This window comes from Paenibacillus brevis (genome assembly GCF_018919145.1).
Classification (GTDB): domain Bacteria; phylum Bacillota; class Bacilli; order Paenibacillales; family Paenibacillaceae; genus Fontibacillus; species Fontibacillus brevis.
In genome coordinates this window covers 1-115,343 of record NZ_JAHLQJ010000007.1, presented here as the reverse complement: position 1 = coordinate 115,343, position 115,343 = coordinate 1, and the positions used below count along the sequence as shown (strand labels likewise).

110 protein-coding genes, 2 pseudogenes and 3 riboswitches (1 of these 115 running past the window's edge) are annotated in these 115,343 nt (G+C 46.3%); of the genes and pseudogenes, 91 read left to right on the top strand and 21 right to left on the bottom strand.

Features of this window, described 5'->3' with window-relative positions:
• The 4 genes from KQJ23_RS09830 to KQJ23_RS09815 form a co-directional block, all read right to left on the bottom strand.
• On the bottom strand, nucleotides 1-135 hold the 5' end (the start) of the coding sequence (locus KQJ23_RS09830; protein ID WP_216478657.1) for an ABC transporter substrate-binding protein. Its footprint begins 1,134 nt before the window's first position; the window shows 135 of its 1,269 coding nt (coding positions 1-135); its start codon is at nucleotides 133-135; its stop codon lies off the left edge, out of view.
• 89 nt (nucleotides 136-224) lie between these two features.
• Nucleotides 225-2,084: an ABC transporter ATP-binding protein gene (locus tag KQJ23_RS09825; RefSeq protein WP_216478656.1), complete on the bottom strand. Its 1,860-nt coding sequence runs from the start codon at nucleotides 2,082-2,084 to the stop codon at nucleotides 225-227.
• Between the two features lie 202 nt (nucleotides 2,085-2,286).
• The gene (locus KQJ23_RS09820; protein ID WP_216478655.1) at nucleotides 2,287-2,838 is read right to left on the bottom strand and encodes a thioredoxin family protein; all 552 of its coding nucleotides are present in this window, start codon (nucleotides 2,836-2,838) and stop codon (nucleotides 2,287-2,289) included.
• Between the two features lie 14 nt (nucleotides 2,839-2,852).
• The gene (locus KQJ23_RS09815; protein ID WP_216478654.1) at nucleotides 2,853-3,452 is read right to left on the bottom strand and encodes a MauE/DoxX family redox-associated membrane protein; all 600 of its coding nucleotides are present in this window, start codon (nucleotides 3,450-3,452) and stop codon (nucleotides 2,853-2,855) included.
• A 206-nt stretch (nucleotides 3,453-3,658) separates the two neighbouring features.
• Between KQJ23_RS09815 and KQJ23_RS09810 the strand changes: the two genes are divergently transcribed.
• The 3 genes from KQJ23_RS09810 (at nucleotide 3,659) to KQJ23_RS09800 (ending at nucleotide 6,275) form a co-directional block, all read left to right on the top strand.
• On the top strand, nucleotides 3,659-4,111 hold the full coding sequence (locus KQJ23_RS09810; RefSeq protein WP_216478653.1) for a hypothetical protein: 453 nt from the start codon (nucleotides 3,659-3,661) through the stop codon (nucleotides 4,109-4,111).
• Between the two features lie 24 nt (nucleotides 4,112-4,135).
• A complete protein-coding gene (locus tag KQJ23_RS09805; RefSeq protein WP_216478652.1) occupies nucleotides 4,136-5,317 on the top strand; it encodes a cysteine desulfurase family protein in 1,182 nt (393 codons plus the stop codon).
• A gap of 433 nt (nucleotides 5,318-5,750) precedes the next feature.
• Complete coding sequence (locus KQJ23_RS09800) at nucleotides 5,751-6,275, top strand: DinB family protein (protein ID WP_216478651.1); 525 nt, start codon at nucleotides 5,751-5,753, stop codon at nucleotides 6,273-6,275.
• On the opposite strand, the gene KQJ23_RS09795 is transcribed toward KQJ23_RS09800, so the two are convergent.
• A complete protein-coding gene (locus KQJ23_RS09795) occupies nucleotides 6,263-7,204 on the bottom strand; it encodes a zinc-binding dehydrogenase (protein WP_216478650.1) in 942 nt (313 codons plus the stop codon). The two genes, KQJ23_RS09800 and KQJ23_RS09795, sit on opposite strands and share 13 nt — an antisense overlap.
• A gap of 122 nt (nucleotides 7,205-7,326) precedes the next feature.
• Here KQJ23_RS09795 and KQJ23_RS09790 point away from each other — a divergent pair, with 122 nt between their 5' ends.
• The 10 genes from KQJ23_RS09790 (at nucleotide 7,327) to KQJ23_RS09745 (ending at nucleotide 18,002) form a co-directional block, all read left to right on the top strand.
• Nucleotides 7,327-8,226, top strand: coding sequence for a hypothetical protein (locus KQJ23_RS09790; RefSeq protein ID WP_216478649.1), 900 nt, complete (start codon nucleotides 7,327-7,329; stop codon nucleotides 8,224-8,226).
• A 1-nt stretch (nucleotide 8,227) separates the two neighbouring features.
• Nucleotides 8,228-8,887, top strand: coding sequence for a carboxypeptidase-like regulatory domain-containing protein (locus tag KQJ23_RS09785; RefSeq protein WP_216478648.1), 660 nt, complete (start codon nucleotides 8,228-8,230; stop codon nucleotides 8,885-8,887).
• A 24-nt stretch (nucleotides 8,888-8,911) separates the two neighbouring features.
• A complete protein-coding gene (locus KQJ23_RS09780) occupies nucleotides 8,912-9,412 on the top strand; it encodes an NUDIX hydrolase (RefSeq protein ID WP_346779374.1) in 501 nt (166 codons plus the stop codon).
• 51 nt (nucleotides 9,413-9,463) lie between these two features.
• Nucleotides 9,464-9,703, top strand: a complete 240-nt coding sequence (locus KQJ23_RS09775) for a DUF3977 family protein (RefSeq protein WP_283571170.1) — start codon at nucleotides 9,464-9,466, stop codon at nucleotides 9,701-9,703.
• Nucleotides 9,704-9,785: 82 nt separating this feature from the next.
• Nucleotides 9,786-10,055, top strand: coding sequence for a PQ-loop domain-containing transporter (locus KQJ23_RS09770; protein WP_216478647.1), 270 nt, complete (start codon nucleotides 9,786-9,788; stop codon nucleotides 10,053-10,055).
• Nucleotides 10,056-10,373: 318 nt separating this feature from the next.
• Nucleotides 10,374-11,447, top strand: coding sequence for an acyl-CoA dehydrogenase family protein (locus tag KQJ23_RS09765; RefSeq protein WP_216478646.1), 1,074 nt, complete (start codon nucleotides 10,374-10,376; stop codon nucleotides 11,445-11,447).
• 316 nt (nucleotides 11,448-11,763) lie between these two features.
• Complete coding sequence (locus tag KQJ23_RS09760) at nucleotides 11,764-13,182, top strand: beta/gamma crystallin-related protein (RefSeq protein ID WP_216478645.1); 1,419 nt, start codon at nucleotides 11,764-11,766, stop codon at nucleotides 13,180-13,182.
• A gap of 250 nt (nucleotides 13,183-13,432) precedes the next feature.
• Entirely contained in the window at nucleotides 13,433-14,785 is a 1,353-nt protein-coding gene (locus KQJ23_RS09755) for a citrate transporter (protein WP_216478644.1), read from the top strand.
• Between the two features lie 62 nt (nucleotides 14,786-14,847).
• Complete coding sequence (locus KQJ23_RS09750; protein WP_216478643.1) at nucleotides 14,848-16,980, top strand: hydantoinase/oxoprolinase family protein; 2,133 nt, start codon at nucleotides 14,848-14,850, stop codon at nucleotides 16,978-16,980.
• Between the two features lie 362 nt (nucleotides 16,981-17,342).
• Entirely contained in the window at nucleotides 17,343-18,002 is a 660-nt protein-coding gene (locus tag KQJ23_RS09745; protein ID WP_216478642.1) for a GntR family transcriptional regulator, read from the top strand.
• Nucleotides 18,003-18,067: 65 nt separating this feature from the next.
• Here KQJ23_RS09745 and KQJ23_RS09740 read toward each other — a convergent pair whose 3' ends face one another.
• Nucleotides 18,068-20,149, bottom strand: a complete 2,082-nt coding sequence (locus KQJ23_RS09740; protein ID WP_249529658.1) for an alpha-amylase family glycosyl hydrolase — start codon at nucleotides 20,147-20,149, stop codon at nucleotides 18,068-18,070.
• Nucleotides 20,150-20,732: 583 nt separating this feature from the next.
• On the opposite strand from KQJ23_RS09740, the gene KQJ23_RS09735 reads away from it, so the two are divergent.
• The 13 genes from KQJ23_RS09735 to KQJ23_RS09675 all read left to right on the top strand — a co-directional run bounded on the left by KQJ23_RS09735 (nucleotide 20,733) and on the right by KQJ23_RS09675 (nucleotide 29,434).
• On the top strand, nucleotides 20,733-21,215 hold the full coding sequence (locus tag KQJ23_RS09735; RefSeq protein ID WP_216478640.1) for a nucleoside deaminase: 483 nt from the start codon (nucleotides 20,733-20,735) through the stop codon (nucleotides 21,213-21,215).
• 49 nt (nucleotides 21,216-21,264) lie between these two features.
• The gene (locus KQJ23_RS09730) at nucleotides 21,265-21,900 is read left to right on the top strand and encodes a hypothetical protein (protein WP_216478639.1); all 636 of its coding nucleotides are present in this window, start codon (nucleotides 21,265-21,267) and stop codon (nucleotides 21,898-21,900) included.
• Nucleotides 21,901-21,967: 67 nt separating this feature from the next.
• Nucleotides 21,968-23,533, top strand: coding sequence for a PA2928 family protein (locus tag KQJ23_RS09725; RefSeq protein WP_216478638.1), 1,566 nt, complete (start codon nucleotides 21,968-21,970; stop codon nucleotides 23,531-23,533).
• Between the two features lie 247 nt (nucleotides 23,534-23,780).
• Nucleotides 23,781-24,107 carry a YobA family protein gene (locus tag KQJ23_RS09720; RefSeq protein ID WP_216478637.1) on the top strand — a complete coding sequence of 109 codons (327 nt, stop codon included), beginning with the start codon at nucleotides 23,781-23,783 and terminating at the stop codon, nucleotides 24,105-24,107.
• A 42-nt stretch (nucleotides 24,108-24,149) separates the two neighbouring features.
• Complete coding sequence (locus KQJ23_RS09715; protein ID WP_216478636.1) at nucleotides 24,150-24,494, top strand: hypothetical protein; 345 nt, start codon at nucleotides 24,150-24,152, stop codon at nucleotides 24,492-24,494.
• 44 nt (nucleotides 24,495-24,538) lie between these two features.
• Nucleotides 24,539-25,009, top strand: coding sequence for an NUDIX domain-containing protein (locus KQJ23_RS09710; RefSeq protein ID WP_249529657.1), 471 nt, complete (start codon nucleotides 24,539-24,541; stop codon nucleotides 25,007-25,009).
• A 35-nt stretch (nucleotides 25,010-25,044) separates the two neighbouring features.
• The gene (locus KQJ23_RS09705) at nucleotides 25,045-25,590 is read left to right on the top strand and encodes an AAA family ATPase (RefSeq protein ID WP_216478634.1); all 546 of its coding nucleotides are present in this window, start codon (nucleotides 25,045-25,047) and stop codon (nucleotides 25,588-25,590) included.
• Between the two features lie 67 nt (nucleotides 25,591-25,657).
• On the top strand, nucleotides 25,658-26,299 hold the full coding sequence (locus KQJ23_RS09700) for a copper amine oxidase N-terminal domain-containing protein (protein ID WP_216478633.1): 642 nt from the start codon (nucleotides 25,658-25,660) through the stop codon (nucleotides 26,297-26,299).
• Nucleotides 26,300-26,504: 205 nt separating this feature from the next.
• Nucleotides 26,505-27,035: a DinB family protein gene (locus KQJ23_RS09695; protein ID WP_216478632.1), complete on the top strand. Its 531-nt coding sequence runs from the start codon at nucleotides 26,505-26,507 to the stop codon at nucleotides 27,033-27,035.
• Nucleotides 27,036-27,041: 6 nt separating this feature from the next.
• Nucleotides 27,042-27,596: an AAA family ATPase gene (locus tag KQJ23_RS09690; RefSeq protein ID WP_249529640.1), complete on the top strand. Its 555-nt coding sequence runs from the start codon at nucleotides 27,042-27,044 to the stop codon at nucleotides 27,594-27,596.
• On the top strand, nucleotides 27,593-28,162 hold the full coding sequence (locus KQJ23_RS09685) for a GNAT family N-acetyltransferase (RefSeq protein ID WP_216478631.1): 570 nt from the start codon (nucleotides 27,593-27,595) through the stop codon (nucleotides 28,160-28,162). The genes KQJ23_RS09690 and KQJ23_RS09685 overlap by 4 nt, the downstream gene beginning before the upstream one ends.
• Before the next feature lie 51 nt (nucleotides 28,163-28,213).
• Nucleotides 28,214-28,723, top strand: coding sequence for a DUF1572 family protein (locus KQJ23_RS09680; protein WP_216478630.1), 510 nt, complete (start codon nucleotides 28,214-28,216; stop codon nucleotides 28,721-28,723).
• A 90-nt stretch (nucleotides 28,724-28,813) separates the two neighbouring features.
• A complete protein-coding gene (locus KQJ23_RS09675; protein WP_216478629.1) occupies nucleotides 28,814-29,434 on the top strand; it encodes a cyclase family protein in 621 nt (206 codons plus the stop codon).
• A gap of 183 nt (nucleotides 29,435-29,617) precedes the next feature.
• On the opposite strand, the gene KQJ23_RS09670 is transcribed toward KQJ23_RS09675, so the two are convergent.
• A complete protein-coding gene (locus tag KQJ23_RS09670) occupies nucleotides 29,618-30,994 on the bottom strand; it encodes a helix-turn-helix domain-containing protein (protein WP_249529639.1) in 1,377 nt (458 codons plus the stop codon).
• A 517-nt stretch (nucleotides 30,995-31,511) separates the two neighbouring features.
• On the opposite strand from KQJ23_RS09670, the gene KQJ23_RS09665 reads away from it, so the two are divergent.
• From KQJ23_RS09665 to KQJ23_RS09520, 30 genes are all read left to right on the top strand, one after another.
• Nucleotides 31,512-32,219 carry a class I SAM-dependent methyltransferase gene (locus tag KQJ23_RS09665; RefSeq protein ID WP_249529638.1) on the top strand — a complete coding sequence of 236 codons (708 nt, stop codon included), beginning with the start codon at nucleotides 31,512-31,514 and terminating at the stop codon, nucleotides 32,217-32,219.
• Between the two features lie 118 nt (nucleotides 32,220-32,337).
• Complete coding sequence (locus KQJ23_RS09660) at nucleotides 32,338-32,976, top strand: hypothetical protein (RefSeq protein ID WP_216478628.1); 639 nt, start codon at nucleotides 32,338-32,340, stop codon at nucleotides 32,974-32,976.
• A gap of 79 nt (nucleotides 32,977-33,055) precedes the next feature.
• Complete coding sequence (locus KQJ23_RS09655; RefSeq protein WP_216478627.1) at nucleotides 33,056-33,571, top strand: DNA topology modulation protein; 516 nt, start codon at nucleotides 33,056-33,058, stop codon at nucleotides 33,569-33,571.
• Nucleotides 33,568-34,119, top strand: coding sequence for a hypothetical protein (locus KQJ23_RS09650; protein WP_216478626.1), 552 nt, complete (start codon nucleotides 33,568-33,570; stop codon nucleotides 34,117-34,119). The genes KQJ23_RS09655 and KQJ23_RS09650 overlap by 4 nt, the downstream gene beginning before the upstream one ends.
• 11 nt (nucleotides 34,120-34,130) lie before the next feature.
• A complete protein-coding gene (locus tag KQJ23_RS09645; protein WP_216478625.1) occupies nucleotides 34,131-34,790 on the top strand; it encodes a hypothetical protein in 660 nt (219 codons plus the stop codon).
• A gap of 9 nt (nucleotides 34,791-34,799) precedes the next feature.
• Complete coding sequence (locus KQJ23_RS09640; protein ID WP_216478624.1) at nucleotides 34,800-35,264, top strand: hypothetical protein; 465 nt, start codon at nucleotides 34,800-34,802, stop codon at nucleotides 35,262-35,264.
• A 38-nt stretch (nucleotides 35,265-35,302) separates the two neighbouring features.
• Complete coding sequence (locus tag KQJ23_RS09635; RefSeq protein WP_216478623.1) at nucleotides 35,303-35,821, top strand: GNAT family N-acetyltransferase; 519 nt, start codon at nucleotides 35,303-35,305, stop codon at nucleotides 35,819-35,821.
• A gap of 68 nt (nucleotides 35,822-35,889) precedes the next feature.
• Complete coding sequence (locus KQJ23_RS09630; protein WP_216478622.1) at nucleotides 35,890-36,411, top strand: hypothetical protein; 522 nt, start codon at nucleotides 35,890-35,892, stop codon at nucleotides 36,409-36,411.
• Nucleotides 36,389-36,823 carry a VanZ family protein gene (locus tag KQJ23_RS09625; protein WP_346779373.1) on the top strand — a complete coding sequence of 145 codons (435 nt, stop codon included), beginning with the start codon at nucleotides 36,389-36,391 and terminating at the stop codon, nucleotides 36,821-36,823. The genes KQJ23_RS09630 and KQJ23_RS09625 overlap by 23 nt, the downstream gene beginning before the upstream one ends.
• Nucleotides 36,824-36,905: 82 nt before the next feature.
• A complete protein-coding gene (locus KQJ23_RS24175) occupies nucleotides 36,906-37,196 on the top strand; it encodes a DUF5316 domain-containing protein (protein ID WP_216478620.1) in 291 nt (96 codons plus the stop codon).
• Nucleotides 37,197-37,265: 69 nt separating this feature from the next.
• Entirely contained in the window at nucleotides 37,266-38,150 is an 885-nt protein-coding gene (locus KQJ23_RS09615) for a class I SAM-dependent methyltransferase (RefSeq protein WP_216478619.1), read from the top strand.
• 118 nt (nucleotides 38,151-38,268) lie between these two features.
• Nucleotides 38,269-38,751: a DinB family protein gene (locus tag KQJ23_RS09610; RefSeq protein ID WP_216478618.1), complete on the top strand. Its 483-nt coding sequence runs from the start codon at nucleotides 38,269-38,271 to the stop codon at nucleotides 38,749-38,751.
• A 4-nt stretch (nucleotides 38,752-38,755) separates the two neighbouring features.
• Nucleotides 38,756-39,184 (top strand): GNAT family N-acetyltransferase, encoded by a 429-nt coding sequence (locus KQJ23_RS09605; RefSeq protein WP_216478617.1) that lies wholly within the window; start codon nucleotides 38,756-38,758, stop codon nucleotides 39,182-39,184.
• A gap of 149 nt (nucleotides 39,185-39,333) precedes the next feature.
• Nucleotides 39,334-39,771 carry a hypothetical protein gene (locus KQJ23_RS09600; RefSeq protein ID WP_216478616.1) on the top strand — a complete coding sequence of 146 codons (438 nt, stop codon included), beginning with the start codon at nucleotides 39,334-39,336 and terminating at the stop codon, nucleotides 39,769-39,771.
• A gap of 130 nt (nucleotides 39,772-39,901) precedes the next feature.
• Nucleotides 39,902-40,420, top strand: a complete 519-nt coding sequence (locus KQJ23_RS09595; protein WP_216478615.1) for a CarD family transcriptional regulator — start codon at nucleotides 39,902-39,904, stop codon at nucleotides 40,418-40,420.
• A 172-nt stretch (nucleotides 40,421-40,592) separates the two neighbouring features.
• Nucleotides 40,593-44,045 carry a glycoside hydrolase family 2 TIM barrel-domain containing protein gene (locus tag KQJ23_RS09590; RefSeq protein ID WP_216478614.1) on the top strand — a complete coding sequence of 1,151 codons (3,453 nt, stop codon included), beginning with the start codon at nucleotides 40,593-40,595 and terminating at the stop codon, nucleotides 44,043-44,045.
• A 30-nt stretch (nucleotides 44,046-44,075) separates the two neighbouring features.
• Nucleotides 44,076-44,489, top strand: coding sequence for a DUF6157 family protein (locus KQJ23_RS09585; RefSeq protein WP_216478613.1), 414 nt, complete (start codon nucleotides 44,076-44,078; stop codon nucleotides 44,487-44,489).
• Between the two features lie 52 nt (nucleotides 44,490-44,541).
• Nucleotides 44,542-45,267 carry a sulfite exporter TauE/SafE family protein gene (locus KQJ23_RS09580; RefSeq protein ID WP_216478612.1) on the top strand — a complete coding sequence of 242 codons (726 nt, stop codon included), beginning with the start codon at nucleotides 44,542-44,544 and terminating at the stop codon, nucleotides 45,265-45,267.
• A gap of 105 nt (nucleotides 45,268-45,372) precedes the next feature.
• A complete protein-coding gene (locus tag KQJ23_RS09575; RefSeq protein WP_216478611.1) occupies nucleotides 45,373-45,576 on the top strand; it encodes a zinc ribbon domain-containing protein in 204 nt (67 codons plus the stop codon).
• A gap of 222 nt (nucleotides 45,577-45,798) precedes the next feature.
• A complete protein-coding gene (locus KQJ23_RS09570; RefSeq protein WP_216478610.1) occupies nucleotides 45,799-46,953 on the top strand; it encodes a GntR family transcriptional regulator in 1,155 nt (384 codons plus the stop codon).
• 227 nt (nucleotides 46,954-47,180) lie between these two features.
• Nucleotides 47,181-48,473: a glycoside hydrolase family 125 protein gene (locus KQJ23_RS09565; protein ID WP_216478609.1), complete on the top strand. Its 1,293-nt coding sequence runs from the start codon at nucleotides 47,181-47,183 to the stop codon at nucleotides 48,471-48,473.
• A 73-nt stretch (nucleotides 48,474-48,546) separates the two neighbouring features.
• Complete coding sequence (locus KQJ23_RS09560) at nucleotides 48,547-49,845, top strand: ABC transporter substrate-binding protein (RefSeq protein ID WP_216478608.1); 1,299 nt, start codon at nucleotides 48,547-48,549, stop codon at nucleotides 49,843-49,845.
• A gap of 109 nt (nucleotides 49,846-49,954) precedes the next feature.
• Nucleotides 49,955-50,803, top strand: a complete 849-nt coding sequence (locus tag KQJ23_RS09555) for a carbohydrate ABC transporter permease (protein WP_216478801.1) — start codon at nucleotides 49,955-49,957, stop codon at nucleotides 50,801-50,803.
• Between the two features lie 13 nt (nucleotides 50,804-50,816).
• Nucleotides 50,817-51,734, top strand: a complete 918-nt coding sequence (locus KQJ23_RS09550) for a carbohydrate ABC transporter permease (RefSeq protein WP_216478607.1) — start codon at nucleotides 50,817-50,819, stop codon at nucleotides 51,732-51,734.
• A 74-nt stretch (nucleotides 51,735-51,808) separates the two neighbouring features.
• Nucleotides 51,809-52,858, top strand: coding sequence for a glycoside hydrolase family 76 protein (locus KQJ23_RS09545; RefSeq protein ID WP_216478606.1), 1,050 nt, complete (start codon nucleotides 51,809-51,811; stop codon nucleotides 52,856-52,858).
• A gap of 158 nt (nucleotides 52,859-53,016) precedes the next feature.
• On the top strand, nucleotides 53,017-53,520 hold the full coding sequence (locus tag KQJ23_RS09540) for a GNAT family N-acetyltransferase (protein ID WP_216478605.1): 504 nt from the start codon (nucleotides 53,017-53,019) through the stop codon (nucleotides 53,518-53,520).
• 23 nt (nucleotides 53,521-53,543) lie between these two features.
• On the top strand, nucleotides 53,544-54,350 hold the full coding sequence (locus KQJ23_RS09535) for a VanW family protein (protein ID WP_216478604.1): 807 nt from the start codon (nucleotides 53,544-53,546) through the stop codon (nucleotides 54,348-54,350).
• A 21-nt stretch (nucleotides 54,351-54,371) separates the two neighbouring features.
• Nucleotides 54,372-54,806 (top strand): VOC family protein, encoded by a 435-nt coding sequence (locus KQJ23_RS09530; RefSeq protein WP_216478603.1) that lies wholly within the window; start codon nucleotides 54,372-54,374, stop codon nucleotides 54,804-54,806.
• A gap of 150 nt (nucleotides 54,807-54,956) precedes the next feature.
• A complete protein-coding gene (locus KQJ23_RS09525; protein WP_216478602.1) occupies nucleotides 54,957-55,295 on the top strand; it encodes a hypothetical protein in 339 nt (112 codons plus the stop codon).
• Nucleotides 55,296-55,338: 43 nt separating this feature from the next.
• Nucleotides 55,339-56,319 (top strand): BadF/BadG/BcrA/BcrD ATPase family protein, encoded by a 981-nt coding sequence (locus KQJ23_RS09520; protein ID WP_216478601.1) that lies wholly within the window; start codon nucleotides 55,339-55,341, stop codon nucleotides 56,317-56,319.
• 64 nt (nucleotides 56,320-56,383) lie between these two features.
• Here the strand turns inward: KQJ23_RS09520 and KQJ23_RS09515 are convergent, their stop codons facing one another.
• Both KQJ23_RS09515 and KQJ23_RS09510 read right to left on the bottom strand, forming a co-directional pair.
• Nucleotides 56,384-56,989 carry a zf-HC2 domain-containing protein gene (locus KQJ23_RS09515; protein ID WP_216478600.1) on the bottom strand — a complete coding sequence of 202 codons (606 nt, stop codon included), beginning with the start codon at nucleotides 56,987-56,989 and terminating at the stop codon, nucleotides 56,384-56,386.
• Nucleotides 56,990-57,469, bottom strand: coding sequence for an RNA polymerase sigma factor (locus KQJ23_RS09510; protein ID WP_216478599.1), 480 nt, complete (start codon nucleotides 57,467-57,469; stop codon nucleotides 56,990-56,992).
• Nucleotides 57,470-57,645: 176 nt separating this feature from the next.
• Between KQJ23_RS09510 and KQJ23_RS09505 the strand changes: the two genes are divergently transcribed.
• Together KQJ23_RS09505 and KQJ23_RS09500 are read left to right on the top strand one after the other, a co-directional pair.
• Nucleotides 57,646-58,176 carry a GNAT family N-acetyltransferase gene (locus tag KQJ23_RS09505; protein ID WP_216478598.1) on the top strand — a complete coding sequence of 177 codons (531 nt, stop codon included), beginning with the start codon at nucleotides 57,646-57,648 and terminating at the stop codon, nucleotides 58,174-58,176.
• Between the two features lie 27 nt (nucleotides 58,177-58,203).
• The gene (locus tag KQJ23_RS09500) at nucleotides 58,204-58,830 is read left to right on the top strand and encodes a hypothetical protein (RefSeq protein ID WP_216478597.1); all 627 of its coding nucleotides are present in this window, start codon (nucleotides 58,204-58,206) and stop codon (nucleotides 58,828-58,830) included.
• Nucleotides 58,831-58,966: 136 nt separating this feature from the next.
• Here KQJ23_RS09500 and KQJ23_RS09495 read toward each other — a convergent pair whose 3' ends face one another.
• Nucleotides 58,967-59,866, bottom strand: coding sequence for an AraC family transcriptional regulator (locus tag KQJ23_RS09495; RefSeq protein WP_216478800.1), 900 nt, complete (start codon nucleotides 59,864-59,866; stop codon nucleotides 58,967-58,969).
• Between the two features lie 172 nt (nucleotides 59,867-60,038).
• On the opposite strand from KQJ23_RS09495, the gene KQJ23_RS09490 reads away from it, so the two are divergent.
• From KQJ23_RS09490 to KQJ23_RS09460, 7 genes are all read left to right on the top strand, one after another.
• Nucleotides 60,039-60,395, top strand: a complete 357-nt coding sequence (locus KQJ23_RS09490) for a DUF4181 domain-containing protein (protein ID WP_216478596.1) — start codon at nucleotides 60,039-60,041, stop codon at nucleotides 60,393-60,395.
• Nucleotides 60,396-60,496: 101 nt separating this feature from the next.
• Complete coding sequence (locus KQJ23_RS09485; RefSeq protein WP_216478595.1) at nucleotides 60,497-61,324, top strand: class I SAM-dependent methyltransferase; 828 nt, start codon at nucleotides 60,497-60,499, stop codon at nucleotides 61,322-61,324.
• 3 nt (nucleotides 61,325-61,327) lie between these two features.
• Complete coding sequence (yqeK, locus tag KQJ23_RS09480) at nucleotides 61,328-62,446, top strand: bis(5'-nucleosyl)-tetraphosphatase (symmetrical) YqeK (RefSeq protein WP_216478594.1); 1,119 nt, start codon at nucleotides 61,328-61,330, stop codon at nucleotides 62,444-62,446.
• The gene (locus KQJ23_RS09475; protein WP_249529636.1) at nucleotides 62,368-63,003 is read left to right on the top strand and encodes a DUF4269 domain-containing protein; all 636 of its coding nucleotides are present in this window, start codon (nucleotides 62,368-62,370) and stop codon (nucleotides 63,001-63,003) included. Before yqeK ends, KQJ23_RS09475 begins: the two co-directional genes overlap by 79 nt.
• Before the next feature lie 38 nt (nucleotides 63,004-63,041).
• Nucleotides 63,042-63,578 (top strand): GNAT family N-acetyltransferase, encoded by a 537-nt coding sequence (locus KQJ23_RS09470; protein WP_216478593.1) that lies wholly within the window; start codon nucleotides 63,042-63,044, stop codon nucleotides 63,576-63,578.
• Between the two features lie 122 nt (nucleotides 63,579-63,700).
• Nucleotides 63,701-64,729: a DUF4349 domain-containing protein gene (locus KQJ23_RS09465; protein WP_216478592.1), complete on the top strand. Its 1,029-nt coding sequence runs from the start codon at nucleotides 63,701-63,703 to the stop codon at nucleotides 64,727-64,729.
• A gap of 155 nt (nucleotides 64,730-64,884) precedes the next feature.
• A riboswitch (cyclic di-GMP riboswitch) is annotated at nucleotides 64,885-64,973 on the top strand.
• 147 nt (nucleotides 64,974-65,120) lie between these two features.
• Nucleotides 65,121-69,029 carry an S-layer homology domain-containing protein gene (locus KQJ23_RS09460; RefSeq protein ID WP_216478591.1) on the top strand — a complete coding sequence of 1,303 codons (3,909 nt, stop codon included), beginning with the start codon at nucleotides 65,121-65,123 and terminating at the stop codon, nucleotides 69,027-69,029.
• A 57-nt stretch (nucleotides 69,030-69,086) separates the two neighbouring features.
• Here the strand turns inward: KQJ23_RS09460 and KQJ23_RS09455 are convergent, their stop codons facing one another.
• The gene (locus tag KQJ23_RS09455) at nucleotides 69,087-69,752 is read right to left on the bottom strand and encodes an anthrax toxin lethal factor-related metalloendopeptidase (protein WP_216478590.1); all 666 of its coding nucleotides are present in this window, start codon (nucleotides 69,750-69,752) and stop codon (nucleotides 69,087-69,089) included.
• A 72-nt stretch (nucleotides 69,753-69,824) separates the two neighbouring features.
• A riboswitch (cyclic di-GMP riboswitch) is annotated at nucleotides 69,825-69,912 on the bottom strand.
• Nucleotides 69,913-69,998: 86 nt separating this feature from the next.
• Nucleotides 69,999-70,085: riboswitch (cyclic di-GMP riboswitch) on the bottom strand.
• 333 nt (nucleotides 70,086-70,418) lie between these two features.
• On the opposite strand from KQJ23_RS09455, the gene KQJ23_RS09450 reads away from it, so the two are divergent.
• A complete protein-coding gene (locus KQJ23_RS09450) occupies nucleotides 70,419-72,617 on the top strand; it encodes an alpha-galactosidase (protein ID WP_216478589.1) in 2,199 nt (732 codons plus the stop codon).
• Nucleotides 72,618-72,685: 68 nt separating this feature from the next.
• Here the strand turns inward: KQJ23_RS09450 and KQJ23_RS09445 are convergent, their stop codons facing one another.
• From KQJ23_RS09445 to KQJ23_RS09425, 5 genes are all read right to left on the bottom strand, one after another.
• On the bottom strand, nucleotides 72,686-73,936 hold the full coding sequence (locus KQJ23_RS09445) for a methyl-accepting chemotaxis protein (protein ID WP_216478588.1): 1,251 nt from the start codon (nucleotides 73,934-73,936) through the stop codon (nucleotides 72,686-72,688).
• Nucleotides 73,937-74,060: 124 nt separating this feature from the next.
• Nucleotides 74,061-76,502, bottom strand: a complete 2,442-nt coding sequence (locus KQJ23_RS09440) for a glycoside hydrolase family 94 protein (protein WP_216478587.1) — start codon at nucleotides 76,500-76,502, stop codon at nucleotides 74,061-74,063.
• 96 nt (nucleotides 76,503-76,598) lie between these two features.
• A complete protein-coding gene (locus tag KQJ23_RS09435; protein WP_216478586.1) occupies nucleotides 76,599-77,657 on the bottom strand; it encodes a LacI family DNA-binding transcriptional regulator in 1,059 nt (352 codons plus the stop codon).
• Between the two features lie 116 nt (nucleotides 77,658-77,773).
• Nucleotides 77,774-78,697, bottom strand: coding sequence for a type 2 periplasmic-binding domain-containing protein (locus tag KQJ23_RS09430; protein ID WP_216478585.1), 924 nt, complete (start codon nucleotides 78,695-78,697; stop codon nucleotides 77,774-77,776).
• Nucleotides 78,698-78,850: 153 nt separating this feature from the next.
• Entirely contained in the window at nucleotides 78,851-79,708 is an 858-nt protein-coding gene (locus KQJ23_RS09425; RefSeq protein ID WP_216478584.1) for a C40 family peptidase, read from the bottom strand.
• 203 nt (nucleotides 79,709-79,911) lie between these two features.
• On the opposite strand from KQJ23_RS09425, the gene KQJ23_RS09420 reads away from it, so the two are divergent.
• Nucleotides 79,912-80,910, top strand: a complete 999-nt coding sequence (locus KQJ23_RS09420; protein WP_216478583.1) for an aldose 1-epimerase — start codon at nucleotides 79,912-79,914, stop codon at nucleotides 80,908-80,910.
• Nucleotides 80,911-80,992: 82 nt separating this feature from the next.
• Here the strand turns inward: KQJ23_RS09420 and KQJ23_RS09415 are convergent, their stop codons facing one another.
• Entirely contained in the window at nucleotides 80,993-81,328 is a 336-nt protein-coding gene (locus KQJ23_RS09415; RefSeq protein WP_216478582.1) for a LytTR family transcriptional regulator DNA-binding domain-containing protein, read from the bottom strand.
• A gap of 178 nt (nucleotides 81,329-81,506) precedes the next feature.
• On the opposite strand from KQJ23_RS09415, the gene KQJ23_RS09410 reads away from it, so the two are divergent.
• Nucleotides 81,507-82,583, top strand: coding sequence for a lactonase family protein (locus tag KQJ23_RS09410; RefSeq protein WP_216478581.1), 1,077 nt, complete (start codon nucleotides 81,507-81,509; stop codon nucleotides 82,581-82,583).
• Between the two features lie 3 nt (nucleotides 82,584-82,586).
• Here the strand turns inward: KQJ23_RS09410 and KQJ23_RS09405 are convergent, their stop codons facing one another.
• Nucleotides 82,587-83,660 (bottom strand): bifunctional 3-deoxy-7-phosphoheptulonate synthase/chorismate mutase, encoded by a 1,074-nt coding sequence (locus KQJ23_RS09405; protein ID WP_216478580.1) that lies wholly within the window; start codon nucleotides 83,658-83,660, stop codon nucleotides 82,587-82,589.
• A gap of 150 nt (nucleotides 83,661-83,810) precedes the next feature.
• Between KQJ23_RS09405 and KQJ23_RS09400 the strand changes: the two genes are divergently transcribed.
• Nucleotides 83,811-83,966: a hypothetical protein gene (locus KQJ23_RS09400; RefSeq protein ID WP_216478579.1), complete on the top strand. Its 156-nt coding sequence runs from the start codon at nucleotides 83,811-83,813 to the stop codon at nucleotides 83,964-83,966.
• A 221-nt stretch (nucleotides 83,967-84,187) separates the two neighbouring features.
• On the top strand, nucleotides 84,188-85,276 hold the full coding sequence (locus KQJ23_RS09395; RefSeq protein WP_216478578.1) for an AI-2E family transporter: 1,089 nt from the start codon (nucleotides 84,188-84,190) through the stop codon (nucleotides 85,274-85,276).
• Nucleotides 85,277-85,348: 72 nt separating this feature from the next.
• On the opposite strand, the gene KQJ23_RS09390 is transcribed toward KQJ23_RS09395, so the two are convergent.
• Entirely contained in the window at nucleotides 85,349-85,867 is a 519-nt protein-coding gene (locus tag KQJ23_RS09390; RefSeq protein ID WP_216478577.1) for a hypothetical protein, read from the bottom strand.
• Nucleotides 85,868-85,995: 128 nt separating this feature from the next.
• On the opposite strand from KQJ23_RS09390, the gene KQJ23_RS09385 reads away from it, so the two are divergent.
• The 6 genes from KQJ23_RS09385 to KQJ23_RS09360 all read left to right on the top strand — a co-directional run bounded on the left by KQJ23_RS09385 (nucleotide 85,996) and on the right by KQJ23_RS09360 (nucleotide 92,737).
• Nucleotides 85,996-87,018, top strand: coding sequence for an FUSC family protein (locus KQJ23_RS09385; protein ID WP_216478576.1), 1,023 nt, complete (start codon nucleotides 85,996-85,998; stop codon nucleotides 87,016-87,018).
• Between the two features lie 21 nt (nucleotides 87,019-87,039).
• Entirely contained in the window at nucleotides 87,040-89,379 is a 2,340-nt protein-coding gene (gene helD, locus KQJ23_RS09380; RefSeq protein WP_216478575.1) for an RNA polymerase recycling motor HelD, read from the top strand.
• A gap of 83 nt (nucleotides 89,380-89,462) precedes the next feature.
• Entirely contained in the window at nucleotides 89,463-90,716 is a 1,254-nt protein-coding gene (gene bcbE / locus KQJ23_RS09375) for a bacillibactin exporter BcbE (RefSeq protein ID WP_283571168.1), read from the top strand.
• A 134-nt stretch (nucleotides 90,717-90,850) separates the two neighbouring features.
• A complete protein-coding gene (locus KQJ23_RS09370; protein WP_216478574.1) occupies nucleotides 90,851-91,495 on the top strand; it encodes a DsbA family protein in 645 nt (214 codons plus the stop codon).
• Nucleotides 91,496-91,611: 116 nt separating this feature from the next.
• A complete protein-coding gene (rpiA, locus tag KQJ23_RS09365) occupies nucleotides 91,612-92,286 on the top strand; it encodes a ribose-5-phosphate isomerase RpiA (protein ID WP_216478573.1) in 675 nt (224 codons plus the stop codon).
• 28 nt (nucleotides 92,287-92,314) lie between these two features.
• Nucleotides 92,315-92,737, top strand: a complete 423-nt coding sequence (locus KQJ23_RS09360) for a GNAT family N-acetyltransferase (RefSeq protein WP_216478572.1) — start codon at nucleotides 92,315-92,317, stop codon at nucleotides 92,735-92,737.
• A gap of 83 nt (nucleotides 92,738-92,820) precedes the next feature.
• On the opposite strand, the gene KQJ23_RS09355 is transcribed toward KQJ23_RS09360, so the two are convergent.
• Nucleotides 92,821-93,435 (bottom strand): TetR/AcrR family transcriptional regulator, encoded by a 615-nt coding sequence (locus tag KQJ23_RS09355; protein ID WP_216478571.1) that lies wholly within the window; start codon nucleotides 93,433-93,435, stop codon nucleotides 92,821-92,823.
• A 182-nt stretch (nucleotides 93,436-93,617) separates the two neighbouring features.
• On the opposite strand from KQJ23_RS09355, the gene KQJ23_RS09350 reads away from it, so the two are divergent.
• From KQJ23_RS09350 to KQJ23_RS09340, 3 genes are all read left to right on the top strand, one after another.
• Complete coding sequence (locus tag KQJ23_RS09350; protein ID WP_216478570.1) at nucleotides 93,618-95,840, top strand: MMPL family transporter; 2,223 nt, start codon at nucleotides 93,618-93,620, stop codon at nucleotides 95,838-95,840.
• A 180-nt stretch (nucleotides 95,841-96,020) separates the two neighbouring features.
• Complete coding sequence (locus tag KQJ23_RS09345) at nucleotides 96,021-96,470, top strand: MarR family winged helix-turn-helix transcriptional regulator (RefSeq protein ID WP_346779372.1); 450 nt, start codon at nucleotides 96,021-96,023, stop codon at nucleotides 96,468-96,470.
• A complete protein-coding gene (locus tag KQJ23_RS09340; RefSeq protein ID WP_216478794.1) occupies nucleotides 96,467-99,640 on the top strand; it encodes an MMPL family transporter in 3,174 nt (1,057 codons plus the stop codon). The genes KQJ23_RS09345 and KQJ23_RS09340 overlap by 4 nt, the downstream gene beginning before the upstream one ends.
• Before the next feature lie 68 nt (nucleotides 99,641-99,708).
• On the opposite strand, the gene KQJ23_RS09335 is transcribed toward KQJ23_RS09340, so the two are convergent.
• Nucleotides 99,709-100,383 (bottom strand): tetratricopeptide repeat protein, encoded by a 675-nt coding sequence (locus tag KQJ23_RS09335; RefSeq protein WP_216478569.1) that lies wholly within the window; start codon nucleotides 100,381-100,383, stop codon nucleotides 99,709-99,711.
• A gap of 127 nt (nucleotides 100,384-100,510) precedes the next feature.
• On the opposite strand from KQJ23_RS09335, the gene KQJ23_RS09330 reads away from it, so the two are divergent.
• The 12 genes and pseudogenes from KQJ23_RS09330 to KQJ23_RS09275 form a co-directional block, all read left to right on the top strand.
• On the top strand, nucleotides 100,511-101,218 hold the full coding sequence (locus tag KQJ23_RS09330; RefSeq protein ID WP_216478568.1) for a glycoside hydrolase family 73 protein: 708 nt from the start codon (nucleotides 100,511-100,513) through the stop codon (nucleotides 101,216-101,218).
• Between the two features lie 210 nt (nucleotides 101,219-101,428).
• The gene (locus KQJ23_RS09325) at nucleotides 101,429-101,833 is read left to right on the top strand and encodes a hypothetical protein (RefSeq protein WP_216478567.1); all 405 of its coding nucleotides are present in this window, start codon (nucleotides 101,429-101,431) and stop codon (nucleotides 101,831-101,833) included.
• A gap of 242 nt (nucleotides 101,834-102,075) precedes the next feature.
• The gene (locus KQJ23_RS09320) at nucleotides 102,076-105,276 is read left to right on the top strand and encodes an RHS repeat domain-containing protein (RefSeq protein ID WP_346779371.1); all 3,201 of its coding nucleotides are present in this window, start codon (nucleotides 102,076-102,078) and stop codon (nucleotides 105,274-105,276) included.
• Nucleotides 105,277-105,316: 40 nt separating this feature from the next.
• Entirely contained in the window at nucleotides 105,317-110,245 is a 4,929-nt protein-coding gene (locus KQJ23_RS09315; RefSeq protein WP_249529635.1) for an RHS repeat-associated core domain-containing protein, read from the top strand.
• Nucleotides 110,242-110,727 (top strand): hypothetical protein, encoded by a 486-nt coding sequence (locus KQJ23_RS09310; protein WP_216478565.1) that lies wholly within the window; start codon nucleotides 110,242-110,244, stop codon nucleotides 110,725-110,727. The genes KQJ23_RS09315 and KQJ23_RS09310 overlap by 4 nt, the downstream gene beginning before the upstream one ends.
• 16 nt (nucleotides 110,728-110,743) lie before the next feature.
• A pseudogene (locus KQJ23_RS24170) lies at nucleotides 110,744-111,523 on the top strand (polymorphic toxin-type HINT domain-containing protein); the annotation flags it as partial.
• 247 nt (nucleotides 111,524-111,770) lie between these two features.
• Nucleotides 111,771-112,316 carry a hypothetical protein gene (locus KQJ23_RS09300; protein ID WP_488175238.1) on the top strand — a complete coding sequence of 182 codons (546 nt, stop codon included), beginning with the start codon at nucleotides 111,771-111,773 and terminating at the stop codon, nucleotides 112,314-112,316.
• Between the two features lie 725 nt (nucleotides 112,317-113,041).
• Nucleotides 113,042-113,638, top strand: coding sequence for a hypothetical protein (locus KQJ23_RS09295; protein ID WP_346779370.1), 597 nt, complete (start codon nucleotides 113,042-113,044; stop codon nucleotides 113,636-113,638).
• Nucleotides 113,639-113,803: 165 nt separating this feature from the next.
• Nucleotides 113,804-114,055: a colicin E5-related ribonuclease gene (locus tag KQJ23_RS09290; protein ID WP_283571167.1), complete on the top strand. Its 252-nt coding sequence runs from the start codon at nucleotides 113,804-113,806 to the stop codon at nucleotides 114,053-114,055.
• 12 nt (nucleotides 114,056-114,067) lie between these two features.
• Entirely contained in the window at nucleotides 114,068-114,355 is a 288-nt protein-coding gene (locus tag KQJ23_RS09285; protein WP_216478562.1) for a hypothetical protein, read from the top strand.
• Between the two features lie 379 nt (nucleotides 114,356-114,734).
• Nucleotides 114,735-115,229, top strand: a complete 495-nt coding sequence (locus KQJ23_RS09280; protein ID WP_216478561.1) for a MarR family transcriptional regulator — start codon at nucleotides 114,735-114,737, stop codon at nucleotides 115,227-115,229.
• A 7-nt stretch (nucleotides 115,230-115,236) separates the two neighbouring features.
• A pseudogene (locus tag KQJ23_RS09275) lies at nucleotides 115,237-115,343 on the top strand (ABC transporter ATP-binding protein); the annotation flags it as partial.

Sequence of the window (115,343 nt, the reverse complement as noted above, 5' to 3'; positions counted from 1 at the left end):
GAACATCCATTGCGAATTAACGACTTCAAGCTCTACGCCCGAGTATTTGGTGATAAACAAGTTTCCGTATTTTTGGAAAAAGAGACCGTCGTGAACATACATGACTTTCAGCGGACCTTCCAATTTTCCTTCCAATTTGCTGCCACCCGTATCGTTCGAACAAGCACTTGCAACAGTCAACAGTAGTGCTAAGCTGAGAAGCACACCTTTTAATCCTAAGCATTTTAACATACAGATTCTTCCTCCTCCTGTTCATTCACGTACCATTGTGCTTGTAGGTCAAACATGTTGGCATATTCGCCGTTTAAGGCGATGAGAGCCTCATGATTCCCTTGCTCGATTAATTCTCCATTTTTCAATACAAGAATATGGTCTGCGATCTTACAGGAGGCAAGCCGATGTGAGATCATGAGCGTGGTTTTTCCTTTAGCTAATTCGGCAAATCGCTCGTAAAAATAAGCCTCTGAGATCGGATCGACCGCAGCGGTCGGCTCGTCAAGCAGCATAATTGGCGAGTCCTTGAAAAAGGCTCTGGCGAGGGCTATTTTTTGCCACTGACCATAAGAGAGTTCTTGTCCGCCTTCAAAGATGGGACCTAGTTCGGTGTCCAAACCATCCATGAAGTTGTTGGCAATCCGCTCAATGTCAGCCTTATGAGCGGCCGAGTAAATGAGATGATCGCTGTCCATTTGTTCGTAATGGCTTATTCCAATGTTCTCGCGAATCGAAAATTGATATTGCACGAAGTCTTGAAAAATGGCTGAAATGTTGGCTTTCATAGAGACGTTATCGATGTTGGCGATTGGAATGCCATCGAATAACACGGATCCATCGCAAGGCTGATAAAGTCCGACCAGGCATTTGGCCAAGGTGCTCTTTCCGGCACCATTTTCACCGACGATGGCAATCGTTTGCCCCGCTTGAATTTTAAAGGAGATATTTCTTAATCGTTGCACTTCACTGCTCGGGTAGGAGAAGCAAAGGTCTCGGACCTCAATCTGATGATTCAACTTGAACGGAGCAAGGGACTGCTCCTGGTGAGGATGTTCTTCCGGGAAATCAAGAAATAAGAAAAGCTCTTTGAGAAATAAGGATTCCTCGTACATTAAAGATAAATTATAAGTAGCACTTTGGATGACGGCCTGGATTGTAATAAAGGCTTGAGATAGTGCAACATAATCCCCCAGGGAAAGATCCCCGTTACTGCACATCCATACGATATAAGCAACGCCTATCATGTTCGACAATATAATGATGAGCTGTGCCAAAAATCTGCTGGTTTCAGATTGCTTGGTTAGTGCAGCTTTCTCGTTAGCATTTTTCCAATAGAGATGCTTCCATTTTTGCAGCAGAAAGGGGGTGAGACGAAAGAGCTTCATTTCTTTGGCTGCCGAGCGGCCAGTCATTAATCCCATAACGTAATTGGATTTGCGCTCTGCAACGGTTTGATTCATCATCTGAGCATAACGCCGCTGTCCGATCTTCAAATTAACGATTAAGGAAGGAACGAACAAGAGGATCATGACGATCGCAAACCATACATCTATCCGCGCCAAGTAAATGATGAACCATATCAGGGTTAGTGCCTGCTGCAGCAATTGCATAAGCGTACTAATCACCGTCAGGCCCCGAAATGCCATGCCCTGCGATACACGTTGCAGTTGGTCATAATATTCAGGCTTATCGAAGAAAACCAGAGGCAGATGAGAAGCTTTGATCGCAATTTGCTCATCTATATAAAAGGCGGCTCGTTGCTTTAAATGGACAACCAAATATTCGTTAATACTCTGAATAGCATCCGATCCAATCATCAGTAGAAATTGCAGAAGTAAAAATAAAAGAGCCATTCGGAGCTCGTTATGGCCTTCTATGATTTTCGTTATCGTATTTACGGTTTCCTTGACGATCCAAATTTGAGCAAGCGGAATGAAAGCAAGGATAACATAACAAGTGCAGGACAAGGTTAATCTTCCCGGTGATGTTCTCCATAGTAATGGAATGATACGTATAAGGGTGTTGAGATTCTCGGCCATGCTCGTCTTCTTTGTGACGGTCATATGAGTCTGCTCCTTATGTAATATCAATAGGATAAAGGGAGGAGAAATCCTCCTCCCCGTCATGTATTAGGGCTTTCTAACATTCGCACTTGTAGTAGATGGTTCCTTCGCAGTAGTAATGACGGAGCTTTTTCGTTGTGGAGCCCGGACAGTAGGTTGTAGTACAGTAGCTGTATTGGCAGTTACCCATATTATCACCTCCTTTCAAAAGGTAGGTAGAGTGCTTGAACTATGCGGTTTGTCCAAGCTCGAAGAATTCATCGCTGTCCAGGAGCAACTGAAGATGCTCTTCCGTATTAATAGTTCCTTTGGCGATGACTTTGTGATTCGTCGATATAGCATAAGCAAAAGGAAAGATCGTTGTCTCCAAGCTTTCCATCATGGATTCAGTCAGCACGCCTACAGGAATGGACAGATCATATTTCGCAGCTAATTCAATCACCTCTCGGGGTTCGCCCATAACCATGAGCACGAAGTGAATATTTTGATTTCGTTCAGCTACGCGATTTAGACAAGGATATAGGGTTGAACAAGCTCCGCATCCGATGGCCGTCATAATAAATATCGTAGGCTGCGCTTGTTGAATAGCGATCTGGCGGTTGTTTTCTGAGAGAGCAGGGACACTTGCAATCGGAAAGGAGGCGCCTGCTTCTAGACCATGATGTCTCATGCCCAGCTTGATATCCAAATGCTTCTTGAATAAGGTAATGACACCGATCGAAAGCAAGAGAATAAGGATCCATTGGACGTAAAGGGTAGTTAATAGCATGGTATTGCTCATCAATATTTGTCCTCCTACATTTCAGATTTGCGCTTATAATACTCTAACTGGATACTGAATAGGCTTAAAACAAGCAGGAAACTTAGGGAGAGAAAAGCAGTCGCCGCAATTTCGTGAATGTTGTCAAAGGCTACGTAAGTAGTGATATCTGCGATGTTTGCCAAAAGAACTGAATTGAGCGTAATGAGCAATAGGATTCTTATGTATGAAATGAGGCCGAATCGTTCATTGCTCAAATTTCCGAAGCACTGACAGCGGACGCCTGTTTTTTGTCCAGTGTAAGTAGCCCATAAAAAACCTAGAGATAAGCAAATGAAAGCGATTACCGAACCAAGCAGAGTTGATTGGCTTAAATACCCGATGCCGATCAATAGCTCAAATAGCGGAATTAACCAGGCTCCCAAGCGTACAAGGGGATAAGGCAAGTTCAGACTCATTAAGGTTCTGTGGAAAGATTTCATGCTTGCCCACTTGAAGATGGCGGAGATCATTAGCAACGTAAACAGTACCATTCGGATTAAGTCCAGTATTTGCATTGAGCAACTATTCCCTCCCATACTTTGCGCAATCGTTTGCGCAAGTGGCATTAAAAATGAAGAGATACGATCGAACATACTCTTCTTTGTCCTGAATGCTAAATTAAACCATATTTGTTAACTTGGACCGAGTATAAAACGCATACAATATTTTGTCAACACCCTATTTTTTAACATCAGAGATTTGAGGATTCCAGGGTTAAAATGATTGAATTGGATAATATTGACTTGAGTTTGCGAAAAAGGTAACGTATAAATTGCTAGTTTGGAGGGAGGAATCGAATGTGAAAAATGTAGAAAATGGTCAAAAAATCGGAGAGTTAATCCCCGATAAATCCTACATAAACCAACATAATACGACATTGAATTTACGTGCTATCAGAAAAAGGAAGGTTCTTTTCTTTATTTCACTGCATTGTGTACGGTGCATCGATTTATTGCCTGAAATTAAGAAAGTACGGGAACCAAATACGGAGATTCTTTTATTTTCCTCAGCTGATCAGGAGGATTTGCAAGAGTTGGACCATTTTTTCCAACAGAAGATTTCAATTGTCTCTCTTAGCCACGAGCAAGCAAAGCTTGATTTTCAAGTCTATGATTATCCATTTTGTATTGTCGCGGATACCAGCCACTGTATATACAGCAAAGGAGCAGCTTATAACGCGGTGGATGTTATGGAGCTTATTCATCACCGTGGGGGAAGTAAGTTCTTGAAGATGTTTGGCAAAAGGATATGATCAATTACTTGGGAGGCCGATCCTATGGACAAGCTATATTTTGATTATTGCGCATCCGCACCGCTGCATCCTCAGGTCATTCACAAGCTCATAGACAGCTCCGTAAATTTGTATGCAAATGCATCCTCTACACATGAAATAGGATTTGAAGTAAATCGAATAATTGAAGCATCAAGAGAAAGGATAGCGAATGTACTCCACGTAAAACCATCCGAAGTTATTTTCACCTCGGGGGCAACCGAAAGTAATAATATGGCGATCTTAGGGGTTGTTCGGGCCTACATGAAGCGAACCAGTCAAATACCTCACCTGATTCTATCTGAAGTTGAGCATTCGTCGGTGTACAATTGCTGCAAGCAATTAAGGGATGAAGGAGTTGAAGTAACGTTCTTAGGCGTAGATAGGTCGGGAGTAGTCAATCCTTCTGCTTTAGAAAAAGCTATTCAAGATAATACAGTGCTCGTAAGTATTATGCACGTGAATAATGAGACGGGAACGATTCAGCCCGTTCATGAAATCGGAAAGCTGCTAAAAACTAAACCCGCCATTCAATTTCACGTGGATGGTGTGCAAGGCTTTGGCAAGGCAAACTTAGACCTTGAGGATATTGATTTGTATACATTATCTGGACATAAAATGGGGGGACCTAAAGGCATCGGAATCTTAATAGCAAAAGAGGGTGTAGAGCTGATGCCGCTTATGTACGGCGGAAATAATGAATTTGGGCACAGGCCTGGAACGACCAATGTCCCTGGAGTAGTATGTTTAACCGAAGCGGTTGAATTATCCATTGCGGAACAAGCTGAGACGACGACGTATCTGACTTCATTACATCATTTTATTTATTCGAAGCTACAATCAATTCCTGAGCTTATCATAAATACCCCTGAACCCCCTTTGTCAGCGCCGCATATCATAAACTTTTCTTACCATAACAAGGGAATTACCTCCGCGATCATGATCAGTATTCTTGCCAAGAAAAATATCGTCGTATCGTCGCAATCCGCATGTTCATCCAAGGCTAAAGAGAGCCGTGTTCTAATGGCAATGACCCATAATGAAGAGATCGCATCAAGCAGCATTAGGCTTAGCTTACATGAGTCTGTTAGCTTTGACGATGCAAAATATTTAGTAAATTCAATTACAGAAATGATTGATCAAATTAAATCGACTAATAAATTTCAATTGCTGCTCCATCAAAAATAAACTAAAATTAAAGTATCACTGGGAAGAAATTATAGGTGGTTTCAATTTTCGACAATTTCACTTCCTTTATGACATGGATATGTAACAGAATTAGGTTATCAGATGAATAATCATGGTAGAAGCCAAGACCCCAAACGACTCACCCAAAGATAAGAGCTATCTATGGGCTGGGTCGTTTCTTGGTAATTTGATGAAAACAGGGCTATATAAGTTGAACTATAAAACTACGTAGAAAGGGCATAAGTGTGAAGTGTGCTGAAGAAGCGTAAGCGTTCGCCTTTGTGAGTGGATTTCTACCTTATAATATTTTAGTTCAATTAGAGAAATCCGCGAACAACAGCGATCGTAAGCACACTTCACACGTTGCCTCCAGAACGTAAAATTCAGTAGTTCAACTTATATAGCAAAAAAATAATGTTAGGAGGCTTTATCAATGGAACTTAAAGAAATCAATCAAAAATTAGAAGAAACCAGAGGCAAATTACTTGGAATTCTTGACGGGTTGAGCGGAGATCAAATAAACAAACGGAAAGATGCTGAAAGCTGGAGTATTAGCCAGGTTTGTCAGCACCTCTTTAAAACAGAAGAGTTATATATCGTAGCCATCAGGAGGGGGTTAAAGAGCAAGGAAGATTCAGTTATAGAAAACAAGCCGGTTGAATCTCTACTTGATCGAAGAAATAAATTAGAAGCACCTGAAATTGCAAGACCAACCAATGAATCATTAGAGTATCAGGTGATCATTGAAAGTTTAAACAACACAAGACAAAAGCTGCATGAACTTTTAAATGCGGTAGAAGATCCATCGGTGCTGAGCAGAAGGCATTATTCACACCCGGTGTTTAAAGAAATGTTATTAATTGATTGGCTGAAATCCCTGTATGTGCATGAACAAAGGCATATTAAACAAATTAAAGAAATTATAGATGGACATAACATATACAATCAATCTATGTGAAGAACGGCTTTTCCAGAGAATTTCCGTTCCTTGAGATCACGAGCAACGATGGCAATGTCGTTCCAGTTAGCCTCCACTTCGATCCGGGGAATCAATCGTTTTTCTATGATGAGCTGGGCCAGCAAACTCAGATCGTCTGCGACTGCTTGACGAGTGGCCTCCTCACCTAGAAAAAAGCTGTACAAGGTTTTTCCGCCGCTGGTCACCAGATTCATCATATCGATGGTCGCGGTATTCGAAGAAGAGAATCCTAGCGCAACGCAAACTCCTTGAGGCGCTAGCTGCGGCAGCAACGCCGCTAGTGTATTGCCGCCTACGGAGTCGATGACAAGATCATACGGTCCAAACTGGCGGGCAGATAAAATTGCGGAATATCCAATAATCACTTCGTCGGAACCGGCCTCACGAACAAGCTCGGCCTTCTCTTCCGTGCTTGCCGTACCTGCAACGAATGCACCGGATTGGGCTGCAAGCTGATGGGCAAATAGCCCGACCCCGCCGGTAGAGCCAGTAATGAAAATGCGCTTACCAAGCAGCATTCCGCCTTTTCGGAGTGCATAAAGAGCCGTGAGCCCTGCCACGGGGAGGGTTGCTGCCTCCGTAAAAGAGAGCTTTTCCGGGATTTCTGCAAGCATCGATACAGGGGCGGCGACTTGCTCGCTCCAGGCTCCCATCGGGAGCAAACCAACAACCCGGGCCCCTTTTTGCGGACCTGTGCCACTCTTGGCCGGCTCGATGACAATTCCGGCGAAGTCCCAGCCGGGGCGGCTGGAAACTTTCGAATCGTTAGCGTCTTTGATTTCACCGCGATTGAGAGAGAAGGCTTTCACTTGCACGAGTGCTTCCCAAGGCATGGCTTGTGGGGGGGCAACTTTTTTGAATGCCAAATTTGACGAGGCTAGCGGATCAGTTACAATGGTACGAATCATAGGGTTTCTCCTCCATGTATGGTGGTGTGCCATTAGATATTTTTCATTTTCAATGAGGAGTATACTTTAAATACATGTTAGACCCAAGTGCAGAACTACACTTCATAAGAGGGGGAGAGAAGATGGATCTAGTTGCGGAGAATTCAAGACATAAAATTGTCGTGGGTGAAATTGAAGCGCTACGGATAAAACGGCAGCAATCGCTTGCCTATCAACCCAACCCGTATTTGAAACGATTTACTCAACAAGAGCTTAATGACGAGGCCTTTCCTTCGTATAAAAACTTGCTGGTTGGTCGTACCCGCCGTATACCGGCTCGTCAGACGATGATAACTATTGCAGAATATTTGGAGTGTACATCCGATGAGCGCAATGATTTGCTGTTGGCAGCCGGTTACCTCCCGATTCAGACCGAATTGGAGGGACGGTCGTTGGAGCTTGCATTGGAGCGGGCCCGGCAAACCATGAAAGACATTCCTTTTCCTGCGATGATTGTAACCCACACCCAGGACATCAAGGGGTTTAATGAGTCGTTTAGCCAATTGTTTGATATCCCTTTCGACCGTTCATATGACGGATTAATGAATAGGATCGATTTACATTTTAATTCGGACTTACCTATACGGCCTCGCTCCACTTTCGACAAAGCGTCATTCGAGAAGTGGGAAGAGCATGCCATAAACGGGATACGTGCCTTCAAGAGGGAGCACATGCTCTCGCGTTATGATAACTGGTATCAAAAATTGTTTGATCGAGTTCAAAAATATAATGTGAATGACTATCTGGATGTGCCGGATACAGAGGCAGGGGCTGACCATACTCAAATTATATTAGCCGAAAGGAAAAGCTCCGGTGAGCTTGTTCCGATTCGCTACAGACAGATTTCAGTTTCTGAAGGCAACTGCTTGTATCCGCAAATTGAGGTTTTCCTGCCGGTAGATACTGCGGCCCGTGCAGTATTCGAGAACCTGGGATGTCCCGTTGACTGTACACCTTTTGGGGCGGAGAAAGAAGGGAGTTAACATGGACACAATAGGGAGATTGTACGGTAGAATCACGGATTTCGATGGTGAGCCTCTTCAAGGAGCCGTGGTCAGATTAATAAACGATCAGTTTGAAGATATCTATCATACATTCACAGATAAAGCGGGATGTTATGAACTGCTTGTCCGTAAGGGAGTATATTACACCTTTTATGCATGTAGGGATTACAATGTTCGCTTCCTGGAGTATTGGGCATGGAATGTACCCTTGTTCGACGACTTTGAATTAAATGCAAGAATTGATGGCTTAGAGATTTATTCACTGACCGCTTTCCGCGTAAAAAGAGGCTTCCCTCAGTTAATGTTATATTTTAGGCCAATGAGTCTAAAAAGAAGTAAAGCAATAGATCAGTCCCTTGGTATGCAGGAGGGTTACAGTATAATTGATATCAGCCCTGATCTTTCAAAGGAAGACATTAAAGTGACTATAAATAATGAAGCATCAGAAATATATGAAGTGAATAAAGTGGTAGAATATGCCGGTGAAAATCAAGGAATCTATGCTTATTTAGTCCATGTCAGCACGAACAAGGCATTAAATATTTATGAATACAATCAAATTAATATCAAGTTGTTCGATAAGGAGACAAAAGAAAAGGGAGAAGGAGTTCTTTTTTGGAAAGAGGAGAGGACTTTATAGCATCATTATAAAAATACAATAAATGTGGGTGATTCGCAGATGTTTTATGTAAACGCAAGAGCATTTGTAGAACGTCAAATGAACAATACCACTGAAATTATTATGCAAACTCGGAATAAAAGAAATGAGCAAGCACTGGAATTGCCCGGAGGCAGATTAGAATTATATGAACCGATCCTGGAAGGTCTGAGACGAGAGGTATACGAGGAGACCGGGTTAACAGTTATAGAAGTAGAAGGTAGCCAAAAATATGTAGATACACGCGGCATCAATCCGGATTTCGAGGTAGAATGCCTGGAACCATTCTGTGTATATCAAACCATAAAAGGACCCGTGGACTCTGTAGGAATGTATTTTATTTGTAAGGCGGAAGGCAATCTGCTAGTAGTTGGGGATGAAACTAAGGATATAAGATGGGTAACCATTGACGAAGTCAGCAGATTGATGCTTGAGGATCCTAGACAATTTTCAGACGTTGACCGGGCTGGAATTAAGTATTATTTAAAGCATAGATTTGAGGAATAGTTCAGATATCAAAATCAATAAATAATATACATAATTTCAGGAGCGGATTTTTTGAAGAAGTATATTGAGATAGGGATCGGTAACACGTGGATGGTCAGAACAGAAATCGAGCATGAAGACGGAACAGAGACCGAAATAAAGGGTATAGTTAGACCTTTTAAATTAAGATCAGTGTATTTGAGACTTTGGATAAGAAAGAAGGTTTTCATTTTTGATCTTAAAGAAGGAATCAAGATTCAGACCAAGAGTAAAAAGAAGTTCAAAATAATATTTGGATTTTACGGAGTCTGATTTAACGCAAATAAAGCATATATAAAATGAAGGGGATTCTTCTCGAATCGTTTTATAAAAAGGCTGAATTGCGGGGTGGATTATGATTTATTCGGTGATGCAATTGATGGGTGGAATTATACTCTCTGTAGGTTTTATACCGCAGATTGTCCAAATCTTTAAGACCAGGTCAGTAAAAGACTTAAGCCTGAAGTCGTATTTGTTAATGTTATTTGGAATTAGTCTTATGGAAGTTTATGCGGTCAGTTTAGTGGTTGAAGGAGCAGGTTTGGCCTTTTTAATGACGAATACCCTTTCATTTATGATGGTTTCAATGGTTATCTTGCTAATATTACGATTTCGTTCACGCTAAGGGAGTCGAAAATGAAGAAAATAGTCGTTCTGCTATCGAGTATAATAATTATTTCGAATGCCGTATAAAATAGTGGAAATTATGAGACGGTATACACGAATGTAGCTAGCTCCCAAGGCGGCCCAATATCGATTCTGATGAATCTTAATATCGGTTCTATTACAGGAGAATATGCCTTTGAAGAGCTGAAAAAGGACAAACAAAATTATGAGAATACTACGATATTGTTGAATCAGTCGTGTGCGCAATTCTTGCACCCCTCCTTCGAATGGGGAATAATAGAGAGAAGGTTTGAGAAATCGATAGAGAGGGGTCCTTATGGTGTATACACAGCAAGAAATCGAATTCATCAGGCAGCATTCTCTTGACATGGACAAGAATCGGAGGTTTCCGAAGGCCGTCCTTGATTTTATTTACGACCGGCGTTTGTTTCATCTGTTCGTTCCGGATCAGCTGGATGGAAGAATGACGGAGCTGCCGGAGGCTGCTCGTCAATTTCAAGCATGCTCCAGGATCGACGGCAATTTGGGCTGGACGGTGACCATTGGAGCGGGCGGCGGATTTTTCGCGGCGTTGCTGGAGCACGACGTCAGCCGGCAAATATTCGCCCGGCGCGAGGCGGTTATTGCAGGGAGCGGGATGCCGACGGGGACGGCCAAGCGGGTTGAAGGAGGCTACATCGTCAGCGGGACCTGGAAATATTGCAGCGGCTCGACCTATGCAACAACCTTTACGGCCAATGCGGTAATCGAGGCTGCGGAGACGTCGGCTGAATCGGATCGCACAGTATCTGTACCTGTAGCGAAGGAAATTCGTGCTTTTGCTTTTCATCCGGAGCAGATCCGTATTCATCCGGATTGGAACGCTTTCGGCCTTCGGGCGACGGCCAGCCACACCATTGCCGCTGATGAAGTTTTCGTTCCGGAACATCGGACGTTTATGCTTGACAAGATGATGGGCTTTACGGACGAACCCATCTATCGTTATCCATTCCTGCCGTTCGCACAGGTATCCTTTGCGGCGGTGGCTATCGGCATTGCCGAGCATTTCCTCGAAGCAGCTGAAGCCTTGGCTGGAGAGAGAGGCGGCGAAACATACGTTATGGACCAACTCAAAAAGCACTCCGATGTCCTCCAGGATTCCATGATAACCTTTTACAAGAGCGTTGAGAACTCCTGGCAAGAACTGCTTCTTCAAGAAAGAATATCGGCTTCCACTGAAGGGGAAGTAACCGCTGCGAGCATCGAGGCGGCCAAAACAGCATTAACCTGCGGTCAAGCCTTGTTTCCGCTGTTAGGACTGGCAGCGGCTATGGAAGACAGCGAGATTAACCGGTGCTGGCGAGATCTTCAGACGGCATGCTCCCATTCGCTGCTGCGGAGCTATTCTTAAGGTGGCTTCCTGGGTTTTGTTTTATAATATGTCGGGTAATTGCAAACATAGAAAAGGAGCCGCGTCAGATGTCGATGCGGCTTTTTTGCTATGTTTCGACGAATAGGAGCAGTATCATCTGACCTGGATGAATATAAAACGAGTAGAGTAGATCCCCCCCCAGTAATAGCCCACCCGAACAAACTATAGTCAAGGCGCTAAATATAATAAAAGAGTTGCATTATTTTCCAAAATTCATTAATCTATGTCATGTAATGTAATAATATTACAAAATATTAAAATTCAAGGAAAACGAACAGATGAGGAGGAATGTATTGTGAAGAAATCATTGGTTTTCTTTATGGTGTTGGTCGTCGTTTTATGTTCCCTTCCACAAGCTCCGGCAAGGGCCGCGAGCGCTCCGCCCCCAACCTGGCAAGAGCACTGGTTCGAGCACAGGGAGCTGCTCAAGCTGGTGCACTATAATGATGAGGTGGCGGTTTATGTAGATGATGATATCGACCCGAATCAAATTGGCTGGATCTATTCGACGGCTGCCGATGTATGGAGATACACCAAGCAAACCTATGGCTCCATGGGCGGGGATGGCCGACTTTACGTCATTGTCCATAATAAAAAGTATAGCGGCGGCCATCCAGGCTACGCTTATAACGCCGACCACGATTACCGCAATGTCATCGATATCGGGGGCTCCGATTTCAAAAGTTCAACCGGCTGGAATCTGGATATCCTGGTTCATGAAGTGGCTCATATCGTAGAGTCTGCAACAAATGATACAAAGGGTTCCCCCGCATTTGGATTGTGGGGAGACAGCAAGTGGGCTGAAATCTATCAATATGATGTTTATAAAGCCTTAGGTTTAAACAGTGAAGCCCAGCGAATTTACAACAGCTTCACCAGTAAAGCGGAAAATTTCCCGCAAGCAGGAACCTACTGGTTTAAAAACTGGTATTATCCGATTTATAGCAACTATGGGGAAAAGCAAGTGCTGAATAGATATTTTCAATTGCTGGCTCAACACTATCCAAAGAATTCATCCGGTCATTATACGAGAAATATGAACATGGGTGAGTATGTGCACTTTATGAGCGGGGCGGCCAAGGCTGATTTGAAATCGCTTGCTATTACTGCTTTTGGCTGGCCTAGTCAATTCGAAAGTCAATATCAGGCGGCACGCCAGGAATTCCCTCAAGTCACCTATGGGGGGACGATTTCGGAGGGGGCTATCTTCTACGGGAACGCCAATTATGGAGGTTATGCCATAGCGCTTGGGGCAGGCTCCTACAACTACAATGAAATGGTAGCAGCCGGTATTGCAAACGATACACTCTCTTCGTTGAAGGTGACTCCTGGCATTAAGGTCACCCTCTATGAACATTTGAATTTTGGTGGCGCGCAAAGGGTTATTACAGCGGATACTGCATCTCTCGGCGACTTTAATGATAAGACGTCCTCCCTCAAAATCGAAAGAATACCTGTCGTTTATAACGATGCCAATTACAAGGGAGCCGCAGTCAGCCTGGATGTCGGCAGTTATAACGTAAGCGATCTAGTCGCCAAGGGAATTCCCAACGACTCGATTTCCTCACTGAAAGTGCCAAGCGGCTACAAGGTCACCCTTTATGAGCATGGCGATTTTCAGGGAGCAACCAAAGTGTTGCTGGGTGATACTTCCTACCTCGGTAATGACTTCAATGACAAGACTTCTTCTATCAAAGTAGAGCGGTCCTCTTAATTTCATATCATTGATTACGGGAAACTATGAATCTTTCATGGTTTCCCTTTTTATTTTCTATTTAAGAAAAGTAACTTATTGTTTAAAAAAACGGGGTAAGCTTTGTGTGCGGAAACCTATGCGGAAACCTATTGACGTTATCTAGATGACATGGTAATATTTGACCGAATAACTAACATGTCAGTAAACAAAATAGCATGTTAGTATGTTAGTGATTGCTTTTATATTCCTAATTTAAGGAGGGCATTTTGTGGATGTAACGAATTATGTAATCGGTCTCTTGATGGTGCTATCATTTTTTGGGCTCGTATGGTATTGCGTGAAGGGGTATAACCTGATGGTTGGTTTTTTCATCATGTCGGTGCTGTGGACGGCTATCGCTTTGATTGGCAATGCGATTGCGCCCAATTCCATGATGGAGGGGCAGAACTTCGTCTCCGTGCTGACTAATGTGTTCCAGACAGGGCCGGAAAACTATGGCAAGGCTATTCTTGTAAACGTTTTCTTCGGGGCGTTTTTTGGCCGAATCCTGATGGATACCGGCATTGCTGCCACACTGATTCGTAAAGTAGTAGAGCTGGGCGGAGACAAACCGCGTGTGACGATGTCCTTGCTCTGTATTGTGACAGCCGTTATTTTCACTTCCATGACCGGGATTGGTCCTGTCATTTCAATTGCTGTTATCGTGCTGCCTATCATGTTGTCCTTGGGTATTCCTTCCTCAGTGGCTTTATTCTCCTTCATGGGCTCCATTATGGCCGGGATCTTCGGAAATATCGTGAACTTCAAACAGTATCAAGCCATCTTTGCTACGGCTAATGAAAGCTATGCCAGCTATGATTATAATGCTTACTTTGGCTTTGGAATGATTGCCATGGCCGTCTCACTGGTCATCGTGCTTATTGTCGCTAACCTGGCTATGAACAATAAAAAAATCTCCCGTGCCTGGGCAGCCACTACACCTGAAGAACAGAACTCTAAGAATGCGCCTGCAATTTCCTGGATCTCCATTATTCTGCCGGTCATCGGTGTAGTAGTGTTCAAAATTCCGATTATTTTCGGATTTATCTTTGCGGGCCTGTTCGCCTTGTTGACCTGCGGCAAGCTCAAAGGCGGATTTGCCGGTGTATGCCGGATGTTATCCAAGCAATTCGCAGATGGTGCCATTGATGTAGCGCCGATGATCGGATTCTTGCTGAGCCTGGCGATGTTCAACAATGCTGCTACATATGCCTCACCTTATTTTAAAATTCTATTCGGTGGAGTGATGCCGCAGACAGCCTTGCTATTATGTATTGTGTTTGCCATCCTTACACCGCTTGGCTTCTTCCGTGGCCCGATGAACCTGGTTGGATCGGGGGCTGCTATTCTGGCTGTAGTCGTCTCGACGGCGGCATGGCCCGTGCAATTTTTGTATCCGTTGTTCGCTGTTACGACGGTTGCGCCACAGCATTTGGACGTTACCCAATCCTGGGTTGCCTGGGGGTTTGGTTATACCAAGGTTCCGGCTAGAGACTTCATGAAGATGTCTATTCCTTCCGGCTGGATGATCGGGATTATTCTCTGTGCCGTCGTGTTCGTAATGTACGGTAGTTTGGTTTAGTAGAGCAAGCCGGTTGCCGCACGAAGGATGGCAGCCGGCTATATAAGGATTGGAGGACAAACATGAGTAGAATTATTCGCATGGGAATTGACGTAGGGGGAACCCATACCAAAGCGGTAGCCATCGACAATGAAACCCATGATATTATCGGGAAATCCTCGGTCAAAACGACGCATGATGACCCGCGAGGCGTGGCTGCGGGAGTCGTGAGGTGCTTCCAGAATTGCCTGACGGAGAATCAGATTCAGCCAGAGGACGTTGTGTTTGTGGCGCATAGTACGACGCAGGCAACCAACGCGCTGATTGAAGGGGATATCGCCCAGGTCGGCATTATCGGTATGGGCAAGGGCGGATTTGAAGGTTTTCTGGCTAAGAGGCAAACGAAGCTGTCAGACATTGACTTGGGGAACAGCAAGGCTATTAAAATATACAATCATTTTGTCAATGTCAAAAAAATGACGGAAGAGACCGTGGTGCAAGTGATCGAGGATCTGGAGGGGCTGGGTGCGCAGGTAATAGTTCCGTCTATGGCCTTCGGCGTTGACAATGGCAGACCGGAGCAGCTCGTCTATGAGAAAGCAGAGAACAAGGGGCTTCCCACCACCATGGCATCCGATATTACGAAGCTATATGGATTGACCCGTCGTACAAGAACGGCGGCGATTAACGCCAGCATTCTTCCTAAAATGCTGGATACGGCCAATTCCACGGAGCAATCGGTTAATGAGGCCGGCGTGCATGTCCCGCTCATGATTATGCGTGGCGATGGGGGAGTCATGGAGATTAGCGAGATGAAGAAGCGCCCCATTCTCACGATGCTGTCCGGTCCAGCCGCTTCGGTGATGGGCTCTTTGATGTATTTAAGGGCTTCCAACGGCGTGTATTTTGAGGTCGGTGGAACTACAACGAATATCGGCGTAATTAAGAATGGCCGCCCTGCCATTGACTATTCTATCGTTGGCGGTCATCCCACCTATGTCAATTCGTTGGACGTCCGGGTGCTTGGGGTAGCCGGTGGTTCCATCGTGCGGGCTGACAAAAACGGGGTCATCGATGTGGGGCCGAGGTCTGCGCATATTGCCGGGCTTGACTATGCTGTATTTACCGACCCGGCCAACATCAGAGGGCCTAAGGTTGAGTTCTTCTCGCCCAAGCCTGGTGACCCGGCAGATTATGTAGCGATTCGGCTGGAGAGCGGGGAGAGGGTGACCATTACCAATTCCTGTGCAGCCAACGTGCTTGGCTTGGTCAAGGAAGATCACTTCTCCCATGGCAATGTGGAAGCAGCCAGAAAGGCGATGCAGGCGTTAGCTGATTACTGCGGTTCGACAGTCGAGGATATTGCTCGGCAAATCATGGAGAAGGCGTACGCCAAGATTGAACCCGTCATTTTGGCACTGGCGGACAAATACAAGCTGGAGAAAGATCAGATTTCTCTCGTTGGTGTAGGCGGCGGCGCAGCCTCGCTGATTGTTTATTTTGCCGAGAAAATGGGGTTGAAATACAGTATTCCTGAAAATGCGGAGGTCATCTCCTCGATTGGTGTTGCCCTGGCCATGGTTCGGGACGTGGTGGAACGGATCATCCCATCGCCTTCCAAAGAGCAAATCAGTGCCATCAAGATGGAAGCGATGAATAAGGCCATCCAAAGCGGGGCCACACCGGAAAGCGTAGAAATTCATATCGATATCGATCCGCAAACATCGAAGGTCACGGCCATTGCTACCGGTTCTACAGAAGTGAAAACCAATGAGTTATTGAAGGAATGCAGTGAAGAGGAGCTACAGGAAATTTCCGCAAGCGATATGCGAATTCCGGTGGAACGGACGCATCTCTTGCAAAAGACGGGATACTTTCATATCTTTGGCGAAAAGACCGACAAGCCAGGAGACACTGGAGCTATTCGCATTGTGGACAATAAAGGGTTTATTAAAATTCAGCGCGGTCGTGCGCTGGCGATCAAGACGACAGCCGGGAACTATTTGCAAGCGGTGAAGAAGCTTTGGGAGGATATGGCCGTATATAAAACAGAGCTTATTGCCCGGCCTGACTATTATTTGTGTATCGGGGCGAGAGTCATGGACTTCACGGCATCCGAATTCGAGCAGCTAGAACTGCTGATGGATATCGAGGTGTCCACCTTCGAGCCAGATACGGAAATTATCGTGGTAGCCGCCAATATGAAGCAAAGCTAAGATCATCCGAGAAAGGGAGGGGCTATGAGGATGCACGTTTGCTTGCCGAGAAGATGAAGATCAAGGTCCGATTTGAGCCATCTTCTATAACAGGACACCGGATTTGTTCGCCTGTTATACGCCGCCGGATCACATCGTCATTATGAATGAACCCATACGCAAGGCGGCGTTATCGGTATCACAAGTGGCCCCGGGTTTGGTTGAACTATTCCGGCAAGATGATATAATGAATACTATCTTGGGGCATGAAATTTTTCATACTGTAGAAGAACGGTTTGAATCGGAAATCTCCGGGGCGGAGAGCATATATCGTGACGTTCTAGGAGTAGGTTCAGGAAGGTGTAGGGAAGCCGTTGAAGATCATGAATAACAGCAGCTCATTAAACGATGTAACTTACAATAAAATCAAAGAAGACATTATGAATATGGCGCTCGAGCCAGGGATGGACGTCAGTGTGCAGAAGCTGTCCGAACGTTATGGCGTCAGCCGGACGCCCGTCCGGGAGGCGGTTGTACGCTTGCAGCAGTCCGGGTTGGTGGAGATTTATCCGCAACGCAAAACGGTGGTGTCCAGGATTGATCTGCAGCGAGTTCGTGAGGAATGGTTCATCCGCACTTCGCTGGAAGCCGCGGTGGTGGATGATTTTATTCGCAAATGCAGTGAACTGGTTGCGGATACGATGCAGGAACTAATTAACAAGCAGAAGAAGTATACGGACAAAAAGCATTTTATCGAGTTTTATCATAAGGACAATCGCTTCCACCAGTTGATCTTCGAGACAGCAGGAGTATCGCTTGCCTGGTATACCATCGAAGAGGTGGCATCCCACTATAACCGGATTTGTCTGCTGTATGGCAAAATGGAGGGGGCGCGGCAATCCCATATTTCTCAGCATGAGGACATGGTGGCCGCCATTCGCCGTCGCGATGCCGAGGCCCTGCGCCAAGCTGTGAAGGAGCACTCGGGCAGTCTGCTGGAGCAAGTGAATAGTATGTCCAAGCAGTACCCTCAATTCTTTTAATAAAACAAACAAGGTCCAGCCAAGGGAAATCCCAGGCTGGACCTTGTTGCTTTTAGGCTTGAATATTATTGCTGCCAGTCGACCGTAATGGTACCAACTCCGCTTGCTGGGGCGGTGTAGGTATGATTAGACCCGCCTTCCCAAGTGACGACGGTGCCATTTTTCTTGATAAATTTGAATTGCAGGTTTGTTCCGGCAGGCACGCTTACATCATAGTACCAGGACGGATAGGTGGTAATGATCTGATTGAAGAACGGACCAATTGCTTTGTCCGGGTCCCAGTTGCCTAGCTCGGCAGTATTACCTGTCAAGTAAACATTTTCACCGAAAGCGGTGGTAGCGTTATTTACGACGAAGCGGACCGATACCTGATCTCCGGTCAGCAGGTTGAAGCTATTGTAGCTATTGCTGTCCACGGAGCTTGCAGTGCGAACCTTGATGCTCTGCTCGCCAGCAGTAGCTGCAGGAACAATCACTTGAATCTGGGTATCCTCCCATCCTGTGATCTGGCTGCCGATGACCGCTGTTGTGCCAAAGTAGACCGTACCTTTGGTATTCCCGAAACCGCGTCCGTCAATTGTCAGTGTTGTGCCGGCTTTGCCCAAATCCGGTCCGATATTGCCGATGATAGGAGCCGTCTCGTTAGCCGCAAATTGCCATACGGCGGCAGCTCCCGCAGGCAAGGTAAATGCAGTAACGGCACCTGCAGAATTAACGGTGATGCTATTACCATTTAACAATCCCCCCAGTTCATCTGCATAGGTGCCAGCGGGAAGCGAGGTTTGCAGACCGGTAATGGATGCCGATGCCGTTTCACTGCGGTTAATGGCAATCAGGGCCGTGCTGCTGCCGAAGTTACGCTCATAAATATAGACGTCGTTATTGATCCAGCGCTCTTGCGTGCTGCCATAGGCGATGGCCGGATTGGACTTGCGAAGCGGGGCCAGCTTGCCGATAACTTGGTAAGCGGTGGTATCTGTCGAGTAGCCGGTCATGAAGGAGCGGTTCGCCGGATCCCCATTGCCGGACATGTATTGTTCTGTACCGTAATAGATAGCCGGTACGCCACGTGAGGTAAGCGTGAAGGCCAGTGCTTGCTCTAAGCGGCGATTGTTATTTCCAAGCTTAAATCGATCCATGTCATGGTTGTCAATGAAAGTAACCTGATCCTGGATATGCGTGTAATCGCCTTCGGTTTCGACCAGCATGTTGTTCAGTCCGTACATATTATCGCTATTATCGCGGAACACCTGGCGTACCTTTTGTCCAAAACGAAAATCGAGCAGACTCATACCGGATTCATTAGCAAAGTCAATATTGTTGGGATCATATTCGCCTACGCCAAGGAACCATTCGCCGAAGGTAAATACGGGTTCATAGTTGGAGATATATGACATCCAGTTCTTCTGCCAGCCTGGAGGCATATGCTTGACCGCATCTACCCGGATACCGTCTATGCCCATATCGAGCCAGAGCTTGATGGCCTCTTTGAAGTAGGTATCTGTTGTGTTATTGTGGTGGTTGATGTCAGCCAAATCATATAGATTCCGATAGATGCCGTCCTCCAGGGAGGAGAAATCGGTTCCCATATTATGATGGAAGATACCGTTTGTATCTGCGGTATAACCGGCAACCAGATTGCCATTATCGTAAAGCTTGCCATTTTCTGCGAAGGATGGCTGTGTCTCGGATGCAGGTGAGGTGTGATTCGGAGCAAAATCGATGATAACTTTGATGTTATTGGCGTGAGCCGTATTAATCAGATTCTGGAAGTCGCTCATGCTGCCGAACGCCGGATTGGTCCGCTTGAAATCCCGTGCCCAATAACCATGATAGGCGGTACTGTTTTCGCCCGAGTAGTTGATAATGCTGTAGATGTTCTCTACAGGCTGGGAAATCCACAGTGCGCTGACGCCCATTCCTGCAAAGTAGCCATCGTTGATTTTATCAATAATTCCTTGCCAGTCTCCGCCACAGTATAGCTTGAGGCTTGTACACCCTGGGGAGTAAGCTCCCCCGGTTGGGTTGTTGGAAGTATCCCCGTCGGCAAAACGGTCAGTTACAATCTGATAGATAACATCAGTGGAGAAGCCCTGCTTGTTAAGAACCGAGGTGTCAGGTGCTGCACTTGCTGAAGGAATGGCCATGAACGGATTAAGCCATGCGGTGAGAAGAAAGGTGGAAGCAATCACTGCAATCATTGATTTTCTAATCATCCATTTCATTGATCAAGCCGCCTTTCAATTTTATTGTATTATCGTGCAGGTGAACCCTTCCTTTGCTGCCAAGCCAAAAGATAATTGAAGTCAGACAACCTCCTTTCCTGCTGCCCATACAAATAACCCCGCAATCTTCGGGTGGAAGATTACGGGGTTGTTCCTGAATCAGATTCTGATCAGGGAAGCAGTGCCCTCAAATTATAAATAGATATCCTCGGCATTTAATTACAGGCTGCACGTTAAGGATACGCTTTCATTTTAATTTACAATCCCATATCTGTCAAATGATAACATATTTTAATAGAATAGATGTTTATTAGAGGCTTATTGGCAGCACGGAGCTTTCAAACATGGCGCTTTGAAGGAGCTGGTTAATCTATCGTCTAGCGCTTTAGTCGGATACATGAATAAAGAAGAACTGCTATAATTTCCTGTGTGGTAACAACTTTTGATGCTGCCTCTAAATGTGCGGACCATGATAAGCATACTATTTAAAAAGGAGGATCCAACCATGATTAGTGATTCAGATTTGAAGCACCTGCAGCGTTGTATTGAATTAGCGGAGATTTCACTGGAGAAGGGTGACGAACCATTTGGTTCAGTGCTTGTCTCAGCGAATGGAGAGATGCTTGCAGAGGACCACAATCACGTTGCAGGCGGTGATCATACTCAGCACCCGGAATTTGCTTTGGCGCGATGGGCAGCCAATAATATGACACCTGAAGAGAGAAGCCAAGCGACAGTATATACTTCTGGCGAACACTGCCCTATGTGCGCTGCGGCCCACGGATGGGTTGGTCTGGGACGGATCGTGTATGCAAGTTCGTCGGAACAGTTGGCACAATGGTTGAATGAAATGGAAATCGCCCCATCGCGTGTTCGAAATCTCCCGATTTCTGATGTCATTCGCGATACTATCACAGAGGGCCCCGTTCCTGAGCTAGCCGAGCGAGTTCATCAATTGCATCGTCAGTTTTACGCTAGGAAACGTTGAACCCGTCACTAAAGTTCTCTTGAATATTAAAGAAGAATAGGAGACAACAATGTCTTGGAATCGAGCCCTTAAAGCATGTTGTGATCTCTATGCAGAATCAAAATTAGCAACCAAGTGGATTGTTGTCGGATCCGTTGGCTCGGTATTACAACATGCTAGCATGAGCCCAAATGACTTAGATATATATGTTAGAGACATTGAAGATGTGGAGCAAATAACAGGCCTGCTGGATCGATACAATTTAAAGGAAAAGTCGGAACGATCCTATTTTGATTCGGATTGGCACTCTTCTGATGAAGAACCCTACTTTACTCAATCATTTTCTTCAGGTTTTACATGGACTAAAGCAAAGTGGAAGATTCAAGATTTCGATGTGGAAGTCGTGCAAATCTCCAACTCTGCGGGAATACCTGATTCAGATGAAGGTGAAGGAATTTGGGAGGGCGGCAGATATATTTGGGACCTAATAAAGCATGTTGAATTTGAGAACCATCTAGTTCCGGTCGTGCCATTGGAGATTCAATTGGAATCTAATATCAGAAGAAAGAGACAGGATCGAGTGGATGCTATTTTGAATGCACTAGTGCTTTATGGTTATAACAAGGAATTATTAGCAAAAGCATTATCGGGTCCTAGTAAAGTATCATCCGAAGCCGTTGCCGCGTTATTGGATGAAAATAAGTAACATACAAAGTATGGAAGAATATAACTTGATCATTTTTCGTTATTTTTAGAGAAGAGGAGATGGTCTATTGCAGCTCAGTTTTTGGGAGAAATTTGTTGACGCTTTTCGTTACAACGATGTCTTATGGCACAATATCTTTCTTACAATAATTTATGTTTTGTTCGTCTTTGCAGCTTGCTTCGCCGCAGGTCATTTTATTCGTTCAGCCAAACGAAGAAAAAAACGCGATGTGACGGAGCGACGGAATTCACCTCATCCTCTAAAGATCCTCTATTTTACTTTTGGAGGAGTTTTTGGCCTTCTGTTTATTCCTTTACTCGTCTTTATCATTCTCAGTATTGTTCTAGGGGATGCCAGTAGTGCAAGAGCGAACAACCAGATCATTGTGTATGAACAAGACAACCATCAGATGGCCGTTACGGTCGTAAAGAAGTTTACTGCTACTTCACAGGAATATGGCATTACCTCAGGAACCACTCATTCCTATTTGCAGGCTATAGATATGAAGCAAGGACAAACACGATGGAAGATCAAGCTCCCAGATGGCAGTGAAACCAAATCAATTCTTGGGGAGACGAAACAGAACATCATTATTTTTAACGGAAACGGCATTACAATCGTAGATAAATCAAGCGGAGACATTAGCGCAGACGAGAAGACCTTTATCAAAAACAGCCCTGAGCTTCATGGACAGTTCGCTCCTAACGAGGATTGGTATACCTGGGATAATCAAGGACAGCTTCTTCGTTTCAAAGGGGCGGACGGTCAGCTCTATGAGCTCGATCTCACCGAATTCACAGGCAAGGTTGTGCAGAACGTAGAAGCGAATAACTATCTTGATCAGCATGCGGGTAATTCCCTTTTCGATTCCGGGAATAGCAGTCTTGTGCTATTTGCTAAGTCGGGTCGAGGAGACGGGCGTTACATCACCTTCTTGGGGCAAGAAGAGGTGCAAGCAGTGAGATCTCAGGATCTTGAATCGTCGAGCTTCTCTAGCGAACGTAGACAGCTCTATAGCGGAAGTCTTCATCAGATGGGCAAGCTGACGACAGAAGATCTTAAGCCTGTTGTTGATCAATTCTTCATTCATGGAGGATTCTTAGCCGATCTCGAATCAGATGCAAGCAACCCTTATGCGTTCACCAGTCCACCGGAATTCAAAAGCCTCGTAGAGGAGCCTGAGGCCCCTGATCCGGATCAATACAGAGACTTGGATGCTTTTTACAAGGATCGAGACAAATACGATGAAGCTAGAGCTGCTTATAGAGACCAGGAACAGAAATATAACGATCTGTTTGATAAATTAAAGAATCGAGGAGGCTTTGTTACTGAATTAGCACCTCTTTCAACAGGTCAGGAGGCTACCTTTGTGGTAGCTCACCAGGATTCCACCCTGTCCGGCGCCCATCTCCTTTTAAGTGCTGTAGACACCGTAAATGAGAAGCTGCTCTGGACGGTTGATACGAACATGCAGTCCCTGGGGACGCATAAAGTGCTGGATGGATCCCTGATCATTATGGGGATGTCCAGCTCGATGGAGATCACAGACATTCTTAAAATTTCGCTGTCAGATGGTCACTTAACCGGCTTTAATCTAAAATATGAGAAAAGCTACGAACGCTCCCCCTCTTAATCAAAACGCTCTACGGATGGACTTCTTCCACACTGTAGAGCGTTTTTTATAACGAAAGAATCAGATGTCGCCGCTTCTGCGCATCAGGGCTATCGCCCTTTCGGTTATTAGATGTATAATTGTGGAAGAAGCTCAACAGCCATGGACCCAGCCTGAGATAAGAGTTATCTAGGACTGGGTTATTTTGCAAGTAACAAATGCGAAGTAAATTCTTGTGGAATGAATTGAATTCTTAAGGGGGCACTCCATGAAGAGAATCTTGTTATTGGTATTGCTGCTGACGATTTTTTCCGGATGCAAAATCAGTGATCAAACTAAGAACCAGGCAGGATATGAAGGCGAAGGTTATATTTTGGAGGTAGCAGAAGACCGTATCTTAATTGTGGAACAACAATATTTGAATAAGACCTGGGAAGAGATCATGCATGATTACGTGGGAGAAGCAATTTGGCTAAGAACTAAAACAAAAAATTTAAAGCCAGGTCAGAGAGTTTATTACCGAGTAAAAGGCGGAATTAATGAATCATATCCATCACAAGCAGATGCCACAGAGATAAAGATAATAAATGAATAAGTTTCAAGACGTAATCTAGAAATATAGAGCGGAGGAGTAACATTGAAGAATTCATTCTCAGAAGTTAAATTATTTCAAGTGAAGCCGGAGAAGCTATTTGAATTTGAAAGTTTAGTTAACGCAATAGCAGACGAACAAAAGAAACAACAAGGGTGTATGGATATTAAATATATGAAACGTTTTTATGTCCTTGACGGATTGGGCAACCCACCCAGAGAACTAACAAAGATCGTGAAGTGCGTAAAATATTATTCGTATTGGGAATTCGATAATAAAGAGAACTATGGAAGGGCGATTGAATGGTTTTTTGCAAACTACGAAAAGGATATTCAGAAGCTATTAATCATGCCTTTTGATATAAACTGTGGGAACTCACTGGGAACTTAAGTTAATCGGGTTCACAAACATAGGAGGAAAATCGAGTGAAGTATATGGATCATCCAAATAAGAAATATCATGTTCTTGCAAGAGGTGTAGTGATCTCCTCTGATTATATTTTAGTAGCGCATTGTATCGGAATGGATAATACATTTTTGCCTGGCGGTCATGTTGAATTTAATGAAGGGTTAAAGGATACCTTGAGTCGAGAGATCGGGGAAGAATTAGGATTATCATGTGAGGTCAGCGGATATTTAGGAACTGTGGAAGCTGAGTTTGAGGATGTTGATACCTATCATCAAGAAATTAATCATGTATTCACGGTGAAGATTCCGGATATTAATCACAAAAGAAACCCAAGCTCAAAAGAAGGTCATTTGGAGTTTTACTGGATCCACATTAAGGACATGGAGAAACACAATCTCCAACCTCATCCAGTCAGAATATTAATAATGAATTACTTAGAGAATAAAGTCCAGGGGTCCCATTTTTTAAGTACATTTGATGATGGAAGTGGAGTGTAACTCGAGAGAGAACATACAAGGAGGGAGGTAATGACGTGTTAAATCAAATCCATATTGTTGGGGCATCTGGTTCGGGTACGAGTACGCTTGCCAAAGCAATATCAAAGGAGTATGGCTATAAGCACTTCGATACAGATGATTATTACTGGCTGCAAACCGAAGAACCATTTACAGAAGCACGACCAATTGAGGAAAGAATTAAATTACTTATGGCGGACCTCCAAAGCCATTCAAAATGGGTTTTATCGGGATCCTTATGTGGATGGGGGGACTTATTTATTCCGTATTTTGATCTGGTGATCTATGTATGGATTCCTAACGACATTCGTATGAGGAGACTGGAGGAACGAGAAAGATCACGATATGGAAAGGATATTGATTTTGGTGGAAAGCGTTATGAGTCATATCAGAAGTTTATGGCATGGGCATCCCAATATGACGAAGCGGGAAGAGAAATGAGAAGCAGGGCATTGCATGAGGAATGGTTGGAGGCATTGCCATGTAAGGTTGTGAGATTGGAGAGGGATATAGAGGTTGAGGAGAAGGTGGACTATTTGAAAGAGATTGTATTCTTAGATTAGAACATATTGTAGCAGGACTAGAGACATGGTATATTCTCCCTAAGGATCTATTTTGAGGGGGAGTCAAATGAGAAAAATTAGCATTATGGTTCTTGTGTTGTTTATGGCCTTTTCCCCGCTTGCCCATGCTCATTCTGGCAGAACGGATTCAAATGGAGGTCATAATTGTTCAGACAAGTCGAAGGCAAAGGGGCTATGTTCAGGCTACCATTATCATAATGGTGGGAATAGTTCCGGATCTGGCAGCAGCGGCTCATCTTCTACAACAAGTTCTAAGAAAACTACGACTACAACTAAGAAAACTACTACTTCAAGCAATAAAGATAACGAGGCAAGTAAAGTAAAAAAGAGCTATATCGAGTCTAGTCTAACTGTTTATATTGAAGACGAAAAAGTTCAATTGGATCCAAAGCCCATCCTTTTTAACAGTGCTAACTATCTCCCACTGAGAGTGACAGCAGAGTTATTAGGTGCCAAGGTAGCTTGGGACCAAGGGACAAGCACAATTACAATTTCTAAAGACGACAGAACTTTTATACTTACAGTTGATAGTACTGCTGCAAAAATAAATGATGAGTCTACGACAATCAGCTCTGCGCCTATTCTAGTGAACAATGTTGTCTATGTCTCAATAAGAGTCATAGCAGAGGGGCTGGGGTATACTGCCAAGTATCAATCGGATACGGATTCTCTCTACATCAATAAATAGAACATTTGTGTTCGGCGCTAAGCCGGCTATAATACTTCGCTACTTCGCCATTCGTCGCAGACACTGCGACTTTTTTTGTTGTTTGTCATGAATTAACGGAAGATAGCAAAGGGGTTTATGGCAAATGAATGGAATTAGTATGGAGTAATATTTGAAAATACATAGGGAGTTATAATAACGAACTATAACGCTGGAGGTAGAACTAATGCTGCATATGCAGAATCTTTTGTTGATCACGGATATACCCGGCTATTCCCCGCAAATCAGTAGATTGATATCGATGATGAACTATGCGAGATTTACAACGTTAGAAGCGGTAAAGGACTTAACTCAAGCTGAGCTAGATTATTTGCTAGATGCCAAAAGCAATTCAATAGGTGCTTTATTATTGCACTTTGCAGCCGTTGAATATGCCTATCAGGTCTCCACATTCGAGCAGCGGGAGTTGAATGAAGAGGAATTATTAATCTGGGGACCTGCACTTGAGCTAGGCAAAGTAGGACAGGAACAGATCAAGGGGCATGAGTTGGAATACTACCTCCATCAATTGGATGAAGTAAGGAATCGAACGCTCGAATTTTTCAAGTCTGTTAATGATGACTGGTTAGATACGGAAGAGGATTTTTGGTATGAGAAAAAGGCAAATTACTACTTCATGTGGTTTCATGTTTTTGAGGATGAACTCAATCATAGAGGTCAAATCAGACTGATCAGAAACAGACTGAAAGTAAAATGAAATCGCTTGCGATTTAGCAGGAAGGAGGAATGCCACATAAAGATTCGCATCATTGGAGCGTGCGGCAGCGGCAAATCTTATCTTGCCAGAGAACTGTCGAAGAAGTACGGAATCAGGCACTATGAGCTCGATAATTTGGTATGGGACAGAAGCAAGCCTAACGAGAGATATTCCCAAGAGGTAAGGGACTCCAAGCTAAATGAAATCGTGCATAGGGAGTCCTGGATCATTGAGGGGGTTCATCATAAGTGGGGACAGGACAGCTTCAGAGAAGCGGATGTCATATGTATCATTTGCCAAAATAAATATCAAAGAGACTTTAGAGTCGTTAAAAGATTTATTCGAACACGCCTGGGTATGGAGCCATCGAATTACAAGCAAACCCTTAAGAACTTATACCAAATGCTATTTGTATGGAACAGAGCCTTTGATCAAGAGAATCTGAAGGATATCATGAAATTAACAGAACAATATGCCGAGAAGAGAGTGCTCCTAAGGAACAATGATCAAATAATGGAGCATATAGAAAACTTAATTCAATTTGAGAGAGGTGTCGTATGAATCTTGATGTTCTTTACGAAGACTTTCCTGTCATCGATGGTAACAGGCTGAGCTTGAGCAAGATAGAGGTAAGCCATCTGGATGATGTGTTTTCGATTTATAATAATGGCCGTGTATTTGAATATTGCGGGATTCTTCCCAAACATAATATCGAGACAGTAAAAAATATGATCGGGCATTTCGAACGCGATTATAATAAACGGTCCAGAATTAAATGGGGGGTCTTTATTCCAGGATCGTCCGGCAAGCTGGTCGGGATCATTGAAGCATTTGATTTTAACTCTAAAGTCAATATGGTTACCATTGGATATTATTTTAATGAGAATGATTGGGGCCAAGGCTTTGCTACAGAGGCGGTCCAGCTCCTAACCCGTTTTTTATTTGAAGAAGTCAACCTAAATCGAATCCAAGCGGAAGTCATGCCTGCCAATGAAAACTCAAAGCGTGTACTGCTCAAAAATGGGTTCCTGAAAGAGGGAACTTTGAGACAAGCCAGTGTATGGACGGGAAAGGGAATTGTTGATTTAGAATTATATGCACAGTTGAAGGAAGATTTTAAGCCCTAAAAAGTCTTTTCATGCAGCTTGCCTAAATAATACATCGGGAGGGATAAGCTTATGGACATAGCTTCTGAAGCCATTCAAAGTATGCTAGTGAAGTTTAAGTCAGAACGGAAATGGACCCTTCAGGCCTTAGCCCAATTATCGGAGGAAGATATCATCTGGTCGGCCACTCCGGAAAGCAACAGTATTGCAAATTTAGTAAGTCATATTCGAGGCTGCGTTCATTCAAGAATTGAGACGATCTATTATGATATCCCGGACACTCGAGATCGAGATAAGGAGTTTGAACCTGGACTTCGATTATCACATGAAGAAGCTTATCATATGGCGGCAGAAGCCTTCGATATCATCATTCAGTATCTTGAGCATCTCCAAGCTCATCCAGAGTTATTATTGTCCCGGCCATTCATAAATCGTCCCCCTCTTACTTATAGCCAAGTGGATAATGAGACCACCGTACTGAACCTTATGATCGCAATGGTTAGGGAAGTTCATTACCATACAGGGCAAATCATCTATGCAGCCAAGATCAGAAAAGGACAATTAGAATGGCAATATGACTGATTCAAGGAGAGGGATGGCATGAAAAGGTTGATATTCGTTGAGGGAATTCTGGCTCCGGAAAATCTAACTTAATGAATCGGAGGGATAATCATGAAATGGATCGATCTAACTCATCCCATGCGAAATCGTCTCCCTGTGTACCCGGGGGATAGTGAGATGGAATTGATGCAAACCAAAGAATTGGCGACGGACGGCTATTGTAATCACCAATTAACAGTAAACATGCATACAGGCACTCATATCGATGGACCGATGCACTTAATCGCTTCGGACCGGTATATAAGTGATTTCCCGTTGGACACATTTATAGGAAAAGGCACCCTGATCAATACTACTGGAATGTCCCAAATTGATTATAAAGAGGAATATGAGGACTTCATCCAGGAGAGAACAATTCTAATCCTTTACACCGGGCATAGCAGCTATTTTGGTAAAGATAACTATTTTTCAGAACATCCGACTCTAACCAAGGCGTTTGCTGAGTTATTGGTACGCAAGAAGATCAAGCTGATCGGAATGGATACCCCCTCGCCAGACAAGTATCCCTTTGAAATTCATAAATATCTGTTTGAAAATCAGGTGCTTATAGCTGAGAACCTAACGAATCTGGATCAATTGCTAAGTGCAAAGTCCTTTGAGATCATTGCGCTGCCTTTATTTATAAAGGCAGATTCATCTATTGCTCGAATTATTGCAAGGGCCGAGGAGTAAAGTGTTCAAATAAAATCTTTTTCCTGGAGAACAGTTCAAGGATGGCATAGGGAAGGAAGAGGTTAGAAATATAGGGAACAAAGTAGAGAGGAGGCAGGTCGCATCCTCTCTATCAATTACATGCTTCCATGATGGTCCAATAAATGAATAATAACTGGGGAAGAAACAATAAAGAATGTGAGACTAGACATTAAGAGAATTGCCCATATTTTTTTCATTTCCTTGTACCCCTTCTATTATGTTTTTGTAGGCTGTGAGCGTAGAGGTGTCACTTTTGTCCCGGTATCTTTCAAATAAACCTACACAATTTATTATACGTGATTTCAAATTAATGGATACAGATTTTTCCAGGGATCTAATAAGATAGTTAAATCCATCCTTATATTCATGAATGTTGAGGTAATAGTAGGATAGTTCATAGTAAAATCTCGCTAAGCGTTCTTCAATAGTTTGCTTTGTATAGGTATTTTCCTCAGAACTAATATTTACAAGCTGGTAGATATCCATCCTACGAATAATTTCATCTATGTTGATGCTGTACCGATTGGCTGCCGATACGACATTTAGAAAGGCCAGAAGCAACTCCTCGGCATCAGATTCCATGTAAGAAAGATATTCAGTAAATAGAGTCGAATCACCCGCCGCTATTCTTGTTGCCATTTCGTTAACCTTGGCCCAAACATGGAACTTATTTTTCCAGAGTAAGCTTGATTCATCCTCTTCCTTTACCCAATTCAGGCTGGAATATAGATTGATGAAATCTAAAGCTCTTGGATAGTCTCCTCTTGCCTCGTAAACACTGCCAAGGAGCAAATCAGAGTATGCTATATACGTAAAAAGTGGCCGTACAGGTTCCTGGTCAAGATCAAAGGGCCACTTTAGTTGATAATAAAAATCTGCCTTTTCTTTAAGTTTTAAGGCAACTTCTTCTACTTTGTCCCAGTAGCGTAAAGAGCGGTATGTATTCGCCAGATCCTTTAGTGCTTCTAGGTGGTTAGATCCATCCAAACGATCAACAAACATTTCATATTGAATTGCAGTTTGATAGTTTTTTTCTTGGTTAATCCCAAGTCTGCATGTAAAGAGTCTGTACTGACAGAGAGCAAGTCTCTCGGAATGCTGATTTTTCTCGCTAAGAGCAACATTTTCATAAATAATGAGTGCTGCTTCCTTTTGACCGTTTTGAAGAAAATTCTCTGCCATTTCAAAGAGTACTTGTGAGTACATTAGGTTATCCAGTAACAATTCAACGGATTTTTTAATGAGGTCCAGGCGGCCCGCTTCTTCACAAGCAAGTAAAAAAGGCTTGATGCGACGCCAATTGGGTGTTGCTTCGACTAAAACCTCTTGGAAATACTGGTCATAAAATAAACCCTTAGTCTCTCCTAAGCCCTCAGTAATCATGTCCAATTGCTCTATCGTTACTTTTCTGTGCCCGTTTAAAATGTAACTAAGTGAGCCAACATTGAGTCCAACTTTATTTGCAAACTGGTGCAAGTTTATACTCTTTTGCTTCATATATTCATTTAACATGGAACGAAATGTAGCATTAGATTGCAAGCCCTCACCACCCAGGAATCATTTGCTTTTTTCAATAATATCCATTTTATGATTGACGGTCAATTTCTCTTTTTAAGGGATAGATCTCGAATGGGATGTATCCCTTCTTGTTGTTTGGAGTAAAGATAACAGCCAAAAGGGGTAGGGGATGGTATAATTAGGGAAATTAGTTTGTGAGATGGATACAAGGAAAAGAGGATTTATATAGGATATATTTCTGAGCTAAGAGAGCTGGTTTAAACTCTAGTGAATTTAAATTTATCACTTTATTATCCGGCAAAGATATGTATTATAAATATCCTCATGGAGACGAGGTCTATAACGCGATAGTCGTCTTTGAAGTGATGAATGTATCAGGCATCCCAACAATCAATGATGATGAAGGGTTAGAATTGAAATATTTTAGCTTAGAGGAATTCATAGATCATTTAAATCCAATGACGTATAAGATTTTGAAAAAGTCAGGATATGTTCACTGGTAGTTCCAATAATACTCTCATTAAATAGGAGAATCTGCATGAGCCGAATTGATAAGATTAGATCCAAAGAAAAAGAATATCATGATCATTGCTATGACAATTACAAGTTATTCGAGCAGGGTTCTTGGTTACATAAGCCGGTTAGAACAATCTTGGATTTATTTGCTTATTTTGATGAGTTGGAAGAAGTCCAAGTATTGGACTTGGGGTGTGGAATCGGAAGAAACAGTATCCCTCTCGCAGAAAAAATAGGAGCTCGAAAAGGAACTGTGGTTTGTGTTGATTTATTGGAATCAGCCATCGAGAAGCTGCGACTCTATTCAAAAGAATTCAATGTAGCTGATAAAATTGAGTGCAAACAAAGTGACATCGCGGAATATAGCATTGCTTCTAAGTACTTTAACTTTATCTTTGCTGTATCAAGCATGGAGCATGTTGAGAGTGAGACTCAATTTGATAGAGTTATAGAGCATATAGTAAGGGGCACGAAGGTCGGCGGAATTAATTGTATCATTATCAGCACAAACATTTCGGAAACAGCCATTAATTCCGGTAAACGGCTTGATCCGATGTATGAGCTCCAATTTGAGACAGATCAGTTAATCAGAAAACTTCAGGGAATCTATTCGAAATGGGAGATTTTACAGCAAACTGTAAAGCCTTATGAACTTGAAATTGAGAGAGACGGGCAACGAATTATACTACAAGGCGACGTACTAACATGGGCAGTGAGAAAGATGCAATGAAGGACTTGGTATTTAATCGGAATAGTACTAAGCAAGTAAAATGGAATTAAACAGTAAGCTTCGAGGTGAACGCCTCAAGAAAAGCATAGCTTAATACTGAGCAGAAACGGAGGAGTGGATGGGGAAAAGAGTGCTTTTTATTGTCATGGTTGTGGTGGGGCTGTTACTCATAGTCAATAATCATCTGCGTTATACACCAGGAGATTATTTGTTCCAATGGATGGGAGTTCCCCCTTGGACGAAAGGGCATAACCTTGGAGTTCATCTCCCTGTAGTGATCGGGTTGTTCCTGTTGCTTATCGGAGGAATTGGAACCGTCAGAATATATCGCCATAAATATCCCAAGATCCGAAGTCGCCTCATTATTTCCTGTATCGTGTTTATTATTCTTTTTCCAATGGCAACGAAGCAATTCATGTTTCTAGTGCATCGCAACACAACCGGAGTGGGATCCGTCGATATTCTTGTGAAGGAGAGCCAGTGTCAGATACAGACCGAGGAAAATGTTGTAAAGGCGCATTGTTCTATCCCTGTCTTCAATTATGGAAATGAAGTTCAACTAACATTAAGACCTGTGTTTGATTCGGATCTTATCGTACTTGAAGAGGTGACAATCCCTATAGAACCCCACTCCAGTCCTACGCTTGGTTTAGAGTTTCGCGGAAGTTCGCAGCAGAATGAAAGTAGGAGCCGGGGCGGCTTCCATAGAGAAGGCTTCGAAATAAAAATTCGCGGTGAGAAGAAAGTATTTTATTGAGAACACTTCATATGTTGCTCTACATGCATAATCATTAGTTTAGCCTATATAGAAGATCCGCAATAAAAGGAGAATATGAATGTCTAGAATCATGATCATCGGATCCGGTGGGGCAGGAAAATCAACGCTGGCCAGACAGCTTGGAGAAATTCTGGAATGGCCGGTATATCATCTGGACACTTATTACTGGCAGCCGGGTTGGGTCCCTACTCCGAATGAGGAGTGGGATTTGTTCCTGGAAGAGCTTGTTCAAGAGGAGAAATGGATTATGGACGGAAATTATGGGCGAACACTCGATATAAGGCTGAAGCAGGCAAATATAATCATTTTACTGGACTTTTCCAAGTGGATCACGGTATATCGCGTACTTAAGCGAAGAGTGATGTATCAGGGAAAGAGCCGTCCTGACATGAATGCCGGATGTCCTGAAAGCCTGGATCTTGATTTCGTTAAATGGGTGTGGAATTTTAGGAAGACGAAACTTCCAGGCATTATGGAGAAGATTCAACAGTATGAGGATAAGAAAGTGATTATCCTGAAATCTCCGAAAGAAGTAGGAAGGTTCCTAACACAAGCAGGAGAATTAAAGCGATGAGCCTATTTTTGTACCATTATTTTGAGAGAGAACAGGGTCCTTTCAGAAATTTATCGAAACTGTCGGTGCAAGAAGCTATTGAGGTATCGCGTGAAATACGCAAAGAGGGCAAAATATTCGCCAGTCAAAGGAATGACGAATATGTTGTCACTAGACGAGAATTGGAAAAGATCGCACGGGAGCAATTTATCCTAAAGGGTGGAAAGCCAACCAATCCGTATCCTCATTACATGACCCTAGGACCTTGCCCCTGGCTTCAATCCTGGTACAAGGAAGCCGCCTTCCTTAAGCTAAGCTGGGATGTCATCCCCAAGGAATTGATGAGCTTTACATACGGAGATTTATTCCCAACCATGCGATATCAGGACAATAAGCCCTACAGAAAGCAAGTGTATACGAGAGAGGAAATTATTGGGGTTATTGATCAGTTTCGACTGCCTCAAGATTGGAATGCCGATGGTTCACGAGGGCCGGAGCGGTACATTGAAGTGCAAATTTGGGATGAGCAAATACTGGAAGCCTTGATTCAAGGTGTGTGTTTTGATTAGGAGGTAACGAGTTGAAGAAAATCATCATGGCGGTATCAGCACTGCTAGTGATTTCTGTTGCAATGAATATCGCCCTATACAACAAATCCAAGAAAGCAGACCACTACGAGGTTGCCGTGGATACGGCGCTTGGCTATTTTTCTTCGGAATACAGAACGGGCTCTTTGCATGAATCTTTGAAGAAGGCTATATCTGAGCAGAGACTGGATTTTGGAGAGCTGGGGAGATTCAGCAATTATTATAGGGATGATCTGAAAAAAGTAAGCACGATGCATCGCCAGCTAACCTTATTATATGGACCTATCTTTGGCTACGAGCAATATGATCGGATCAGCAGTATCGGAACGAATAATTTGTTCAATCTGCTTGAAGACTGCTCGATATTTTTTGATGATCTCGGTGAAAACTCACAAAATTCTCTATTGAATGATGGAGAACGGCAATATATTGATCTCGGCAAACTAGATGATGAAGTGATGGCTGGCGTTAAGATTATAACTGAGGTTATCGGTGAACTTGAAGCTATACGAAGCTCCAGCTATGACCAAAAATCCGGAAGCGATCTGGCTGCCCTACAAGACTATTTACTGAGAAGCGCAGATTACTTTGACACCACGGATGTACAGGAAAAAGCAAAGATGATAGAGAGCCTGAATGTGCATGGAAAGTAGGTGCGAAAAGTGAAGAAGTTCATCATCGACCGGAGAATCTTAGCGGGATTGATATTAATCATAGCCGGCTTTGTACTACTCCTAGTTGCTCCCCTGCTGTTGGATAAAGGGAGAGCTAATTTATTTATCATGAGTGGTTACGGGGCATCTTTATCAGAAACGCCTGGAGAGAGTCAAGTCTTTTCCTACTCCATAGATTTAAGCAATGATGGCAGATCATACTATAAAATTAAGAGTTTAGAGCCTGTAATTTCGTCAAAAATGGAACCATATGTGCTAGAGGGGATCACAATAATTCCCGTGAATAAGAAATTATCCCCACACAAAACGATTAAGATTCACGGTGAATTAAGAGTAAATACAAGCCAAATGAATCAAGAGGAGATTAGAGACCTATTATACGGTTTACAACAGTTCAAGGTTATCTATGATGATCATCGAGAAATGGTTTTAGATAATGAAATTCCGAACTGAACAAAGCTAAGCTAACCACTCCCCACAAGAGGTGAATCATGAAGGATTTAATTAGATTAAAGCAGCTGACCAGCGAGGAAGAATCAGCTTTGCTGGATAAAGCATTTTCCCGTATATATCCATGGTACAGCTCTCGAGATTACTTTATGGATTGTCTGGAGGAAAATAGGCAAGGAAAACGAATTACGTTACTCGCTTTCTTTGGTGATAAATTGGCTGGATGCTGCCATCTATTGCTGTATTCGGAATATCCGTATTTTAGAGATCACAATATCCCGGAGATCAATGATCTGAATGTATTCCCGGAATTTAGAAGAAGGAGAATCGCGAGCAAGCTGTTTGATGAATTAGAGAGAATCGCCTCACGAAATTATCCTTCGATCGGGCTGGGGGTCGGGCTATATAAGGATTACGGAAATGCTCAGCGCATGTATGGCAAGCGTGGTTACGTTATGGATGGGCACGGATTAACTTACAAGAATCTCCCTGTTCAAGGCGGAGAAAATGTGTGTGCGGATGATGATTTGTTGATTTATTTAGTGAAAGGATTAGTGTAGGGATACGTGAGTTTATTGTAATCTTTGGGGCAGAAATGAGGTGTGAAATGAAGATACGGCTATTCTGTTTGATCGTCATCTTGGCGGTATTGTCGGGCTGTGCTCAAGATAAAATGGAAGTATCTTATTATACGGGAAAACAGTTAACCATAGGTGTTGTAGGAGAACCTCCTATACAAAAAGGGCACACCGTCATTTATGAAAAGATTACATTCGAGGAATTGAAAAATATAGAATATCTATCTGATTTTGATGCAGTCTTTATCACAAAAGACAATTTACTCCAAGCTGCTAATAAAGAATTCAAGAGCGTATACAAGACGGCTAGTATTCCTTTTTTCTTCATTCAGTCCACAAAGTCACATATTCCTTTTACTCATGAGGAATTATCTTATGAAACCGTTCCCGATCTCTCCCCTGACATGTACGCTACGGGATATTTCAAGAACCGGGATGAGTTTCTGACTTGGGGTTACGGATTGCATAACAATGAAGAGAATCAGACAAATATCGAGGATGTGTATACCCGAATTTTCCAGACCATAGCTTCTATAGATAAGGAACGAAATGAACATGAAGAGCCAATTTAGGAAACTTATCACTTTTCTAATCGTTATCTATTTAATGATTCTCATGTATTGGATGTTATTGGGGTTCGGAAGAACTCCGCAGGAAGAATACATGTACAACTTAAAACCGTTCGTTACTATAGGCCAATTCCTTCAGGTAAGCCATTTTACTCCAAGGGCCTGGATGGTAAATTTGCTTGGGAATATTGGCGTGTTTGTCCCATTTGGCGTATTGATGCCGGTTGTTTTTAGAATGAAGCTGCTAAAAGTGTACGGTTTGTTTCTAGCTGGCTTGATTACTTTGGAGCTTACCCAATTACTTTCCAAGCGGGGAAGTCTTGATGTGGACGATGTGATATTGAATTCGCTTGGTTTTCTTATCGGGTACGGGATATATAAAGCTGCAGCACAATATTTCAAAACAAGCTTATGATTAAATTCCCGGTAGAGCCGACTCAATGACTGGAGGCAGCGCTTTCAAATTACGTTATAATCTGTAATGTGGGGTGAGTGAAATGAGAACCTTCCTACTTGGAACGATTGTTGGACTTGTTCTAGCCATGGTAATTGGACTTACAATGAGTTGGGACACGGCCATGAAGCTAGTTGGTAGCGTAGGAGTGATTGCTTGGCTCAGCGCAGGAGTCTTGTCTGGGGCTTTTATTAGCGGTGACCGCTCAAGAGCGAATCGGAATAGTGAAACTGACGAAGATTGGAAATGGAGAGTAAGAGCATCAACAAGATTATTTGTTTTTGGCTTTCCCTCTATTGCAGCTTCCATCCTTATTTACATATTTGCCAACTAACCCGCAATGGCATGAGGCTGATTGTTTGCTGAATACTTAGTGAACAATCACCGGCAGAGGGAGGATCCTATGTCAGAATATTACTGGGACAATAAAATCGACTATCTCAAAAATACCCGCTGGTTATATTACAATGATGATTATCTTCAGTTTTTGGTGAGGGATGTATGGAAAGTCAGCAGGCCGGTCAGCGTTATTGATTATGGCTGCGGATTTGGATATTTGGGACTCAAGCTGCTTCCTTTGTTTCCGAAAGGAACAACCTATACAGGAATTGATCAAGGAGAACAACTAATTCAAGAAGCAAAGGGGATCTTCTCGAATCTTCCCTATCAGACCGAGTTTATTGTTCGTAATATTGAAACAGAACCGGCCGCTGAGCTAGAGCAAGAATATGACATAGCCGTCAGTCATGCGTTTCTACTACATATGAATGATCCTGAGAAAATACTGGAGCAATTAATAAGCAATGTGAAAGAAGGCGGAAGAGTTATCTGCTTTGAGCCGCATTGGATTGGCAGCATGGCAAATTATCATTTAGAAGGTACCAAGCAGAGTGGAATTATTAGACTTGGTATCCTCCAGAAGTTATTTGAAGAAGATCGGATGCATAAAGGAAAAGACGGAAATATCGGAATGCGCTTGCCGATCCTGATGAGTCAGCTGGGCCTGAAAAATGTAGAGTGCAGGATTAGTGATAAGGTCAATTTTTTAGATCAGAACATGGCCGAGCAGCCAAAAAGGCACCTATATCATTCGTTAAAAGAAGAGGGTATAGGTCAAGAACCTGCAGACTCCACCGAGATGATGGATAGCTTGATGAGTAGAGGATTAAGTCTGGCTGAAGCCACTGAGCAGTATAACGCTGAATTGACCTTTTCCAGCGCATTCCACGAGTCCTCTTGGCTTGCTTATGCTGCGGGTATGAAGATTTCATTTGGAACGGTGCAGTGAAATGAAAATAGAGTAGCAGGTTAATGTGCATCGAATATTTTTCTTATCAATTGGATGAGCATGTTTACTGAGAATGCGGAAAAAGTAACAGACCAATCTAAGTGAAGGAGCAATGATGATGGCAAAAACAACCTCGGAAATGGTAGAAGAATTCAGCGGATTTATTTCTTATGTTCAAGAATTAGGGGGATTAAGTGAAGATCATTGGAATAATCCGATTGCCGAAGGAAAATGGACGCTGAAGGATATTGTAAGCCATATGATGCTTTGGGATAAGTATTTTTATGAGGAAGGTATCGAGAAGATTACATTGGGACAACCCGTAACGGTAAAGCATTTGAACTTCGACGAATTTAATGCCCATGCCATGGAGTATGCAAAGGGTCAAACGAAGGATTCGATGATTAAGCAGTTTGTGGAATGCCGCAGCAAGATTATTAATGTGGTCAGCGAACTGCCGGAAGAAGACCGCTTGAAAGAGTATAAGGATGGAGACGGGAAGAAATTTTCGATCCGGGGATATTTAAGAGGTTTTGTTCCGCATGATAAACACCACAGAAAACAAATCGATAAGTATTTGAAAAATATTGCAGAAAGGTGATCCTATGACTAACAATTATCAGATGATTAGACGAGCGCCTACGCCAGAGGAGTATAAAGCTCTTTGTGCTGCTGTCGACTGGGCGGATTATATGAACTTAGAGGTTGCCGAAGCCTCTTTACAGCAGTCAGTCTTTGCGGTGATTGCCCAACTTGGAGAGGAAATTGTCGGGATGGGGAGAATCGTAGGGGACGGGAAGATCTACTTTTATATTCAAGATATCGCCGTGGTGCCGGAGCATCAAGGCAAAGGGGTCGGCAGTAGGATTATGGATGAAATCATGGAGTTCTTGAAGGAAAACGCTCCAGAGAAGGCCTTTATCGGCCTCTTTGCCTCGCAGGGCAGGGAAACATTTTATCGCAGATATGGTCTCCATAATCATGATGGTATGACAGGAATGTTCGGCGTTATGCATAGGCGGGAAATTAAGTAATGGCAACTAGATGGTTACTCTTGTCTTTATTATCTCTCCTTATTCTCCCTTTAAGCAGCTGCAATACACATTCGAATATAGAAAACGTAATAACAGCAATACCTGAAAACGATCCGATCGAAGGACCTGCGGAAAAATCGCACCAACTTTTGATTTCAGGAAATCCGATTGATGAAGCTTTTAAAACGGATTTTGAAATTGCATCATCTACACCGGAACGAAATTATCTATCTAATGTTTATCTTGAAGCCTGGCAGGACGAATGGGATAGTATCACTAATGCACTGCTGAATCAGTTCAAAATGGATGAAGACCAGAAGGTGATTAGGGATTACCGCTTGAACTTTCAGGCATATGCAAAAAGCTTGTCTGAGGTAGAATGGCTGAGCTTTACAGATGTCACTGTTCCCATGGAGGAGCGCCATTTGGTCGGAACGGGAGCCATAAGCGCTGCTGCGCTGGCTCAGGCTTATGCATACAAGCGCGAGGTGCTCTTATGGATTGACCGGTATTATATAGAGGGCAGCTATACTTACAAATATAAGGGCTCCGGCGCACAATTGCTTCAGATAAGGGATAGAGAATAAGCCGACTTGACATATGTATGGTATAATTAATATATAGACAATTTCAGACGGCATAGGGAGTGCCCCAAGCTAAGGATTTTGTTATCCAGGTAGCTTCGGGGTTTTTCCAATATGTAAGGGAGGCGAACCTGTGTTTAAGATTGGAGAGTTTGTTGTATACGGTCATAGCGGAGTCTGCCAAGTTACATCGATTGACTACCCGGAACTTTCATTTCATGTCGGTGATAAGAAGCTGTATTATAAGCTGGAGCCGGTATGCAGCACGGAAGTGATCTATACGCCGGTGGATACGAAGGTGCAGATGCGGCCGGTCATCTCTTCTGAGCAAGCCCGGCAGCTGCTGGACCGGGTAAGGGAGGAGAGCAAGGCCCCGGCCGATGTACGATCCAATATGCAGGATGAATATGATGTATTATTAAAAAATCAGGAGTGTACGGGCTTACTCCGGATTATTAAAAACATCCAGTATAAGAAGATGGATAGCATTCAGAGCGGCAAGAAACTGACAACAACAGAGCAAAGAACGTTGAAGCAAGCGGAGGAATTGTTAAGCAGTGAGCTATCTGTTGTCATGGACAAAGATTTAGAAGCGACAAAATCGATTATAGACGATGTAGTTACGGAGTGGCTGGCAAGAGTATATGTCTAATACTCAACCTTTAATGTGGCTCTCTCTCGGCACAGTAGTGCTCGAGAAGGGAGTCCTTTTTTTTAATCATTAGCAGATTTGAAATGAATGCAGGGAAGGAAAACGATTGTTTCAGGAGAACATGTATATAGAACAGTCTATAATCATCGACACGGAAGTGAGGAATTGTATAATGAATCGAAAAGTCAGATTTAACGATGGATGGGAATTCGCAAAGAGCAACCTCGGTCTGGAGGAACCGGTTGGTTTGACTTTTGAGGCGGTAGACATTCCTCACGACTGGCTAATTTATAATACACTTGATCTTTATGAAGACAGTATCGGCTGGTACAGGAAAAAGCTTGTGATTACGGAGCGGGATCAAGCTCAGGAAATGCTGTTAGCTTTTGATGGTGTTTACATGGATTCCTCCCTGTATGTCAACGGCCAGTGGATCGGCGATTGGAAGTACGGGTATTCTTCCTTCGAGCACAATATTACGAAGGCGCTTGCAATCGGCGAGAACGAAATCTTGTTGAAGGTCGTGCATCAAGGTCCCAACAGCCGCTGGTATTCCGGAGCAGGCCTTTATCGCAGCGTGTGGCTTAAGACAAGGGATGGAAGCTACATAGAGACCGACGGTATCTACTTGACGACAGAGCATGCCGAGAATGAATGGCATGTTGATATCGAGACAGAGCTTAAGCTTGACCGGGAGGCTGTGCTTCACCATACCCTGTATTACCAAGGAGAGGCTATACAGTCCTGTTCGGAACGGGTTGCCGCCGATCAGGGAACAGCCGGCTGCGTAAGCCGCCAGAGAATGACTGTAACTGACCCGAATTTATGGGATACAAATAAACCGCACTTGTATAAGCTAGTGACTGAACTACGATCAGACTTGCTTGGATCAGATCGTCCTGAAGAGGAAGTGTTAGTCGAATCAGTAACACAGTCCGTCGGTTTCCGGGATATTGTAATGGATCCAGCGAAGGGCTTCTTCCTCAACGGAACCTCCATGAAGTTGAATGGCGTATGCGAGCACCATGACTTTGGAGCGCTCGGAGCGGCATTCCATCTGGAGGCCTTGCGCCGAAGATTTCTTATTCTCCGGGAAATGGGTGTCAACGCGATCCGCACGGCTCACAATATGCCGTCACCTGAGCTCATGGATCTTGCGGATGAAATGGGGCTGCTTGTCGTCTCTGAGGCATTCGATATGTGGGAGAGACCGAAGACGACTTATGATTACGCTCGATTTTTCAAGGAATGGGCTGCCGTGGACGTGAAGAGCTGGGTCAGACGGGACCGCAATCACCCCTCACTGCTGATGTGGAGCATCGGCAACGAAATTTATGATACCCATGCGGATGAACGGGGCCAGGAAATTACTCGCATGTTGATGGCGGAAGTGCTGAAGCATGATCCGAAGCAGAATGCTCCAGTCACGATTGGCTCCAATTTCATGCCTTGGGAGAATGCGCAGAAATGCGCGGACATCGTCAAGCTCGCAGGATACAACTATGGTGAAAAATATTATGAGCAACACCATGCCGAACATCCGGACTGGATCATCTACGGCAGTGAAACAGCTTCGGTCGTGCAAAGCCGGGGTATTTATCATTTCCCGTTCGAGCAGCCTATTTTATCGGATGATGATGAACAATGCTCTGCACTCGGCAACAGTTCTACAAGCTGGGGGGCCAAATCAGCAGAGGCCTGCATTATGGATGACCGGGATGCCCCCTTCTCGCTGGGTCAATTCATCTGGACCGGATTTGATTATATTGGAGAGCCTACGCCTTACCATACCAAGAATTCCTACTTCGGTCAGTTGGACACGGCGACTTTCCCAAAGGATTCTTATTATATTTACCAAGCAGAGTGGACGAGCTATAAAGACCGGCCCATGGTGCACCTGTTTCCATACTGGGACTTCAATCCGGGTCAAATCATCGATGTTCGCATTTGCTCTAATGCTCCACGAGTGGAGCTGTTCTACAACGGTATCTCTGTAGGATCTCATGAGATTGATCACCGTCATGGACGGCAGTTGGTCGGATCATGGAAGCTTCCTTATCAGGAAGGGGAGCTTAAAGCCGTTGCTTACGACGAAAATGGCCGCATCATTGCTACGGAAGTTCGCCATTCCTTTAAGGATGCGAGCCAGATTAGACTCAAAGCCGATAAACCAACAATGCTTGCTAACGGAAGAGATCTTCTTTTCGTAGAGATTCAGATGGATGATGAAGACGGACGCCCGGTTGAGAATGCAAATAACCGCGTTACTGTAGAAGTCACGGGAGCCGGCCGGTTGGTTGGACTGGACAACGGAGACAGCACAGATTATGACCCGTATAAGGGCACCAGCCGGAGGCTGTTCAGCGGGAAGCTAATGGCGATTATTGCAGCAGGCATGTCACCCGGTAAGGTTTACTTGAAGGTGAGCTCTAACGGCATGGACAGCCGGACGATGGAATTTGAGGCTTGTTCTGTTGCGCCGCAGGAGCAGCAAGGACTCTCCGCCGTCATGAGCAATCAGGAGATGCTGATTGTGATGGGGAGTCCAGATGAAATTCCGCTGCGTAAGATCGAGCTGGTTAGCCGGGGCGGTCAGCAATTAAATGAATCCGGTAACCAGGTACAGGTGGAAGCCCGATTGCATCCCTTCAACACTTCCTATAAGGAACTGGAATGGAGTGTGGTGAACGATGCGGGTATTCCGTCCAACCTGGCTCTGATTGAAGGAGAGGGCCTTACGGCGACCGTGACTGCTCTGGGAGACGGGGATTTCCGTGTGCGGTGCACCAGTACGAATGGAAGCGACAAGGTTAAGCTGATTTCTGAGCTTGAATTCCAGGTAACAGGGCTTGGTACTGCCGGCAAGGACCCTTACGGTTTTATCTCGGGCGGACTCTATGATTATAGTAATGGCGATGTGAGTAACGGGAATGAACGTGGCGTATCGACGAGTCGGGACGGAGAAACCAGTGTCGGCTTCCGGCAGCTCGACTTCGGTCCTCATGGCTCGAATGAGATTACGATTCCGATCTTCGCCTTATCCAGTGAACCCTACCCGATCGAAATTTGGGAAGGCATGCCTGGTGAGGAGGGCAGCGAGCGTATAGCCGAGGTCATCTATCAGAAGGAGACCAAGTGGAATGTATATCAGGAGGAGACGTTCCGCCTCAACAAACGGTTGCGTGGAATAACCTCCATCTGTTTTGTGCTCCGGTCAAAAATCCATATCAAGGGCTTTACATTCACACGCCAAAACCGTGCATTGGAGCAAAACGCAGCTGCGGACTGCGATCATATCTATGGTGACAATTTCAATTTGGCGGGCAGTTGTGTCGAAGGGATCGGGAATAATGTGTCCCTGGAATTCCAACAGATGGATTTTGGCACTGAAGGAGTAACCAGACTGACCCTCTGCGGACATTCCCCAATTGATAAAAATACGGTTCATGTGCGTTTTGCTGATCCAGAAGGAGAGCGCCGGCAGGAGCTGATTGAATTCACCTTTACGGATGGATATGTAACCAAGGAATTTGCCTTACCGAAAGTGAACGGGGTTCAGGACGTCACGTTTATATTTTTGCCGGGCAGCCGGTTTAACTTCAGTTGGTTCAAGTTTGAGCGATAGTTTCGTATAAATTGCGAGGGGGATTTCTCGATGAAAGACATCAATTACTACAACACATTCATTGCAGTCGCAGACGATTGTCCGGTAAGCACAGCGGAAATTCCCCAAGCCAAAGGCGGCCTAAAGACGGTTCCTGTGATACAGTATGAATTGATTTCGCGCAGCCCGTATGGCTATACCCAAGAGGATGTGCTGTTTGAAGCACATGCTGTTCGCAACGGAATTAAGGAAGAGGATAAGGATCTGGAGCGGGAGAAGTTTTTTTCCAGGAGCCAGGCCTGTCTGCGTGCGTCTGCATTGGGCAAGCGATACGGTTGGGGAATACACCATAATGCCGAAGGGAAAATGGCGCTTTATGCTGTTGAATCCGAGGAATACCGGCAGCTATTGCAGGACCGTTCAATTCAGCAAGTAAAAGCAATGCGTTCCAGCCGAAAAAGCTAGCTTAGAGCGCACAACTTCATGAAGAGAAAGAAGAGAAACCATGTTAACTATCATGACTATGGTATATGGATGGCTAATCGTTCTCATTGCCAGCGTCGCTCAGGGACTGACAGGCTTCGGCTTTGCGCTCATAGCAGTTCCGTTATTGTCCTTGGCCCTGCCGTTTAATCAGATTGTGCCCATTGTTGTCGGCCTAAGCCTGGTGTCTAATCTGGTCATGATCTGGAGACTATACAAGCATGTGGAGTTGAAAAAGATTTGGCTGCTTATCGTCTTCGGATTTATCGGAATTCCTATCGGCGGTTATCTTTTGCTGGTGTTGGATGCCATCATCCTTAAAATTAGCGTTGGTCTGCTGATTTTCGGCTTTGCGATTCTCCTGCTCAGGAAGGTCACATTTCCGATTCGAAATGAATATTTGGCTTATCCAACGGTAGGCTTGTTAAGCGGCATACTCAATGGCAGCATCTCCGCAAGCGGTCCTCCGCTCGTCCTCTTCCTTGCGAATCAGGGAAAAGATCAGCAGGTATTCAAAGCAAACTTGGCATTCTATAGTATCTTCCTTAACCTTTCTACATTAGGGATATTCTACTTTAATGGAACACTGGATAGAGCGGTTGCATCCATCATCGTCCAACTGCTCGTCATCATGATTGCAGGCACTGGAATAGGCATGGCTATGGCGAGGTGGATTGACCAGCAGATGTTTAGAAAGCTTGTCATTTACTTATTAATAGCCTCATCCGTTTCGATGATCCTTGGGGCAATTCCATTTTAGTCGTTCTGTAGGAGGGTAAGGTAAAGACAGGATATCGATATAGGAACGCAATGTTCATTCAAACGTATAAGTTAAACAACAGCAAAAAATACGGAGGGATACGTAATGAACAAGCAAGGTTGCCTCAAATGCGGCAGCAGAGACGCAAGAACGAAAGAAGTGGCTATGACCGGCACGGGTCTTTCCAAGATGTTTGATATCCAGCACAATCAATTTGTTGTCGTATACTGCGCAAAATGCGGTTATTCCGAGTTCTACAATAAAGCTTCATCCACGGGATCCAATGTGCTTGACCTGTTTTTTGGCTGATTTCAGCCCAACCTTAACTTACAGATGCCAACAAAGACCGGCTCACGTGCTTGAGCCGGTCTTTGTCGCGCTTAACTTCGTCCTCCAAGCTTTTGATGATCTTTAGTATTCACAAAAATAGTATAACATGATATATTATTTAATATCGTTTACATATGCACCCCGATGTTTAGCTATATTCCTTGACAGGGATCGGTGTGTTCCCACAGAGGAGGCTTTACCATGTCGCATGATACAAGCTCAAAACCGATGTACGAGCAAATCTTCGAGGCACTGCGCGAGCAGATTGTATCGGGAAAGTATGCTCCCGGCGAACGGATCCCTTCAGAGAAGGAGCTGGGCGAAGCTTATAACGTCAGCCGGATTACAAGCAAGAAAGCATTGGAGATTCTCGCGCAGGAAGGATATATTGTACGCCAGCCTGGACGCGGTTCCTTTGTCTCCGAGGAATTCACGAAGGCTGCCGCGGGTCCGGTTGGTCCGACGGGGAAATCCCGCCGTGACCCGGGCAAGCTGCTGATCGGCCTGATCATGACCGACTTTGGCGACAGCTATGGAACCGGCCTGGTCTACGGATTGGAGGAAGCGTCACGGCAGCATGACAGCTATCTCATCCTTCGCCGGTCCCTTGGAGTGCCTGCCAATGAGCAAGAAGCTATTCAAGGGCTGCTGGAGCTGGGGGTTGACGGTCTGATTATTTTCCCGGCGCAAGGCGAGTTTTTTAACGCCGAGATTTTGAAATTGGTGATCAGTCAGTTTCCGTTCGTATTGCTGGATCGCCATCTCAAGGGGGTATCGGCAAGCTCGATCAGCACCAACAATGTGGCTGCGGCCCAGGAGCTCGTCAATTATTTGTTCGGGCTTGGTCATACTAGCATTGCGATGCTGACAGGCCCGCCGGAGGATACAACTGCGATTGAGGAACGGATCGAAGGGTTCATCCAGGCCCATGCCGAAAGCGGTATCGCCGTCGATCGCAGCTTGTGGATGGATCGGATTATGGCGACGCTGCCGACCGCATTCGTTCCCGAGAATAAAGAAAAAGAAAAGGAAAACATCAAGCGGCATTTGAAGGAGCATCCCGAAATTACGGCGTTGTTCGCTATCGAGCACAACATTGCTCAACTGGCATATGAAGCGGCGCGTGAAATAGGTCTCGGAATTCCCGAGGATTTGTCGATCGTATGCTTTGACAGCCCTGACTATGCGGGTGGGTTCTTATTTACGCATATGCGGCAGAAACAAGAGGAAATGGGGCGGCTAGCCTTCGAACATGTTTTAAAGCTCAAGAACGGAGAGAGCGTGCCGGGAAAAATCCAGCTGGATGCCGAACTTATTCGGGGTTCCTCTACCGGTCCTGCGCGGAAAAGCAAATAATTTATCGCAATGAGGTAACCGCGATCCTTTGAGATGGCGGTTTTTTTGTTCTATTTCGGCGGAAGGTCTAATATTATATCATTATGTTTAAATGTTATAAAAAGCATGTTGACATATTATTATAGCCAAATTATAATGTGCTTATGCAAGCGGTAACAACAAATGATATATGATTAGCATCATTAACCTGATTTTCCCAACTAAATACAGCAGGAGGGGGTTGTTGCATGGAATCATTGGGCCGGGAGCCGGCAGCTCTGGAACAGCTGACGTATCGGATGTCAGAGAAACCGGAATCAGAGCCGCACCTATTATCTATTTTCAAAAATGCTATCCGCAATACCTGGGGGACGACGTTGAAGCGAATGGAGGATGGCACCACCTTTGTCATTACCGGAGATATTCCTGCGATGTGGCTCAGGGATTCAACGGCACAGGTCAGGCCGTTTCTGGTGCTTGCCGCTGGGGATGAGCAAACGGCGGATCTGATCGAGGGGCTGGTCATCAGACAATTGCGGTCGATTTTACTTGATCCATATGCAAACGCTTTCAATCAGGAGCCTAACGGATTAGGCCACCAGACGGACGAAACGGAGATGTCTCCCTGGATCTGGGAGCGCAAATACGAGATCGACTCCCTTTGCTATCCGCTTCAGCTCAGTTACTTGTTATGGAGAAATACCGGCCGAACCTCGCATCTGGGTGACTTGTTCCGGGAAGCGGCCAACGCCATCCTCGAGCTGTGGACGAGAGAGCAGAATCATGAGACTGCATCGGCTTACCGTTTCCAGCGAAGAGACTGCGCGGCTACGGATACTTTGATCCGCGACGGAAAGGGAGCGGAGACGGCCTATACGGGTATGACCTGGTCCGGATTCCGTCCGAGCGATGATGCCTGCACTTACGGGTACCTGATTCCTTCCAACATGTTTGCGGTTGTCGTGCTGGGCTACCTTCAGGAGATCGCACGTGAGGTGCTTAAGGATGAAGCGCTCTATGACCGGGCCGGCAAGCTCGCCGGTGAGATTGAACGAGGCATTCAGGAGCATGGTATCGTTCGCCATCCGGAATATGGCCCGATCTATGCCTACGAGACCGATGGTCTCGGCAACTACAATCTGATGGATGACGCCAACGTTCCGAGTTTGCTGTCCATCCCCTACCTTGGATATCGGGGGGCGAATGATGAGATTTACGAGAATACGCGCCGGTTTATTTTGAGTGACCATAATCCTTACTTCTATCGCGGCAGCACTGCGGAGGGAATCGGCAGCCCGCATACGGAGGAAGGTTATGTCTGGCCGATTGCGCTGGCTGTGCAAGGCTTGACGGACCGCAATCCGGCCGAGAAGAAGCGGCTGCTACAGATGATGAGCGAGACTGATGCGGGAACCGGCTTGATGCATGAAAGCTTTGACCCGAATGATCCGAGCAAATTTTCTAGACCCTGGTTCTCATGGGCAAACATGATGTTCTGCGAGCTTCTGATGGATTATTGCGGTATCCGGGTACAGCTCTAGAGTTCTTAGAGTTCCCTACTATGCAAACAAGCTAAATATGAAGAGAAAGAATTCCGAAGGAGGGTTTTTGATCATGAAAAAATGGGTTTCCATGTTGCTGACCGTCTTTGTAGCGGCATCTCTGCTGGCGGGGTGCGGCTCGAAGACACAGGGCAATGCATCGACAGGCGATGGAGGAGCGTTCTCCGGCAAGCCGGTAGAGTTGACCTTCTGGGGAGATTGGGCCGGAGAAGGCCAGAAGCAATTCGAGACAATGGTGGATGCCTTCAACAAATCCCAGGACAAAATCCGTGTCAAGTACGTGCTGCAGCAGGACATGATCACCAAGTTCATGACGACGGCAACTTCAGGCGGAGCCGCGCCCGATCTCGTATTCTGGGATCGTTGGCGGACCTCGCTCTATGCGCCTAAAAATGTCTTTCATCCGATCGACGAATTCATGGAAGAGGACAATATCAACAAGGACGATTTCTATACCGAAGCCCTTAAAGAGCTGTCTTATGACGGCAAGCTATACGGCCTTCCGCTGACAGTAGACGCAAGAGCGTTGTTCTATAACAAGAAAATTCTTGACGATGCCGGTGTGGCGCCTCCGACTAACTGGGATGAGCTCGAGCAGGCGGCAATCAAGACCACCAAATGGAACGGGGATAAGCTGGAGGTAGCCGGCTTCTCCCTGGCGGATGTCGGACTCTTTAATATGTACCTGCAGCAGGCCGGCGGCCAAATGATGGATGAGACGGGAACGAAGACGAACTTCAACAACGAGAAAGGACTTGCCGTACTGGAGTACTGGAACCGCCTTTTGAAAGAGGATAAAGTGTATAAAATCGGCTTCGAGCAAGGCTTGGGTGAGGGAACAGATGCCTTTGTAACTGGAAAGCTGGCTATGCAGTATACGGGACCATGGATGCTCAGCACGTATAAAAAATATGGCAAAGACCTTGATTTCGGCGTCGTGACGCCTCCGGTCGGACCGAATGGCGATAAAGGCAGCGTGATGGGCGGACTCGGCCTGGTTATTCCCGAAGGCTCTAAGCACCAGAGAGAAGCGTGGGAGTTCATGAAATGGTGGGCTGCCAACAAGGACAATGCCTTGCTGTGGGCGAAGACGAGCTTGAACATTCCAGGCTACAAGCCGGCGATCGAAGATCCGTTCTTCCAGGAAGATCCGCTTTGGAAGCCATTCCTCGAGACGCTGGAATTTGCCAAGATTCGTGCGCAGCATCCAGGCTACTCCGTGATGGAGGATGACGGCCTGATTCCGAACCTCCAATTGTTCCAGCAGAACAAACTTAGCGCGCAGGATGCACTGGCCAAATCCCAGCAACGGGGCGACCAGCTTCTGCAGGATAATGCGATCGTCGAATAACAGTATTCATGAACGGGTGGCCGGGAAGCCTGAAAGGGGCTCCTGGTGTACCCGGAGGGAGGGATGAAGGTTGGCTTCGATAGGAAAGCTGAACAGGCATCAGGAAAAAATGGCCTACGTGTTTATCGCCCCGACACTGCTCTTGTTCGCTGTATTTACGATCATACCGGTTGTAATGGCTTTGTACTTAAGTTTCACCAACTATGATGTCTTAAGCCGGATGGACTGGGTGGCACTGGATAATTACCAACGGTTATTTAATGACAGTCTGTATTGGACCACATTCAAAAACGTTATTTTTTATTCGGTTATCTTTGTGCCGTTGAATATCCTGTTATCGCTCGGAATGGCGATGCTGATGAATTTCAAGCGCTTCGGTATCCGGATGTTCCGGACACTGAATTACATGCCGACATTAACCTCGGCCGTCGCAGCCGCAACGGTCTGGATTTGGCTGCTTCATCCCGAATTCGGGCTCGTTAATGAGATCCTTGGCTGGTTCGGCATTACGGGGCCAGCTTGGCTGGCCCAGACGGAGACGGCTATGCCCTCCATTATTATGGTGACCCTGTGGCAATCGATCGGCTCTAATATGGTCATTTACATTGCAGGCTTACAGGGCGTACCGGATTATTTATACGAATCGGCAAAGCTTGACGGAGCTTCGGCTTTCGCAAGGTTCCGGTATATTACTTGGCCGCAGCTTCGGCCAACCACATTTCTGATCAGCACAATGGCGATTATCGGTGCGCTTCAGCTGTTTGATCAGGCCTTCGTGCTGACGCAAGGGGGACCGGGAAATGTGACGAAAACGCCGGTGTATCTCATCTATCAACAGGGCTTCAAGCAATTGCAAATGGGTTATGCCTCGGCTCAAGCCTTTATTTTGGCGATTGCGATTCTAATCTTCTCGCTGATCAACATGCGCATCAACAAAGCGGAAGAACCGGTGGTGTAAAGGAGGGAAGGCCATGGATACCCATATTACTCGAACCAGAAATTCGGCAAATCCGCCGAATCCCGCTCTTGGCAAGCTCGCAGCAGGTCTTCTCTTTTATACCGCCGCGGCATTGATCGCCATTGCAATGTTCTTGCCCTTTTTCTGGAGCTTGAGCACTTCGTTCAAGCCGAGCGACGAAATCTTCTCGGTGCCTCTGCGCTGGCTGCCGTCGCAATTCACGCTGGAGCACTATATAGATGCATTCACGACGGTTTCGTTCGGTCTCTATTTTAAAAACTCGCTGTTCCTGGCTGTTGCCGGCGTCTTGGCTAATCTATTCTTCGGCTCCCTTGCCGGGTATGCCTTCGCCAAGCTGACTTTTCGCGGCAATCAACCGATCTTCCGTACGCTGCTTGCTGCTATGATGATCCCGGGGATTGTGACGATGATTCCGAGCTTTTACGTGCTTCGCCACTTCCCGCTGCTCGGCGGCAACGACCTGTTCGGCTCCGGAGGCATGGGCTTGCTGAATTCCTTCTGGGGTATTATTTTACCGGGAGCAGCTGGAACATTCGCCGTATTCTTCATGCGGCAGTTCTTCCTGACGCTGCCTTCCGACATGATGGAAGTGGGCCGGATCGAAGGCTGCGGAGAGTTCCGGATTTTCTGGAACATCTATCTGCCGCTGACGAAGCCTGCACTCGCTACGCTCAGCATCTTTACCTTCCAGGCAGGCTGGAACAGCTTCCTGTGGCCGATGATCGTCCTGAACGATCCGAATAAAGCGACGATTCAGATGGGACTACAGGCATTTACCTATAACAATCAGACGGATTACGGACCGATGATGGCAGGCGCGCTAATTGCGATTTTGCCGATCTTGATCTTGTTCCTGCTGCTGCAGAAATACTTCGTGCAGGGCATCGCATTTAGCGGCATCAAGGGTTAGTCTTGTAACTATTTGAATCTGGACAAAATAAACGGACTGTAAGGCTTGGTCTAGAGAAAGAGGAGGAGTAGAACATGCTGTGGTCTGACCGCGCAGAACTGGCTCAGGAAGCGCTCCGGCAGCATTTTTGGAATCCGGAGATCGCGATGTACAACATTGAGACACCTTGCCCGAACGGCGAGTGCAATACGATTTTTCATTATTGGTGGATGGCTCATGCAGCGGATGCTCTGGTGGACGGATTATTGAGATCCGGCAAGGAGACATATGCAGAGACGCTTGCCGAATTGCACAGGGGCATCTTGCATCGCAATGGCGGCGTGTACCCGAACGAGCTTTATGATGACATGGAATGGATGGCGCTCGCTTGGCTAAGGGCATACCATGCGACCGGAAACACAGTCTATAAAGACACGGCTCTGCTGCTATGGAAGGATATCCAGACGGGATGGAACGATCATATGGGCGGCGGGATCGCTTGGCAGAAGTCGCAATTGGATTATAAAAATACCCCGGCAAACGCGCCAGCTGTCATTCTGGCGGCAAGACTGTATCAGAGCTTTGGAGACCGCGATGATCTTGATTGGGCCCTGCGCATCTATGATTGGCAGAAGCGCAATCTGATCGATCCCGAGACCGGCTTTGTCTGGGACGGCATGAACCGGAACGGGGACGGGCAGATCGATAAGGATTGGAAATTCACCTATTGCCAAGGTGTATTCATCGGTGCGGGCGTGGAGCTGTATCGGACGACTGGCGATGCTGCTTATCTGGACGATGCGCTTCGCACGGCTGGAGCGACGGAAGCCGAGTTAACTGGAGCGGATGGGCTGCTTCCGGATGAGGAGGATGGCGACGGGGGCTTGTTCAAAGGCATCCTGGTACGGTATCTGGCAGAACTGTGTTTCTGTGTCGGCGAACGTGGGCAGACTGCAGCATCGCTATTGGTGCATAACGCGAACCGTTTGTGGGAAGTGGCTCGAAGCGAACGGCCGCTGTTCGGCACCGATTGGAGCCAAGCACCTGCAGGAGTCGTGTCGCTAAGCTCGCAGCTTAGCGGGGTTATGCTTCTTGAACGGTTGGCGGAGCTGGAGAAGCAAGGATTGGCACTACAGCAAGCGTGAACATAATCGAGTAATCATATCATGTTATGGGCGGCGGCCTGCTTCGGTAATCTATCGGAGCAGGCCGCCTTTTTTTCGATAGAATATAGGTAATGATGTTTTCGGCATCAAGATGTATAATTATGGAATGAATCTAGGAACTGAAGAAGGGGAATCCAATGGTATCTATAAGAGAAATAAGGGGAGAAGATGCAGAAAGGCACCTGGCTCTGTGCCATAAGCTGGATCAAGAGACGAAGTTTATGCTGTATGAACCGGGAGAAAGAAACACGTCCCTTGAGCATCACAGAAAATTTATACAGTCGTTCGTTGCTTCCGATAATTCAACAATCCTGATTGCAGAACACGATGATCTGCTTGTCGGATATCTCTTAGTGGATGGGGGGAAGGCGAGGCGAATCAAGCATGTCGGATATATTGTTGCAGGAATCCTGGCCGCTTATCAAGGACAAGGGGTGGGTACCCGTTTATTTCAAGCTCTGGATGAATGGCGGGAAAACACCGAGTTAAAAAGACTTGAACTAACCGTGATGTCTCATAATGAAACGGCCGTTTCTTTATATAAGAAAATGGGATTTGAAATTGAAGGCACCAAGAAAAAATCGTTATATATTGAAGGAAGATATATCGACGAGTTCTATATGGGAAAAACGTTTGAATAAGCTCGGTTAGAAGGAGGGGAATGATGAAGCCGAAGAAGAGATCCAGACTCAGAATCAAGGCGGGTTCCCATTATTTCAAGCTTAAGCGGTATATGAAATGGTATTTCGGAAATGTAACATTCGCAAACTGCATTCTCGACGATCATCTGCCTCATTCGGCTGCAAGTCATGCTACCCCGCTTCTTCGAAAGTTGAAAAATGTGGATATGTGGCTCCAGCACAATAAGATCAAAAATTTGCAAATCGCAATTCCCTGTCTCCATCAGATTATGATTGCTCCGGGGGAAACCTTTTCTTATTGGAAACGGATCGGCAATCCTACCAAGCGAAAAGGCTATGTGGAAGGCATGGTTCTTTACTATGGCACCTTCAAACCCGGAATTGGCGGAGGGCTGTGCCAGCTATCCAATTTGATCTATTGGATCACACTCCATACTCCGTTAATCGTGACCGAGCGGCACCGTCATAGTTACGATGTATTTCCGGATGCGAATCGAACTCAGCCTTTCGGAAGCGGAGCTACCTGTTCTTATAATTATTTGGATCTACAAATCTATAATCCCACGGATCAATCCTACCAATTGCTCGTTTATATGGACGAGGAATCTTTGCATGGAGAATGGCGGACAACGAGTGAGCCAGCCCACTATTTTAAAGTGTATGAACGAGATCATCGAATATCCCAAGAGTATTGGGGCGGATACGTTCGAACCAATTCCATCTACAGGAAAAAATTCAATCCGGATGGCGAACTGCTTGCGGATGAATTCATTACAAGCAATCAGGCCTTGATGATGTACCAGCCTTTGCTGAAGGCGAAGGCCGAATAAGAAGAGGAGGAAACTACTATTATGGTTCCTGAAAGAGTAAGTTTAATTACAATCGGAGCAGTAAACCTGCCAGAGCTAAGACGGTTTTATCAGGGATTGGGCTGGCGGGAGACAGAGATTAGTTCCGATAACTACAGTGTATTCAAGACCGCTGGTGTGCTGCTCTCTCTTTTTCCTATGGAAGAACTGATCAAGGATGCCGGACTGGATGCATCGGTTGTTCCGGTTCAAGGGTTTAAGGGAATTACCTTAGCTATCAATGTAGATACGCCGGATCAGGTGGATCAGGTTGTAGAAGAAGTGCGCTCTGCGGGAGGCAAGATCATCAAGGAAGCCGGAGAAACATTCTGGGGCGGGAGAACAGCCGATTTTCTCGATCCCGAAGGAAATGCCTGGGAGATTGCTTGGAATCCAACCGCTGTATTTGATGACAGAGGGGCTATGGTCCATTTCTAGAGAAAGGAAGACGATATGGAAGATACAAGCTTGAATAAAAAATATGAAATTAAGCTTCCGGTTTCCTCATGGGTTGGGCTTATTGCGACTCTGCCATTTATATCGCTGCTGTTATACTCCGTGTCTTCAGGAAGTGGTCTTTACTCCTCTATGTCACCCATAGTGGGAATTGCATTTTGCTTGCTCTATACAGGCTTGCTCGTAGCATACGTCATTAGAATGATCATTCAGCCGCGTCATGTAGAAATTATTGGGGACAAAATCATTGTAGGACGTAAGGAAATACCTGCAGTCCATATCGATAAGCTGGTTATTCAAGGCTACTTCAGCCAGGTTATCGGAATCAAGCCGCGGGGAAAACGGTTAGTTCCCAGCTTGCTATGCTTTAAAATCAAAGGAAACGAAGAGGAATATACCGAAGAAATAATCGAGTGGGCCAAGCGTAATGAAATCCCGATTAAATACGGGAGGATATTCCGCTGGATTTGAATTCTGCTGATCTATTACTAGCCGTGTCTTGGAGGAGTGCGCTATGAGCGAAAAAAGGGATGGGACTGTGATTGGCGTTGATGGCGGAGGAACGCATACCCGAGTGATGATAGCAGATCTTTCCGGCCGTGTTCTCTCGTATATTCAGAGCGGTTCTTCTTCCATTTACAAAGATTTGCGCGCGAAGGAAAATATGCAGCAGGCCATGGAAGCGGCTTTGGAGCAAGCAAAAGTAAACCCTGCTGAGGTAAAAATGCTGGCGGCGGGTGTTGCCGGCTTGGATAGGGAATCCGATTATGAATGGGTCCAGCCATTGACGTCTTTAAACGGACTGGCTTGTCCAAGAAAGCATGTGAACGATGCGGTTGTAGCTCATTACGGCGCTTTTCTGGCGGAACCGGGAATCGTGTCTATATCGGGAACTGGTTCAATCATTTATGCAAGGACGGAAACGGGAAGAGAGATTAAAAACTATGATCTGCATCATTATGCGGCGAGTGCGGCAAGATCGTTGGCGATGGAGGCTACGTTCGAGCTGCTGGCGGGGAATAGTGATGATAGTGATTTGGACTTGACTCGGGACATCCTTCATTTCTGGAAAGCAAGCAATGTTCTAGAGCTATCCCTGCTAGCCCTCCATGGCTTTATTAAGGAGCCGCTTGAACGGAACCGAAAATTTGCCGAACTGGCCCCGTTTGTTACCAAAGCGGCAATGCAGCATAGCAGGCTGGCTCGGCTGGTATGTGATCGTGCTATCCGGCAAATTGCTGTCGGAACGGAGCTTCTGGCCTCTTATTTTTCAGAACCGGAGGTTAGTGTGACTTTCATGGGGAGCGTAGCGCAAAGCGATTATTTTCAACAGCGGCTCACTGCAGCAATGGCTAGAGGCAATAACAAGCAGTATCGGCTTGTACAGCCGGCATTCACTCCGGTGGCTGGTGCCGTATTACTGGCATACAGAGAGTTGGGTATCGAGATATCTCCTCAAGTTTTGAGAAATCTAAGCGATACCTGCAAGGCATAGTTTGCAAATAAGAACCCCCATCAGAAGCATGTTTCTCCTGATGGGGGTTTCGCATAATCTTTGGCTACTCAACGAATTGACCGGATGTGAACTCAATCGTACGATCGGCCATTTGAAGCTCAACTTTATACGCTCTCTGCTCGAAGCTGCTCATCGTGCCGCCATACATGAAGGTGTCGTTTCCTCTCTCCAAGAGTGGAGAGGGCACGAGCTGATAAGGTTTCAACCGAGTTCCGATTATCCGTCTGATTCCGTTGGCATCGGGAGTTTCATAGATGGGCTCCGTCCTTACAAGCAAGGACTTTCCATTTGTAAGCTGCAAGTGTATTCGCCATTCTCCACCTTCAATAGAGGTGGTGTAAGTGAGATTCTTCTCGTCTACAAGGGATCCGATTGCGAGAAAATAAGTTAATAAGGAAAAAATCAATAAGAGGAAGATGCCTCCACCTATCCATTTTTTCGAGGTCCTTTTTCTAACCTTTTTCAAATAATCCAATTCCGCGGTATCAACTGGAGGAGGATCCGCCAGCGGAGCGGACAGCTTATGATGAAGAGCACGGCAGGACTCGCACACCTGAAGGTGTTGCTCAATATCTTTCATCGTATCCGGGTTCACCAAACCATCGACATAATTTGGCATTAAGTCTTGGACAATATGGCATTTGATCAATTATAGCACCTCCATAATTTTCTGCTTGGCCCGGTAGAAAGTGACACGCGCCCAGTTCTCGCTCTTGCCGAGAATTTCTCCGATCTCAGCGAACGAAAATTCTCCGGATAGTCGCATATGTACAATTTCACGCATGGGTTCTCTCAATTGATGGATAGCTCGATACAGCTCCATCTTATTGTTATGAAAGAGCATGCTTCCTTCCGGTGATAATTCGGTTGAAGGGATAGCCTCATGCAGCTGTTGGCTCTGATGTTTATTTCTTCTCGCCAGTTCCTGATACCAGACATGCTTCGCAATTTGACAGAGCCATACGCTGATTTTGCAGGACCCGTCAAAAGTATGAATAGAATACACTGCCCGATAAAAAGTTTCTTGGGTCATTTCGTTGGCTAAATCACGATCATGCGTAAGGCTAAACAAATATCTATAGACATGGTTGGCGTATTCTCTATAGATTCTATCCAAATCCTCCGCCACTTTCTCACCTCCTAAACTATATATCTGAAATCATCACATTTCGTTACAAGGACATGAAAATAATTATGACATAAGCAGAGAAAAGAGGATTTTTTCCGACAGGTCAGAATAGTATCTTAATCTACTATCGGTACAGGCGTAGCCTAAAGCTATGAGAGAGGAAGGGGCCACACCGAATGAACAATCTAAAGCTTATCAAGCCTGCCTTAAATTTAAAAGACGAATATATTTCTTTTTATCAGGAGTGGAGAGATTCGGGGGAAGAAATGGTTCCTTGGGTGATCACAAAGGATCCGAGCGATTTTCGAGCCATGCTGGCTTTTTTGTCGAATCAGGAAAAAGGGATTGGAATCCCTGAGGGCTGGGTTCCGGATTCCACGTTCTGGTTAGTCAATGAATATAGCCGGGTGATCGGAGCCGTCAATATAAGGCATCAGTTGTCTCCTTTTTTACTTCGTGCCGGCGGGCATATCGGCTATGGAATTCGTCCATCCGAAAGAGGGAAGGGATACGCTGCAAGCATGCTGAAGCTAGCGCTGGTAGAGGCCCGGAAGCTCGGGATTCAAGAGGTTCTGGTCGTCTGCGATGCAGAAAATGTCGGCTCAGAACGAACGATTCTTCGAAATGGCGGTACACGTGATGTAGACTTCGTTGAAGAGGATGGCCAAGTGATCAAGAGGTTTTGGATTAAGGACAATAACCATTAATAGAAGCATGAATAAGGAGTGGGGACGTTGAAAATTCTTATCGGCCTTCCTAAGCTGGAGAACCAAAATCGGCAGCTGGAGGAGGTATTACGCGGAAAACCTGAGGTTGATCTGGTCCTCTTCCCCGAAGGGTATTTGAATGAGGACCTGGAACTGACCTGCAGGTTAATGAGGTCCTATGGAACAATGCTCGTCTCGGGATATAGAAACCCCAAGGATCGGCTGGTGATGATCGGCCGGAATGGTGAGGTCGTCCTGGATCGGGCGAAGTATGAGCAGCACGGTTCAGTTGAACTGGAGGGAGTACGAATGACTTCCCTTTTATGCGATGAGCTGGTGAAGCAAGGATTAATTGGCGAGGGTCATGCTTTGGATCTCATCTTCCATCCGATCGGGGTAGGGATGTTCAGCGAAGAGCAATTCAGCGAATGGATCGGACTCGCGAAAAATACAGCTAAGCAGCATAGAGCGATGATGATTGGTACAAGTCATGCGGACGGAGCTTACCGCGACAGTGAACTATCGATCCCGATAGCCTATTGTATTAATCAGAATGGTGAAGAAATTTTCGTTAAGAAAAATGATGTCCGAACGGTAATTTTGGATACGAACACGGGAAGTCTTCATGAATATGCCCTTGTTGGAGGCGCGTAGACAATGAAGTAATTCAGGGGCCTTCGTAAGGAATAAGAAAAACCAAGACAGCCGACCATCAGCAGTTGTCTTGGCTAATATCAGTTCCATTTCGAAAAAGAAATGGAGAAATTTATGTTGCATTATACAGAGAGCGTCAGTTTCTTTTCTTCACAGGAATGTAAATGTCCATCTCTACCAACTCGTTACGGTCACTCCAGCAGCGCTCATCATAATATTCAAAATCAGGCGCTCCGGAATGCTCATAGCCTGAATGAGGGAACCATTCGCTGAAGATCGTCTGCCAGGTTGATTGAATGGAATTGGTGAACTGATCCAGGGGTACTCTCGGAGTCGTGAAGACAGCATAAGTCTGCTCAGTAAAATGATGTCTTTCCGCACCTTCAGGAACAACCGCATCAGCATGAGCTTCAACGCCAATGATGTATTTGAATTCTCCCGTATTCAAATCGCAAGGGGCACAGATGCCATACTCTGCATTGGAAGCGGCCTGATCATACAAAGTCTGTCCCAGCTTCTCTTCCATATAACGCTTCCAGAAGGCGGGGATTTCCCGGCTATTTTCTCCTTCCTGGGATGTTGTAATGATCGAGTAGCCAATGATGTCAAAAGCAGGTTTCGTCACAATTCCATAATTCATCTGAATTCCTCCTAAATATGAATTGTAGCAAGGCTGCATGACGGATACTTTCGGGTAAGCAGGAGGCTGGATGCCCCGCTTCCGGTATTCTCCAGGTGTCATGCCATATAATCGGCGGAAGGCGCGAGTAAAGGTTTCCGGAGTACTGAAGCCACAGTCCAGGGCAATATCCAGCAGCCTCTCACTGGAATAGGCTACCTTATTGGCGGCGCAAATGAGCCTTCTTTTCCGAAGATAATCCATCACTGTAGCTCCAGTCATGGCCTGGAAGACGCGATGGAAATGGAACTCCGAAAAACCGGCTCGTTTAGCCAGGTCAGAAAGGGACAATTCCATAAAGAGATGTGCTTCGATATAGTCTATGATATCCTGGATTATAGCCTCATAAGTCGAAATCATGCTCGCCTCCTTCTGAAATTAGTCTATCATGGCGGGAACAGATGTTCTTGACGTTTTTTGCTTCTTTTTTGAAGGGCAATTAAGAATATGTAATTAAAGTAATCTTACTATAGCTAACTGGAAGAAATCACTTAAACAAATTTTAACTATTATAAACGGGGGGATTTGCTTGATTGGAGGGATCCTGCTAATTGTTGTAGCCCTAGGGATTTTAAATCAAATCCTGAGGATCTGGCTCGTCTCTGAGAGAGGAGAATTATCTGAGGAAGGAAAAGAGCGGAATATATGGGGGAAGATTATTCTCTCGATCGGTGGGGTAATCGGCTTCTTGCTTGTGAATTTCCTGGCTGGGGCAGAAAGCGAGATCATGAAATGGTATTGGCTTCTACTCTTGATCATTTCCGGCGGCTTCCAGGCTTGGTTGGATTGGACATATCGAAGACAGACCCGAGAATATCTCGTATCCACGATCATGCTGATCTTGGGGCTTGCATGTTTAGCCGCTTGGATGTGGCTTGTGTATTAGAGCATGATATCCATCATATTCCAATTGGCTTCTATATTATATAGTTCCTTCAAAGTACTAGCTCATTGATGAAAAGCAAGAGTTGAATGAGGAGGCGGCCTATGAGTCGGATTGTCCAAGCATATTACGATAACAATGCGGACCGGGAATGGAGCAGATTGGAGAACCCCTATAGCAAGGTAGAATGGGTATCGACCTTAAGGCTAATGGATCGTTATTTTCCTGATACAGGTCATATTTGCGATATCGGATCCGGACCGGGAAGATATGCGATTGAATTGCTGCAGCAAGGCTACCAGGTAACGCTTATGGACCTGTCCTCCAACGAGCTTGCTCTGGCTCAGAAGCGCATTGAGGGTCTGGGGCTTCAGGCAGAAGCTTATTTGTGCGAAAGTGCGGTTAATATGGATGTTTTGAACGATCAATGCTGTGACGGTGTCCTGGCATTGGGCCCATTATATCATCTGCTCAAGGAAGAAGAACGTTCGCAGGCGATACGTCATGTATACCGGATCTTGAAGCCCGGGGGAGTAGCGTTGCTTGCGTACATCAATTCATGGGGAGTACTCAAATCCGGGGTTTCCGAGTTTAGTGAATCCTACAGAGATTCTGAAGAGATATATAAGTATTTGCAGGAGCATCAGCTCCACGAGAATGAAGGCTTCACCCAATGCTATTTCACCACTCCTGTTAAAGCTATTGAAGAGGTCAAGGCCGGAGGATTCGAGATCATTACGTATGCAGGTACGGAAAGCTTTTTGGCTGGAATGCGGGAGGAAGTGAGCCGCTTGTACATAGAAGATCCAGTGGTCTATGAAAATCTGCTGCAGGCTGCCAGTGAGACGAGCGAAGCACCGCAATATCGCGATGCTACAGAACATATGGTGATTGTGGTCAAAAGGCCGGAAAATTCAGAATTTGGGGGTTAATCCATGTGTGATGAACAACGGAAGTCCGGGCTTGAAGCCTATGTCAAAGATTTGGTGCTAACCGGGAGTTTGCTCCAGGATGTGGGGGGGTTCTTTAAATTGCACGGTGATTTAGCGACCTGGGATCATACCCTTAAGGTAACCAGCCATGCAGTTAGAATCGCCCGGCTATATGATGTGGATCCGATGAAGGCAGAGCAGGCGGCTCTCCTTCATGACATCAGTAATGTCATTCCCGTGTCTCTTTATCTGGAGACTGCACGTGAAGCGGGTATAGAGGTATTGGATGAGGAGCTGGCCTATCCGCGGATTATCCACCAGAAGTTGTCCCGTGCCACGGCGGAGCAGCTGTTTGGGGTGAACGATCTTCAAGTGCTGGATGCGATAGCTTGCCATACAACACTCCGAGCAGAAGCTACCCGTCTTGATAAAGTAGTATTTATCGCAGATAAAGTGGCTTGGGATCAGGCAGAGGACCATGCTTATCTGAATGAAATTCGACAGCTTGTAGACGATGGACACTTAGACGAAGCTGTACTGGTCTATTTGAATCATGTATGGAATCAGCGCGACAAGTTGAAATTGGTTCATTCCAGCTTGATTCAAGCAAGAACTTATATGCTGGAGCAAAAAGAGGAGGCAGACGATCCTGCCAAGCGCAATATGAGGCGGATGTTTCAGCATATGGACTGGTCCAATCATCAGATTCTGGAGATTCTGGATCGGGAACAGCCTGATAGTGATCGTGTTATCAAGTTGTTCGCCCATATTCTTTCAGCGGAAGCCATATGGATATCCCGAATTGAAGGAAAGAGAATTCAGGCGGCGGTCTGGCCGGATCATATGCAGTTAGAAGATTTACGGATTTTGGCCGCGGAAAATAAAGTCCGGTTCTCGCATTACCTGGATGCGGTTACCCCGGAACAGCTGCGGCAGCCTGTCACTTATGTTACTGGCGCAGGAGCAGATTATACTACTGAAACTGTAGATATATTGATGCATGTGGCACTGCATGGCAGCTACCATCGGGGGCAGATTGCTTCATGGCTGCGAATGGAGGAGATCTCGCCGCCGGCTACGGATTATATACAATATGTGCGGCAATTGGAACGCAAGGAATGAAGGGCTTGATGACCGAGATTTATGATCTTAAGTCAGGAACAGCGCTACAGCATGAAGTTTATGAATTGCTTTGCCGACATCGATTCATGGATATTCTGCATGCTTATCATCCGATTCTTGCGGGGACGGTGCCTTTGGACATTCAGGTTCCTGGCAGCGATCTGGATCTGATCTGTGAAGTGCATGATTTTGAGACGTTTCGCATGGAGGCGGACACTCATTTTGGACATTATCCCGGGTATGCGGTTTACGAGCGGGAAGTGGACGGTGTACCTCGCATCAAGGTTAACTTTCACTGTGAGAATTGGCCGATAGAGCTGTTCGGTCAATCTGTTCCAACGACACAACAGAACGGTTATCGACATATGATGATAGAAGCGAGATTATTGTCGCTTTATGGAGAATCCTTTAAGCAAGCTATCATTCAGCTGAAGCAGAACGGATTGAAGACCGAGCCTGCCTTTGCCAGGTTGTTGCACTTGGAGGGGGATCCCTATGATGAGCTATTGAGGCTTGAGGGCAAAACAGATGTGGAACTGCTGGAGCTATTATTTTAATGCGAATTGAAATGCTATTCTATTGAGAGGTGAAGAAGATGCCGCATTTAATTGGAGAGCGGATTATACTGCGCGAGTACCGCATGGAGGATGTTCCAGCGATCCGCAAATGGGTTAATGATGAGGAGATCACGGATACGTTAAGCGATGTTTTTTCTTTTCCGCAGAGCTATGAAAATACAGAGTCTTTCGTTCGCTCCATGGTGGAAGGGAAGACCGATACGAAGGGCTTTATCATTTCGGAAAAAGAAACGCTGGATTACATTGGACAAATCGATTTGTTTAAATTGGATTGGCGTAATCGCTCTGCAACCATCGGTATTGTGATTGGACGAAAAGAGTTGCTGGGAAAAGGCTATGGGCGCGAAGCGTTACGGTTGATTCAACAATTTGCGTTCAAGACACTGAATCTGCACCGATTGGAGCTTCAAGTGATAGATTATAATGAGCGCGGTTATCGGTGTTATACCAGCTGCGGCTTTAAGGAAGAGGGGCGGCAACGGCAGCGGATATTCTATAAAGGCCAGTATCGGGACATGATTATGATGAGTATTCTCTCCCATGAGTTCAATTAAATAGGATGTTCATCAAGCTGATCCTGCATCGTAATCAATTCTGCGATGGAGGCTCTTTTTTTTGAGCAACCTTCCAAACCCTTCCAACGTCAATAAAATAAAAAGCAATAGGGGGAGTCAATATGAAACAGAAAATATGGGTAAAAGGGTTGTTACTGCTGCTTGGCCTGCTCCTGATCCTTAGCGGATGCGGGAGCTCCAATAATGCAGATCACGCTTCCAGTGCATATGAGAGCTCTGCAGACTCAGGCGGATTTAAGACAGAAAGCTCATCCATGAATAGGGCCACTTCCTCTTCAGCCGAGGAGCCTTCCTCCCCGGCGACGGATATGGCCGTTACGGCAGCGCAAGAGCCTCAGTCTCTTCCGTCCGCTTCAGGCATTCAGGCGGGGAACGCCGCTGATCAATTGAACAAGAAGCTTATTTACCGGGCAAATGTTGTTATGAAGGTTGAGGAATTTTCAAAGGCACAGGCACAGATCAAGGATTTGGTTAGCTTATCCGGCGGTTATATTGTTGAGTTCTCGGAAAGTCAGTCCACGTATGAGCAGGGCGGGAATTTTGTGCTTAAGGTTCCGGCGGCCGGATTCTCCTCTTTTCTGGAGCAATTAGAGCAGCTTAAGCCTGAGTCCTTTCAGCAAAGCATTCAAGGACAAGATGTATCTGAGGAATACGTGGACCTGGAATCCCGCTTGAAGGTCAAGGAGGCCGTAGAAGCAAGATATCTGAAATTTGTTGGGGAGTCAAAGAATACAAGCGATCTGGTTCAATTTACAAATGAGCTGGAACGGATTCAGACAGAGATTGAACAGATAAAGGGGAGAATGAGGTACATCGACAATAATGTTTCCTTCTCTACCATTGAGATTCGTGTATACCAAACAGATGACAGCTCGTTGAGCAAGCTGAGTCAGGATCAAAAACCACTTTTGAAGCGTGCTGGTAATGCGTTGCAGGGCAGTCTTGAGGCAATATCGGTCATCCTTCAGTGGCTGTTCATTTTTATTTCCGGAGCACTTCCATTAATTGTTATAGGCGCGGTGATTCTTACAATTATTTGGCCGCTAAAACGGCGGAGAGCCCGGTTGCGAAATGAGAAAATTGACAGTGCTGTAATTGAAGCAGAACCTACAGATAGGCTGAAAGAGTAGAACGATGCAGAGTCGAATGGGCAAGTTGATGTACACGCTATGATAAATTTAACAACCGAGCTCGTTGACAAGTCGATTTTTTTGAAATATATTGAAATTAAGACAGGTGAATGTGAGCGGCAGAAATAATAAACGGGACTTTTTGACTAGATAATTAAATAATTTGGCACACCAAATCGAAAGATTGGGTCGCAAAGCCTTGGAGTCTAATAATCCAGTGATTAATGACCGTCCGGCTGCATAACAATAATTATTGTTTATGCAGCCGGTTTTTGTTTTTCTCACGTTCTCTGCGGCTTTATGTCGTGAGATATAAATACCCAACAGTAAGGAGGGTAGAAAATAACGTGCCTGAAAGGGAGGAAATCTATGAAAAAATGAGGAGGAACTTATGAAACGCGGGTTGAAGATTGTAGTATCTTGGCTATGCCTATTTTCACTTTTTGTTGGACCGTTGTCTGTATTTGGAGCAGGAACAGGAGAGATCTCCTGGCCTAATCCGGGAGCAACACAGCTGACGAAGACGGCTGAACCTACCGGTAATTCAGGGGAGTGGAAAGTAACCCTGAAGGTGGAAGGGAAGAACATTAAGTCGAGCTCGGATGTTGTGCTTGTTATTGACAAGTCTGGAAGCATGGATAATGGCACTTGGTGGACGGACGGGAAGATAGAGAAGGCAAAGGAAGCAGCGAAGAAATTTGTGGACAATTTGCTTCTTTCCGGTTCAGATAACCAGGTCGCAGTTGTTGCCTTCAACAACCAGGCTTCTCTAGTCTCCGGATTTAAAGGACCTGCCCAGAAAACTGCCCTGAAGAATGCAATTGATGGTATAAGTGCAACCAGCGGAACCAATATTCAAGCAGGGATTAAAAATGCCCGTGATCTACTGGGAAGCAGTTCGGCACAGAATAAAATTATTGTTGTGCTGAGTGATGGTGAGCCAACATACAGCTTCAAGGGAACACAGGCAACAAGCTACAGCTGGTCGAACAACAGTTATGGCTATGCCTTAACAGCTTTTAATTATAATCAGACCCTTGGCAATGGCTCGAACTTCAGTATTTCCAATTATAACGTCAATGGATATAGTGTAAAAGACAATGGAATTGGAACGATTTCGGAGGCCAAACTCGCCAAGGACGCAGGCTATAAAATTTACTCTGTCGGACTGGATGTCTCCAGCAACAGCAATGCTATTAAAGTGCTGAAGGACGTTCAGAGCGAGGGTTACTATCCGGCGAACAGTCAAGAATTGAACACGATCTTCCAGCAAATGGCGAGTCAAATCACTTATGCAGCTCAGAACGCCAAAGTGATCGATCCAATGGGAGATATGTTTAATCTTAAGAAGCAAGGAGCCGTAGTTAGTCCAACGGATTATACGGCCTCGCAAGGAACGGTGACCTGGAACGCTGCGACAGAGACATTCACCTGGGATATCGGCAACATTGCAGAGGGGACTCCTGCGACCCTTACCTATACAGTGGTCATGGACCAATCCAAAAACCCCGTTTCAAACGAACTCTATCCTACGAACGGAACAACAACCTTGACTTATACAGATGTAAATAATAAGAACGTTTCGAAGGATTTTGAGGTACCGAAGGTAAGTGTCGGTAATGGTTCTATCCTCATTAAAGGTTATCTTGTAAATGAGGCTGGAAATCCAATCAATGCAGAAGGCGTTGAGGTGGAGGGGCCAGCATTTGCAGAGCCTTTGTACAGTGAGTATTACAAGGATCAAAGCGGTAAGGAAGCATTCCCTGTAGGCACCACGCATTCTATAGCGGCAAAGACAGTGGAAGGATATCTATATCAAGTCGGGGGAAGCCCTAAGTCGGTTACTCTTACTGTAACGAATCCTACCCCAACCGTGTGGTTCGGTTATACGGTTGCAACTGAAACCTCGGTACAAGTGAAATACCTGGAGCAGGGAACGGAGAAAGAACTGCGGGCTGCAACAACAGTACCAGGTGTAGTCGGCCAAACGTTGAAGCTGACAGCGGAAGTCATTGACGGCTATACGGTAGCAGGAACTGGTGAAGAGAATTACACCTTTACTGGATCAGCGAACCAAGAGTTCGTGTTCTACTACACAGCGAATGAGCAAAGCGTGACTGTGAAGTACGTAGATCGTGCAAGCGGCAATGAAATTGCTGCTGCAACCAGCGAGTCTGGCGTTACTGGCGGTAAGGTAACGCTGGAAGCAAAGGTCGTTGAGGGTTACACGGCAGAGGTAGCGAGTTACGAGTACACGTTCTTGCCAGAGGGCAATACGTACACCTTCTACTACAATGCTGGCGAGCAGAGTGTGGAAGTACAGTATCTGGAGCAGGGAACGGAGAAAGAACTGCATCCGGCAACAACCGTGGCAGGTACAACCGGCCAGACATTGGAGCTGACAGCGAAGATTATCCCGGGCTACACCCCGGTGGAACCAAGCTACAGCTACAAGCTGGGAACGACGAATGCGCCGCATGTGTTCTACTACACAGCGAATGAGCAAAGCGTGACTGTGAAGTACGTAGATCGCGCAAGCGGTAATGAAATTGCTGCTGCAACCAGCGAGTCTGGCGTTACTGGCGGTAAGGTAACGCTGGAAGCAAAGTTCGTTGAGGGTTACACGGCAGAGGTAGCGAGTTACGAGTACACGTTCTTGCCAGAGGGCAATACGTACACCTTCTACTACAATGCTGGCGAGCAGAGTGTGGAAGTACAGTATCTGGAGCAGGGAACGGAGAAAGAACTGCATCCGGCAACAACCGTGGCAGGTACAACCGGCCAGACATTGGAGCTGACAGCGAAGATTATCCCGGGCTACACCCCGGTGGAACCAAGCTACAGCTACAAGCTGGGAACGACGAATGCGCCGCATGTGTTCTACTACACGGCGAATCCAATTGTGACAGTTACCGTAGCTGTCTACCACTTGGATCTCGAGACAGGGGAAGAAATTGCTGCTCCAAGTGTCTTAGAGGGGATTGGCGGCGGAACTTTGGAATTTACTCCTCAGCCGATTTCAGCAACAGATGGAACCTATACGTATTATCCTCAGGAGCCTATTTACAACTTCGAACTGACTTTTGAACCGGATCAAAGATTCGATGTCTACTATGTAAAAGGAGACCCGGTTAGTGCTGTTACACTTACAGTCATTTATCTGGACGAAACAACCGGAGTTGAGTTAGGAAGAACTGAGCTTATCAGAAGCGCCGGAACATCGGTGGCTTTAACAGCGAAGGAATTTGAGGGCTACACCCCTAAAATTGAAAATGCTGTGATTACCCTTACCGATGAACCATCACAGACCTACACCTTCTACTACACGAAAAAGGATGTAGTACCTGTTGAGAAGCCGGTAACCATCAAGTACTTGCTGAACGGTACGAACCAGCAACTGGCTAATGCTAAGACGGAGTACGGTACTCCTGGAGAGACGAAGACCTATTCGGCGATTGGAATTTCGGGCTACACCCCGGTTCAATCGACGAAGAACTATACGTTCAGTGACGAAGACGGTCAGGAATTGATTTTCTACTACACTAGAAATTCAAGCTCTGGACCATCCAATCCATCACCATCACCATCGTCTAGTGTAACACCGCTTCCGGCCTTGCCTCCGTTGCCAGCTGTACCGCCAGTACTTGATAGAGAGAACCACTACGACTACATCAACGGGTATCCTGACGGCTCCGTCAAGCCGCTCAATAATATTACCCGTGAAGAAGTTGCAGCGATCTTCTATCGCTTGATGAATGATGAGAGCAGATCCGCATACCTGAAGACAACCAATTCTTTCTCCGATGTGGGAGCAACCCGATGGTCCAACAAGCATATCTCCACCATGGAAAATGCAGGCATCATCACAGGATATCTTGATGGAACCTTCAAGCCGGGACAATACATCACCAGATCCGAGTTCGCGGCAATCGCTTCCCGATTCGACCAACTCGATGAGCGTGTGAACGATATGTTCAGCGACATTACCGGACACTGGGCAGAAAAATACATTGTCTCAGCTGCTAATAAGGGCTGGATTAAAGGATATGTGGATGGCACCTTTAAGCCGGATCAATATATCACCCGTGCTGAAGCTGCTTCATTCATCAACAGTGTATTGAACAGAAAAGTGAATCATGAAGGTATTCATGAGGATGCAAAAGAATGGCCGGATAATATCGTAGGCAAGTGGTACTATTACGACATTCTGGAAGCTACTAACCATCATGAATACATCAGAGAAGAGGATTCAGACGCTGAAGTTTGGGAAGAAGTGCTTCCAAATCGGGTCTATCCTTAAACTCAGTAAGAAATAAAATTCAGGCTCTCTTCCCACAGAAGAGAGCCTGAATCTTTTTTATAGGTTAGAGAACAGCTTGTCCAGAAAGTCGAAGGTTAAAGGCATATCCTCTTTCAGTTCTTTGCGTGTCTCTTCACTGTAAAAATAGAGAGTAGCCGTCTCTGCGAAATATTCAGTCGAGTATACTGATACATAGCCATCGTTTTTGTAGTTCACATCAGCTTCCTTCTTCCAGACGTTCACAAAAGCAGTGGAAGAACTGACGTTGTTCAGAACCAGCCGGTCGATCGCGTGGAAGGTCTCATGAAGCTCAAGGTTTTGACCATTATGTCCTTTGCCTTTATTGCTGTATCCAATTCTGGCGATTACAACGTTTGAGCTTACACCAGGAACATCGTCCCAGGTTAGGCCCGTATTTTCCCAGCCTCGTGGAATTACACCTTTGTATTGAGCGAACTCAGGTTCATCGGTAATTTTACCGTTAACAAGTTTGATCTTAACGCTGTTATCCTTCAAACCCTGCAATAAGGAGACCGGAATAGCTGACAATCTGCTGACCATTTTATCTGCAGTAGCCTTATTGTAATCAGACTTGGGAAGTACGACGATTTGGCTGAGGAGCTCATCGGAGGAGAGCTGGGCCGCAGTTTCGGCAGATACCGGAATTACTGCTAGATTTATAGATAAGATCAGGGCAATAGCCATAGTTAATATTCGCTTCATGTTTCTTCCTCCCAAGGGATCTCTCATCCGAGCTAGGAAGAAACGAAATAACAGTATTTACGCTGCTTCCATATCGGTAACTGGCTGGCATTGCGGATGAACCGCTGTAGCCCCTATAGCTTTGCGTCGCCATCTTTCGATGGATTTGCCTTTATCAATATGAAAATATGAAGTTGTTCTATGAAAATAAAAAACCTTCTTACCGAGTAAGAAGGTTAGCAAGCATAGTCACATGCTCCATTCTTCATCGGTAGCTGGCTGGTTTAGCGATGAATCGCCTTAACCCCTGTAGCTTTGCGTCCCTAGCTTTCGATAGGTTTGCCTTTGTCAATCAAGAACTATGAAGTTAATTGTTGAAATCTACCAAACTATCTATCCATAGAATAAGTCTAATAGACTATATAGTCAAGACTTCTTTCAAATAATTACAAGGAGAATTAGAGGTTTTGTCGAACTGTGTCGATAGAACTAATTAACAAGGTGAAACGGGGATATTCTTCTATCATTTATTTGAGATTTATAGGAAAAATATCATAGTTTTGCTAAGGAGAAGATATCACATTTGTCCATCTAAGAGTTTACATTATTAACGTTACTCTTTTGGGGCAGCATAGTAGAATGAGATTGAAAAGTGAAGTTCTAAAACTGTCCAGGAGGGTACAAAGAATGCCTATTTTTTATAATGAAGAACAGGGGATCTTTCATCTGCAATCCCAAAACTCCAGCTATATCATTCAACTCATTCACGGATATGCTGCGCAAGTCTATTATGGGCCGAAGCTGAGGGAGGATGCCAATCTAGCAGGAATGCTCATACGGGTTGAACGCAGCTCGTTCTGCCCGAATCCGGTGAGAGAAGATAAGACCTTGTCGCTGGATACATTGCCTCAGGAATATCCCCAATATGGAACCAGCGATTTCAGAAGTCCTGCCTATCAGGTGAAATTAAGTGATGGCAGCAGAATTACTGAGTTGAAATATCATTCCCACTTCATCGTACCGGGTAAGCCAAGGCTGGAGGGGCTCCCATCAGTTTATACGGAGCAGAATGATGAAGCAGATACATTGCTGTTGGTGCTTGCAGATCCCGTTACGGGGCTTACGGTCGAATTGAGCTATACCGTATTCAATGGCTTTAATGCGATAACCAGATCCGTCAAGCTTCGCAATGATGGGCAGGAGACACTGGAACTCGAACGAGTGCTGAGCGCGTCTGTAGACTTTCCTGATGCTGACTTTGATGCCTTGTACTTGTCAGGGGCATGGGCTCGTGAGCGTCATATCCAGCGGCGGAGACTGGCACCGGGCATGACCGGAATTGGCAGCCGCAGAGGCTCCAGCTCGCATCAGCATAGTCCGTTCATGGCCTTACTGCGTCCCGAGGCAGATGAGCGTCAAGGAGAAGTATACGGGTTCAGTCTAGTGTACAGCGGCAACTTTATCGCCGAGGCAGAGGTGGATCAGTTCGGAACAGCCCGAATGCAGATCGGCCTGCAGCCCTTTGATTTTGCCTGGAATCTTGCGCCGAGCGAGGTCTTTCAAGCTCCGGAGGTTGTGATGGTCTATTCAAGCGAGGGGCTGGGCGGAATGTCCAGAACCTATCACCGGCTATATCGTACCCGTTTGTGCCGCGGCACACATCGGGACCGCGAGCGTCCGATTCTTGTGAACAACTGGGAAGCCACTTATTTTAACTTCAATGCAGACAAAATAGAATCCATAGCGCTGGCGGGCCGTGAATTGGGCATAGAACTCTTCGTTCTGGATGACGGCTGGTTTGGTCACAGAGACAGTGACAATTCATCGCTGGGTGATTGGGTCGAGGATCGGAGAAAGCTCCCACGCGGATTGAAGGACCTGGCTGAGCGCGTGGAGAAGGCTGGCCTGCAATTCGGATTGTGGTTCGAGCCCGAAATGGTATCGCCAGACAGCGATTTGTACCGCAGTCATCCTGACTGGTGTCTCCATGTTCCCGGGCGGCGCCGTACGGAGGGGAGAGAACAGCTTGTTCTGGACCTGTCCAGAGAAGATGTCCGAAATTATCTGTATGACCAGTTAAGCGATATTTACGCTTCCGTGCCTGTGTCTTATGTGAAATGGGATATGAACCGGAACATGACGGAAATTGGTTCAGCGCTTGCGCCTGGCGATAGACAGAAGGAGGTTGCTCACCGGTATATTCTCGGTCTGTATGAGCTGCTGGAGCGTTTGACGGCAAGCTTTCCGCATATCCTGTTTGAGAGCTGCTCTGGTGGCGGGGGCCGCTTCGACCCTGGCATGCTTTATTACATGCCTCAGACCTGGACAAGTGATGATACAGATGGGGCGGAACGCTTGAAAATCCAGTACGGTACAAGTCTGGTGTACCCGGTATCTACCATGGGAGCTCACGTATCTGCGGTACCTAATCATCAGGTGGGCCGAACAACCCCGCTATCTTTCCGGGGAGATGTGGCCATGTCGGGTAACTTTGGTTATGAGCTGGACTTGACCAAGTTTACCGAGGAGGAGCGCGAGATAGTTAAATCCCAGGTAGAGGCCTATAAGAAATTACGGGGGTTGGTGCAGCAAGGAGAAATGTACCGCCTGCTAAGCCCGTTCGAGGGGAATGTAACTGCCTGGATGTTTGTCAGCCCCGACCGTAGTGAAGCGCTGCTGTTGTATTTCCGTGTGCTGGCCGAGCCGAATGCCCCGCTCTCCCGGGTTAAGCTGGAAGGACTAGATCCTCACCGTAACTATCAACGGGTTCAAGGGGGAGAAGTATATGGGGGTGACCGGTTAATGTATGCCGGCTTACCGATGCATGAGGTTCGTGGTGATTTTTCCAGCACCTGGATTCATCTTAAAGCTACCGACAAGAGCTAACAAAAAAAGCAGATGCTTCCGGTTCGGCCGAAGGCATCTGCTTTTTAGTTCTTCAATCCATGTCTAACTTAGAATTTGAAGATGTGAATTGTCTTTTGCAGCTGGAACACAGCGTTTTTCATAGCTTCTGTCTCTTCACTCATCTTCTGGATGGCCCCGATTTGCTCGTTCATTGAAGCGGATACTTGCTCTGTACCGGCAGCCGATTCTTGGGTAATCGCAGAGATATTCTGAATCGAGGACGAAATATTATGAGCGCTCTCCAGCATCGATTCACTTTCCTTGGAGAATGCGGATATTTCTTCGGATATGTATTGAACACTCTGTACAATTTCCGCGAAGATACGTTCCGATTCCATAATCATTTCATTCTGTTGACGTACTACCTCTTCGTTAATTTTAATATTATTGTCAGCCAGCTTGATATCCTGCTCAATACTGCGGACCAGATTGAATACTTCCTTCGTCGAAGCGGTAGACTCTTCAGCCAGCTTGCGGACCTCTTGAGCAACTACTGCAAAGCCGGCTCCGTGCTCGCCGGCCCGTGCGGCTTCAATCGAGGCGTTCAGAGAGAGCAGGTTGGTCTGTTCGGCGATTTCAGAAATTGTTGCGGTTATTTTCGTGATGCCTCTGGCGTTTTTGGCAAGCTCCTCAATAGACTCGGCAACCTTTCCAGTCGCTTCAATATTTTTGCGCATGCCTTCGGACTGCATGGAGACGGATTCGCGTCCTTTTTCCACAAGCTCCAGCATATCGATTGAGCGGTTGTTCATTTCTCTTGTCGAATCCGTATAATTACTAACCTTTCTTTCAATCTCTCCGATAGAGTCTTTCATGCCGCTGACATCCTCGGAGATTGAATTCGCGCCAAGCGCCAACTCGTTGGATGATTGGGCCACCTGGGTCATTACACTTGTTAATTCCTGACTTCGATCAGCAATAGATCGGGTCGAGTCCATAACCTTCTGTGTAATCTCGGAAGTCTCTTGCAAAATTTTGCGGAGCTTGTCCACCATGCTGTTAAATGCTTTGTTCAAATCCTCCATGCCACCGGACTCCATGATTCGGCTGGTAAAGTCGCCTTTTGCAATCTTGGCAGAGGCATTGGTGATGTCGCTGAAGGAGCCTAGCAAGGCGCCTTGGACGTAACGGGTAAGCGGATAGGTAAGCGCTGCCAAAACGATAATAACGATTAACCCTATTACGAGCTTACCGATCAGTGCGAATACGACAAGCACTGGTACGGCAAACAATGCAGCAACAAGGTAACAAGCGGCAGGGATCTTCTTGGCTAGAGGGAGTCTGTTGAACCATGTCATATGTATGATGCCTCCTTGAGATTAGGATATAACTACCATTGATTATAGCATCGTTCTGTGAAAGGGGATACATAAAAAATCCCGGACAACGTCGAAAGTTGTCCGGGATTTGTGTAATCCTGTCTTATCCCAGAATGACAAGGACCTGATGCACACCACCGTCGCTAATTGGCTTGATGATATTGCCCTGTACTTCTTTTCCGTCCACACTCATGCTCTTAACGCCTTTGCTGACGTGGCCCGGATTTTCAATCTTGATTACGTACGTATCGCCGCGGTAGACCCGGGTGATTTCATATCCATCCCAAGCGGAAGGAATACAAGGGTCAACCTTCAGTCCGGTAAAATCAGCCTGAATACCTAAAATGGCTTGCGTAATAGCCACATAGTTCCACGCGGCTGTACCTGTCAGCCATGAGTTTTTGGCTTCCCCATGACGAACCGCATCCTTACCTGCAATCATCTGAGAGTATACATATGGCTCCATCCGGTGAACTTCGCTAATCTCCTCAAGATATGCCGGAGCAATTTTCGAGTAAATCTCGAAGGCTCTGTCGCCGTGTCCAAGCACGGTCTCGGCAATCATAATCCAAGGATTGTTATGACAGAAGATACCGGCATTTTCCTTGTAGCCTGGCGGATACGTCGAAATTTCTCCGAGGTTCAGATAATATTTCGAGTAGGCAGGCTGTTGAAGCACGATACCATACTGGGTATCCAGTCTCTCGGCTACAGAGACCATGGCCTTGTCGGCCAATCCTTCTTCAACGCCGATGCCGGCCATCACGCAAATTCCTTGCGGCTCAATGAAAATTTGCCCTTCTTCATTCTCCTTGCTGCCGATTTTCTGCCCGTAATGGTCATAGGCGCGCAGGAACCAATCCCCGTCAAATCCATGCTCCAGCGTAATGGCACGCATGCTCTCCATATGGTCTTTCGCTTCAGCAGCCTCCTGATCCAATCCGCGCATCCGGCAAATTTCGATGAAGTCCGGGCTTACGTAGACGAACAAACCGGCGATAAACACCGACTCTGCTGTTCCGCCCGCGATATTCTCGGTAGTCTGGAACGATTCACCCGGCTCCTTGGAGAAGCAGTTCAGGTTCAGACAGTCATTCCAGTCGGCGCGGCCAATCAGCGGCAAGCCGTGAGGTCCGAGATTGTGGATGACATGATAGTAAGAGCGCTTCAAATGCTCGAACAACGTGGCCGTATTGTCCGGGTTGCTGTCGAACGGCACTTGCTCGTCGAGAATGCTGACATCGCCGGTCTCTTTGATATAAGCAGCTGTTCCGAGCACGAGCCAGAGCGGATCATCATTGAAGCCGCTGCCGACCTCGTTATTTCCTTTCTTCGTCAACGGCTGGTACTGATGGTAGGCGCTGCCGTCTTCAAATTGAGTGGCTGCAATATCAAGGATCCGTTCTCTCGCACGCTCCGGAATTTGGTGGACGAAGCCGAGCAGATCCTGGTTGGAATCCCGGAAGCCCATTCCCCGTCCGATGCCGGATTCGAAATAAGAGGCGGAGCGGGACATATTGAATGTAACCATGCACTGATACGGATTCCAAATGTTAACCATCCGGTTCAGCTTGTCATCGCCGCTGTTAATTTGATACTTGGACAGCAGACCGTCCCAGTAGGTTGCCAGCGCTTCAAGCGCACGATCCACGTCGGTATCGGTAGCGAACTGATCGATCATGGCCAGCGCAGGCTTCTTGTTAATCACGCTTGGCGCTTCCCATTTGTCTTCTTCAGGCACTTCCACATAGCCGAGGATAAATACCAGACTTTGCTCTTCGCCAGGGGCGAGGGTCAGCTTTACTTCATGAGAGCCGATGGGAGACCAGCCGCTTGCGACTGAGTTCGAGGCCTTACCTTCAACAACCACTTGAGGTTCATGAAGACCGTTGTACAGGCCTACAAAGGACTCGCGGTCCGTATCGAAGCCGTCAATCGCGCGGTTCACCGAATAGAAGGCATAATGGTTTCTGCGTTCACGGTATTCGGTCTTGTGGTAAATGACAGAGTCCTTGACTTCAACCTCGCCCGTGCTGAGATTGCGTTGGAAGTTGGTCATGTCATCCTGCGCATTCCAGAGACAGAACTCGGCAAAAGAGAAGAGGGAGACGGTTTTATTGGCGGAACTGGTATTTTTCACTGTCAAACGGTGGACCTCGCCCGTATATCCAAGTGGAATAAAGGCTAATTGCGAGACAGAGATGCCGCCTCTTTCTCCTGTAATAGAGGTATATCCCAGCCCGTGGCGGCATTCGTAGAAGTCAAGTTCGCGCTTGACCGGCATCCAGCCCGGTGTCCAGAAATCGTTGTTGTCATGGTCGCACAAATAGTAATAACGGCCGCCAGTGTCAAGCGGAATATTGTTATAGCGGTAGCGGGTGAGGCGGCGCAGACGGGCGTCGCGATAAAAGGTGTACCCGCCGGCTGTATTGGAGATCAGCCCGAAAAATTGCTCATTGCCCAGATAGTTGATCCAAGGGTAAGGTGTTTTCGGCGTGTCGATTACATACTCTTTACGGATATCATCAAAATTACCGTATTTCATCAAAATACTCTCCCTTCTTTTGTGAACGCGCGTTTATAATAGGCGGAAAAGATTGCCCCCGAAAGGGCAAGGCAAGTGGAGCCTGCTGCGGTGCGGTTACTCGTGCTCCTTAAGCTCCCTGCAGGATTCCCTAACGATCAGGGTAGTAGGGAAGCTCAGCGTGCTGAACGCCGATTCCTCTGCGTTGCATAGAGCAATGACCTTTTCTACGGCAGCCGTTGCCATCGCATGAATCGGCAGCTTGACCGAGGTAAGCTTGGGATTCATGCGGCCTGCAAGCTCTACATCGTCAAAACCGACCACAGACAGATCATCGGGGATTCGGATGTCATGCGCTGTGAAGGCCTCCATCGCTGAAATCGCCATATCATCGTTGCAGCAGAACAGGGCAGTAGGCCATATCCCGCTAACGGCAAGCCGCTCGGCCTCTTGGTAGGCGGTTTCCTTCAAGAAATCCCCCTCAAGAATGAATTCCTCCTGAAGAGGAAGCCCGTGCTTGCGCAGCGTATCTTCATAGGCGACGTAGCGTTCCCTGCCCGAAAATGTACTCATTCTTCCTTTCATGATGCCGATGCTCCGGTGGCCAAGCTCAATCAAATACTCAATAGCATGGACTGTGCCCTCATAGTCCATAGAGTTAATGACGGCTAAATGATTTTTGTTCAAGCGTTCAGCCATAATCTCGGAGATATCGTAATCGATCAGGACGAGAGGGGCCTCCTGGCCAACCATCTCACGGACCGACTCACTATCCTTCTGGGTACCGACAAGAATGCCGCCGTCGATCCGTTTCTGTTGGTAAGCCTGCTTGATTTTCTGAAAATCGCCGGGAGAATAGACGGTATGAATAAGCACATAGTAGCCCAGGGAGTTTGCCGTATCGACCACTAGATCAACGATCGGTCCGAAGTAGCTGTTCTGATAGATTCGGCTTGCATTTTCCCGTTCATTCATACTAATGGCGAACAGGCCAATCGTGTCTGTCCGCTTGCCTGCAAGGGCTCTGGCGAAGCTGTTCGGCTCATATTGATATTGCTCGATAATACGCAGCACTTTCGCTTTTGTCGCCTCAGGCACGTTGGCGTAGTTGTTGATGACCCGGGATACCGTGCTGCGGGATACTCCGGCTAATTTTGCGATATCTTCGCTGCGCAATGCTGTTCACCTCTTATAAACGCGCGTTCATAATCTTATTGTAAGGGAAGCGTTCCCTAAATTCAATTCTTTTCTTCATCCATAAAAACAGGCGCCGGAGGCGCCTGAACTAAGCTTTATTCCGAGGCAGGAGTCGTCTCCAGATAACGTTTAATCAATTCCACAGCCTTGTCTTTGTTCTCGGAGTCGAACCGGATAGTCACAATCATATCTGGCAGATACAGTGGAAGCTGCTTGGCCAGTTCGCTATCCTTTACCCGAATGCCGTAGATGTGATCCTCAGTATCCTCTTCAGATCTCCCCGTAACGATGGAGTCCTCGTGTAATAGCGGCTTGAGTTCACCGCTCGCATCTTCGTCCAGGTTCATAAACAGGCCGCTGTTAATCAGCCAGTCTAATGCGCTCTCGTCAACAATATACACGTCTGGACGCTCCGTAGAGAGCAGGGCCATCGCTTTCTGCTGAAATGCGATATCCTGGGATCCAATCACATCTCCCTCTTGCGAAGGCAGATAGACGAGCTCCACCTCTGTACGCTGCCAATCGGGCATCGTTGCTGTGAAGGCATCCTCTAGTGCGCTATCCCCGCCTTTGCTGTCATCAGACATGAAGGTGCCAAGGAACATGACGGATAAATCGAGCGGGGGAAGAGCCGCGATCCGGCGTTTCTCCTCCAAGTTGTTCATAATGGCTGTAATTCCAAAAACAACAACGATAACTGAGATGATTCCGATTATGATTTTGGTCTTATGAATTCTGAAAAAATCATTGCTTTTTTCTGCGGTGCCGGCAAATCTGCCCCATTTGGAGTAACGCTCCCGGCTAAGCTCTTCGATCTTTTTCTTTTCTTCATAGTCGATAATCGTTCTGTAGGCCTTCAGCTTGAGCTCGTACTCATCCGGTTGGTTCTCCGCAGTATGCTCAGCAGGCTTACGGGAGCGGGATTTGCGGATCAGAATATCAAATTCACGGTCCAATTCCTCCCGGGAAGCGCTCTCGGAAAGGCCCAGAATCTCATAGGCTTTTTTCAGTTCATCCATCGATCATTCGGTCTCCTTGTGTCTATATGTATTTACCTAGAATTAATTATACTGTGGATGAGCATGAATGTGAAATTTGTACACAAAGCAGGGATAGCCGCCCGGCATCCAGTGCCAGAGCGGCCTAGTAGTATCCTTATAGAGGCTTGATGACTAGATTCGGCGCATGGACAATATTTGTTCGTTCCAGTATCCCGAATCCAGCGGGCTGATCTGGACGCCGGGATCTCCCCAGGTATGAATGAATTTTCCGTCTCCGATGTACATACCGACATGACCGGGGATTTTGTCACTGGAGAATCGCCCGGGAACGGTAAAGAAGATCAGATCCCCTGCCTTAAGACTGCTTCGGGATACGGCAGAGCCTTTTTGGGCCTGATCCCGTGCGAGGCGGGGGAGGTCGACGCCGAAATGGTCATAGATATGCTGAGTAAAGGAAGAGCAATCAAAGGTTTTGGACGTCGAATAATCCGCGGCTCCGAATTCATAAGGAACACCTAAAAATCGCTTGGCATAAGACACCATCTCGCTACGGTCCGACGGAAGACCCAGGATACGGATTTGTCCGGAATCGGATTCTGCCTCGAATTCGGGCTGGCTGGAGTTGCCATGGGCCTGTTCAAGCGAAGATACGGTCACCTTGCCGGTCGGTTCATCCCGTTGAATCGAGGTTTGCAGCAAGGCCTCCGCTGAGCGCGGGCTGATATACACCCAGCCGTCATGGCGGATGGGAGCATCAGGGAGCATAACTTGCTTGCCGAAGGACAAGGCCTCCTTGCGTCCAGCTACCACCTCGAAGACCGGGTCGGTGTAGCCCATCTGAATCAGGTTCTTCCGGCTGACAAGCCGCAGATTCATCGAATCGGCCAATTGATTCATTTGCAGCCAGGTGTTCTGGGTGTTGTGTACCTCGCGCAGAGACTGTGCATTATAACCGTTCGAGGAATCACCACAGGCGTTCAATATGCCCGTTAGCAGAAATACAAGCAAGCAAAAGGCGGTTGTTTTCATGCGACTGCTGTTCATCGGTTTAGACACTCCATTTCTTAAGTGAATATTTGAAGTATGCAGAAATGTAGGGATTTTATGTATGCAATCTTGATTTTCATATCTTGAGCCGGGTGACGAAGGAAGCTATGATTTGATATAATGCGTACCAGAACAGCCTGCCTGTCCAGTTAAGGATTAGGAATGTGGTGAAGGGAGATCAAATAATGACGCAGTTCAAAGCTTATGAGACGGTATTTCACGGGGAGCCGGCGATCGGGCTTCAGGCGGGGAAATATGAAGCGATCATGTTGTCGCATGTGGGAGGGAATTTGATTGCTTTCCGTGATAACGAAAGCGGTTACCGCTTTTTGCGGGAGCCGGCTGAGTCGGAAATGGAGAGCTTCAAGAATAATCCTGGCGTGCACGGAATTCCGGTGCTCTTTCCGCCCAACCGGTATGAAGACGGCCGCTTTCCTTGGAAGGGGAAGGTTCTGAATTTTCCGGTCAATGAGACGGCGACAGGCAACCACCTGCACGGTTTCCTGCATACGGCAGCCTGGGAGGTTGAAGAATTCGGAGCTACCGGACACGAGAGCTTCGTAACGGTGAAAATAGACGTAGATGAACAGCATGCAATTTATCAATACCTGCCATTCCGTTTTACGGTCAAGCTGACCTATTCCTTGGGAGCCGATGGACTTCGGCAACATCTGTTCGTGAAGAACAATGGGAAGGAAGAGATGCCTTGCCTGCTCGCCTTCCATACAGCTGTGAATGTACCGTTCGCAAAGGGAAGCTCGTCCGAAGACTGTACTGCGAAACTGACGATCGGAAAGAGATGGGCCTTGAATGACCGGATGCTGCCGACCGGTGACTTCCAGGAGCTATCCAAGGAGGAACTGTTGCTGCAAGGAGGAGGTATTAGCCCGTTCTTCGCTGCGATGGATAATCATTACACAGCCGTACCTCAGAATGGGCGAAACCGGATGGAGCTGACGGACCGCAAAGAAGGCGTCGTGCTTGTATATGATGTGGGGACGTCATACAAGCAGTGGATGGTCTGGAATAGCGGAGCAGCAGGCGGATTCTTCTGTCCTGAGCCGCATGTGAACCTGGTGAATGCCCCGAATGTGGATTTGCCTGCCGAGGAGATCGGCCTTTTCAGTCTCAAAGCTGGTGAGATCTGGGAAGAGACATCCCGCTTCTATGTGAAGCCGGTTTAATGACAAATTAAAAGAAGCAGCCTGATGCAGCACTTGAAATGAGTGCCGCCTGGCTGCTTCTTTTAGTTGTTGCCCGCTTTCCTTAAGCAGGAATCAGCCGTTTGATCTCCTCCAGGTTACGTCTTGGAACCTGCAAGGTTTTGATTCCGTGGATTTGATCCCGGAACAAAATCTCATTCTCTCGAATCTCGGAGATTTTGGAGAGATTCACATAGCAACTGCTGCTGATGCGGTAAAACGAAGGGTCTGTGATGAGCTTGGAGACTTGTTCCGCGGAGAATCTCTTTTTTATGCTGTAATATCTGCCGTGGAAGCATACCAATCCCTGGACTCCAATCTTGAAGAAATACGTGTCGTGCGGCTCTAAATCCTCGTACACATCGAACACATGATTCTTCTCCTGTCCGACATTCATCATTCCAAATTCCCCCTTTAGAAGATGTTGTGGAAGCGCTTGCAGTATAACATATTTTTCTGGTTTTGTGTAGGGGTACAATTTTAAATTTTAATCATTTAGGGAGGGATCGCTGGACTTTTCAGGGAATATACGAAAAAATAGAGGTTGAATCAGGAGTGCAGAAGGAGGAATGTTCAGCATGAAATTAAGTCCAAATCGAACCTTGCTCATCATAGGCTCCTACGCCGATCCAGAGCAAAGCGGAGTATATGTATACGAACTGGATAAAGAACAGGAGACGTTAAACCGTTTGGATGCGGTGTCCGGGATGAAGAACCCGACTTTTGTTGGATTAGATGAAGGAAGAGGTCTTGCCTATGCCATTTCCGAAACAACCGAGGGAGGAGAACGGATCGGAGAGATTGTGTCCTTCCGGATCGATAGCGAAACAGGCAAACTTACAGAATTGACCCGAATCAAGACGCTCAAGCCTTCAACCTCACATATTGAGATTGACCATTCCGGCGAGTACGCCGCAGTCTCGGGATATCACGGGGGAAATGTCGGGTTGATCAGACTGTCAGGTACAGGGAGTGCAGGCAAATTAACTGATGAACAGCAGCATGAGGGGCAAGGAACTGATCCTGTCCGTCAGGACCGTCCTCACCCTCACTCTGCCAAATTCAGCCCGGATGACCGCTTTCTGCTGGTAGCGGATCTAGGGCTGGATCGGGTACGTAGCTATGCCGTTGAAGCTGGGGAAGGCAAGCTGGCTCCCGCTTATGATGCCGTAACTCCGCCCGGATCAGGGCCTAGGCACCTGGCCTATCATCCTGATGGGCTGCATGTGTATTCCATTAACGAAGTAGGCAACTCGATTACCACCTATGAGTATGAAGCCGAGACCGGCAAGTTGACCTCTGTGAATACAGTGTCCTCCTTGCCGGACAGCTATTCAGGTGAAAATACGACTGCCGAGATTGCAGTGTCTAACGATGGACGCTATCTTTACGGGTCCAACCGCGGGCATGACAGCATCGTGCAATTTGCCATTGACCCGGCCAGCGGGGCATTGTCCTTCGTTCAGCATGTATCGACGGAAGGGGGGCATCCCCGTCATTTTGCACTGACACCGGAGGGCGATTATTTGATTTGCGCCAACCGGGACAGCAACAATCTGACTTTATTCCGTATTGACCCGGCCAGCGGGAAGCTGACCTATACAGGCTATTTTGCTGAAGTAGCCAAGCCGGTATGCGTAAGACCTTTCAGATGATCTTTATTGATGGAAAAGCCCAGAGTTGAGTATCCCGCTCCATAACTGCTCAAACTGCGGAATATCCAGCTGCTGTGCGGCATCGGACAACGCAGTCTGCGGGTCGGGGTGCACCTCTACCATGAGGCCGTCCGCGCCCGCTGCAAGAGCCGCTTTCGCACAAGGCAGGAGGATATCCTTTCGCCCGGTGGAATGACTAATATCTACCATCACCGGCAGATGGGTCTCCTGCTTGAGCAGCGGGACGGCGGAGATATCCAGCGTGTTTCGTGTCCACTTCTCGTAAGTGCGGATGCCCCGCTCAATCAGCATGACTTTCGTATTTCCCTTCACGACGATATATTCAGCGGCGTGAACGAATTCCTCCAGCGTAGCTGCAATTCCCCGTTTAAGCAGAACGGGGATTTTGGCTTCTCCGGCTGCCTTAAGCAGCTCGAAGTTCTGCATGTTTCTCGCACCGATCTGAATGACATCGATATATTGCTCTGCCAGCTCCATATGGTCCGGATGCACAATTTCACTGATCGTGATAAGCCCGAACTCATCTGCCACTTCCTTCAGCATCTTAAGTCCCTCTACGCCCAGCCCCTGGAAGTCATAAGGGGAGGTTCTCGGCTTGAAGGCCCCGCCGCGCATGATCTTGATCCCTGCCTGCTTCAAGGCAGCCGCGACCGTGCGAAGCTGGTCATAGGATTCCACCGAGCAAGGCCCCGCGACTATAACCTGTGTGTCGCCTCCAACGCAGGTTCCCTTCAAATCAATAACCGTATTCTTTGGCTGCTTCTTGCGGCTAACCAGCAATTGCTGCTTATGGTCTTCCTCCTGAAGGTTCAGCGACGCCTTGAAAATTTCCTTAAAAAGATGTCTGATCTCGGCATCCTTGAACGGGCCGGGGTTAACCTGAGTCAGTTCTTCCAGCATAGCCCGCTCCCGTACAGGATCGAATTTCGGCACGCCTTGCTTTTCTTTGATCTCTCCGATTTCACGAACAATGCTCGCTCTTTCATTGAGCAGTCTCAGTAATTCGAAATTGATTCCGTTCAGTTGCTCCCGCAGTTGATCCAACGCTTCTGCCATTGCTTCTATCCCCTTTGCATATAGTAGTGCCGATGTACAAAAAAAGGTTGTCTCTCAAGGGACGGGGTTACCGCGGTACCACCCTTGTTAGACAACCTTTCAGTTACTCAGCTCGAGACACGGATAACGGCGTGCGGCCGGAGCTCCCTAATGGACCGATATGGACGTTCAGGGCTCGACTCGGGAGTGAACTTCGGCAGTGCGGCTCCATCGGGGTGCTCTCAATCTGCGGCACCGCCGTCCCTGTCTGGACGCATCTGCGTACTTTTCTCCGTCATGGTCATTATTGCTGTACTCATTACGTAATTTATTCGAGATTATAGTCTTATGTGCAAAGGATGGCAAGAGCTTGCTGGCAAGTGAAGCAAGGGTGAAGCTTTAACGCATTGAATTGGATGGAGGGGCCTTTAACAGATTATCCAAGGAAAAATAAGCGGTCTTGCTTGCTTTTATGAAGCTGGCTCGCGTAAGATGATTTAGTAGGCAGCAATCAAGCAAAAGTTTGACAAGGAAGCGAGTTGTTCTTAATGGCCTTCTTCAGAGAGTTATTCCAAATGCCGGGCTTTCGCCGAGTGATCGCATTGGTATTTGCCATCATTATCCTGTACTATTCCCGCAGTATGCTTAATCTGTTTCTGATTACGTTTATCCTGACTTACCTGATCAACCGTCTCCATAATTTTATTGTTCGCAATGTGAACAGACTATTCCGGATTAATTCGGTCATCGTCGTATTACTTATTTACGCCATTATGATTTCGCTTCTTGTTACGGCCATATACTATTACTTGCCTGTATTCATTACAGAGCTGACCGACCTGGTCAATCAGGTCATTTCCTTCTACGATAATCCCCCGACCAATCTGCCGGATAATATCCTGCTTAATTTCCTTGTAGATTCTTTAAAGGATATCGACTTGTCATCTTATATTGATAAAGGCTTTACCTTCCTTCTGAGTACGTTGACAAATATCGGTGAATGGAGCCTTAATCTGTTCGTGGCCATCATTCTTAGCTTATTCCTGCTTCTGGAGAAGGAAAAGGTTACGAACTTTACGTCAAAGTTCAAAGAAAGCCGTCTGTCCGGTTTGTTCCTTGAGCTGGAGTACTTTGGGAAGAAGTTTGTACATTCCTTCGGGAAGGTCATTGAGGTTCAGTTCCTGATTGCGCTTGTTAATGCAGCGCTCTCTACTACATTCCTATGGATTTTCGGTTTCCCCAATCTGATTGCATTGGCCATTATGATTTTCCTCTTGGGTCTCATCCCGGTTATGGGGGTTGTCATTTCATTAATTCCGTTATGTGCGATTGCCTTTAAGATCGGCGGACTGGTTAAAATCATCTATGTTCTGGTCATGGTCGCAGTCGTTCATGCGGTTGAAGCTTATATTTTAAACCCGAAGCTGATGTCGAACAAAACCCATCTGCCTATCTTTTATACCTTTATGATCCTGCTGGTGTCAGAGCATTTCTTCGGCGTGTGGGGACTGATTGTCGGGGTGCCGATCTTCATGTTCCTGCTGGACATTCTGGAAGTGCCGGTGAATGCTCCTGATCGCCGGGTGCTATTCAAGAAGGCATCGTCATCTCCTGAACAGGACAACGGAACGTCCTAAGCGGATGAGATACGCTCCGCGATGATGGCAGGAGCTCCCCCGAGAACTGCGGAGGAGCTCCTTTGCGTTGTTCTATTTCTGCTGCGGATCTGTCCAGTTGATCTGGTTTTGCTTGTAGTCCAGAGCAGGGTGGCCGGGTGCTGTTTGATCCCAGGTTCGGTTAATGATCCGCTTAAGTTTGCCTGGGAGGCGTTCCTTCATGCGCGCCGCCTCCTCCGCACTGAGCTTGCCTTCGGCCTGAGCCTTGGCAATATGACTGTCAGCCGATTCGGTTAGCTTCTGGACATACTGCTCCTCAGTCCACCCTTTGCTCGACTGAACGATCTCAAGCAGTGTCTTGCCTTGCTTAAGCTCTTCCACCAGCGCTTGCGGCTTGATTCCGAGCAAATCGGCGGTATCCTTCACAATATGCCCTCCGTGAACCGGGCGGTGATGGCCGTGCTTGTGAGGATGCTCCTGCTTCTTGCCGTCCTGGCTTGTCTCGGCTGCCGGCTTCCATTCGCCTGAAGCGGATACCTGTACCGCGGCGGGAGCAGCGGCGAGACTGAGAGTCACGATGGACAGGAGTGTCAGCTTGCCTAGTAAATTCATGGACTTTCTTCACCTCTTCAGTTAGAATGATTGGGTTTCATCTCTTATTGTTGACCATAATGAGCCGTTTCTTATCATTTCGGGTAAAAATAACAAGGAGCATGGACTGTAAACAGGAGGAATGAGATGTGACATTTGGTGCCAGAATGCTGAAAACGGGTTTAGCCGTGACCCTTGCTCTCTATGCGGTGAGCTGGTTCCAGTTATCTTCGCCGGTCATCGCGGCTGTTGCTGCCATATTTGCTATGCAACCTTCTATCTATAAATCCTGGAGATATTTAATGGACCAGCTTCAGACGAACACTCTGGGAGCTATCCTCGCGATGCTTGGCGGCATGATTTTCTCCAATGAGCCCATTGCGGTGGGGCTTGTATGCATCATTGTCATTATGATTTGTTTGCAGTTGAAAATGGGAGAGACGATCGGCATTACGCTGGTTACCGTTATCGCCGTGATGGAAGCTTCCGGGCAATGGGAATTTGCCCTGAACCGTTTTGCGCTCAGTCTGATCGGCATTGTCTCCGCGTTTATTATTAATCTGCTGGTGTTTCCGCCCAAGCCTCATGTCCAATACACCAATCAGATTCGCGAGACCTTTGATCATTTGTCATTGTTGCTGCGGACCGCCGTGTCTGACGAGATTAAGGAAACGGTGTTTCGCAGTGAAAAGCGTTCGCTGGAGGATCAGATTAATTCACTGGCTGACAAATACAAGCTGATGGAAGAGGATCAGAAGAAGCTAAAAAGCCCGAAGTTCAGCGATAGCCGGCAGCTGGTGGTGTACAAGCAGATGCTTAGAACCCTAAGGAAGGGCTACAATGTACTGGATGCGGTGGAAGCACATTATTTCCAGGCGCAGCGAACCCCGGAGATCAATGAAGACTTCGATGCGCACCTGGAGCGGTTGATTAAATTTCATGAGCATATCATGCTGAAATTCGATGATAAGCTGAAGCCAAACCTGCTTGAAGGCGAAAAATTCGAACAGGATAACGACCAGTTTTTACGCGGATTGCTTGACAAATACGAAGGACAGCAAGAGGATTTCCTGCGGCTTACGATCGTCTCCGCGGAAATGTATGAGTATGGATATCAGTTGGAAAGATTAAACCGGTTGGCGGACCATCGTTCAGCCGCAGATGTTAATTAAGCTCTACAACGGGGTGATCAAATGAACGTTAAGGATCAGGCTTGGCTTGAGGAACAGCAGAGAGTAGAGAGAGTGCATAGCGTAATTACTTCAAGAATAGCTATGCTGGAGCAGGAGGTTGGCTCGGTTCGCGGAGATGTTGTGGAGATGCGGAAGGATTTCTGGGATGAAGTAACCGTGAACTTCAGCGAAGCCGATGATGTCGGGGAGACCTCGACAAGTCTGCGGCAACAGTCACAGGTCTTGTCCGAACGCGAGAAGAGTCATCAGCATGCCTCAGCCGCATTGGGCAAGATGAGGAAACTGAAGCAATCCCCTTATTTTGGCCGAATTGACTTTGCCGAAGAAGGAGACGCTCCGGAAGCTGTTTATCTTGGCATTGCCTCTCTTCTCGAAGACGGTGACGAGCAGTTTCTGATTTATGACTGGCGGGCGCCAATCTCGAACTTATACTATGACAGTGTGCCTGGCCCGGCCTCTTACCAGACTCCCTCGGGACGGATTGAAGGAACGATGTCCCTTAAGCGGCAGTTTGTTATTCGCGGCAACCAGTTAAGAGTGATGTTTGATACGGGGGTTACGATCGGCGACGAACTGCTTCAGGAAGTGCTTGGACGCAGCTCGGACGCGCAAATGAAGAGCATTGTCGCAACGATCCAAAGTGAGCAGAACATGATTATTCGCAATGACAAGACCCGGATGCTAATCGTCCAGGGTGCCGCTGGCAGCGGTAAAACCTCCGCGGCCTTGCAGCGGGTAGCTTACTTGCTATACAAGCATCGGGGTAGTCTGACTGCGGATCAAATGCTGCTATTTTCCCCGAACCCGATGTTTAACAGCTATGTATCTACGGTACTTCCGGAGCTGGGAGAAGAAAATATGCTGCAAACGACATTTCAGGAGTACCTGGAACACCGGATTGGCAGGGAAGTTCAACTGGAGGACCCGTTCATTCAAATCGAATATGTGCTGTCCAATTTAGCCGATACGGATTACGCGGCGCGTGTTGAAGGCATTCAGTATAAGTCCTCCACGCACTTTCTGGAGGCGATCAACCGGTATAAACAGCTCTTGGAGCGTGAACAGATGCTGTTTAAGCCGCTTCGCTTTCAAGGCAAAGAAGTGGTTAGTGCGGCAGCCATTGCAGAGGCTTTTTACGCCTATGATCCGTCCATAAGTCTTGCGAACCGTTGCGAATTATTGAAGGAGTGGCTGCTTAAGGAGCTCGCTGCATTCGGCAAGCACGAGCAGAATGAGCCTTGGGTGGAAGAGCAGATTCAACTGCTGGACAAGGATGAATATCAGCGCTCCTTTCAGCGGATGCGGCGCAAGCAGGGACGGCGCGGTCAATCATTCAGCGATTATGAGGACGAGAAGGCGATCCTTGCGAAGATGATGATCAGCGACCGAATGAAGCCGCTTCGCAGATGGGTTAAATCCCTTCGCTTTGTGGACGTGAACCGCTTGTACCGGCAATTATTTCAAAAGCCTGAGTTGATGGCGGTGCTTAGCCCGGAGCCGCTTCCGAAGGGTTGGGAGGATATTTCCAGGCTAACTCTGCAAAAGATGGGAAATGGCGAGCTGTTTTATGAGGATGCCACTCCTTATCTATACCTCAGGGAGATGCTTCTGGGTTTCCGTTCCAATACCTCGATTCGTCATGTCATTATTGATGAAGCGCAGGATTATTCGCCCTTTCAACTGCATTTTCTGAAGCGGCTGTTCCCTAGGGCGAGGTTTACGGCATTAGGTGATTTGAATCAGGCCATCTATGCCCATGCCTCTGTACTGCAGGCCTCGGCAAGCCTGACGGAGCTGTATGGGGAGAAGGACAGCGAGTCGATCACACTGCTGCGAAGCTACCGTTCAACCCGGCAGATCGTTGATTTTACTCGTGCGATGATTCCTGGAGGAGATCAGATTATTCCGTTTAATCGGGAGGGTGAATTGCCAGTCGTCAAGCTTGTAAATAATCTTGATGACTTGCATAGACAATTGTTGTCGCAAATTGAGCACCTTCGGGGAGAAGGTTATGAATCCATTGCCGTTATCTGCAAAACGGCTGCAGAGAGCGAGCAGGCCTATGCAGCACTTGCTGATGTATTGCCAGTCAAGCTAATCAAGAAGACGACCTTGTCTTTTGAAAAGGGGATCCATATTATTCCCGCTTACTTGGCAAAGGGAGTAGAATTTGATGCGGTTCTGATTTATAACGGGTCTAATGACTGCTATACGAGAGAAGCGGAGCGGAAGCTGTTTTATACCGCCTGTACCCGGGCGATGCATCTGCTGCACATCTACTCTCTGGGAGAACCAAGCAGATTCATGCAGGAAGCGGATGAACGGCTTTACCGCATGTAAGAAATCCCGGGAATATTTTATTCTGTACCATCCACACTAGCTATGATGGATTTGTTCCTAAGCGATGAAGGGTGGTACATAAATTGAAGAACAAGAAAACCGGGGACTTGGCTGCACTGGCCTCGATTCCACTGATCATGACCTTGGGCAATTCCATGCTCATTCCGATCTTGCCGCAGATTGCCAAGGAAATTCATATATCCTCATTACAGGTTAGCTTCCTGATTACGGCCTATGCCGTTGTTGCGATCCTGCTCATTCCAATCGCAGGCTATTTCTCAGACAAGTGGGGAAGAAAAAAGATCATTATCCCCAGTCTGATTGTAGCGGGTATTGGTGGCGGGGTTGCAGGGGCTGCATCCTGGATCGGCGGCGGGGCGTCCATCTACTGGATCGTACTGGGGGGACGTGTTCTTCAAGGAATCGGAGCTGCAGGTGCGTTTCCCATTGTCCTCCCTCTCGTGGGGGATATGTTCGATGATGACAATGAGGTTAGTCATAGCTTAGGTATTATCGAGACGTCCAACACCTTTGGCAAGGTCATTAGTCCGATCCTGGGAGCGTTGCTCGGAGCCTGGGCTTGGTATGTTCCCTTTTTGTCCATTCCGATTCTGTGCGTGTTATCGCTATTGCTTGTTTTATTTTTGGTTCATGAGCCTGAACGGAAGGATTCGGGACAACCGCTGCGGGAATTTATTAGCTCCATTAAGCAGGTCTTTAAGGAAAAGGGCAGATGGCTGTACGCCATATTTGCCATCGGTGGAATCTGCATGTTTCTGCTGTTTGGCGTTTTGTTCTATTTATCCGACCAATTAGAGAAAAAGCATGGGCTTGAAGGCATTCTCAAGGGACTAGTGCTGGCTATCCCATTGGCTGCCTTGTGCCTGGCCTCGTATTTAACCGGGAAAAGGATCGGCAAAGACAAGCGCTTAATGAAATGGTGCGGGGTCGGCGGACTAGTGCTGGCCACGGGTTCTTTGTTCGGAATCAGCCTGTTCAATAATATTTACTATGTCATTGCTTGTCTGATTCTGTGCGGCGTCGGCATCGGAATTGTACTCCCAAGCTCGGACGCCTTAATTACGGAAGGAATTGAGAAAAAACTGCGCGGATCCATCACTTCAATTTACAGCAGTATGCGCTTTATCGGCGTGTCTCTTGGGCCTCCAGTCATTTCCTTATTGATAGGTTCTGGGCATATGGCCTTATTCATCGTCGTCGGGACGGTATCGCTGATCGGCGTGATTCTTCTGCTGACCCTCGTCAAACCCGAAGCCGGCGCGGGGGAATCAGGCAGAAAAGAACAGGCTGCGCGAAAGCCTGCCCATCAGCCCTGAGCTTCGGGATATGAGCTGGTCACGGTCTTGGTGATCTTTTTCCTTGACATCCCCTCCATTTATTTCCTAATATTGGGCCACTACAATACATGGAGGGAAATGATGTGACTAGGATGGGATTCTTTTTGAAAAGGATGGCTATACTGCTGCTTGCAGTTGTAGCCTTAACCGCATGCTCGGTAAAAAAGGAGGAGCCGAAGGCTGTGTCTCCCGATCTTGGCGTGACCGAGAAGGCAGGCAACTCAAAGGACTTTAATCTTGATAACCAGCCTTATCTGGGCAATCCGGATGCGCCGATCCAGATCATTGAGTTTGCGGATTATAAATGTCCTGCCTGTAAGCGTTGGAAAGATGAAGTGTTGAATCCGCTTAAAAAGAACTATATTGATAGTGGACAAGCCGTCTATTATTATGTCGATCTTCCATTTCTGGCACCTGATTCCACATTGGCCGCTTTGGCGGGAGAAACCTTGTATCAACAAGATCCCGCATACTTTTGGACATACTTCGACCTGATGATGGAGCATCAGGGGAAGAAGGATGAGGAATGGGCGAATCGGGATTTTATCATTGAACTGGTGGCCGATGAGATCCCGGAGGCAGATCTGGAGCAGTTTACGCAGGAATTGGACGAGGAGAAATACCTGCCGCAGATTAAGAAGGATGTATTGATTGCAGATGCTCACGAGGTCGGCGGAACCCCGACGGTGTTCGTCAATGGTCAGATGGTAGAGGATGTCTCGTATGAGGGAATCAAAGCTACTATAGAAGGGAAGTAAACCCGGGAACAGTGCATGAACATCGTATTCGCGATGGAATGTGCTGTTCTTTTTTAACGGGGTTTTTGTTAAGATAACATAAGGTGTAATAAGACTTGCAGGGGGGAACCGGAAAGATGAATGCAAAGCAGGCAGCAGGGTACAAAGCCGCAGAATGGGTTCAAGAAGGAATGCTTGTTGGTTTGGGGACAGGCTCTACAGCTTACTATGTGATTGAACGAATTGGCCAGCGGGTAGCAGAAGGGCTTAAGATCCAGGCTATTGCGACCTCGAAAGCGTCGGAGGAGCTGGCGGAGAAATACCGGATTCCGCTCATTAAAGCAGCGGATGTGAGTAAGCTGGATCTTGCCATTGATGGAGCGGATGAGGTTGATCCTGCCCTGGCTCTGATTAAGGGCGGAGGCGGAGCATTGCTTCGGGAGAAGCTGGTGGCTATCAACAGTGACAAGTTTATTGTCATTGCCGACCCGGGCAAGCTGGTTCCACATTTGGGCGCATTTAAGCTGCCTATTGAGATTGTTCCGTTCTGTTATGATTGGACCCTTGTCCAGCTTAAGAGCCGCTATAATATTGAGTTCCAAATGCGGACCCGTGACGGCGGGCTTTATGTGACCGATAACGGAAATTATATTGTTGATGCTTCGTTCGGTGTCATTAAGGATCCGGGAGCTCTGGATACGGAGCTTAAGCAATTGACCGGCGTAGTCGATCATGGACTGTTCGTGAATATTGCGGATGTTGTAGTTATTGGGCATGAGGACGGTACAACCGAGATTATCGAGAAGCCCTAAGCGGATGAAGAGAGAAGGAGGAGATCCCTTGCTGATACATATTAACAGCGAGCCGGTTGAACCGGCGGTTCAAGAATTGATGGAGATCGCAGCAGGGTTCGACCTGGAGCAGCAGGAAGAGATGTGGTCCCGTTACCGTTCGGGCAGGGAAGCAGAATTGTATGCTTATCAGGACAATGAAGAATGGATCGGCCTGATCGGCATTGAGATGCTGTCACCGGAACGCATGGACATTATGCATTTGGCCATTCGCCCCGAGGATCGGCTCAAAGGCTACGGCAGAGGTTTGATTTTAGAGGCGATTATCCTGAAAAAGCCTAAATTGGTCACAGCTGTAACCGATGAAGAGGGGGCTGACTTTTTCCGGAATATCGGGTTTAGCGTAACGGGCTTTTTCGCGGTGCCTGAACAGCCGGAGCTCTTCCGCTGTGTATATGAAGCTGAAGAATAAATATGCGAAAATCCTCCTCAACGTCTGAATACGACGCTTGGGGAGGATTTTTTCGTTGGCTGTTTGACTTCCTCTGATCCGGACTATGGATGAATTCCTCTCCATAAAAAGGCTACGATAGTTTCTGCGGCTTCCTGCCGAGAGGAGAACAACACTTGCTTACCGTATTGCCGTTCCCCTGCCCGAAGCATCGCGACATACAAATGAGTGACCAGGAGAGGATCCTCACAGGTGATCTCCCCGCTCCGCGCAGCACCTTCAAATCCTTCCCTCAGCGTCTCATAAAGATCATTCTCGGCAGCGATCAGCATCTGCTGCTGCTCCTCGGACAAATGGCGTTTTACTTGCTCGAACATTCCGTTCACATGCATCTTTGGGACCTTTAAATAGTTCTCCGTGATCGAAATCAACCGGCTCTGAAACGTTCCCGGCTGCTCTAGGATAGCTTGAATCCGCTCTTTTACAATCGTCAGCGTACCTGTCATGCAAGCGACGAACAGGTCCGTTTTCGCCGGATAATAGTAATAGATTGTCGCTTTGGTAACGCCGCATTTCTCGGCAACCTGATTCATAGACACAGCTTCAAATCCGTAATCCATGAAGAGTGCGGCTGCAACGTGCAAAATCTGCTCTGAAGTCGGCATGCCGTGCGGCTGCTGTACGGGTCGGCCGAGTGACTTTTTACTTGGGGTGCTCATTCTATCACCTCACACCTTGTTCTGACGAACTATTATAGCATAAGCGCAATTCAGGCAAAAAGGACCCGTAACAATAAATACAAAAAATCTTGATTTATAATTAACCTTCCGGTATATATAATTATTATGAAAAGGATCACATAGCCTTAAATGAATTGAGCAGGGATGGAGGAGAAGTTGAAATGTTATCAAGACATATTGGCCGCTGGGTTGCCGGCAAGAAGAGTAAGTGGGTGACATTGGCCTTATGGGTCATCATAGTAGGAGTTCTGAGTATGGTATGGCCAGGGGTTCATTCCATGGTACAGAACAATGCAGCCAACCTGGATGAGGGGCAGCCCTCGGTTAAGGCAGCTGCCATAGCCAAGGAGCAGTTTCCGAGTGGGAGCGGAATTCCGGCTCTGATCGTATGGAACAGGGAAGGCGGGCTTACCGAATCGGATTTCGCCGGGATTCAGAAGCTGACAGACTATTTCACCGCTAATCCTCTCGAAGCGCAAAGTGCGCTTCCTCCATTCGGGCAGCTTCCTTTGCCGGTGCTCCAGCAGCAGGCCTCAGAGGATGGAGCGGCATTCGTTCTGCCGATTTTCTTCGCGGATAGCACGGATTCCGATACCTTGAAGGCAGGGACGGAAGAAATCCGCCGCCAGGCTGAAGCTGTATTTGGCACCGATCCTTTTTCGACCGAATTAAAGAGCGGTGGATTGACAGCGCGCGTATCGGGACCGGCGGGGATTTCGATCGATGCGGTTGGACTGTTCTCCAATGCGGATGTGTCCCTGATGATAGCAACGGTACTGCTCGTCCTGATTTTGCTCTTGCTGATCTATCGGTCCCCCATTTTGGCTATTATTCCTATCATCGCGGTTGGTTTCGCTTTTGGTGCCGCCAGTCCGATTCTCGGCAAAATGGCTGAACTCGGCTGGATTACCGTAGATTCGCAGGCCGTTTCGATCATGACGGTGCTCTTATTCGGGGCAGGTACGGACTATTGTCTATTCATGATTTCAAGATATCGCCAAATTCTCCTGAAGCAACGAGATAAGATCAAAGCACTGGTGGAAGCATTCAAGGATGCTTCCGGGGCGATCGCTATGAGCGGATTTACCGTAGTTATTGCACTGCTGGTTTTATTGCTTGCCAAATATGGTGCTGTTCATCGCTTTGCGGTGCCGTTCAGCTTGTCGATTCTGATCATGGCGATTGCCAGCTTGACACTGGTGCCTGCACTATTGGCCATTCTTGGCCGGGCTTCATTTTTTCCCTTCGTTCCTCGGACGCCTGAAATGGACACGGAATACCGGAGAGCTAAAGGGAAAGCGGTACCTGCGCAGGCAAATAAAAAGGCGAAGTTCGGGGGCGCGATCGGGGCCATCGTTACTAAGCGTCCCTGGATGGTCGTAATCATCACGCTCGTCTTTCTCGGAGCTGCAGCAACGAATACTTTCCGGATCGAATACACGGTTGATCTTCTCTCCTCCTTCCCCGAGGATTCGCCGTCTCGTGAAGGCTTCGCCGTGATCGGGGAAAAGTTCACGCCGGGTGAATTGGCGCCGGTTAAAATTATGGTGGACACGGAAGGAAAGGAGGTTTCTCTGCAGCAGAGCTTGATGGGACTTCCGTATCTTGCGAAGATTTCCGAGCCAGAGCAAGGTAAGAAGAATGGAGATATTATCGCGGTCGACGTGGAGTTCAGCATGAATCCATATTCGATCGAAGCGGTGAACCATATTCCTGATTTGCGTAAGACGGCAGCGTTTGCGCTGGAAGAGGCCGGAATTTCCCCGGCGAACTCCAAGGTGTGGATCAGCGGCCAGCCTGCTATACAGTATGATACAGAGATGGTCAACAACCGCGACACCGAAGTCGTCATTCCGATCGTAATCGGTCTGATCGCCTTGCTGCTCCTCATCTACTTGAGATCGGTTGTTGCAACCTTGTATTTGATCCTGACGGTGGTGCTGTCGTATTTCTCCGCGCTCGGTCTGGGGTGGTTCTTCGTTCATGATCTTATGGGGACCGCAGCGATTCAAGGGTTGATCCCGTTGTATGCTTTCGTGTTCCTGGTTGCTTTGGGAGAAGATTATAATATATTTCTCATTTCGAGCATCTGGAAAAAGAGAAAAAGCATGCCTTTGAAAGAGGCGATTCGGGAGGGAGTGACAGAGACCGGAGGTGTGATCACATCCGCCGGATTGATCTTGGCGGGGACGTTCGCCGTGCTGGCGACTTTGCCGATTCAGGCGCTGGTGCAATTCGGAATCATCACCGCCCTTGGCGTCTTGCTCGACACGTTTGTCGTTCGGCCGTTTTTGGTTCCAGCCATTACGGTTCTTCTCGGCGACTGGGCGTTCTGGCCCGGCAAGGGTGCGAAGGAAGAACGCATTACCCGTGTGCAAGCTTAAATAGTCCGCTGGATTAACTTTCAAAGAGCCGTCTTGCACTTTATGGCAGGACGGCTCTTGCAGCATTTTGCAGGCATAGCTAGACATTTGACTTTAAGAAAAAATCGCCATATAGTTTTATTGTCGAATAGTTCTATGATCGAACTTGTTTGTGCAGGAACAGACCGGAGGTGAATAGAGGTGAACCTGGAATCACGAATCGTTTATGAGCGTTACATGGCCGCATTCTTTAAGGTTACTAAGCGGATGTACAATGAACTGAGAAACGGTCTTGAAGATGAGCTAACCTTGGAGCAGTACCAGCTTATTGATTACATCGCCACCAGAGGAGAAGTGACCTCGACGGAGTTAGCGGACGTGTTCTCTGTGGGCAAAAGCTCGATAACGGCAATTACGACGCGTTTGACAGATCGGGAAATTTTAAAGCGGAACAGGGATGAGAGCGACCGAAGGATCGTATATTTATCTTTGGCGGAATATGGGAAGGAACTGTATTCCCGGACCCGAAGTCAAATTCTCGATGTTATTTCGACGTATATGGTTCACTACAGTAAGGACGAAATTGAAGGCTTCATCCAAACGTTTGAAAAGCTGGCGAACATGATGGAAAAAGGGAGTGGAGAATGTTGAGATTCATACTGAAGGCTAGATGGGGAATCGTGGCACTGTGGCTGGTTATAGCTGCCGTGTTTATCTTTACCGCGCCGTCGATGGGGGATCTGGTACGGGAAAAAGGAGATATTACTGTACCTGAGGGGTATTCCTCGTCCACCGCATCCTCGATTTTGAAGGAGATCTCCGATACAGACGGAGGCGGCAAAGAGCTGCAAATTGCGCTTGTGTTCCATAAAGAACAAGGCATAAGTGATGGAGAAAGACAAGAGATCCAGCAAGCGCTGGATGAGCTCAGAACGAACATGAACGAGCTGGGCATCAGCAGCATTACAGATCCCTTCTCTACGCCGGAAGCTGCAGACAAGATGATCTCGCAAGACGGTGCAACCCTGCTGACCTCGCTTAGTGTTCAGCCAGTTGACCGTACGGTCAAGGAGCTCGAGCAAGGCATCCGCGAAGTGCTTGATCAGGTATCGGTTGAGCACTACATGACGGGGGAAGAGCAGATTAATGGAGATATGATCGACAGCTCGGAGCAAGGCTTGAAGAAATCGGAATATTTCACCGTCATCTTTATCCTGCTGATTCTGGTTGTCGTATTCCGGTCGGCGATCGCTCCGTTTGTTCCGCTTCTTACGGTGGGACTTAGTTATGTTATATCCCAATCCATTGTGTCGTTCCTGGTGGATCGTTTTGATTTTCCAATCTCAACCTATACACAGATCTTTATGGTTGCCGTTATGTTTGGCATCGGGACGGATTATTGCATCCTGCTGATCAGCCGGTTCAAGGAGGAGCTCCAGACAGCTGCGGATAAGTGGGAAGCTATCGTTCAAACCTATAAAAAAGCGGGTAAAACCGTATTCTTCTCTGGCTTAGCCGTGCTTGTCGGCTTCTCTGCCATCGGGTTCTCCCAATTTGTATTGTATCGTTCGGCAGTAGCGGTTGCAGTCGGAATCGCGGTTATGCTGCTAGCGCTGATTACGATTGTCCCGTTCTTTATGGCCGTGCTGGGCAGCAAGCTGTTCTGGCCGCTTAACAAATCGCTGGAGCATAAGGAGAACAGGTTCTGGGGGGCTATCGGCAACTTCTCCCTGAAGCGTCCTTGGGCAGCGTTGCTGATTGTGGCTGCTGTGACGGTGCCGTTTCTCTTTACCTATTCGGGAAATGTATCCTTCAATAGCATGGAGGAAATCGGAGAGCAGTTTGAATCGGTCAAGGCTTATAATATTATTTCTGATAGCTTCGAGCCAGGGGAGACCCTTCCCACCAAGCTGGTTATTCGCAACGATGAAGAGATGGACTCCGCCGAGTATATGACGCTTGCCGAGAAAATCTCTCGTGCCATTACGGAGGTGGACGGCGTTGCCAGCGTCAGAAGCTTGAGCCGGCCTGCGGGTGATGAACTCACGGAATTTACCCTGAACAGCCAGGTGAAGACTGTGGGGGATGGACTTGGCCAGGGCACCGAAGGACTCGGCACCATCCGGAATGGATTGGCTGAAGCAAGTGCGGCGCTGACTGAAAATGAGCCTAAGCTGGCAGAGGCGGCGTCCAGCACAGGACAACTGGTAGCGGGCACCGCTGAATTGAAATCAGGTATAAGTCAAATGCAGGATGGATTAACGGCAATTCAGAAGGGGATTCAGGATGGCTCTGCCGGGGCAGGGGAATTGAAGAAAGGATTGCAGCAAGTGAAGAGCAGTGCCAAGCAGCTTGCAGATGCTAATTCACAGCTTCTTGCCAGTTATCAGCAAATTGGCGGGGGGCTGACCGAATTGAATAGCGGGCTCGGACAAATGAGCCAGCAGCTTGAAGCGGTAACGCAAGGACTTTCTGCTCTCGATGCCCGCTTCACCAGCCTGGAGGGCAAATATCCCGAGCTTGCTGCAGATATGGACTACTTAACGATTCGCGGCACGGTTACTGAGTTAGGCAAAGCACTTCCGCAGCTTGCGGCAGGCTTAACCCAAGTTCATTCAGAGCTTGGAAATGTAGTCTCGGGCATGGATCAAGCCAACCAAGGGTTTGCAGCTGCGGTGGCTGGCGGCCAACAGCTTGCAGGAGGACTGGATCAATTCATTGCAGGTCTCGATCAGCTTGAGAGCGGGTTGAATCAAGCGGCGGCCGGTCAAGGCCAAGTGATTGGCAATATTCCGGATGTCGTAGCGGGGCTGTCGCAAATAGAGGATGGACAACAGCAAATTCAAACCGGCTTCAGCCAGTTTGCCGGGCAAATATCACTTTTGACAGACGGATTGGATCAAAGCGTCGATGGTCTCGCTCAGGTATCAGATGGCCTGAATACGGCGAAGGATTATCTGAATGAGGTCGGTTCGTCCGACAGTGAGCTTGCAGGCTGGTATGTACCGGCAGAAGCGCTTGAGAACGAGCAGATCAATCAGGTCTTCGACTTGTACCTGTCTCCTGACCGCAAAGTTATGACTATGGACGTAGTGTTCTCCAGCAATCCTTACGGCAAGGCAGCTATTGATGAAATCGATAGAGTTCAAGCAGCAGTGGCCAAGGCTGTTCAAGACACCAAGCTGGAAAATGCGGAGATTGCCATTGGCGGCGTCACAAGTACGTTTAATGATCTGAAGACCATCTCCGGCGAGGATTACACGCGTACGGTGATTCTGATGCTGGCGGGTATTTTCATTATTTTGGTCATCCTGCTGCGGTCTTTGATCATGCCGCTTTATATTATTGCTTCACTCGTACTAACGTTCTATGCCTCGATGGGCTTCTCGGAATGGATCTTCGCAGATGTGCTTCAATATTCAGGCATCAGTTGGGCTACGCCATTCTTTAGCTTCGTCATTCTTGTCGCGCTCGGCGTTGACTACAGTATCTTCCTGATGGATCGCTTTAATGAGCACAAGGACTGGGGAGCAGGGCAAGCCATTCTGCATGCCATGAAAAATATGGGGACGGTTATCTTGTCGGCGGCTGTGATTCTGGCCGGAACGATGGCCTCCATGTACCCTTCGGGCGTGTTGTCCATGCTGCAGATCGCAACGGTCGTCATTACGGGATTATTCTTGTACTCCGTAGTACTCCTGCCGTTCTTTATTCCGGTCATGGTCAGAATGTTCGGCAGATGGAACTGGTGGCCGTTCAGCCGCGCTGAATCGGAAGACAACGCTGCAGGACACAATCAAGGCAATCATTATACGATGTAATTACGAGCTATAAAATAAAGAACGCCCCTTCAAGCCGCTGTGGCTTTGGAAGGGGCGTTCTTTATTTATCATAGGCTCATCCGCTTGAAGGAACTGCGGAAGGCCCATTTCCGTTCATGTCTTTTCTTGTATTTCGGAAGTGTACGATAGATTGCAATAGATTCATCCAGGCTGGCTCTTGCTTCTTCCTTTCGCCCCAGAGCCTGATACAAGCTGCCCAGCAAATAGCATGCCTCACTGGAGGAGGATTGGATCGTTCCGAATTGTCCGGCATAGCGGAGCGCCTTCTCCATATCCTTATCCCGGAAGGCCATCGCCAGTGTCAAATAGGGCTGTCCGTATTTAACCCGTTCGTTCAACTCAAGCGCCTTAAGGATATAAGCTTCCCCTTCTTCAATCCGTCCCAAACCGATGACAGCTGTTCCAAGGTCATTCCAGAATTCCGCCGAGGCTTCCGACTGGGCTTCAACCTCTAACAGCAGATCTGCCGCTTCGCGAAAGTTTCTTTTCTCCAATAATAGTCGCGCTAATTCACGCTTGGAAGAAACATCGAATTGATTCAGCGCAAGCTGTTGTCTGAGCTTGGATATTTGACGGGAACGCTTGAAGGGTTTGGAGATACTGGGAAGCACACCGACAAATCGCCGGTCCAGAAAATAGATAATCAGAAGCAATACAAGGATGGCCAGGAACGGATTTCCCAGCAGCCAGGATAACAGGAAGAACAACATGACCTTACTCATAAAAACCTCCACCTGATATTGTATTTTCCAATTATAGCATAAAGGAAAAAGGCAATATACACATTTGTGAGGGCGTCTAAGCGTATCGGATGAGCCGTGCATAACATGGCACTAGGGAGGTGAGAAGATGGACAGGATGGCATTTATCGCTAGGATTGCTCCTGATGCAGTCCGCGATTGGCAGCAGAATCGGATTGCCGCATCTCTTACGATCGCCCAGGCTGCCTTGGAATCTAATTTTGGAGCAAGCGGATTAACAGTAAAGGCTAACAATTTGTTTGGAATTAAAGGAACCGGACCCGCAGGCAGTGAGCAAATGCAGACCACAGAATACAGAGGAGGCTCTCCCGTACGGGTGACCGCATCTTTTCGCAAATACCATTCATGGGCCGAGTCCATTGCAGATCATTCCAGATTGCTGCTCACGAAGCGTTATCAAGCCGTTCCGGGCAAGACAGGCAAGGAGGCCGCACGGGCCGTTGCAGCGGCAGGCTACGCCACCGACCCTAGCTATGCAGCCAAGCTGATTGCGATGATGGATAAATATGAATTATACAAATATGATCTTAAAGGAGGGGATGAGCCGATGACTGCAGAGGAGAAGAAATTGTTTCAAGCACTGCAGGCTACCGTATCGAAGCAAGCGGAGCAAATTGCGGCGCTGCAGCGCTACCATGAGCTTCCAACTCCGGAGTGGGCGAAGGAGGCCATTCAGGCTGCGCTGGATTATGACCGGAAGAATCCTCTGATTCAAAACCCTGAGCAGGGCAGCTTTGATTTTTATCGGATTATTACGGTGTTACATCGCCGGGGATTATTTAAGAAAAGTGGATAAAGTCGCAATTTCAAGGGCAAATGGTTTTCCGGATCACACCTTTGGGACCATTTGCCCTCATACAAAAGTAACATTTTTGTCATAATTATATATACTTCATGGCTGAATGGAGTTATAATGTAACCAATACATCCATAAAAGGTAACGTTTCTCTAGGTCCGTAATGATATCCTTTGTGATAAGTGCGTTGGACGGAAAGGAGTGTATCTTATGGAGAATATCGAGGAGCTTAAAATTCAATATATATTGCTGGAAGAGCGAATCCGCAGCTTCATCTTGGTTCACTCCGATCTGGAGTATGTGCAGGGCTCCAATGAAATCGTGGAAGGCGGGGCGTTCACCTGGACGGAATTATCTTCCGAGTCTAAGGCGCTGCAGTTGGAGTTATGGAGAGAGTATATTTCAATCAGCAGACAAGCCCGGAAATTTCTAGCCGAGACGGACAGCCCCCATCTCGAGCTCTTTGAAGAGAGCTTTCTCGAGGTCAAGACTTGCCTGAAGCAAAATGGCATGCTCTGGGGACCGTGCCTTCAGGATATATTCCGCAATATGAAGAAGGAGCTTGACTTGCAGCGAAGTCTTGTAAGTCAGGTGAATCACTTAAGCAGACTGTAAGTAGAGAGGGTGTCCCAAAAGTCATCATAGATGACTGAGGGACGCCCTCTTTTTATTACGGCTTAAGCCAGTTGAGTGCGCGAAGCGTTGGCTATGGCGTTGAGCTGGATGTCATTCGAAAATCAGGGTCGTGGTTTTCTTATGCAGTCGTTGGTTCAAATTTCCTATTTATCAACTATTTTGGATCTCCGATATAAGGAGGTGAAACTAAAATACGGAATATGGAAATGGAGGAAAAGTGTGTGATAATCAAGAGAGTGCTGCTATCTTGCCTGGCAGTAGTCATGAGTCTTGGCAGTCTGAGTATGGCACCGCGGTTAGAGGTGGGAGCTTCCAAGTTAGCGATTCCGACGGCGTCGGTGTATCGATCCGTTGTGGACGTTGTGGCCGGAAAATCGTTCAAAATTACCCAGCCCACGGTTACGGAAGCTGCCTATTCGGTTACGGACAGTGTTTATTTGATGGCGGCAGACAAAATCGAACTGGTGATTTATCCAGGTCAAAGCGTACAGTTCATCAATGATACGAATAAGCTTTTATCCATTTCGACAGATGCCAAATCTAGCAATAGTATCCGCTATGATTATGTCTCCTACAATGCAGATGGTAAAGTAAGTTCCGACGACATGGAGCGCACGGGTAGTCCCAGCGTATACAGCAAGGGCGGTACCACTGTAATTACCGTAGACTATGATTATCCCTTGACCGTCAGCTTCAGTTCAGAACTGACCTACATCTATTCTCCGGTTCCTGCTTTGCTCAAGAAGATACTATACAAGGGGGAGAGCTATCTTTTCTCCAATCAGGCCTATGCTTCCCGGTCGATTATGAGCGATGCAACCTCGTCAAACGGCAAGCGGTATGACTACGCTGTCTACAAGGAAGATGACACTTTGGAAAAATCGAACTTTGATTCTTATACGAAACCTAGCTTCAGTGTAGGAGACACCATCATTTTGACTGGCGCCTCCGATGAGCCGGTTACAGTTGCTGTTCCATATGAGGGCTTCTCTGGCTATGAGACTGACGAGCCTGCTTATGACAGCGTCCCTTTATCGCAGGGAGAGAGCTATATTTTTACTAATGTAGGCACCAAGTCGGACCGGGTGGAGCATTCCGGGACAAGTAAAGACAAATTTGATTACGTGGTCTACAACGAGGACGGTACAGAAACTTCTCGTGGCACGAATACCACTACTCTGCCGTTGATGACTGTGGGCAGATATGTGGTGCTTACGTTGATAACTGAGAATCCTCTTCGGGTAGGGGCGCCATATCGGACCTTTATGGGGGGAGACCGGCAGGATGATGCGATTAGCCGTGTGACCCTGTCTCCTGGAACCTCCTACAAATTCACCAATAACGGCACTCTGACCAATCCGGTGAACAATAATGCGAGAAAAGTAGACGGACTTTACGACTATACGGTCTATACGGCCGATGGCAGCTATTCCTCACAAGGCTTTGATGCCATCAGCACACCAAGACTGCCAGCGGGCGGCTTTGCCATTATAACGGTGCAGGGTGAGGCGGATGTGACCTTTGATTATACAGATGACTTTACAGCCGAGCCAAGCAGTGAACCCTCGCATTTCAGAGTGACTCTCTCGCAGGGCGAAAGCTACAAGTTTACGAATATCAGTCCCAAGCTTCGGACGCTCAGAACCAATGCTACCTCCAGCAACCGGTTTGACTGGGTGGAATATTACCCGGACGGCACACAGCAAGCCAAGCGGGCCGGGACCTATACGGATCCTCAAGTATCAAGCGGCAACTCTATTGTAGTAACCGCTGTATCAGCCCCGGTTACTTTTGGCGCCAATTATCGTATTTTCTCATGGGAAACCAAACCGGGAGAGGCTATTTCCAAGCAACAAGTTTATAAGGATGAGTCCTATCGTTTTGTGAATACCGGCAGTAAGCTAATCACATTGACAACCAACGTTAATCAGGTCGGGGGAGTCATAGATACAGCCGTTTACGACGAAGATGGAAGTGTCCATAGCGTCTCCTTTGAGCATTCAGGCAATGTGGCTGTACCTGCAGGCGGCTATGCTATCATTACAGGCCAGTCAGCCATTCCAACGACGGTGTCCTATACAGATGCAATTGAACTATCCCTTGCTGAGCATCCGGCTTTGTTAAGAACCACTGTAGCGCCGGGGAGTTCATATACCTACACTAATATTAGCGGAGAAGCTGAGAATCTTTACAGTGATGCAGCTTCAGGCAATGAGTATGCTTATGTTGTTCGGCGTTCTGATGGAACGGTGTATTTGGAGGGACCGGGTCGCTATACTCCAATGTCAATCTCTCCAGGGTATTCCATCACAGTCACTCCACTTACGGGTTCCTTGACCTTCGGAGGTGTCTTCACCGCTTTTACAGGTACATCGGGAGAGAATCCTACGATCCATCAAGTGACATTAAACAAGAATGAAAGTTATGTATTTACCAACCTAAATACATCGTTACAGAGACTGATGGCAACAGCAGATGCCGGAGCACGATTTGATTACGCAATCTACCGTCCAAATGGAGAGGCGGAGGAGGCGAATTACGATCAACTAGGAGACATTTCTGTTTCTGCCGGCAGTCAGATTGTTGCTACGGTAACAACGGATATCCCTGTAACCTTCACCTATGGGCAAGCTTTTCAAGCGATTCCGAGTATGGAGCCGGCCCTATTGAAGAAAGTGCTGGAGCCGCAGAAGCTCATCGGATTTAAGAATATTGCCAGCTTTGAGGCGAAGCTGGTTACGAATGCCAGCAGCTCATCGGGGCGGTATTTTGACTATACGATATGGGATGTGACCGGAAGCGTTGTACGCCAAGGAGAGCAAAGCACAGTCTCTTACCATATTCCTGCGGGTGGAATGATTCAATTAAAGACAACGTCGATGAATCCGGTATGGTTTGCAGCACCTTATCGCAGCTTTGAGTTCGTGGATGTACAGGAGATTGTATTCGAGGATTTACTTCACCGCCAGCTTATGTACGTGTATAAGGATGCTGGAGAAAACGGCTATTACCGGTTCACGGCTCCCGAGGCAGGGCGTTATCGGTTCGTGACGAAGGAATTACCGTCTAATGTAGCTTTACAGCCGGTATTGTCGTTGTTCGACCAGCCTGATTTGATTCAATCTCTTGCGACAAGTGAGGAAGGGGAACAGGAATTTGGTCTGGATTATGCAGTGCTGGAGTGGGAGCTTGAAGGCGGAAAAACATATTATTTGAAGCTCTCCGAGTCTAGCGGGCTTCCGCTTGATCTGCAACTGATCGTTTCGATGATGACCGTGACTTCGGAGGCGAAGTACGATTATCGACCGGATGGCCGCTTGAGGGAGATCGTCTTCCCAACAGGAGACAAGTTGGTGTACGAATATGATTACAACGGAAATTTAAAGCGAAGAACGAAGATCGTATTTCCGTTCCAGTATTGATCCATCGCATAACCAATAACCATTCTCGGGGTGATATATGATGTTAAAGAAGGTTATGAGTCTCGTACTATCCTTGTCGATCCTTACTTCTGGCGTGATGCAATCGGTATCCTTTGCTTCAGGCGCAGAAATTGAAAAATGGGCAACGAATCCTGCAGTGGATTTGAAATCAGCAGCAACTTCGGATAAGTTTCTAACGGTTTCGGGGATCATGAATCAATTTCAGGTTACAGAAGAATGGTTGGATAAGCAGTTGTCACAAGGCTATACACTCTATGAGATTTCCAATGCTCTTCAAGAGGATCAAAACCATTTTGAAAAGAACATTTCCCGGTACAAGCAAGTTCGGCAGATTGATCAACAGGTACGAAATGAACAATCGGCATCATTTACGCCATTGTTAAACACATCTATTGCAGCTTCCGGTTATGATCAGACGGCTCTGGAGCAGCTTGGCTTATCCAATGAAACCTCTGCGTATGAGGTGGCCTATGGCATGGATGCCATTGATGCGTCTACAGGCGAATTGAAGTTGCGTATGACCGATTTGATGTTACCGGGCGCGCTCCCTTTCAGTCTGACTCGAGTCTATGATAGTTCTCGGGCTAGTGAGAAAATCGGGGTTGGCTCGGAGAATGGTGCTTATGTAAACCGTGCAGAAATCAGAAGAGAAGAGAAAGACTCGGCCTTGGGAAGAGGATGGAGATGGGAGCTTCCTTTTATAGAAGAACAAGGTGACCAATGGATCATGGACTTCCCTGGAATCGGGCGTTATCAGCTATCGGAGAACCTGGAGCTGCAAGGTTATCCATGGAATGATGTGCAAGTATCCTTTGATACTACCCAAACGGTCGATGGTATAGCTAGCAGGTTCAAGATATCTGTACTGAACGGAAACCATTACTATTTTAGCGCTGCAGGATATCTCATTTTGATTGCCGATAACTATGGAAATCAAGTGAAACTGCACTACTCCACTCATAATAGCGGCAATGTCCTTTCCCGCATTTCAAACAATGATGGTAATGAACTAGCTTTTGTTTATACCGATGGAAAAATCACGGTATCGCAAATAGGCACGAATAGAAAAGTTGACTATTTTACATCCTTAGACAACGACCAGCTGGTTTTGAGCGAGGTCAAGGATGCTATAGGCCGAAGCAGTAAATACTTTTATTCTTTTCCAGAGTCCGGATTCAATTTTCTGGAGTCATTAAAAGACCAGGAAAATATGCAGGGAACTAAACAATCGGCATTGTTGGTTCGTATATTGCATCCTTCTTCGGCAACGACAGAATTTGATTATACTTCCAGCCGTAAGTTAATAGGACCGTATGCAACAGACACCGTATTCAAGCTGAAGACGCGTGAGGATGCATACTCGACAGAGGTTGGAGATGTCGTGCTTCAGCCGGCAGAATTTAGTTACTCTGGCGAGGAACTTAACAGCTATGGACAAAGTGCAGCCTTCACTACAGTCATTGAGGACGTTCGCTCACAAGAGATGCTATCGTTCGAAAAGACCTTTCAGGGTGAAGGGCAGCCTGATATTGTCTATTTGAAAGAACAGTTAAGCGAAGACGTTACTACAGGCTTAAGGCGTCAGTTTACCTACAGTGATACAGCTGGCTGGAACATCCCTGTTGCAGTTACAGAAAGCTACCGGCAGGGAGGGGCAGAATCCCAGCCTCTGACGAAAAATTATCAGTACAATGAGATGGGGCAAGTGCTATCGGAAGACTGGAGTACAGGACAAGAAACGCTTTACAGTTATGTGCTTTCTCCGGCTCCATTTTTCTGGTCTCTTCCTGAGCAGGTAGACATCAAAGTGAGTGACGAGAAAAAGCGTATTCAGCGATACAGTTACAACGATCAGGGAGACGTCAAGCAGGTAACGATCCGAGAGAATAGCGCAAGCGGCAAATTACTTGCGCAATCCGATTGGGAATACGATGCGTATGGGAATGTAACGGGTTCAAAGACAAAGGATGACCAACGTACAAACACAGTGAATTATTCCTACGCCTCTCCATACGGCAAGCATCTTCTTTCCGAGCAATCGATGGTGATTCGTGCCATAGATGGCACTTCTACCGTATCCAAGCAGAGCTTCACTTATGATGCAGCAGGAGAGCTAATCACTTCTGCCGATGAGGCTGGAGCTGTTACTGCATTTGCTTATGATGCGCTTGGGCGGATGGTGAAGACAACCTACAGCGACCAGAGTACCACGATTGTTCAGTATGATGATGAGCAGCGAACCGTGACTACAACCAGTCCAGAGGGAATCACGACCTTGCAGCGGTATAGTCCTCACGGGTTTGTCGTTCGAGAAATCGTAGATGATGCGATCTTCCAGTACGGCTATGATGAAGCAGGGAACCTGGATCTTTATAAGGATGCAGAAGGAAACCAGACCATCTATACCCATGATGGCTTTAGGCGCCAGACAAAGGCGTTTTATGCGGATGGATCACAGTCTTCTGCTGCCTACGATATGGTTAATCGGACAGTTACAACTACAGATCCTGCAGGTGTGAAACAGCAGCAGACCTTTGACCTAGTTGGCAATACGCTCGCTGCTAAAGAGTGGAAGGACGGGATGTTTGTTACACTGGGACTGGCTGCGTATGATCTTGCAGGGAATGTGTTATCCGAGACGGACGGGGAAGGACAACAGACGCAATATCAGTATGATGCGCTTGATCGTATCATCTCTGTGACGGATGCTGAGCAGCGGGTAACAAGATATACCTATAGTCTTGCGGGTGATTTGACCAGGGTTGAATATCCGGACGCCATAGCTGTTCGATATGAATATGACGAAGCAGGCAAGCTGATACGCCAGATTAACGAGGAGGGCATGGTAGAAGCGTTCTTTTACGATTCTCGCGGAAATCTGACTAAATACCTGGATCATGCAAGTCAAACGACACAATACCAGTACAATAGCGATAACCTTCTAACGAAGATCGTAGCTCCGGGTGAGGAAATTGCCTATACCTATGATTCCTTGGGACGGCGGACCGGGATGATGGATTCGACCGGGACAACAACCTACCGATACGATCCTGCGGACGGTTCTCTGGTGACGATGGGCTATCCGGACGGGACGCGTATTGATTATACGTACAACAAACAAATACGTACTGGATATACATTGACCGATGCCAAGGGACAAGCAACTGGAGCCAGCTATACGATAGATGTTATGAATCGTGTCAGTACGCTGGCGGTAGTAAAAGGAAATGCTGCTAATGGCGCTAAAACCTCGTCAATAACAGCAGTTGTACCCGGCTCCCTCGCTACATTGGATCAGATTGCATTTGACTATCAATTGAATGGACTGTTGGAGCAAGGCGTATCCAGCAATGGGGTGGGCACGGCATATAGTTATGACGGCTATGATCTGACGGGGATGACCGTAAGCGCTGGCGCTTCGAGTGTGACGAGAAGTGCACAAGAGAGAATGACGGGTGAGGAAAGTCTGGCTACGGCAACGGAGGCAACTTACGCACGTGCTAGCTTGAATGCAGCAACAGGATATACATTTAAGTATGAGTATGACCTGAACAAGAATATTGTAGGTCGAACTCAAAATGGCGTTACGGATAACTTCACGTATGACCCGCTCAATCGCATTCATACAGAGAGTGGTCAAAAGGACAAAAAATATACGTATGATCAACGCGGCAACATCCAGAATATTGAAGGCCGAGAATTACGAGGATTATCCAATGCTGATTTTACCTTCAATAGCTTGAATCGATTGACCAAGGTCAAAACCGAGGATGGAAAAGAGGTCAGCTATACGTATAACGGTGACGGCCTGCTTTATGAGCGATTGGAAGGAAACAGTAGAACCCGGTATTATTATGATGAAGAAGCAAAGTTGATCGCTGAAGCGGATGTTAGCAGCGCAGCACCAAGTATAACCTATACCTACATCTATGATTTAAGCGGACGCTTGTGGTCTCGTGTAGATCACAGCAGCAGTCAGGTGCAATATTACCAGCTGAATGGTCACGGGGATGTTGTTGGTCTGACCGACAGCCAAGGTCAGCAGCTCAACGCCTACACCTACGATATTTGGGGGAACCCGGAAACCGAAGAAGAAGCCGTACCGAACGTATTCCGCTATTCCGGCGAGTATTGGGACAGCACAACGGATCTGCAATACCTGCGCGCACGTTGGTATGATCCGAATGCAGGAAGATTTGTAGCTAAAGACCCTTATCAAGGCAGTCTTGATAATCCGTTGAGTTTGAATAGGTATTCGTATGTGGAGAATAATCCTTTGAATTATGTTGATCCAACGGGAAATATAAAAGCGTCTGATAATGATGAATTAAGTTTAATGATAAGTCAATTTGAAGAAGACTATAATAAAGCACAAAAAAATAATAATAAAGCTGCAATGATTTCGGCTGAAAAGGAGGCGGATTTTTTCAGGATTCAATATTATAAACTATATGGTTTGGATATTCCCGATGATGTTAAGTATAGAGATACTCCTTCAGAGTTTAAGGTTAGGGCATTTATAGCTAATTACTTTGCTTTCTCCTCTCCTGTAGGAATAAAAAAAGAAGTATTTAACGGTAAGGCAAGCTTGAGTTTAGATAATCTAATAAAAAATCCTGAATTAATCGGAAGACTAGGTCCTAAGAATACAGCGCGTATGTTTGAAATGGCAGGATATAAGACTTCAGGAGTTAAAACTTTGAATTCAGGGCATGGAGTGAAGATTGAAATTAAAGGACACGCCATAAACTATATTCAATTTTCTAATGGAGAAGGAAGACATGGTGTGAAATATATTAAAATTGGAGGGAATATTAAATCGTTATACGGAGGTAATACACTTAAAATAGTAGAAGGTAGTGCTAAATCTTATAAAGGGAAAATACAGGAAGAATTAAAATCCGGTACAGTATTTAGATGGATTAATAATAGGGGGAATAGGCCATGATTGTGAATGTTGAATCTCCGATAGAAGCTTCAGTTGGGGTAGGAGCATTTAAATTAGGTGAACATATTAGCAAGTACTATGATATTATTTATCATTACACGATCTTCAATCAGGATCCGTTTAAGAAGAAAAAAGTTGTGTATTTGAAATCCCCTATTCAAGTTGCTTATTTGATTGAAAAGTGCATTGAGTTGAACTTTCATATATTTAACGGGAAATTATGTTGCATTAAACTTATAAAGGGTTTTAAAGGGGAATATAGGGACATTTTTATTGGAATGCCCTTGTCTGAATTTAAACAGAAGCATTCCGAATTCAATTATGACCCTGAACATGAATGTTTTATTTCGGAGAAGCACTTTGGAGTGTGGATTCAACAAGATATTCAATTTGAATTTATTGAATCCATATCATTATTTGTGCGAGAATCAATTACTGAAGATTTTAATGAAATGGATCGTTACCAACGAGGGGATTGGTAGATAAAGCAATAATAATGTTAGCAGCGGAACACCAAGCATAACCTATACCTACATCTATGATTTAAGCGGACGTTTATGGTCTCGTGTAGATCACAGCAGTAGTCAGGTACAATATTACCAGCTGAATGGTCACGGGGATGTTGTGGGTCTGAGTGACAGCCAAGGACAGCAACTCAACGTCTACACCTACGATATTTAGGGAAACCCGGAAATCGAAGAAGAAACCGTACGGAACGTCTTCCGCTATTCCGGCGAGTATTGGGACAGAAAGTCGACGAAAGACGAAGCATATTCGTATGGTTATAACTTGGGTAAAGCACTAGATATACTTGGAACAAGTGTCGCAGGCGTTAAACTACTTAAAACAAAGAAGCTACTCTCATGTAATTGCTTTACAGCCGGTACAGAGGTTCTTACAGACGAAGGGGAGAAGAACATCGAAGACATTAAGGTCGGAGATAAGGTTCTTTCCAAGAATGAAGAGACTGGTGAGGTAGCTTATAAAGAGGTAACGGCTACAATGAACCATCAGACGGATGAGATTTACAAGATTCATGTGGGCGACCAAGTAATAGAATCGACCTTCAATCATCCGTTCTATGTGGAAGGCAAGGGATGGACGTTCGTCAAAGACCTCAAGGTTGGTGACTTGCTTGTTCAGAGCGATGGGAATACACTGGAAATAACCAGTATTGAACTGTTGCACAAGCACGTCCCAGTTTACAACATGACAGTCGATGAATTCCATACCTACTTCGTCAGTGACCTTGGTATTTGGGTTCATAATACGAATTGTCCATTTGGGGCAAATGGTGTTCAAGTTACAAGTAAAACTATATGGAAAGAAAACGGTAGCAAAGCAAGAATTGATGTTGAGAATCCTAATCCTGGACAACGTGCAGGACAGATTCACTACCAAGATGCAAACAATAATAAGTATTTGTATGACCCCAATAAAAAAGCGTTTGTAGATTCAAGTGGAAACCTTGCTCCAAAGAGTGTTAATAAAATGCTTGAAGACCCTAACTTCGTTAAAAAGTTAAATGTTGGTCTCACGCAGTATCTTGGGGAAAGTCCTTATACTCCATAAACGAGGTGTTAGATTGAAAATAAATTCCAAGATGCAGAAGTTTCTCGATGAAATGGTGGATAAAGAAAAACAATCAGAAATCAAAATTGACTTCAATACTGCTAAGAACATTATTTTTCCTGAATTTTTTGAATGGGAAGGATGTGTTCTACTGAGGCAAGATAGGAACGATATTTTGCTGAGTCAGTTCTTACCGAATCAGTTCATTCCTGATAGAACTGCATTTGAAGCAGATTATAACCATGTTCATCTGAATGATTTCTTCTCTGAAAATTTTAGCCCGATTCAAGTATTTATTCTTGCAACAAAGATAATAAAAGTTTGGGCGGCAACCCTTTACAAGCAGTTCAACCCAAACAAGAAGTTTATTCTCATTCTTTCCTTTGACGACGAAGAAGCTGTACTACGCTTTTATACAGTCAGAGAAAATGAATCGCCGTGGCTTGATACTTCCTCAATAGAATCGTATCTAGATGGGCTAATGGTAATTGAAGTATGAGATAAGTAATTTTTAGACCTTGAGGGCTGTAATCCTCAAGGTCTTTCTTTTACCCCTACCCAGTGCCGAATGAAGCGGGCGGCTGAATACAATCATGTGTAACCCATGTAATACCACTATAAGAACTTCTTTAATTCCTTGTACGCACATCCATGCTTGAGAAAGTGTACCTAAATAAAGCAATGCAGTTACACGATTCAGGTCGATTATGGTCAGATACCACCATGATTGGCCTGTTTTTTATTAGCTTCGCTATCTGCGGTTTTTTCCAAAATTCATCGCAACTGTAGAATACCTTGTCACGATAGAAAGGGTGAGAAGGTAAGAAGACGCACCTTTTCAGATAGATAGCACGACAATTCTTAGTAGGGGCGGCAATCTTGAAGGATTTTGATGTTGTCCGCAACTGAACTGACCTTTACAGCGATAGTTACTGTGAAAGAAAGAACTCTGCTGACGAGCAGTTGACATATACAGGTAAGGCAACGTGAAGGCTAGCCACCTTGCTCTCTGATTATAGATGGAAATTCGTTAAAAAATTTTCGGTGGGGGCTAAGCATGGAAGGAGTAAAGGTGTCGATTGCCCGTATTGTAGTAGACTTTACGAACGTACATTGGACGTTCTTCAACCCGCTTCGGCAGTGGCTTTGTGATTTCTACAACGTTGCGTTTTATGTTAAGGGCAAGGGATTCAAGTACTGTGTACGAGTCAGGGAGGGAAAGTATTGGGCGTACCTTTCGTATCAGCTTGTTTATGCCCGATTGGCAAGGAAGCACACGCTTCGGCTAGAATGTCCTCCCGACTCATTGGTCTAGTCGATAGTTTGGAAAAACTTGAAATTATTCTAGAGGACTTTCGAAAAGACATGTTAAACAAGCTAGTGTTTGAAGAACTTAAGATTAGTTCTTTAGAAGCGAAGTCATCTCATTTCTTTGATAAGAATAGTGGAGATGATATTGAATTTTATCAAGTCAAGAGTTTAAAGGAAATACTCTCACCATCAGGAACGGGAAATGTATTTCTGAACCAAGTAGAAATAGGATGTAGCATAAATAATGTTCTGATAATATTTTCCTTTGATAAAGATGTAGGGGATATTACTTTTAATTTTTCAGAAAGAGATTTATTAGGAGGTGAGGGAACTGAGATAAAGCTGAAAGCTAAGAAAATAGTGGCAACTCTCTTAGTTCTAAAAGACAAATATGATATTCCGAAAATCAGAATCGGTTTTGAACCTGCATCCGATGATGATAGTTGCTTACTAGTGATTTGTCAGGAATCGATTGATTTAGAGAGTGCTGTTGAACGAATTCTGAGATAGCACCTAAAACCTTAAGGGGGACGTTATATCCCCATAAGGTTTTTTTGGCAAGTGGATCCAAGTGAGTTTACGCATATGCACGGGGCTGAAGTTGTCTGGGAACTCCCAAGTCAGTATGGAAAAAATTGGTGACCGTGCTTGCCAAATTAGGGAACTTTAAGAAGTTTGGTAGTAACAAGATCTTATCTCGGAAAACGTGGATGGACCATGGATTCTGCGAAAAAAGTTGTTGAAAAACCATACACAACTCGTGAAGCTGTCAACAAAGCAAATGGTAATCCTGCGACGGCATATTATAATAAAGCAGGTGACTATGTAGTCGTTGATAATGTAACAGGTGAGTTGGTGCAAACTAGTAAATTTGGTGATACTGGATGGATTCCTGATGCTACCATTAAAAATCCTTATAAACCATGAAGAGGTGTTTGAATGACTGATATAATAAAAGAAAATTTCCTTAAAAAAGCTGTTATCTATGATAACATTTGGTTGTACTTTATTAAAACTGCAATAGCAGTAGTTTATGACTGTGAAAAGAACGGGATTGCAATAACGGCAATAGAGGCATTTAAACTAACGGGTGAAGGCATACAGCCATCGCAAGAACATAGCGTATTTTTTAATCCCGGTGAAGACAATTGGATTAAAGCGATTGATTTCTTATCAAATATTAAAGACACTAGCTATCTATATGAAATTTGGTACGAAGGGTACTAATCAGATTCAGCATAATACCATTATATACGTTTAACATGACCTTGATTGGCCTTGAGCCTTTCAAGGTTTCTTTTTTGATCTTAACTGTCTAGTGATCGATAAGTGATACTTTCAGCTTTATTCATAAGAAAGTAAAAAAGGCTGAACTGCTACGGAGATTTGGAGGTACGTGTAATTAAGGTACAACATCAAATTATCAGTGCCAAAAAGCTTCATACCGGCTCTCAGTTTATTCCTATTCTCCATGAACATCTTGAATATCCATAAATGATATTGATTATCATTATCGTTCATGCTATTATGATATTGTTTACTAGTGAACAAAAATTGAAGCTGCTGGATTTAGCTTGCAACTTCGAGCGAGGAGGAGATTGCACAGTTGGAGTTTCAGAATAATTTTAAAGGCCGGCTCTATGAGCAATATATTAGAATGCTGCATTTAAATGAACTGTACACAGAACAAGAATTTAACTCTTTTCGGCAGTTGGCCAAAGAATATCAAATTGACATGCTATCTAACAATATTACAAGTGTACACGTTATTGATTGCATTGGTGATTATGAGCCTATAAATCACACCGGAATTGTCGAGAAGATGGGGCTGTCTAAAGCAAGCATCACCAAGATTAGCGCAAAGCTGCTGGATATGGGCTTTATTATGAGAAACCAACTGAATAACAATCGCAAAGAAATTTATTTTAACTTAACAGATAAAGGAAGACATATTTATCATTTGCATAAAAAGCTCCATAAAGAAAAAGAAGAAGAATTTTACCAATTCATTGAATCTTATTCAGAGACTGAATTGCAGACGATTGGAAAGTTTATGCGTGATTTGTTGGTGCGGGCTGAAGAATACTCCGAAGGGAAGTAGACGATAAATGACGACATTAAAGATTGAGGAATTAAGATCTACGATCGAGGGGAAAGAGATTCTGAAAGGGATCAACCTTGAAATAAAAGGCGGAGAGATTCATGCGATTATGGG

What these genes read in the sequence shown, in the direction of transcription:
- KQJ23_RS09820 (WP_216478655.1), bottom strand. Translation starts at nt 2,838, where the DNA reads ATGAGCAATACCATGCTATTAACTACCCTTTACGTCCAATGGATCCTT.
- KQJ23_RS09815 (WP_216478654.1), bottom strand. Translation starts at nt 3,452, where the DNA reads ATGTTCGATCGTATCTCTTCATTTTTAATGCCACTTGCGCAAACGATT.
- KQJ23_RS09805 (WP_216478652.1), top strand. Translation starts at nt 4,136, where the DNA reads ATGGACAAGCTATATTTTGATTATTGCGCATCCGCACCGCTGCATCCT.
- KQJ23_RS09800 (WP_216478651.1), top strand. Translation starts at nt 5,751, where the DNA reads ATGGAACTTAAAGAAATCAATCAAAAATTAGAAGAAACCAGAGGCAAA.
- KQJ23_RS09795 (WP_216478650.1), bottom strand. Translation starts at nt 7,204, where the DNA reads ATGATTCGTACCATTGTAACTGATCCGCTAGCCTCGTCAAATTTGGCA.
- KQJ23_RS09790 (WP_216478649.1), top strand. Translation starts at nt 7,327, where the DNA reads ATGGATCTAGTTGCGGAGAATTCAAGACATAAAATTGTCGTGGGTGAA.
- KQJ23_RS09785 (WP_216478648.1), top strand. Translation starts at nt 8,228, where the DNA reads ATGGACACAATAGGGAGATTGTACGGTAGAATCACGGATTTCGATGGT.
- KQJ23_RS09770 (WP_216478647.1), top strand. Translation starts at nt 9,786, where the DNA reads ATGATTTATTCGGTGATGCAATTGATGGGTGGAATTATACTCTCTGTA.
- KQJ23_RS09765 (WP_216478646.1), top strand. Translation starts at nt 10,374, where the DNA reads ATGGTGTATACACAGCAAGAAATCGAATTCATCAGGCAGCATTCTCTT.
- KQJ23_RS09750 (WP_216478643.1), top strand. Translation starts at nt 14,848, where the DNA reads ATGAGTAGAATTATTCGCATGGGAATTGACGTAGGGGGAACCCATACC.
- KQJ23_RS09745 (WP_216478642.1), top strand. Translation starts at nt 17,343, where the DNA reads ATGAATAACAGCAGCTCATTAAACGATGTAACTTACAATAAAATCAAA.
- KQJ23_RS09740 (WP_249529658.1), bottom strand. Translation starts at nt 20,149, where the DNA reads ATGGCCATTCCTTCAGCAAGTGCAGCACCTGACACCTCGGTTCTTAAC.
- KQJ23_RS09735 (WP_216478640.1), top strand. Translation starts at nt 20,733, where the DNA reads ATGATTAGTGATTCAGATTTGAAGCACCTGCAGCGTTGTATTGAATTA.
- KQJ23_RS09730 (WP_216478639.1), top strand. Translation starts at nt 21,265, where the DNA reads ATGTCTTGGAATCGAGCCCTTAAAGCATGTTGTGATCTCTATGCAGAA.
- KQJ23_RS09720 (WP_216478637.1), top strand. Translation starts at nt 23,781, where the DNA reads ATGAAGAGAATCTTGTTATTGGTATTGCTGCTGACGATTTTTTCCGGA.
- KQJ23_RS09710 (WP_249529657.1), top strand. Translation starts at nt 24,539, where the DNA reads ATGGATCATCCAAATAAGAAATATCATGTTCTTGCAAGAGGTGTAGTG.
- KQJ23_RS09700 (WP_216478633.1), top strand. Translation starts at nt 25,658, where the DNA reads ATGAGAAAAATTAGCATTATGGTTCTTGTGTTGTTTATGGCCTTTTCC.
- KQJ23_RS09695 (WP_216478632.1), top strand. Translation starts at nt 26,505, where the DNA reads ATGCTGCATATGCAGAATCTTTTGTTGATCACGGATATACCCGGCTAT.
- KQJ23_RS09685 (WP_216478631.1), top strand. Translation starts at nt 27,593, where the DNA reads ATGAATCTTGATGTTCTTTACGAAGACTTTCCTGTCATCGATGGTAAC.
- KQJ23_RS09680 (WP_216478630.1), top strand. Translation starts at nt 28,214, where the DNA reads ATGGACATAGCTTCTGAAGCCATTCAAAGTATGCTAGTGAAGTTTAAG.
- KQJ23_RS09675 (WP_216478629.1), top strand. Translation starts at nt 28,814, where the DNA reads ATGAAATGGATCGATCTAACTCATCCCATGCGAAATCGTCTCCCTGTG.
- KQJ23_RS09665 (WP_249529638.1), top strand. Translation starts at nt 31,512, where the DNA reads ATGAGCCGAATTGATAAGATTAGATCCAAAGAAAAAGAATATCATGAT.
- KQJ23_RS09660 (WP_216478628.1), top strand. Translation starts at nt 32,338, where the DNA reads ATGGGGAAAAGAGTGCTTTTTATTGTCATGGTTGTGGTGGGGCTGTTA.
- KQJ23_RS09655 (WP_216478627.1), top strand. Translation starts at nt 33,056, where the DNA reads ATGTCTAGAATCATGATCATCGGATCCGGTGGGGCAGGAAAATCAACG.
- KQJ23_RS09650 (WP_216478626.1), top strand. Translation starts at nt 33,568, where the DNA reads ATGAGCCTATTTTTGTACCATTATTTTGAGAGAGAACAGGGTCCTTTC.
- KQJ23_RS09635 (WP_216478623.1), top strand. Translation starts at nt 35,303, where the DNA reads ATGAAGGATTTAATTAGATTAAAGCAGCTGACCAGCGAGGAAGAATCA.
- KQJ23_RS09625 (WP_346779373.1), top strand. Translation starts at nt 36,389, where the DNA reads ATGAACATGAAGAGCCAATTTAGGAAACTTATCACTTTTCTAATCGTT.
- KQJ23_RS24175 (WP_216478620.1), top strand. Translation starts at nt 36,906, where the DNA reads ATGAGAACCTTCCTACTTGGAACGATTGTTGGACTTGTTCTAGCCATG.
- KQJ23_RS09615 (WP_216478619.1), top strand. Translation starts at nt 37,266, where the DNA reads ATGTCAGAATATTACTGGGACAATAAAATCGACTATCTCAAAAATACC.
- KQJ23_RS09610 (WP_216478618.1), top strand. Translation starts at nt 38,269, where the DNA reads ATGGCAAAAACAACCTCGGAAATGGTAGAAGAATTCAGCGGATTTATT.
- KQJ23_RS09605 (WP_216478617.1), top strand. Translation starts at nt 38,756, where the DNA reads ATGACTAACAATTATCAGATGATTAGACGAGCGCCTACGCCAGAGGAG.
- KQJ23_RS09590 (WP_216478614.1), top strand. Translation starts at nt 40,593, where the DNA reads ATGAATCGAAAAGTCAGATTTAACGATGGATGGGAATTCGCAAAGAGC.
- KQJ23_RS09585 (WP_216478613.1), top strand. Translation starts at nt 44,076, where the DNA reads ATGAAAGACATCAATTACTACAACACATTCATTGCAGTCGCAGACGAT.
- KQJ23_RS09580 (WP_216478612.1), top strand. Translation starts at nt 44,542, where the DNA reads ATGACTATGGTATATGGATGGCTAATCGTTCTCATTGCCAGCGTCGCT.
- KQJ23_RS09575 (WP_216478611.1), top strand. Translation starts at nt 45,373, where the DNA reads ATGAACAAGCAAGGTTGCCTCAAATGCGGCAGCAGAGACGCAAGAACG.
- KQJ23_RS09570 (WP_216478610.1), top strand. Translation starts at nt 45,799, where the DNA reads ATGTCGCATGATACAAGCTCAAAACCGATGTACGAGCAAATCTTCGAG.
- KQJ23_RS09565 (WP_216478609.1), top strand. Translation starts at nt 47,181, where the DNA reads ATGGAATCATTGGGCCGGGAGCCGGCAGCTCTGGAACAGCTGACGTAT.
- KQJ23_RS09560 (WP_216478608.1), top strand. Translation starts at nt 48,547, where the DNA reads ATGAAAAAATGGGTTTCCATGTTGCTGACCGTCTTTGTAGCGGCATCT.
- KQJ23_RS09555 (WP_216478801.1), top strand. Translation starts at nt 49,955, where the DNA reads ATGGCCTACGTGTTTATCGCCCCGACACTGCTCTTGTTCGCTGTATTT.
- KQJ23_RS09550 (WP_216478607.1), top strand. Translation starts at nt 50,817, where the DNA reads ATGGATACCCATATTACTCGAACCAGAAATTCGGCAAATCCGCCGAAT.
- KQJ23_RS09545 (WP_216478606.1), top strand. Translation starts at nt 51,809, where the DNA reads ATGCTGTGGTCTGACCGCGCAGAACTGGCTCAGGAAGCGCTCCGGCAG.
- KQJ23_RS09540 (WP_216478605.1), top strand. Translation starts at nt 53,017, where the DNA reads ATGGTATCTATAAGAGAAATAAGGGGAGAAGATGCAGAAAGGCACCTG.
- KQJ23_RS09535 (WP_216478604.1), top strand. Translation starts at nt 53,544, where the DNA reads ATGAAGCCGAAGAAGAGATCCAGACTCAGAATCAAGGCGGGTTCCCAT.
- KQJ23_RS09530 (WP_216478603.1), top strand. Translation starts at nt 54,372, where the DNA reads ATGGTTCCTGAAAGAGTAAGTTTAATTACAATCGGAGCAGTAAACCTG.
- KQJ23_RS09525 (WP_216478602.1), top strand. Translation starts at nt 54,957, where the DNA reads ATGTCACCCATAGTGGGAATTGCATTTTGCTTGCTCTATACAGGCTTG.
- KQJ23_RS09520 (WP_216478601.1), top strand. Translation starts at nt 55,339, where the DNA reads ATGAGCGAAAAAAGGGATGGGACTGTGATTGGCGTTGATGGCGGAGGA.
- KQJ23_RS09505 (WP_216478598.1), top strand. Translation starts at nt 57,646, where the DNA reads ATGAACAATCTAAAGCTTATCAAGCCTGCCTTAAATTTAAAAGACGAA.
- KQJ23_RS09485 (WP_216478595.1), top strand. Translation starts at nt 60,497, where the DNA reads ATGAGTCGGATTGTCCAAGCATATTACGATAACAATGCGGACCGGGAA.
- yqeK (WP_216478594.1), top strand. Translation starts at nt 61,328, where the DNA reads ATGTGTGATGAACAACGGAAGTCCGGGCTTGAAGCCTATGTCAAAGAT.
- KQJ23_RS09475 (WP_249529636.1), top strand. Translation starts at nt 62,368, where the DNA reads ATGGCTGCGAATGGAGGAGATCTCGCCGCCGGCTACGGATTATATACA.
- KQJ23_RS09470 (WP_216478593.1), top strand. Translation starts at nt 63,042, where the DNA reads ATGCCGCATTTAATTGGAGAGCGGATTATACTGCGCGAGTACCGCATG.
- KQJ23_RS09465 (WP_216478592.1), top strand. Translation starts at nt 63,701, where the DNA reads ATGAAACAGAAAATATGGGTAAAAGGGTTGTTACTGCTGCTTGGCCTG.
- KQJ23_RS09460 (WP_216478591.1), top strand. Translation starts at nt 65,121, where the DNA reads ATGAAACGCGGGTTGAAGATTGTAGTATCTTGGCTATGCCTATTTTCA.
- KQJ23_RS09455 (WP_216478590.1), bottom strand. Translation starts at nt 69,752, where the DNA reads ATGAAGCGAATATTAACTATGGCTATTGCCCTGATCTTATCTATAAAT.
- KQJ23_RS09450 (WP_216478589.1), top strand. Translation starts at nt 70,419, where the DNA reads ATGCCTATTTTTTATAATGAAGAACAGGGGATCTTTCATCTGCAATCC.
- KQJ23_RS09445 (WP_216478588.1), bottom strand. Translation starts at nt 73,936, where the DNA reads ATGACATGGTTCAACAGACTCCCTCTAGCCAAGAAGATCCCTGCCGCT.
- KQJ23_RS09440 (WP_216478587.1), bottom strand. Translation starts at nt 76,502, where the DNA reads ATGAAATACGGTAATTTTGATGATATCCGTAAAGAGTATGTAATCGAC.
- KQJ23_RS09430 (WP_216478585.1), bottom strand. Translation starts at nt 78,697, where the DNA reads ATGGATGAACTGAAAAAAGCCTATGAGATTCTGGGCCTTTCCGAGAGC.
- KQJ23_RS09425 (WP_216478584.1), bottom strand. Translation starts at nt 79,708, where the DNA reads ATGAAAACAACCGCCTTTTGCTTGCTTGTATTTCTGCTAACGGGCATA.
- KQJ23_RS09420 (WP_216478583.1), top strand. Translation starts at nt 79,912, where the DNA reads ATGACGCAGTTCAAAGCTTATGAGACGGTATTTCACGGGGAGCCGGCG.
- KQJ23_RS09415 (WP_216478582.1), bottom strand. Translation starts at nt 81,328, where the DNA reads ATGATGAATGTCGGACAGGAGAAGAATCATGTGTTCGATGTGTACGAG.
- KQJ23_RS09410 (WP_216478581.1), top strand. Translation starts at nt 81,507, where the DNA reads ATGAAATTAAGTCCAAATCGAACCTTGCTCATCATAGGCTCCTACGCC.
- KQJ23_RS09405 (WP_216478580.1), bottom strand. Translation starts at nt 83,660, where the DNA reads ATGGCAGAAGCGTTGGATCAACTGCGGGAGCAACTGAACGGAATCAAT.
- KQJ23_RS09400 (WP_216478579.1), top strand. Translation starts at nt 83,811, where the DNA reads ATGGACCGATATGGACGTTCAGGGCTCGACTCGGGAGTGAACTTCGGC.
- KQJ23_RS09395 (WP_216478578.1), top strand. Translation starts at nt 84,188, where the DNA reads ATGGCCTTCTTCAGAGAGTTATTCCAAATGCCGGGCTTTCGCCGAGTG.
- KQJ23_RS09390 (WP_216478577.1), bottom strand. Translation starts at nt 85,867, where the DNA reads ATGAATTTACTAGGCAAGCTGACACTCCTGTCCATCGTGACTCTCAGT.
- helD (WP_216478575.1), top strand. Translation starts at nt 87,040, where the DNA reads ATGAACGTTAAGGATCAGGCTTGGCTTGAGGAACAGCAGAGAGTAGAG.
- KQJ23_RS09370 (WP_216478574.1), top strand. Translation starts at nt 90,851, where the DNA reads ATGGCTATACTGCTGCTTGCAGTTGTAGCCTTAACCGCATGCTCGGTA.
- rpiA (WP_216478573.1), top strand. Translation starts at nt 91,612, where the DNA reads ATGAATGCAAAGCAGGCAGCAGGGTACAAAGCCGCAGAATGGGTTCAA.
- KQJ23_RS09355 (WP_216478571.1), bottom strand. Translation starts at nt 93,435, where the DNA reads ATGAGCACCCCAAGTAAAAAGTCACTCGGCCGACCCGTACAGCAGCCG.
- KQJ23_RS09350 (WP_216478570.1), top strand. Translation starts at nt 93,618, where the DNA reads ATGTTATCAAGACATATTGGCCGCTGGGTTGCCGGCAAGAAGAGTAAG.
- KQJ23_RS09335 (WP_216478569.1), bottom strand. Translation starts at nt 100,383, where the DNA reads ATGAGTAAGGTCATGTTGTTCTTCCTGTTATCCTGGCTGCTGGGAAAT.
- KQJ23_RS09330 (WP_216478568.1), top strand. Translation starts at nt 100,511, where the DNA reads ATGGACAGGATGGCATTTATCGCTAGGATTGCTCCTGATGCAGTCCGC.
- KQJ23_RS09325 (WP_216478567.1), top strand. Translation starts at nt 101,429, where the DNA reads ATGGAGAATATCGAGGAGCTTAAAATTCAATATATATTGCTGGAAGAG.
- KQJ23_RS09315 (WP_249529635.1), top strand. Translation starts at nt 105,317, where the DNA reads ATGTTAAAGAAGGTTATGAGTCTCGTACTATCCTTGTCGATCCTTACT.
- KQJ23_RS09310 (WP_216478565.1), top strand. Translation starts at nt 110,242, where the DNA reads ATGATTGTGAATGTTGAATCTCCGATAGAAGCTTCAGTTGGGGTAGGA.
- KQJ23_RS09300 (WP_488175238.1), top strand. Translation starts at nt 111,771, where the DNA reads ATGTTGGTCTCACGCAGTATCTTGGGGAAAGTCCTTATACTCCATAAA.
- KQJ23_RS09285 (WP_216478562.1), top strand. Translation starts at nt 114,068, where the DNA reads ATGACTGATATAATAAAAGAAAATTTCCTTAAAAAAGCTGTTATCTAT.